Genomic DNA, 88084 nt, shown 5'->3' on the forward strand with positions numbered 1-88084 from the left:
GTTTTGAAAGAAACTGAACGTGCGTTTCTAGCTTGCAAGGGCTCTCCCTGACGAAGGCATAACATGTGGTAACCAACCCACGGATAGCAGCGTGCCGACCGTCGCTCGCATTTTTGCTCTCGCGCCACGTGCTCAGGCAGANTTAAAACCGAGGGCTTGACAAAAACGTTCATAGCAACGGACTCCACGGCCCTTATTCGGGTTGTTGAGCTACTTTTCACGGTAATTTTCGCAAATAGCGTCATCTCTGTCCGCTACGTTCCAGAAGTGCCCAACGGTCATCTATTAACGTCCCTAGTGTCCGTTAGAACTCCCCCCCCCGCCTTTCCTCCTATGGACTAGCACCGGTTCGCTTATGGTATACTGCTAATAATATGCCAAAAAGAGAGGTACTCCGTCATGTGGAAAGAATTCAAAGCCTTTGCGCTCAAAGGGAACGTGCTGGATCTAGCCATCGGGGTCATTATCGGTGCCGCCTTCGGGAATATCGTGACTTCCCTGGTCAACGACATGCTGATGCCGGTAATCGGGTTGCTGGTAGGCGGTATTAACTTGAAAGAGTTACAGTTTCAATACGGAGACACGGTGTTGAAGTACGGAGCTTTCCTGCAAACCGTCATCGATTTCTTTATTGTCTCCTTCTCCATCTTCCTCTTCGTCAAGGGTATCAACAAACTGAGACGCAAAGAGAAAGAGGAGCCCAAGTCCGAAGCGCCGCCCGCCCCTTCCAAAGAAGAGGTGCTGCTGGCCGAAATCCGTGATTTGTTAAAGCAAAGAGCGTTGGAGGAGAAGTGACTCCTTTGAAGCCAAAAACCCGCCCGAGCCGTTTATGCTTAGGCGGGTTTTCTCGTATGCGCCTACACCAGCTTCTGCCCGCAATTCGGACAGAAGTTCGCGCCTTCGTTCTTATTCCCGCAGTTGGGACAGAAGTTCGGCCGCTTAGAGTCCGCTTCCGAGGCGGAAGGCGCTGCAGGTTGCGACGGTTGGCTCGCCCCCGAGTTTTGCGACTGGGACTGCGGCTGCGGATGATCTTTCCCCTGACCCGGTTCCGGATTCAGGTTTTTCATCATTTCCTTGGCCAGGTTCATCCCCATCATCATCCCCGCCATATCCGAAGCGGCCCCGCCGCCTTGCACCTTGCCTGAGGCGATGCCGTCCGTCATGCTGACCTGCTGGTATTTCGCTAAATTGCCGATCATTTCATGCGACGCCGTCTTCGTGATCATCTCCTGAATTTCCTTCGGATAACTGAAGCTCATCACCTGGAAGCCTGTGATGGCCAATCCGTCGTCCATGACCTGCATATCGAGGTCTTCCCGAATGCCTCGTGCGATCTCCGCGGCGTTGGCCTGCAGATTAAACATATCTTTGCCTTCCCGGCTAATCCACTTCATCAGCAGTTGATCGAGCACGGAGGTGATCCGAAGCTTGACGTCCTCCACCAAATAGCTTTGCTTGACCCCTGCAATCTTATCGATTAAGGTCACATAGTCGTTGACCTTGAAGTTAAACGTGCCGTTCGCACGAATCGGCATTCCGCCGGGGAGCTGCGGCGTAGGGATTAACACCGGATTTTGCGTGCCCCACCGGACGGTAAACTCCTTCGTATTGACGAACAACACCTCAACCCGCATCCCGCTGTTGAAGCCGAACTTAAACCCCTTCAGCGTGGACAGGAACGGCACGATCTCCGAGGCAATGTTATATTCGCCTTCCTCCTTAAAAATCCCCTCGATTTTCCCGTTATTCATAAAAATCGCGTCCTGCCCCGAGCGGATGATCAGCTTACTCCCTTTTTTAATTTCACGGTTGCTCCATTTCCAGAAAATCATGTCGTCCCGGAATTCTTCCCATTCCACGACATTGGCAAATTGGCTCTTAAAAAAACTCATCAGCTCTTCCTGCCCCTTCCTTTAAAATGATCCTCGGCTTCCGCTATGGGAGTGTCCGCCGCTGGTTGTACCGCCGCCGCCACCTCCACTGCTGCCACCGCCGCCGCTGTTGCTGCTCTCAATCTTCGTCTTCGTTACCGTCGTATGCAGATAATTGTCTTGTCGCCAAATGACGCCAGAATTGGCCGAATCCTCATAGGTACGACCGCTCACCGTGATCCTACCGCCGCTTCGGAACGCCATCATGAAGACGACCCCCGCCCCGATCACCAGTGCAATCACAAGCTGAATGCCGGTGTTGAACAGCGGGTTATCCGGATTCACCCCCGGCCGAAACTCCGCGTACCGGTAGGCCGTGCGTATGTATTCTGCAAACGCACCGTGATAATCGCCTGCGGACAGCATCGGGGTAATCTTGTTGCGGATTTTGTCCAAACGGCTGTCGTCCAGGTATTTCTCCCCTTTATAGAACCCTGCCAGATATAGATCCCGGTTCAGCATATCCAACGTCAAAATCACGGCGTTGCCATGCGGTTTGTCGTAACCCGGAGCCCGTTCATCGTAGAAATCCTCCGTCAGCTTCACAACATCCTCGCCTTCAGGATTGTCCGTGGTATAGATGATGATGTCGAGCTCTCTTTTGGGCCCATATTCATTCGCCAACGCGTTTAGGTCTTCAATTTCTCCCGGAGAGAGAAGTTCGGCCTCGTCATAAATCAGCTGCTTATTCGCAAACGGCGATTCAGCCTGAGCCGTTAACGGGGTCAGCATATTTAGCATGATCAAGAGCAGCAACGAGTACACCACGACCCATCGCTTGTTCATAAGAATACGCCTCCCCACAGCCAGGCCAATATTTTAAGTCCAACAAAAGAGAGGGCCGAAACGCCGGCAAACCATGCCGCCATTTTCCCTTTGCTTAGCGGCGGCTTTCCGACCACTTTGCCTGTTTGGCCGTTCATCGCGAACGTGTACTGCTTCCCCTTGTAGTTGTAATAGACCATCCAGACCGGAAGCAGCACATAATTCGCTCGTTTGACCGTCGTGTCGATCTGTTTGTCCGCGTAGCTTACCGTCGTGTATTCGGAAACGGTTGAAGAAATATAGGATTCGATATAAGGCATCGTTTTTTCCCGAGCTCTCGGGGTAAGCTGCTCGCTGGTATAGTTGTATTTTTCAGCAATGTATCCCGCAAGATATGGCGTCTTAAACGTCTTTAATTGGTCGTAGGGAAAAGGCTCCAGCTTATCCATCAGCTCATCGTCCATCTTCGCCGAGGCATCGATCGGCAGCCGGACATAATTCAGCCGAATTCTCCGGTAAAACTCGTAATGATCGGTTTCGGTATATTGATAATCGCCTCGGCGATAGCTTCTTACCTTCGTTCCTCGGCCGCGAACATCGATATTGTTCAGCAAATCGTACAGCCAGAACGGCACGTACATTCCGGTAATCCCCTGGATGCGGTTCGCGGTCATGAAGCCGCGGGGCGTAAGCAGCCCTTTTCGGCACCATTTCTTGAAAGCCGCCATCGCTTCTTCCTTGCTGATCGCAAAAGGGATCACCTGCTGCGGCGCCAGCTTCCCGGTCAGGCGATCGCTAAGCACCACAGCGGAACCGCAAAAGCTGCACGTCGTTGCGCTGGTTTCCGGCTCCGTTACGATGACCGCCCCGCAGCTTTCGCAGTGGTATTCCCGAACCTCGTCCTCCGTGAACACCTGTTGCTTCAATGGGTCGGGAAGTTGTTCGATGTTGTCCTTGCGACCGCAGCTTGGACAGGACAGCATACCTGTTGTGCTGTCAAACGTCATGCCGCTGCCGCAGCTCGGACATTTGTATTCAATGACCGGCAAATCGTTCACCTCAATCCATCCAAAATCAAGTTCAGGTAGCTCATTTATTTAATTTCGCCTTGAGCGCCGCTAGTTCATCTTCAGGAGTCGATGCTGTTGCTTCCTCCGGCTTCGCTCCCGCAGCATTGCTCTTCTCCAGCTCCGCGAAGATAGCGTCCAGATCGTCTTCCTGCGATCCCGCCCGAAGCTCCGCCAAAGCCATCGCTTCATTCAACGCTTGATCGGCCTTCGCCTCCAGCTCGCGAAGCGCCGCTTCTGTTCCCCCAGCAGCCTGGGCCTTGTTCAACGCAGCGGCCTCTGCCAGCTTGCTCTTAAGCGTCGCTTGCCGCGCTTCCAGCTTCTGCAGATCGGAGACCAGCTTCTCCTCCATCTGCTTCATCTGGGCGGCCTGATTCGCTGCTTGCTCATAGGCCGTCTGCAGCTCCTGCAGCCGTTCCGCCTGCTTCGCCTTCCGCTCCAGGAATTTTAGCGCGGCAGATTCATCGCCCGATTCCACCGCCTTCTCCGCATACCGTTGCAGCTTCCGGACTTCCTCGGCGCATTCGTCCAGCGCGCGCTTCGCCCGGTCTTCCGCCGCCTGAACCGCAGCTGACTCCGCCTTGACCTGCCCTAAATCCAGCCGTAATTGACGCAGGTATTCATCCACCGTCGCCGCCGGATCCTGCGAACCCTCCAGCATGGCGGAAAGATTCGACCGCATCACATCTTTAAATCTCGACAAAATCCCCACTTCCCGTCCCTCCTTCAGTTGGTCACTTACTTAATAATACATCAGATCCAACCGATTGGTTTCATTGCGGTACCAAAGGCAGGGCAAAATAAAAACGCCCCTAAGGGCGTTATCCCGTACAAGCGTTATCGCAGACCGTATGAACCATGGGATCAACCGATCCTCAAATTCGCAAATGGCGTTCTAGTGATTTGGCTGCTCTTTTTTCTCGGAATATGCGATCAGATTGACCTTCTCTCCGATGGACTGCTCGATTTTTTCTTCCAGCTTCCGAATCTCCTGAACTAACGACTCCCGGCCTTCCAGATCCGTGAATACGTAATCTTGCTGCATGATGCACGCTCCTCCCTGTTTTTTAGGTAACTTGCGCGGAAAAGCGTGGTTCTATGCAGGCGAGGTTGGCAAGCCCCCTACTTGGCCGCTGTGTGATTTGCGAAGATCGGCACCATCCGCCGCTTCCCGTCTCGAAACACTGCCAGCTCCTTGTATCCCTGATCGATCGCATCGGCCAAGGCCGTATCAAGCAGCGTACCGATATCGTCCGGAAAATGAGCGTCCGAGGATAACGTCAGCGGGACCCCGTAATGGGCTAATACGGACAGGAACAATGGGCTTGGGCAACTCTCCGCGATAGGATAGCGGTATGCGAGACCGGTATTGATCTCCGTAGCTACGCCGCTTCGCGCCATTTCCTTGGCGATGCTCCGGTAATACGGCAGCAGCTTCTTCTCATCGGCCGGCCGGAACCCAAACACCTTCAAGTTATCCGGGTGCGCGATGATGTGAAACAACCCTGAGACGCAGGCCTGCCGCAGCAATTCATAATAATCTGCGTACGTTTGCACGGGGTCCCGGCCGTCGAAGCCTGTCTTGGCCTCCGGATTGTCGAACCCCCATCCTTCCAGGAAATGCACCGAGCCAATCACGTAATCCCAATCATAACCCGCCAAAATTTCGCCCAACTCCACTTCGCCGCCGGGGAAGAAATCCGCCTCGATGCCAAGCGCGAGATCGGGCCGCGTCTTCTTCGCTTCCGTCACAAAGTCAACGAAATCCTGGATGGAAGCTACGCACACCTGATCCAACCAGGCCCGTTGCAGCTTGCCAACCCGGCTGTCGTCCAGCAGCATGTGTTTTTCGTAATATGGCCGACACTCCCGGAACCGGTATAAATGATCAACGACGCCAAACTCCTGAATTCCGCGTTCGCGTCCCCGGATCAAGTAGCGATCCAACCACTCTTCGCTATAACATCCCTTCTCCATCCGCCGGGACAACAGCTTTGTCATTTCCTCGGCATATTCGATCGTATGATGCCCCAAGGCCGGATCCGGCCCCGGCTCGGTCGCCGCCAACCCTTGCAGTGTACGCGAAAGCCAGCGCAAGGAATACGGACCTTCCTCCAGATGAAAATGCATATCAACCTTCACCCGCAAACTCCTCCTGTCTACTCCCATTTCACCATGGCCTCGGAAGGCTCGATTCCTAGATAATGGCACATCAGCGGAGCCAAGTAGAGCTGTGACAGCCCCTGATCGCCCTGGAGCTTCGGCGAAGGAATCGGCAGCTCACCAAACACATACAGCGGAACGTTGCGCTCCTCCGGCTGAGTGCCGCCGTGTTGCCCCATCGCGTTCATCCCGTGATCGGATGTGACGATAATCTCATACCCTTGCGATCTCCACAGCGGTACCAGCGTAGCCAGAATCCCATCCACCGTCCGGACGGCGCCCTCATACTGCTTGCTTTCCCCGCCGTGCTTATGCCCCATATCGTCGATGTTCATCGAATGGATATACAGGAAGTTGGGGTCGTACGTTGTGCGCAAATGCTCCGCATCAAGGAACAGATGGCTGTCCGGATAGTGATCCTCGAAATAAAAAATCCCGTGCTGTATCGGCTGCTTCTCGTCATGCTGATGCCGGTCGGTCACCGGGTTAAACGGCGCACGGTTGTACAGCTCGCTAACCCAGTGGTACGCGGCGGCAGCCGTTCGTAATCCCGCGGTGATGGCAAGGTGAAACACGCTTTGCTCCCGGCTTAGCCTGCTGATATGGTTCGCCGTAATGCCGTTTCGGGCCACCGGCGTACCGGTCAGCAGCACTTCATAGAGCGGGCGCGATAGGCTCGGCAGCTGCGACTGCACTTGATAGCAGGCCGCCTCCCCTTGCTCTACAAGATGCTCCATATACCCGAGATACTTGCGGGCCGCATCATATCTTAATCCATCCAGCACAACCACAACGAGCTTCTTGGCTTCTGCTTCTGCCTTTGCGAATGACATCCATCTCTCTCTCCCTTCAGTTAGTGGCCTCGATCCATTGAATGCGATGGCCGCGCAGCGTCTGCAGCCATTCCTTCGGGGCGGCAACGTCGCTGACAATGGCGTGTACTTGGCTCAGCGGCGCGATCTCCACGAATGCTTCCTTGCCCAGCTTTGACGCATCAGCCAGCACAATCGTACGGGATGCCGCCTCGATCATCCGGCGCGACATGCCCGTTTCATCGACGTCATAATCGCTGATCCCCCGCTCCAAGGATATTCCGCCAATGGAGATAAACGCCTTGTCGACCCGGAATTGCGACAGAATGTGCTCGCCAATTGTCCCCGATAACGACTGCTGCTCCGGATTTAATTCCCCGCCGACCACAAAAATCTTCCCGGAAAACCTCCCGCCATTCAGCGACTCCATCAGGTGATACGCCACCGCCAGCGAGTTCGTCAGGATCGTCAGCCGCTCCCGGCCGGCGATCGCCTTGGCCATCTCCAGCGTTGTCGTCCCGATGTCGATGGCGATGGTGTCCCCGGATTCGATCAGCTCGGCAGCAGCGCGGCCGATCCGCTCCTTCTCCTCCGCCTTGTCCTTCTGGCGCTGCAAATACGGCGGCTCGTAGCTGGTCAATTTGGGGAGGACCGCACCGCCGTAGACTCTTTTAGCCAAACCTTCTTTCTCCAGCAGGATCAAATCGCGGCGCACGGTCTCCTCCGATACGGTAAAACGATGCGACAGCTCCGGGACCTTCACCTGTCCCTCCTGCTTCAACTGCTCCATAATGACGCGCTTGCGCTCCTCAGATGAAATTGACAACTTGCCTAAGCCCCTTCCTTCTCTAGCTGCAGCAATTGCGCGTGATCCATAACGAGGGTGACAGGGCGGTTCTCCTCGAACCGCCGAGAGCGTCCATCGTTCAGCACATCCACCGTCAGGCGGATGCCGGCGGCATCGATGGCGTAACGAATAACGTTGCCGAGGATCGATGCCGAGTGAACGTTGCCCTCCACGATGGGCTTGCCCGCATGGGCCGGGTCAGCCGCTTGCTCCGGTCCAATAAGCGAGAGCGCCTCCGGCCGGATGGCGTAACTCTCCGCATCGCCGGGCACCGTGCCGAATAGCCGTAACGCTTCGGCCCGCGTCAGCACGTTATAGCTGCCCATGAACCGCGCAACGAACTCCGTTGCGGGCTTGGCGTACAACTCCTCCGGGGTCCCTTGCTGTATGATATTCCCCTGGTTCATCAGGCAGACCCGGTCGGACAAGGTTAACGCTTCTTCCTGATCGTGCGTGACGAAGATCGTGGTCATGTTGAATTGCTTCTGAATCTCGCGGATTTCTGTGCGCAGATTTTTGCGAATTTTCGCATCAAGCGCGCTGAGCGGCTCATCCAACAGCAGCACCTTCGGACGGACGGCCAGGGAACGGGCGAGCGCTACGCGCTGCTGCTGTCCCCCCGACAGCTGTGCGGGATAAGCGTCCCGCTTATCGGTCAAATCGATGAGCTCGAGCAGTTCGCTGGATCTCTGGCGGCGTGCTTCCTTGGCCATGCCGCGCATTCGCATGCCGTATTCGATATTTTCGCGGACCGTCAAATTCGGGAACAAGGCGTACGATTGGAACACCATGCCGATCTCCCGACTGCGGGGAGGCAGGTTGACGATGTCCTTATCGTCCAGCCAGATCTGCCCTTCGTCGATCTCCGTCAGGCCGGCGATGCAGCGCAAGAGCGTGCTTTTTCCGCAACCCGAAGGCCCGAGCAGCGTAACCAGCTCCCCTTCGCGGATATCTAAATTCACACGATTCAGCACCGCCGCCGATCCGAACTGCTTACGGATCCCTTCCAGCTTCAGATATGGCTTCATTCCGAAATCCCCCTGTTTACTTGTTTGCCGAGCTTCATCAAGACCATGGACAACGCCAGAATAAACAAAAAATACGAAATCGCAATCGCGCTGGCCAAATGCCCGCTTTCATTCATCCGCCGCGACAAATACACCTGGATCGTCTGAATATGACCGCCCACCAGCATGTTCGTCATGACAAACTCCCCAAAGAGGACGGAAAAAGACAGCAGCGTCGACGTCACCACCCCCGGCCAGATGTTTGGCAAAATCACGGTCACAAACGCCTTTATGCGGCCGGCGCCCAGCATCTCCGCGGCATTCAGCAGCTCTGGTGCCGATACGGTGAGCAGGCTGTTGCGGATACCCTGATACATATAAGGCAGGACGATGACGAAATACGCGCCGATCAAAATATAAGCGGTCCCCGAAATATTCATCGGGCCGGAGGAATACGCTCGGATCAGCCCCACTGCGGCAACGACGCCGGGAACAGCATAAGGAAGCACGACAATTCCCTTCATGAAGCTCTCCATCCGGGGCAAATAGACGGTGATAATGAACACTGCCGGCAGCATGACGGCTAGGCTAAGCACGATGCTGATCGCGCAGAGGTACAGCGACTTCCATAACGCATCCAGAAAACGCGCATCCTGAAACATCTCACCAAACCATTCCAGCGTCCAGCTTTCCGGCAGAAGGGTTGCTTGCCACTCTTTCGCAAACGCGTAGATCATCGTTGCCAGCAAGGGAAGCAGCAAGTAAATCATGAGCAGCAGCATCAGGGTTCTCGGTGCCCACCCTGCTTTTTTGCTTGGGGTCTGCATCACAATTCCTCCTTCAGCGCAGGCGACTTCAGCTTTGGCCATTTCCGATGGTTGCGTGCCTTCTGTTCCGCCGAGCCGGGTTGGAACCGGTGCAGCCGCTGAGTCATCTTGTGGTTCAGGTACACCGCCAATAGCGTCGACAGGCCTAGGATTACTGCCAGCGCATTCCCCAGCTGCGGCTCGGTTACAACGTCACCGGAAACCAGGTTGCCAATCCGTACGGCGAGCAGGTTGAAGTTACTTCCGACGAGGGCATAAGCAGTCGCGTAAGCACCCATGGCATTCGCGAATAAAATCCCCAGCGTACCGAACACGGCTGGCAGCAGTACCGGAATCCCGATCGTTCTCCAAAACTGCCAAGGACTTGCGCCCAGCAGCGATGCCGCCTCTTTCCATTGCTCACGAATGCCGTAAAACGAAGGGTACAGCAGCAATAAAGCCAGGGGAACCTGGAAATAGACATACACCAGCACCAGCCCCGACCAGCTGTATAAGTTAAAACCGGCAAGCACGTCCCAGCCCCACTGCTTAAAGAGCAAAGTAAATACCCCGTTACTCCCCAGCAGAATAATGTACGCGAAGGCGAGCGGTACGCCGGCGAAATTCGATGTCATATTGGACACCATGATCAGACGGTCCCGCATCCTCGGTGCAAATCGCGTCACCGCGTAAGCGCAGGCCAATCCAACGGCAATCCCGATCACGCTTGAAAAGACCGAAATCAGCAAGCTGTTCTGAATCGCTTTGAGATAATACTCGCTTTGAAAAATTCGGGTGTAATACCCCAACGTCATTCCGGCGCCGTCCTCCAGGCTGACGCTTCCCGTAATCATCGACACGATTGGCACCAGCTGGAACAGGGCCACCATGACGACGAAAGGAACGAGCCCAAGCAAATACCGGCGATTTTTCCGCTTCACGCCACACCCTCCTTGTTAAAAAAAGGGGCGCCTCCCGTCCAAGACGTTTGACGCACCCCTTCAAATGGTTGAACACGGGCCCGTGATTTGCCCGATTAGTTCATATGAACGAGCACGCGCTCCTGCCACAGCTGCGGCAGCTTCTTCGCCGTCTCTTCCCAGGCCTTGTAGTCGCTGACCGGTTTCACATTGGCATAGGCCTCAGTCGGCAGCAGCTTGGCAGCAACGTCTTCCGGAAGCTGCACGCTATCGCGGATCGGACGGGCATAGCCCTTCGCCAGGTTGATTTGGCCGGCATCGCTCAAGATGTATTCCCGCGTCAGCTTGGCGGCATTCGGATGCGGCGCGTATTTGTTGATGATCGTGGCGTAGCCGCTGACCACGCTGCCTTCCTTCGGAATCGCCACGTTAAACTTGTCCGCGCCGCCCAGTTGATCGCGGTAGTTCAGGGCATTGAAGTCCCAGAACAGGGTCACTTGCACTTCGCCCTTTTCGATGTTGGCCAGCGAAGCTTCCGCACTGGACAAGCGGCCTTTTTTCGCCAAGTCTTCGAAGTAAGCAATCCCCGGCTCGATGTTTGTCTCGTCCCCGCCGTAGGCGATGGCGGCCGCCAGCACGGCCATTTGCGCTTGCGCAGCTTTGGTCACATCGCCAACAATGATTTTGTAGTCGTCGTTCTTCAGGTCTTCCCAGCTTTGCGGCGGATTTTTGACCAGGTCCGTGTTCGTGAAGAATGCGATGGAACCTTGGTAACCTACGACCCAGTGGCCGTCCTTGTCCTTGGCCCAATCCGGGATCTCGTCCCAGTACGAGGTTTTGTACGGTTGAGTTACGCCCTTATCCACCGCAACCGGACCAAATGCGATACCGACGTCACCGATGTCCGCGGTCGGCTTATCCTTCTCCGCTTCGAATTTGGCGATCTCTTCGGCGCTCGACATATCCGTATCCATGTGATCCAACGAATACTTCGTTTTCAGATCCGACCACGTATCTTTCCAGTTCGCCCATGTGTCCGGCATGCCAACGCTCACGACGGAACCTTCTTCTTTGGCCCTCGCTTCCAGATCGGCCAGCGAGAGCTCTTCCGCCTGCGCCGCCCCGCTTGTATCCGTTGCAGTTGCGTTACTCCCGTTGCCTCCGTTGCCCCCTGCACCACAAGCGGCCAGCATCAATACAAACAAGGATAAAACCAGACCCAGCGCTAACTGCCTCTTTAATCCGAATTTCATGGTTTCTATGCACTCCCTGTGGATTATTGTGGGTTCGCTATGTATTTCTGTTGATTTCGACCCAAGAAGAGTATAGGTTTTGACTGTTTACGCTGGATTAATGGAGATGGCGAAGTTTATTAAAATCATCATAATCATGCACATTGTCACCCCAGGCGGAAATAAGGGACTTTTATGGCCTTATTTCACCTTTTGGTCCCTTTTTGCGTTGAATAAGGGAATTTTGTGGCCTTATTTTCCTGAACTCCCGTCAAACTCACCTCTTCACCGCCCATTTTTCAAAGATAAGGGTAAAAATGTCCGCTATTTCAAGCCAAACTCTATCTTTGGAGCGAATAAGGCCCTTTTTTACCTTTATTACTTACGGCACGCTCATGCAAAAAAAGCCCGGAAGGCCTCCGCCCCCGGGCTTGCAAATCGTAATCTCACGGCAACCCGCCGCTCACCCCTTGATCGAACCGATCATCACGCCTTTTTCGAAGTATTTTTGAATGAACGGATAAATCACGAGGATCGGCAGCGTGGACACGATGATAACGCCATATTTGATCTGGTCGGCATACCTTTGCGCGTAACCGCCGGCGTCGCCGCCCGTGCCGGCCCCGTTCGCGAACACCTGGTTGGACAGCAGGATGTCCCGCAGGACCATTTGCAGCGGCTGAAGGTCGTTGTCCCGGATGTAGATCAGCGCGGTGAAGAAGTCGTTCCAATGCCCGACGAGGTAATACAAGCCGATCACGGACACCAGCGCCTTCGACAGCGGCAGCGCCACTTTCACGAAAAAGGTGAAATGCGAGCACCCGTCCATCACTGCCGCCTCGTGCAGTTCCTGCGGCAACGAGGTTTCGAAGAACGTGCGCGCGATGATCAGGTAGAACACGTTCACACAAAACGGCACGATGAATACCCAGACCGTATTGGTCAGATGCAGGTCTTTCATCAGCAGGTACGTCGGGATCAGTCCCCCATTGAAGAACATCGTGACCACGAACAGGAACATGATCACCCGTCTCGCCTTGAATTCCTTGCGGGACAGCACGTAAGCTGCCGGCAGCGTGAACAGAAGGTTGACCAGCGTGCCGAAAAAGGTGTAAAACAGCGTGTTCCGGTACCCCGTCCAAATTCGCCCGTCCTGAAAAATCTCGCGGTAGCCGAATAAGCTGACGTTTTTCGGTAAGAACAGTACCTTGCCCGTCGAGACGAGCGTCGAGTCGCTGAACGAAGCGATGACGATGAAATACAGCGGATAAGCAATCAACAGAAAAATGACGGTACAGACCAGTCCGAGCACGATTTTAAACACCAACTCCCCGCCGCCCGACCGCGCTCCGGCAGTTCTCACCGCAGGCCCCTTGCCCCCGATTTGCGTTCCGATTTGGCCCATGCCTGTCGTCTCCTCCTTTCCTTCCGATTTTAGAACAGGCTGTTATGGGAGGCCCGTTTCGAAATCGCGTTCATGGCAAACAGGAACACGAAGTTAATCAGCGTATTGAACAAGCCGATGGCCGAAGCTAGGCTGAACTGGTTGGACACGATCCCGATTTTGTACACGTAGGTGGCAATGACTTCTGAAACTGGGAGGTTGAGCGCGTTTTGCATCAGGAAAATCTTCTCAAATCCGGTGCTGAGAATGTTCCCCATGCTGAGAATGAATAAAATGATGATCGTTGGCACGAGCGCCGGCAAGTCAACAAAGCGAACTGTCTGCCACCGGGTGGCGCCGTCGATTTTGGCCGCGTCGTAGAGCTGGGGATCGACCGTAGACAAGGCAGCCAGGTAAATGATACTGTTCCAGCCGCAGTGCTGCCAAATGTCCGAAAGCACATAAACCGGGATGAAAGTCTCGGTGGATGCCAGCAGATTAATATGTCCGAGCCCCAGATATTTGAACATATAGCCGACCACCCCGGTTTCGGGGGACAGCAGCACATTCAGCATGCCGACCAGCACGATCACCGAGATAAAATGCGGCAGATACACCGTCGTTTGCATGAGCTGCTTCATTTTTTTGCGCCGGATCTGGTTCAAAATGAGCGCCAGTACGATCGGAGCCGGGAAGCCGAGCACGATGCTCGCCAGGCTAATCAGAAACGTGTTCCGCATCAGGTCGGTGAACAGATAGCTGTCGATAAACTGCTGAAAGTAGGCCAGTCCCCGCCACTCGCCCCCGGTCAGCCCTTTGCTGAAATCGTAGTCGCGGAAAGCGAGCTGGATTCCGTACATCGGGATATAGTTAAAGATGAGGATAACGGCGATCGCGGGCAGGATCATGATCCATAATTGATAATCGCGTACGAGGGCCTGCAGCCCTTTGCGAACCTGCATGCAACTCGGCCCCCTTACTTTTTGCTCTTGTATTCCTCGTAGTATTTCTGCATGATCTCCAGATTCTGCGTGATCCCGGCCTTCTGGGCTTCCTTCACGTACGCGTCCCATTCCGCCTCGACGCCGCCTTTGGTGACCCACTTGGCAAAATTAGCGTTGGCGAGGTTCATGATGTTGGTATTATTGAGGCTTAACGTGTTGTTGTCCATCGTAGAGTATTTGATAAACATCGCCGGGAAAATATCGTTCTCCTGGTCCACCTGCAGCGCTTCCTTGAGCGGTTCCGATTGGCCAAGCACCTCTTGCATATCTTTGCCAAGGGTCAGCTTCATATCGTCCGAGATATAAAAAGCGCCGTTGTCCGCCATGGTCGACGTCCATTTCCACGTACCCGGGTCCATCTTGGCATCGGCCGGCGGCAGTACGCTATACGAACCATCCCCGTTGTCCTGGATATTCGGGCCGATCGAGCCGAACAACACCTGGATGCCGACCTTGGGGTCGTACAGCTCGTTGATGAAGCGCATGGCGGCTTCCTTGTTTTTCGCTTTGGCCGACATGACGATGTGGTTCACGCCGTAGTTCAGGTTGTAGTAATCGTACATCCAGGAGGGCTTTACGGTGTCCGCGGCCGATACTTTCAGCGGGGCCATGGACGTGTATTGCGGAGCGAGTTGCTCACCGAATCGGTCCGACGCCACCCAGCCCCAGGTAAAGCCGACCTTGGCCGTATCTCCTTCCCCGCGGGCGACGGATTGGTATTTCGTGTAATCGTGAGTGAACACTTCCCGGTTGATTAACCCGGCCTTGTACAGCTTGCTCAGGAAGGCAACCATCTGTTTATACCGGTCATCGATCAGGTAATTCTTCACCTGACCGTCCTCGACGAAGTAGCCTTCCGCGTTCCCGTCGGACAAGGTCATCCCCGTGCTGCCAAGCAGTACGGCCGGGTTGAAGTAGCCGCCAATCCCACCCGGCCAATCCATCGGGATTTCGTCGTTCGGGTCGCCGTTTCCGTTCGCGTCCTTCTCCTTGAACGCCACAAGCACGTCATACAGCTCATCCCAGTTCGTCGGCATCTGAAGCCCCAGATGATCCAGCCACTTCTGGTTGATGTATTGTCTGGTGGACGCGGCCGGCCAAAACCGCTGGTACTTCGGCAAACCGTAGATTTTGCCGTCGGGTTGAGTAGCGATCAGCCGGGTCTCCGGCTTGGCCTCGAACATGGCCTGCACGTTCGGGGCCTGATCCAGCATCGTGGACAGGTCTTGGAACAACCCCTGGAACTGAGCGAAATCCGCGTCGGTGATTACGTTCGGCCCGATGAACAGATCTGGGATATCCCCGCTCGCCAGCATCGTTCCTTTCTTCTGCCCCCAATCCGCCGTGATCTCCTGCCATTCAATGTCCACGCCGGCCTTGTCCTCCACCTGTTGCAGCCACTCCATTTCGGCGAGCGGCTTGGTTAATGGGTGCTTTGTCATGATCGCCGTCAGCTTCACCTTCTCCCCGGTGGTGTTCCCGGGCGTACCGGCTGCGCCATCCGGCGAACTCGAGGTATTGCCGGCATTGCCTCCTCCCGAGCCGCATCCGGCCAGCAGCATCACCACGACCAACACGGATGACATGAAAACGGTTACTTTTTTTCGCATTCCCTTTCCCCCCAAATTAGATTTGAGCGGCGGCCGTGTACGAAAGCGTTCACATTTCTTCGCGGATTCCGTCTACGATGGCTGCCGCCGTCTTTGCCTTGCCTGGCCAATCCAGGCACCATAGACTTTAACGGGCAATGCCAAGCTGCGTAAACGGGCGGTTTTGGACCAATTTTCATTTTTTGAAAGCGATTACTTTAGGGTCATCAGCCAGACTGCGGGACCGGGCTTTTCAACCCGATTCAAATTTTGTAAATATTCAAAAAACGCCGATCTGGCTCCAGTTCAAAAAGAAATAGATACGAATGCTTAGCCTTTGTGGGTTTGCCGATATTGGCCAGGGGTGGTGCCCAGAATCTTCTTGAAGGAGCGGATAAAGCTGGAGAGGTTGGTATATCCGCACTGGGCAGCAATTGCCTCCAGGGTCTCTTCGCTTTCCCGTAATAAACGTGCAGCTTGCCGGATGCGCAGCCGGTCGAGCGTCTCCTTGAAGTTCTGGCCTACCGTTTTCTTGAAATAATGGCTAAAGTTAGACGCCGACATGCTGAAATAGTCAGCCATTAGCTGCAGGGAACAATTCGGGTCCGTGCCCATCTCTTCAAGTGCTGCGAGCAATTCCTCCCGGGAAGCCATACGGCTTTGGGGCACCGTCTCACGGATCATCTCGCACAGCTTGTCCCCGCTCTCCCGCAAGATTCCGGCCATTTGCTCCAGCGTGTAGCGGGGCCCAAACGCGGCGTCGGTCAGGCGCAGCAGACTCTGGTCGTCCTGACGGAACCGCTGAAGCCCGTTGAAGATCACGCTGGCCGTGTTCAAGTACACGCTGCGCAGCATGTGCGGCGACATCCCGTTGCCGCTAAGGTAACCGGCGAGCCGTTCAATCAGGGATTCCACCTGGGCAGCTTCGTTTTTCAGAATAGCCAGCTCCAGGGATTGCAGCAGCTCGGCGAAATAGGATACCGTCCCGGCTGACGGCGTTTCGAACTCGTCGTAGCATAGCAAGGCGCTGTCGCCGCGAAGCCTCAGTTGCTCCGCTGTGCGCTGCGCTTGCAAATAGGAAACATGCGCGGCCTGGGGATTCCGCCCTTCGCCAGGACGACCGATGCCGATAATGGCCCGGCCTCCTCCGACGCCGTCGCCCGCCTGCCGCTGAAGTTCCTCCTTCAGCCGCGCCAAATGCGCTTTGAGTGCAAAATTCGCGCCATGGGCGCAGACCAGCACGATTTCGTGGTGATAGATGCTTTTGAAAAAATACCCCTTCACGCCTGCGGGAAACCGCTCTTCTTCGCTTCGGCAAGCGCCCCAGATCCGCTCCGCCGCTTCCGTCCCGGCTTCGCAGGAAATAACGGCCACCGTAAGGAGCGGCCCGTCCAGGCCGATCCCAACCTTTGCCGCCTTCTTCGCGAACGGCTCCCAAGCGAGGAAGTGTCCGTTCACCAGCTCGAGCAGCAGGTTGTCCCGCATCAAGGGAAGCGTCCCCTTCACTTCCTCGTCCAGCCGGCTGTTGGCGGCGGATAAGCCGCTAAGCGTATAGCGGAGCGTCTCGAGCTCGTTCATCGGCTTTTGCTCCTGCGGCTCGAACAAGCCGGTGGCAAACTCCACCAGCCGTTTGATCGGGTGGTAATTGTTGCGGATCGAGACGTAAATCACGATAACCTCCAGCAGGAGGATGAAGCCGACCAGCAGCGCGGTTTTCAACTGGATCGCGCGCAAATCCTGCAGCGATTCCGTTAGCGGAAGCAGGCTGACGTATTTCCAGCCGTTTTTGTCCGAAACCGCATAGGAGACGATATACGTTGTGCCGTTGATTTGGTGGATGCCGGAGACGGGATCGCCGCCGTTCTCCCGCTCCATTCGCTCCACCAGACTCGGCAGATCGTCCGAGCTCCGGTACAGCGAACCGTTTGAAGCGACCAACGGCTGGCCCTGCCCATCGAGGATAAAAAAGTCTCCGAGATAGTGCTCGGACACCGATCGCATCATGCGGAGAATCGTATCCTCCCGGACCAGGATCATCACCACGCCGGGGGAATGGGACCCGCCGACCGGCAACGGCTGCAGAAAGGTCAGCATCCGCACCCGGTTGTTGCCGGGAATGACGATCTCCTCCACCGGCCGGACGAGAGGCGCGTCCAACGTGTTCAACGTCTCCTTCATATAGGCGGGTTGCCAATCCTCATAGGTGAAGCCGATCCCGGGAGTGGCCATATCCTCCAAACTGTATGCGCTTCCAGTTTTGGAGAATAACATGCCGATGTTTCGCACATAGAGCAGGGTGTTGTAAATGAAGGCATCGGTGGCGTTGTATTTTTTCATTTCATTCGCAATTAGCACCCGCTGGTAATCGCTCTCCTCCGCCTGGTACAGCCGGAACTCCCGATTCTGCGCCAGCTCGAACGGCAGATTGTACACATATCGCGTGAACGTGTCCATCGACGTCATGAACTGCTCCGTGATATGAGCGTTCCAATCCATTTCCTTCGCTCTCACCGCCGTCGCCGACTGCGGATAATAATAGAACAAAATGATCAGCACCGGAAACAGCAGCACAAGCCAATAGGAAATCAACAGCTTGGTCAGCAGATTGATCTTGTTCTTCCCCAAGCAGATCACCTTCCTTTCCGTCCTTGTCCACACCAAAGTTACTTTAAGCATACGGGATCGGTGCCGAAATGAGAACGTCCTTTGTGCTCGATATGGACAGGAATGCAGGGTTGGCGCGAGAAATGGGAATAAAGAACAGAAAACAAAAATAAGACCAGCACGAGGCAGCTCCTAGACAGAACCACAGCACCGGTCTTAAGAAGAATACATTTACAGCTTTCACTTTAACGTCATATCGCTCATAAATGTCCAGCTTAATTCTGTACATCCGTTGCATGATATTGCGCACTTCATTTGGAATGCAAACGGCCGCCGATCTCCCCTCCTATGACCGCTTTTCGCCAATCATTGATCAAATTTACGATTATTTGCTCTTGAAATAGCTTACGTCCTACATCGCGCATCGTGTTGCACAGCGAGTTATCCCAAATGGCCTGCATCTTAGCCAAACGAAGCCGCTCTTCTGTTGATAAGGTTACGCCATTGGGAAGCGCCAAGGCACACCCCTCCATGTAACTTTCCCGGTTAAAACGCCAGGCGGTAAATCGGTCCCCATAACGGGAAGCCAGAACATTTCCGATCGAAATCCCTTTAACATCAAAATCACCAGAGTAATATAGGTGGCCGGAAACCAGGTTTTCCTCCAAATAACGATCGATCAGGCGCAATGCCGCTGCGCTTGCCGGTCCACTGGTGCAAACTAGCATCGGTCCCGCAGTATAGGCGGATTCATTGGCTTCATTCAAATCAACCAAAGTGGAAAATACCGCTGGATTCTCTACCACATAAAAATCGGTGATCGGAGAAAGCACGCTGGTTATCTCAACTTGCCTTAACGATAAAACATATGGCCCGTTACCGCCGTCCCAAGGGCAATAAATATGAACAAGAGAAGATATGTCGTCATCAAAAATTCCCGCGCTGCGGTAAATCTCCCGCGCCTCCAAGGTATCCACTCCGGATGACAAGCCGGGTATCGCCTCGGGATCTGATGGGTCAGTTTGATCCGTTTCGGCAAACTGCTTCCCAAGCTCCTTGGAGCGTAAGGCCTGGAACAGCAGCCGCCCTGCCGGGACGTTCCGGTCCAGCGCATGCGGATCGCCGGTAGTTTGCGCGGCCAGCACCGGTAGGCGGACAGCTGATGGTGGGCTACCGTTCTCGCCCAAACCTGCTGTTGCATCCCCCGCAAGCAGCAGGTTCCACGCGCATGTGGCACTCGCCAGCTCTCTTTGCGCCGTCTCGGGAGCAGCGCGCCACAGCTCACGCAAGGTGCGGTAACCGGCTGCACGGCCGTGGCGCAAACCACTTAACCATTCCGCCACAGCCGGCTGGAGTGGCGTTCCTTGCTCCGCAAACTGGGCTTCCAGGGTCTCAAACAACCTCCCCCACTCCTGCATCGCCAGCAATTCCCGATCCGATTTGGTTCGCAGCGGCTCGCCGGTCAGGACTTCATGAAGTTCGGTAATCGTGAAGGTAAATGCCGATTCCAGCAATTCCTGTTCAAAATCCGCAAGTGGTACTCGGATATCGTCCCCCGGTTTTTTGTACCAGCCAAAAAAGGTATTGATCGCCTCGCATTCCGCTGCAGTAGATCTACTGATGACGGCGTGCCCGCCCGCCTTCTCCAGACTGGCGTATCGCTTCCAGACGGCTTCGAGCATTCTCTTGAACCCGGGACGAGAAAAATAGTCCCGGGCTTTGGCCGCCTGATCTGAACGATCGTTCATCCGCCCGCCGCTCATTCTTCTGCACCGCTTTCTATATATTCCTTGATTTTGCCATTCCAACGGTAGCGGAACAAGGTAACGAAATCGACGTCCTTCGGCCGGTAAATCTCATAAATCGCCAGCTTTGGAACCGTATCGTAGCAACCCCACAGCACCTGGGAGGTCATCATATAGTCAAAGCCCATATCCGTCAGCAGCTTGAACATATCCCGCATGTTCTCCTCATCCACGCCCGCGAACGCTTCGTCAAGAGAAATAAGCCGCGGCGCGTCGGTTCTCGCGTCGGAATACCGCGACCATGTGGCGGCGAACAGCGGAATATACATGGCCATTGCCTTTTCGCCCCCGCTCAGCACGTTGAAGCGCGCATCGGTGAGCGGACGGTAACCAATCTGCTCACCTTTTTTGTATTTCAGTTCAAACTGGAACCAGTTGCGATAATCTAGCACTTGGTAGAGATGTTGACGCAGCGATTCCTGCTCCTCCTGGGCTGCCTGTTTTGCGCTGACGATTTGCCCACGAAAATGCTCGATCATCGCGTCGATTTCGTCCTCGCGCAGCCTATGAGAATCCCGCTTCAACAGTTCGACCAGGTCGGAGACATCGAGTTGCTGTTCCCCCGCCGCGACTTTAGGTTGCCACTCAAGCTTCAAGCGAAGACCGCTTGATGTGTCTCGCTCCTCCATTAGCTTGTTCATTTCCCGCACCCATTGCTCCGCACGGTGAATTCGCTGCCGGATCGCTTTGCCAACACTGCGGAGAATGATTTCCTCATACAGTTCGCGGTCTTTCTCACTTAACAAAGCGCTTTGCTCCGCTTCCTGCTGTTCGAGTTCTTCCAGCAACGCCTGCGGCGGCAGCGGCTGGCGGGGGTTACGCATGGAAAGCAGCAACAAACGTCCGGTTGTTTCATCCGCAACCGTCTCCAGCACATACTCCGTCAGCAGCATGCGCGCGGCATTAAACTGCTCCAACAAACGGTTAACGATGTTTTCGGCATTACGCCCGGTAAACAAGGGTTCGTATTGCCGCAGAATTTCTTTGGCAGAGGCCTGCAGGAAAACTGCCCGAGTTGTGGCTGTGCCCGAGTTCGCCGCGTTCGCTGTATCCGCCTCAGTCGCTACGCTCCGCCACTCGTCAACCAGACCTTGGCGCAGCTCTGCTAGCAGTTGCTCCAGCGTTCGTTCCAACTCGACGTGCAGCACTTCTGCCTGCTCCCGCAGCAGCACCAGCTGTGCTTCCGCCCGGGATGCCTTGTCTTTGGCCGCATCGAGCAGCCGCTCCTGTTCTTTGACGCGGACAAGTAACGCAGATTGCTCGCGCTTCAGTTCCTCCAGCCTCCGCGCAACATCGGCCAACCCTAACTCCTCGATCAGCCTCCGCAACGTATCCACCTGAGCGCGCTGATCCCGCTGCCGCTCGCCGAGCTCTTCCGCCAGTGCTTCTTCATCCTCCAGTTCCAGGATCAAAGCGTCCAACTCATCCTTGAACCGCTCCCAAGACGCGTGAGCGTCCCTGTACTGCCGCCAGGCGGAATGCAGGTCCGAAAGCGACGCTTCATAATCGCGCAAGGCGTTAACCGCCGCCGCAAGATCCGGCTCGCGTTTCAACCGGGTCCAGTTCGCGGTCAGCTCTACCAACTCTCGCTGCAGTTCGCGCCACTGCGCCGACTTCGCCTTGAACCGCTCATTGGCCTGCGCTTCCTGCCGGGCCGCAGCCTGCAGCCGATAATCCGCTGCCTGTAGTTCGCGCAGGGCTCCAGCCAGGTCCGCCCCTCCGGGAAAAAGCTCACGCTCTACCGCCAACTGCCTTTCCGCTGCCTCCTGACCGGCAAGCCGTTCGTCCAGCTCTCGCAGCACGGCGTCCAATCTGGCGATCGCCTCGCCCAGCCGGGCAATTTCCATCATGCGGGTACGGCGGCGCGTCTCCTTGCCGATATACTCCGCCCGCTCCTTCACCGCCGCCTTCCCGGCGAGCGGGCCAAGCCGGTAAGAGCCGTCGGCTGCGATCATGCCGCTCCAGTCGCCGTCATCCAGTAGGCCGCCTTCCTCGTCCCACAAAAAGCTGCGCAGTACCGCATCGATCGCCGCGGCCGTGAGCCCGCTTCCCTCTGGTGGATCGGCAACCAACATGTCCGCCAGCGTATAGCCGAATTCCTGCGGACGAGGTACGATCCAGGCTTCTTCATCGTCATTGCCACACTCCTGCACCCGGCCGTCCGGGGACAGCCAGGCATCAAGCAACCCCGAACGCTCCAGCGCTTCCTCGATCCGCGCCTTGGTGTCATCGCCTACGTGCGGCCGGAAATCGCACGCAGCGAAGAGCGGCGCCCCGCCTCGCTCTGCATTAGCTTCGCGGAATTTCGCACGTGCTGTGCTGCGCCCGGGTTCCGGCTCCCGACTTTGCTCCCAGCCGCGCTTCTCTTCCTGCAAGCTCGAGCGCTCCGCCAACAAATCCCTCCGCTGCTTCTCCATATCGAGCCGGCGGGCCACCAAACGATCCCGGGCCGCTTCGTACCGGTCCAGCAGCGGCCCCCGCACCGGCTCCAGCGAGGTCTGCTCCAGTCCGTACTCGCGTAGCGCCCCAAACGTCTCGCGCAGCGCCTCCTCATTAAAAGGCAGTTGCCGTAGCCCGCTTTGCCAGGCGACAATCTCGTCCTTAAACGCCTCCTTGCTGTCAGCAAACCGCTTATCCCGCTCGCCGCGCTCGCGCTCCGCCTCATCCCGCGCTCGGCTCGCTTCACCCAACTCGATTTCGCTTTCCTTGACCAGCGCAGCCGCCATTTTTTCCTCCGCCGCCTTGGCCAGGCCCCGTTCCACAGCATCGCGATGCGTGCGCAGATCTTTTCGCCACGCCTCTTTCCACAGATCATCCACCGGCACGTTCGCTGTCCAATACCGGTGATATACGACATGCCCGGCAAACTCCATGTCGCCCGCAATCGCCTCCAACTCGTTCAGGAGTTCCCGTTGCTCCCGTTCGGCGGTGTCCCGCTTGGCTTCGGCCTCCTGCAGCCCGCGCTCAAGTTGCTCTTGCTTTATGCGGGCCTTGCCCGCTTTTTCCTTTGCGCGTTCCAACTGCTTTTCCGTGTCCGCCAAAGCCGCCGCGGCCGCCTCATACTCCCGTTGCTTGCCGATAGCTTCATGCTTCTCCAACAATTCGCGCTCGACGGCAATCTCCTGCAACCGGTTCTGGATGCCGCTGCGCTCTGTCACAGCCCCCGCCTTTTCCGCCTCCGCTTGCGCCAGCGTCTCTTCGGACCTTCTTACTCTGGCAGCGACTTCATCATAAGCAGCTTTGGCCTCCAACATGTCCTCAGATTTCGTATACAACACATGCTTGTTGTAAAAATCGTACCGCTCCTGCAGCTTCACCATCTCGGCGCGATGCCGCTTCAGTTCGTCCAGCCGGTCGGTCATTTGGTCCATGTCCTCCAGCACCTCTGACAACGGCCGCAGCTCCTCCTCCATCAACGGCGGCAGCGCCTGATGGAGAATCTCATAGATCGCCGACGGCTTGAAGTCCTTGGACAGCTTTGGACTCCGCAACTGAATCATGAGTTGGAGCAAGTCCTGATAAGCATCCGTATCCGCGAACCCGAAAATATGCTTGTTCACCATATCCTGATACGATTTCTGATCCAAAACGACCTGGCCGCCCGTTCCCACCTTCGCTTCCAGTTCCTTGCGGTCGAGAGGAATGCGTACGCCGTCCTCCAGCCATCCATTACGGTCGTAAAGCCAGAAGTCACGCCCGATGCGCCGCCCATCCTCCAGCAAAAACCCCCAGAACTGCACCTGGGCCGCGTTTCTTCTCGCCCGCAGCCCGATGCCTACCGTTCTGTACGCTCCGGTCGCACCATGCTTGAATTCCATCCATAAGTAGCCCGTCGTATCCGTCTTACCGCCGTCCTCCTCGCCAAGCAAATAATACTCGATGCGGCGGTCCCGCGAACCGAACGGGTCAAGCCGGTGCGCCCGCTTGTCGCCGTCCAGCACGAGCGGCAGGAAGCTTTGCATTGTAACCGACTTGCCCGACCCGTTGGCGCCGCGCAAGATCAGCCGGCCTTCCTCGAGTTGAAATTCCTCTTCATCGTAATACCAGAAATTCAAAATCCCGACGCGATGCATCTGCCACCTTGCGGCCGCTCGGCCGCCTTCACCGGAAGCCCCGTCCGCTCTCAGACCGCTTTCCTGCTCCACCATTTGCTGTTCCACCAGTTACACTCCTCCCGTTTGGATGTTGATCCACCACACCTAAGTATCAAAATCGTTATTTGCATATTCCGAACTCCATCTAGCCAGTACGGGCGAGATCAGGAACGAAGTCTCGCCCTCCCACTCTCCCAGCCCCCATTCGGCTAAATGGTTCATACACAGTTCCGCCAGTTCCTGGGAGGCAGCTTCCCGAAGATCCTTGCTCCAAAACTCTTTATGTTTAAGCTGTAGCCTGTACAGAAGCGTCTCGATATCCGCCTTGGTCAATCGGACCGTGCCGTTGTCCTCCACGTACAATACGCCTCCCTCCGCCAGTTCCTTGCGGATTTCGCTCGCAAGCAGCAGCGCCAAATCCGAAGCGGCCGACATCGTCGGAAACAGCTCGCTCTCGCCGGTCAGCTCGGGATGGAAAAACCACAGCCCTTCCCGGTAACGCCGCCCGGTCCAGCCGAGCATATTTTCCAGTTGATCGATGATCGCCCGCCGCTGCCACAGCACATAATTCAAATCTTCCTCATCCCAGTGCCTGTCCACCACCGCCGGCTCCAATAGCAGCCGGCGGTATATCCGGTGCCGCCGCCGCATCGACTGCCCGTCCTGTGTGTCGGCGTACGGAATGGGGTCTTCCAACTCCTCCAGCCGCGAGCAGCCCGTCAAATCGCGCGGAAAGCGCCGAAGCACATATCGGGCCAAAGGCGAACACTCGTACAATGCATTGCGCTCCGCGTCCTGCGCCCACTGGCCCTCATCGCCGTCGACGCTGTGCAGCACGCCAAGCGCCCGCAGCTTCTTCAGCGCTCTGGCCATCGACAAGCGGTCATAGTAATTCCGCCAGTCGGCCTCCAGCCCCGCGCTCAGCATCTGCTCGCGGATTTCCTCCACGATGTCGGTGAGCAGGAACTGGTCCAACTCCGTTTTTCCTTCCAAATACCACAGTCCATAGGTAAAAAAAACGTAGTCCCGCTTTTCGCGAAACTCAGGAAAACCCATCCACGGGTGCGCCTTCACAGGCGTCTTGTCCAGCTTGGCGATTGTCCGGGTCATAATCAGCGGAAAACCTGCCTTATCCATAAACCAGTCGCGCAGCTCCTCGTAATGGTCCCGGATGGCAAAATACAAGTCCGGGTCTTCCTCCTTTGCAACCCACGGACGGTTCAAGAGCGCGTGCATGCACGCGCGCTTTCGTTCGGCCGCCTGCTCGGCGTTTATTCCCCGTTTGCTTAGTCTTTTGAGCGCACCTCCAGCCATCTACCGCCCCTGCCTTTCCGCCTCGTTTTCGGATCGGACCTTAGATTCAAATCTTGATCCGGCTTCTCCCTCGACTTCTGCCGTATCGGCCGCCGCAGCCGCTTCCGCAGCGGCAATATCGGCCCCGTTTGCCCCCTGCTTTGCGGCTGTTCCCACGGCCAAGCCATTCGCCGCTTCCGTCAGCCTAAAATGCAGCTCGTAGTTTGCCATTTCCAACTCGCCGTCTTCCGCGTGCAAGATTGTCCGCTCCGCCGTACGCGGATTGCTCATCCGAATCAACACGCCTTCCGGCGTAACAAACGAGTGGCCATTTCCTGTCGTCATGCACCGGCCGATCCACTGCAGCAACCGTAGCCGCTCCTTGGCCGTCACCGGCCCGAGCTCCGACACTTTGACGGAGCTCCGCTCTAGTAACGCCGCGATCATCCGCCATTCCTCTGCCTGCCGCAGTTTGAACGCTTCCCGCTCCCGCTGCTTCCGCCGCTCGTTGTCACGCACCGCGTCCGCCGGCTGACGCTCTCCGCGCTTGCGGCTGCGCGAACGCAGCATGCGCACCATCGGCCGCTCCTCCCAGGACGACATGTCCGCCCGGTCCGAGTCGCGCAGATCCTCGCCCTGCAAGTGCCTCGTCGGGAACAATCCGAAAGCGTATGCGGACAACCTGTGCGCCTCCTCGACCGTTTCGATCGAAGCAAACCAGCGGGCCAAGTGCTCTAGCTCCTTTTTGCGGCTTAGTCCCGAACGCTTCCGTTCCTGAATACGAATCGCGCTGCGTACAATACGGGCAATCGCATCCTTCGTCGCCCGCTCCAGCAAGGTGAGCTCGCTGGGCGCAGCCCCCTCGCCCACAAACCAGCGCCGGATATTCGTCCAGCCTTGACGAAGTTCTTCCAGCAGTTCCTCCCGGTCCGGTTCGTCCTCCAGCCGCGGCTTTCGGAGCTCACCTTCCACGACCTGCTCTAAAAACAGATCCCGTACCGAATCGTTAATTCGCTGCAAATTACCTTCGATTTTATAAGCGCTCCGCTGTAGCGCCTGTACGAAATTTTGCAGGTAATCGGTCAACTTTTCCTTAAAGATCAAGAAAGCTTCCGTCACCATCATCTCTTCCGCCCGAGCCGTATGCAGGCTAGCGATATAGTCCGCCGCATTTTCATGGAGGTTAACAAACGAACGGTACAAGACGTTCCACAGCTCCAGCGCCGCGTCCGGCTCCAGTTCTCCGACCTGGCTACGAATGTCAAACAGTTTATCCGCAATCGTGTCGAATAAGGAAGCTTCCAGCGAACCGCCATACCCCGTTACCTTCTCCAGCGTCTCCAGCAGCCGTTCGATTTCGATGGAATACGGGCGGAGCAAATACTGCATCTTCTTTTTGAGATACTCTTCCAGCGTGGAGGAGCGTCCACCGTCGTGACGGGCAGTCAGGTTTTGCCACTCCACCAATTGATCCAGGTCGCCTTGGCACAGTTCAAGTGTATAATCCGGCCACACGTTCCAAGCCTTGACCGCTTCAAAGACGTCTTCCGGCTTCAGCCAATACCGCAGTCTTTTATACTCCTGATAGAAAAAACGCATGATCGCCCGGTAGCGAACCACGTTGTCAGCATTGACATACTTCAACTCGGGTATCCCGCGCAACGATTGCACCGGCAACCCCGGCAAATGAGACTCCATTCTCGCCCCCCCGTTCCTTTCAGAAAACTACTTTCATCTTAAAATACCCGCCACCTTGTGACAAGCCGAGAGGGGGGAAGTCATACGATGTTATTACTTGTCGTTGATGGATCGGGGACAAACTGAAACCACAAAAAAACGGTACCTTGGAAATGCGATGTATAACAAGTAAAACAGAGCCAGCAACCATCGGCTAGTCCTGGCTTGGCTGGGAATGATGCTCCGTCTTCGATCGAATGGAGCTTCTATAGCAAAAGAAAACAGCCGCCGGCTCTTCAAGCCGATCCCAAATTTCATTTGATTCGACATCAGAAATCCTCCGAATTGGGACGCTAGTCCCCTCCACCCTATGTACAAAAAAGGAAAGCAGTGAGACAATGATAAACGGCTTGTTTACAGAGAGAGATTTTTGGGGGAAGAAGAGAAACCGATGGGATTTGACATCATTGCGGCAGCACTTATTTTTGGAATGACTTTAACCTTTGTGATTTGGCAGCCGAAGGGGCTGAATATCGGGTGGTCCGCGTGCGGCGGTGCGGTGTTGGCGCTGCTTGCCGGCGTCGTCGGCTTTGACGATGTGGGGGAAGTCGTGCAGATCACGTGGAACGCCACTCTAACGTTTATCGCAATCATCATCATTTCGCTGATCTTGGATGAGATCGGCTTGTTCGAATGGGCAGCGCTGCACATGGCCCGGGCTGCAAAAAACAGCGGCATCCGCATGTTCATTTACGTCAGCTTGCTGGGGGCGGTGGTCTCGGCGTTTTTTGCCAATGATGGGGCAGCCTTAATCCTCACGCCGATTGTGCTGGCGATGGTTCGCCATTTGAGTTTTGAGGAGAAAATGATCTTCCCGTTCATTATGGCGAGCGGGTTTATCGCGGACACTACCTCTTTACCGCTGGTTGTCAGCAACCTGGTGAACCTCGTGTCAGCGGATTATTTCGGAATTGGCTTCGCGCAATATGCCGCTCGGATGATTGTTCCAAACCTGTTCTCGCTCGGGGCAACGGTGGCGGTGCTGCTGCTTTATTTTCGCAAAGGTATTCCTCGCACCTATGACCCGTCCAAGCTGAAAGCACCATCTGAGGCCATCAAAGACCAGCGCCTGTTCCGCATATCTTGGGTGGTGATGGGAGTCCTGTTGATCGGCTACCTCGTGAGCGAGTTCCTTCATCTTCCGGTATCCTTGCTCGCCGACACCGTGGCTTTGATCTTCTGGGCCATCGCCCGCCGAAGCCAAGCGGTCGATACGAAGGCCGTCATGAAAGGCGCGCCATGGAACATCGTCGTCTTCTCGATCGGGATGTACGTTGTCGTGTACGGCCTCGGCAATGCCGGGCTGACCGAAGTCTTGGCCAAGCTCCTCCAAACGGTGGCAGATCAAGGCCTATTCGTATCCACGATGGCCATGGGCTACATCTCGGCGTTCCTATCGTCGATCATGAACAACCTGCCGGCCGTCATGACCGGCGTACTCGGCATCGCCGACACGGCCACCTCCGGCACGATCCGCGAGTCACTGATCTACGCCAACGTCATCGGCACCGACCTCGGCCCGAAGATCACACCCATCGGCTCACTCGCCACTCTCGTCTGGCTCCATGTCCTCGCCAAGAAGGGCGTCCGCATCTCCTGGGGCACGTATTTCAAAGTTGACATCGTGCTGACGATCCCGATTTTGTTTGCGACGTTGTTGGGGTTGTGGGTGGTGTTGTGGGTGTTTTAGGAGGGGCAAATTGCCCCCTCTTTTCATTCCACGAATAACAGCACCTCAATCATCAACCCCACACCCAACCTAAAACCCTGCGCGAACGCGGCTGCCATCTCCATCTCTTGAATTTGCTGCTGTAAGTCGATTAGCGCCTCAATTTGGTAAAATCCTCACCAGATCGTTTCTCTCTCCAAGCCATTGTTGGCTTCGGATAATGCGTTGCTGAGTTGGCGGTATTGCGGGTCTTTGGGGGCCATCTGCTCGGGGATGAGATGACCGTAGTAGAGAGATTCCAGAAAGGATGGCATCGAAAAAAAAAGAATAGCAAAATCGGTGGCCGCATGTGGTACGTATCTGCGAAACACTTGTATTTTCAAGCACATTTGGATACGCTCAAGATAAGGTTCCAATTTGACAGAATGAATGGATGGTGTCTTATGCCTAATCCAAGACTTGAACCACAACAAATATCCGCCATAATCGATTATTTAAACGAGCGTTTCAATGCGCATACCGTGATATTATTCGGGTCAGCAGCAAGGGGGGAGATGCGCCAAGACAGCGATGTAGATATTGCCTATATTTCTGAAGATCCACCTCACTCCGCGTATGAACTATTTATGGCTGCTTCTGAACTAGCCAATCGGGTAGGGCGTGAGGTAGACCTGATTTATTTTCCCCAGGCGAATCCCGTCTTCAAAGCACAGATCATTGGAACAGGTGAGGTATTGCAAGATGTCGAGCCTTATGTCCGGCAGACCGCATTTATGCAAGCCCTCAAGGAATATGCCCTGCTTAACGACGAGCGCAAAGAAATCATGGAGAATTACCAGAGAGGGGGAGCCAATTGAACCGCGATATACTAGCGAACAAAACAGAAACGATCAACCGTTGCCTGAAACGGATCCATGAAGAGTATGAAGGAAAGCGAGAGAACCTCGAAAATTACACCAAACAGGATTCCATTATCTTGAACCTACAGCGGGCCTGTGAAGCTTGTATCGATTTAGCCATGCATCTGGTCTCAGAAAATAAATGGGGAATCCCTCAGAGCAGTCGGGAGGCTTTTTGATCTTCTATTAGATAATGGAGTGATTGACAAAGAACTTAACCGTAATCTGAAAGCCATGGTTGGTTTTAGTAACATAGCCGTACACGATTATCGAAGTATACAAATCGAAATCGTCCAGGCCATTCTTGATCACCACCTCGGAGATTTCGTTCTTTTTGCATCAAAAGTCAGAGATTTTGGTGCTTAAAGCCTCCGGAAAGAAACTATGTTTTCCAGGGGCTAGTATCTACACCCCCCCACTCCATTCTGCCGCCCTTTTGCAACAAATCCACGCAATACCCGCAATGCGTTTGCGGAGTTTTTTCCTATTTGGAAAAAGACACTTGCGACCATTCATTGCTTCGAGACTATGATCCTGTAAATTATCAACCAACAGCCGCTCCCAACCGGAGCACAAGCAAACAAATGCCATGACCAGTCTGTACTTTGACTCCCGAGTAATCAGTAACAAGTGAATCCGGTCATCCGGAGTACGGCTCCTGTTTCGATCTACGCACTCATATAGAGTGCGACTGCGATTTCACGCATATTTTTTAACTATGAATTAACAATTTATGAAAATAATGAATGAAAATAGGCCGGTTCATTTAAATTTAATGGTAAAAATGGAAAAATAAAAAGAAATTTGTGGTGCGAACCTCCTAGGAAAATCATGTTCACTTCAGATTCGCACCAAGTTAATCACATTCATGACGAAATGCATAAAAAAATTTTTTCACCACGAATCTCCTACTATTTCATTTTGAACTGCACATTACCAGTGAAATGCCCCTCTTCTGTAACATCCCATACGGCAGCTTCCATCAGGTAGATTCACATTACTTTTGGGTGGCCCTATTCATAAGTGAATTATAGCATGAAACCCTGTCTGTTAATCTGTCGTTTATCATGCCCCTTCCCCAACACCGCCCTTTTGCAACAAATCCACGCAATTTGGGGCAACGCCTCTGTGGATTTTTTTCCTATGCAATAATTTGGGGAAAAGATCACCTGCGATCTCACAGGAGGCATGCCGCATGGCTGGATTGACAAACCGCCGGCGCAAGCGAGTACACCGTCTGTGGATACCGCCGTCCCGGTCAAAGCCCTCCAGCTGGTCGTTGAGGAGACGAACGGGTCGCAGTTTTCTGAAGTAATTGAGATTCGAGTGTATGGGTAACCCCAGCATAAAAGAAACAACCAGTCCTTCACTGATAGGGCTGGTTGTTTTGTTACTACTATGACTTTATTAGTTTGCAAGATTGGACGGTTCTGTATAATATAAAGTAATTAATAAAAGACATTTATTAAAGTTGGTGAACCTGCTCGCTATGAAGACTCCACGCGCTAACAGCATTGAAGTTAAGAAGATCAATCGCAAAACGATCTACCAGTTCTTATACCGACACGATCCGATATCTATCCAGGAAATCGCTCATACCTTACAGCTCTCGCTGCCAACGGTGACGCAGAACCTGAAGGAACTCCAAGAGCGGGACCTCGTCATCGAAACCGGTCTATTTGAATCGACGGGCGGTCGAAAAGCCAAGGCCATCTCCTATAACCCCCTGGCCAAATATGCACTAGGACTAGACGTGACGCGCAATCATATTGGCATCGTTTTGATCGACTTGGGTGGTAACGTGATTCACCATGAACGCCGTACGTATCCGTTCATAAACCAACGTGCTTATTTCGAAGGAATTGGCCAACACGTGGAGCGATTTCTGGATGAATCCGGAGCCGACCGGGAGAAGCTGCTTGGCGTTGGCATTGCATTGCCGGCGATTTTATCTCATGGGAATGAGACGGTTCAATACGCCTCTGTCATCGACTTTCAAGGGGGCAGCGTCCGCAGCTTTGAGGAGTTCATTCCTTATCCTTGTGTGTTGATTAACGATGCCAATGCCGCAGGGATGGCCGAATTCTGGAATGAGGAAGGCATCGAGGACGTTGTTTATTTGTCCCTTAATAACAGTGTCGGCGGTTCCGTCATTATTGGCCACAGCACTTATCCTGGACAAAATCAGCGAAGCAGCGAATTCGGGCACATGACGATCGTGCCGGACGGACGAACCTGTTACTGCGGACAACGCGGCTGTGTCGATGCCTATTGTTCTGCGAAGATTTTGTCGGACAGTACAAATGGGAGCATGGCGGAGTTTTTCCGTTTACTCCGCGAGAAAGCCCCTGTGCAACAAGCGCTTTGGGAAGAATATCTCTCTTATTTAGCGATTACGATAAATAATCTAAGAATGCTGTACGACTGCAACGTCATTGTCGGAGGCTATGTAGGAGCCTATATGGACGAGCACCTCGACCAGCTTCAGGAGCTTCTGGCCCGCAGGAATACGTTTGAGCCGGATGGAACTTATTTGCAATGCTGCAAATATAAGCTGGAAGCCACGGCTGTAGGCGCCGCCCTGCAGTTGGTGAAGCAATTTATCGACGAGATTTAATGGGACCTTCACAGGCCCCAATACAACGAACAGGCGGACGCCTTCCCATTCCATAGGGAAGCGTCCGCCTCTTCTTTTTTATAAAAAGCTATAATTTTATCAATGCCTTCACGACCTCGTTCTTGTTCTCGATGACGAAGTCAAACGCCTGCTTACTGTCTTCAAATGCAAACTCGTGGGTAATCATCGGCTTCACATCAATCCGCCCTTCCGCCAGCGCTCCAATGGCTGGAGGGAACAAGTTGCGGTAACGGAACACCGATTCAATCCGGGCTTCCTTCAATAGAATCTGCATGAAGTCATACTCGACGATATCCTTAGGCGGGAATCCTACTATCACAATGGTTCCCCCCCGTTTGACGAGGTACGGAGTCTGCTTCAATGTGATCTCGCTTCCCGCCGTTTCGATCACAACATCTACGCCCTGTCCTTCCGTGCATGCTGCGACGACGGCAACGACATCCTCCTGTTTGGCTTGGATGACCCGGGTAGCGCCCAACTTCTTCGCAAATTCCAGCCGGTTCTCGATCACATCAACCACAATCGTCTCCGAGGCTCCATAGGCTTGACAGGCCAGCAGCGACATAAGACCAATAGCCCCGGCACCCAAGATCACGACGCGATCGCCTAGCTTAACATGCCCTTGGCTGGCAGCGTGCAATCCTACAGCTAATGGTTCCACAAGTGCACCCTCACGTGTGCTGACCCCATCGGGAAGCTTGAATGCCATATCCGCTGGATAAGCGATATAGTCGGTCAGACACCCGTCAATCGGCGGAGTGGCCAGAAAGCGCACATCCGGACACAAGTTGTATCTGCCCGTTTTGCAGAATTCGCATTTCCCGCAAGTGAGCCCTGGCTCCAGGGCAACCCGGTCGCCTACCTTCAAATGCCGGACTGCGGATCCAACCGCAGTGATGGTCCCCGCACATTCATGGCCGAGGATGAAATCCCCCTCAACCACGAAGCTGCCGATCCGTCCGCTTTCATAATAGTGAACATCGGAGCCGCAAATCCCTACGTATTCCAGTTTAACAAGCACCTCATGATCTTGCGGCACAGGGATATCTCTCGTCCGAAGCTCCATATCTCGTAGTCCCGTCATATAAGCAACTCGATTCAGCATGGTTTTCTCCTCCTAGTAAGTTATAGGGTACATCATTGAATTGCGCCGGCCTTCTTCAGCAACTCAATGTACTCGTCGACATTCTCTTTGTTAATGAGCGGATTGCCGATATCCGTATCGATTTGCTTCTCTTCACCGGTGAGCAGCTTATGGCTCGTATCCAGGAGCTTCTCTGCCAGTTCAAAGGCATTTTGCAGCGTTGTGGAAGTCATTTTCCCTTCTTTAATCAGAAGCACTGCCTCAGCCGTCCCATCCACACCGTAAACCAGCATATCTTTGTATTTCGGGTTATCCTTCACGACTTCAATGGCTCCGGCAGCCATATTGTCATTCATTGAGATGACGGCATCGATTTTGTCGTTAGCTTGCACCCAGTCTTCCATGTACCGCATGGCCTCGTCCTTGTTCCAGTTCGCGATCTGCTCACCGACAATCTGCACATCAGGGCGTTTATCGAAGAACTCTGCCTGCCAGCTCTTGCGACGCTCATCGGCATGGAAATTACCGGACGGACCTTGAAGAACCACGACTTTCGCGTTCTGCGGCACCTGTTCCACAGCAACCCGGGCATTCACGGCCGCTTGCTCATAAGGCTGGGCGTCTACAGAAGAAGCCCCTTCGATCCCCGATATCCGGGCATTTGTCGTAATCGCAAAGATCCCGGCCTGCACGACCTTCTCGACATAAGGGCGCTGGGCCTCACCATTGTTGGGCTGAACGATCACCAGATCGTATTTGTTCGTGATCGCATTTTCGATTAACGAATTCTCTTTCTCGTCATTCGCTTCGCCGTCGAATACATCCAACTTGATATCTTCGTATTTCTCAGCCTCATCCTTGACCGCATTAGCCAGCCATGCTGCGAACGAATCGGATTGCGCCCGGGCAATGTAGGCAACCTTGTAGGTTTTGCCGGATGTCTCGCCGCTGGAGGAAGCGTTGGATGGGGCTGCCCCATTGTTTGAGCTGCAGGCAGCCAAGATCAGAGCAAATAAACAGATCATTCCCGTGGAAAATCTAATTTTTCTCACATTGCATCCATCCTTTATTTTAAATTTGATATCCTTGGTTTCTTAAACCGAAGTGTCCTTGGATTGCTTCTGCCGAATTGTCTGACGGTTATCCTCCACACGTCCAAGCAGACTTCTTGTTTTCCGTTTCTTCGTTTGAATATCGTAAATAACCGCTAGGGCAATGATTGCGCCACGAATAATTTGCTGCATGTAGGAATTGACACCGCTGAGGTTCATGATGTTGTCCAGGAACCCTACAATAAAGGCCCCCACCAAGGTACCGCCGGCTGTACCAACGCCTCCCGAGAAGCTGGTCCCCCCGATAATAGCAGCAGTTAGAGCGGTGAATTCATAGTTGACTGCACCATTGGGCAAACCTGCATTCACCCGCGCCATGAACAGCACCCCGGCAATTCCGACAAAAATACCATTAATGATAAACGCGGTGTATTTGATCTTGTGTACGTTAATTCCGGAGGCAACCGCCGCCTCCTCATTACCTCCCACGGCGTACACGGATCGCCCAAATCGAGTATGGCTGAGTAAATACCAGGTCAGCACGCCAATTGCGGCTAGAAATAACACCGGAATCGGGATACCCAGCAGCTTCCCTTGCCCAAGGACGACGAAGTCTCCCAGCTGGAGAATATTTTGACCTTTCGTATAGTGAAGGGCGACGCCCCGAGCCATGGCCATCATCGCCAAAGTTGCGATAAACGGCGGCGCCTTGAACGTGCTGATCATCACTGCGTTGATGACGTTACAAACGACGCCGGTCAATATGCCAACCAACACGGCCAGGAGCATCGAACCGGTCGACTTATATGCAGATACAGCGAAAACCCCGGATAATGCCAGTACAGAGCCCGCGGACAGGTCCAACATACCGCAGATGATCAGGATCGTGGCACCAAATGCAAGTATGGTCGTCACCGCCAACTGAGTCGATACGTTCGTTAAGTTCGTAACGGAGAGAAAGTTGGGATTCGCGAACGTACAGATCAGAAACAGCACGAGCAGCACCAGGTAGATACTGTATTTCCGCTTGATTAATTGCCAGATATGAAGAGTGGCATCCATCTATTTCACCTCGCTGGTCATCATTCCAGTTGCATATCTCATAATAGTCTCCTGGGAAAAATCCTCGCGGCCGAGCTCCCCCGTTACCTGACCTTGCGCCATCACGTAAATGCGGTCACACATCCCGATCAATTCCGGCAGTTCGGAGGAAACCATAAGAATCGCTTTACCCTGTTCGGCCAGTTCGCCGATCAGCTTGTAAATTTCATATTTTGCCCCGACATCGATCCCCCGGGTTGGTTCGTCCAAGATCAGAATATCCGGTTGAAGCAGCATCCACCTGCTAAGCAGTACCTTCTGTTGATTCCCGCCGCTGAGTGACGCAATGGGCGTTTCCAAAGAGGGGGTTTTCACTCTCATCTTGTCGAACATCCCTTTGACCAGCTCCTGCTCTCTCTTCGGACGGTGCCGTAATCCGTAGAACACCTGCCCCAATACGGACAACGTGGTATTCTCCCGCACGGAACGAACCGGAATAATTCCGTACCGCCGCCGATCCTCCGACAGCATGACCATCCCTTTCTCTAAACTGCCTTGTACAGTGGGCTTGGTCACATACTCATCCTTAATCCGGATCGTCCCGGAGGTTAACGGGTCGAGACCAAACAAGGAGCGCATCACCTCGGTCCGTCCCGCTCCCATCAGCCCCGCGAAACCAATGATTTCGCCTCTCCGAGCGCAGAAGCTTACATCGCGAAATACGCCATTGCGGGATAGTCCATCGACTCGGAGAATTTCCTCCCCGATCGCTGCCTTCACCTTCGGATACGTATCCTTCAGCTGACGTCCGACCATCAAGCTGATCACGGTCTCAATATCCAGCTCCTCCTTGGGTCTGCTGTCCACGACAGTCCCGTCTCGGAACACGGTGATTTCATCGGCAATCTGAAAAATCTCGTCCAGCTTATGCGAGATGTAAATGATGCTGACGCCTCTGGCTTTGAGCTCACGAATCTTCGCAAACAGCCGGTCGACCTCCTTCTGCGTGATGGCCGATGTCGGTTCGTCCATAATGATGAGCTCCGCCTGGTTTGATACCGCTTTCATAATTTCCAGCATCTGAATGTCCGAAACCGTCAAGTCCTTAAGCAACGTCTTCGGGTCATAGGGCAGCTGTTCTGCTTGCAGCAGTTGAAGGGTTTGGCGGGTGACTTCTTTCCAGTTGACCTTCCCTAAGCGATTGACCGGCAGCCTGCCCAGGAAAAGATTTTCCTCCACGGACATCTCCGCCACATAATTCAACTCCTGGAAGATCATCGATATCCCTAGTTGGCGCGCCTGCAGCGGACTGCCAATTTTCACAAGCTTCCCATCCAGATAAATCTCACCCGCATCCGGCTGATACACACCGTTGATGATCTTCATTAACGTGGATTTCCCCGCTCCATTCTCGCCGCAAAGAACATGCACCGTCCCCTTCTTGACGGAAAAATCGATCTTATTCAGCGCTTTGACCCCGGGAAATGACTTTTCAATTTGAGATACCCTAAGCTTGATGGGTTCTCCCATACTCTCCCTCCCCGCTTCTTTATTTTTGCGGTTTCTCCACGTTCGCTATCCTTCATTCTTTTGAACTTCATTTTAAATAATACTTTTTTAAATGCTTTTAATAAAAGTATATTTATTATCTATTCGTTGTCAATACATCAAAATTGTGTTTTTAAGAAAAAAACCATCAGGGAGATTATCCTGACGGTTCATTTTAGGGATATATTTCAACCACTTCAAATATCTAACTATAATTCTCACTTCGAAATATCCAAAAACCCTTCCCCAAACACATCCCGCACATCGTGGATCGTCAGAAAGGCGGAGGGGTCGATAGAGCGGACGATCTTTTTCAAGGTGGATACCTCTTGCTTGCTGATCACGATATAAAGGACCTCCTTCGGGTTCTTCGTATAGTAACCATGACCTGAGAGGACGGTAACGCCTCGCTCCATTTCGGTGACGACCATTTCGGCGATGTCGTCCTGCTTCTCGGAAATGATGGTGACGGCTTTCTTGGGATTGAGTCCTTCGATCATGAAGTCCATCACCTTCGTGCCTATATACAAGTTAATGATCGTCAACATTAGCTTCTCTGGGCCAATGATGAAATAAGAAGAGAACGCCACGATCAAATCAAAAAACAACAGCGCGTAGCTGATATTCCAATCCAGATATTTATTGGCGATCCGGGCCAAAATCACGGTCCCCGCCGTTGTCCCGCCGACCCGGACAATCAGACCGATACCAACACCTACAAATACGCCGGCGAATACCGCGTTAATGGTAGGCTCGTTTGAAGCGATTCGCCAGCTCTCCGTCAAATGCAGGAACAACGAGTTAAACGCCACCGCAATGATCGTATAGATCGTCGTCCGCCGATCCAGAAATTTGTACCCGACAATCAGCAGCACCCCGTTGATCACGATATTGACCAGCGACGGCGACCACTGGAACAGGTAGTACAAAATGATCGTGACCCCCGTGACGCCTCCCTCACCGAAGTCGTTCGGTATGATAAACAAATTGACCGCCAGCGCAAATAAAAAGGCCCCTACAATTAAGACTGCAATATCCGCGGCATACTTCCTCATCTTCATTCCAACTTCAAACCTCTCTCCACCATGTTTCTGCTCTCACAACCAGAACATCGTAGCGATTCGGATTTTGAAAGTCAAGATGACTTTAACAAGTTAGATCGTTAACACAGGGCTGGATTTACGCGTTAGGATGGTTAAGAGCAGTCAAACCCATGAGTGCCTAAATAGGAGCCATTTTCTAACCTCTGTGCTGAAGAAGACAGAACTCTTAAACGCACCTTCACCTTCTAAAATAACCAAGGAAAGTTCTTTAATTTCGGGAAAGCCGAAGCTCCCAGCAGAATGGTATGATTTGTGGCAAGAAAGGAGGAGCCTTCAAATAGGAAAAAATGTAAGCGCTTAACAAACTATTCCATGACAAAGGGGAGTGAGTCCATGAATCAAACGATGAAACGCGCCTTCATGCTGCTGATCGCCGCGATGTTGCTGCTGCCTGCAGGATGGCCAGTCAACGTAACGAAGGCTGAAACCGCAGCTTCGGACGACACGGTGACGGTGTATCATGAGGACTTCGCGAGTGGAATTGGTCAAGCGGTTCAATCGGGGGGCGCGACCCTAACGTATGTCAGCGGCAAAGTGTTTACTGGGAATGAGGACGGAGGCGCCCTGTATGTCAGCAATCGGGTCAACAACTGGGACGCTGCTGATTTTCGGTTTAGCGACATGGGCCTCACGAACGGTAAGACCTATACGGCACACGTGACGATTTACGTAGACGCTGACGTTAGTTTGCCAGCCGACGCGAAAGCCGCGCTCCAAACCGTAGACAGTTATGGCAACTATGCCGAGACGGACTATGTCGCAGGGCAAGCGGTGACGTTGACGAAGGAATTCACCGTAGATACGAGCGCGGATCGAGCGCTGCGCATTAACTCCAACGCCGCAGGCGCTGCGGTTCCTTATTACATTGGAGATATTCGCATCACAGAAACAGACAGCTCCGGCGGCGGCGAACAACCGCCTAGAGATCCGGCCCTGCCTTTCACCACGATCACCTTTGAAGACCAGACCACCGGCGGCTTCACAGGCCGGGCGGGCACAGAAACGTTGACGGTAACGAACGAAGCGAATCATACGCCGGGCGGTGCCTATGCGCTGAAGGTAGAGGGCCGTACCAACACCTGGCACGGGCCATCGCTGCGTGTTGAGAAGTACGTCGACCAAGGTGCAGAATACAAAATCTCAGCCTGGGTGAAGCTGATTGAGCCTGCCAGCTCGCAAATCCAGCTGTCCACGCAAATCGGTGATGGCAGCAGCGCCAATTACGTCCAACTCTCCTCCAAAACGATCAACACCGGGGACGATTGGGTTCAATTTGAAGGCACCTACCGTTATAACAGCGTAGGCGGCGAGTTTTTAACGATCTATGTGGAGAGTTCGAACAATGCCTCCGCTTCTTTTTACATTGACGACATCCGTTTCGAACCTACTGGATCCGGCCCAATCGAAATTCAGAAGGATCTCGTCCCGATCAAAACAGCATACCAAGACGACTTCTTGATCGGCAGCGCTATCTCGGCTGAGGATTTGGAAGGCGTACGTCTGGAGCTCCTTAAGATGCACCACAATGTTGCCACCGCCGGTAATGCGATGAAGCCCGATGGCCTGCAGCCAACAAAAGGCAATTTCACCTTTACCGCAGCGGATGCCTTGGTGGATCAAGTTCTTGCCGAAGGCATGCAGATGCATGGTCACGTCTTAGTATGGCATCAGCAGTCACCAGCCTGGATGAACACAACAACGGATGCGCAAGGTAACACGGTGCCTTTAAGTCGGGCAGAAGCCTTGGCTAACCTGCGCACCCATATTCAAACCGTTATGGAGCATTTCGGCGACCGTGTGATTTCTTGGGACGTCGTGAATGAAGCGATGAACGATAACCCGGGGAACCCTAGCGATTGGCAAGCTTCCTTGCGGGAAACTCCATGGAAAACCGCGATCGGTGCGGATTATGTCGAGCAGGCCTTCCTCGCCGCCAGAGAAGTGCTCGACCAGCATCCGGAATGGAATATCAAGCTGTATTACAACGATTACAACGAGGACAACCAGAACAAAGCCCAGGCTATCTACCACATGGTCAAAGCGCTGAACGACAAATATGCACTGACCCATCCCGGCAAACTCCTCATCGATGGCATCGGCATGCAAGGTCACTATAATGTCAACACGAATCCGGAGAATGTGCGGCTCTCCTTGGAGCGCTTCATCTCCTTGGGCGTAGAAATCAGCATCACCGAGCTGGACATCCAAGCCGGCAGCAACTATGAGCTGTCGGAGAAGCTGGCTAATGCGCAGGGGTATTTGTACGCGCAGTTGATGCAGCTGTTCAAAGCCCATGCGGATCATATTGCACGCGTGACCTTCTGGGGATTGGATGACGGCACAAGCTGGCGCTCCTCGACCAACCCGTTGCTGTTCGACAAGAACCTGCAAGCCAAACCAGCCTATTACGGCGTAATTGACCCCGCCAAATTTATCGAAGAGCACCAGCCGGACGTGTCGGAGGCGAATCAATCCACCGCCCTCTATGGCACACCTGCCGTAGACGGAGCCGTCGACGCGATTTGGAATCAAGCGCCGGCGATGCCGATCGAGCGGTACCAGACCGCTTGGCAAGGCGCAACCGGTACGGCCAAAGCGCTCTGGGACGACCACAACCTGTACGTCCTGATCCAGGTCAATGACGCGCAGTTGGATAAGAACAACCCCAACCCTTGGGAGCAGGACTCTGTCGAGGTGTTCCTGGACGAAAACAACGCCAAGACCTCGTTCTATCAAAGCGATGATGGACAATACCGCGTGAACTACGCCAATGAGACCAGCTTTAATCCGGAGTCCATCGCCGAAGGCTTCGTATCGGCAGTCCGGGTCAACGGGACAAACTATACGGTCGAAATGAAGATCCCGCTCAAAACTATCACCCCGGCGAACGATGTCAAAATCGGCTTTGACGCGCAGATCAACGATGCCAAAGACGGCGCGCGCCAAAGTGTAGCTGCCTGGAACGACACCACCGGCAACGGGTATCAGGACCCTTCCGTCTTCGGCGTGCTGACGCTGACAGGCAAAGGCCCTGTCGATACAACACCGCCGGTCTTGGAGCTGACCGTCAGCCCATCCGTCCTCTCCACGCCTAATCACAAGCTGGTTCCGATCAAGGTTACCTGGAAAGCCAGCGACGAAGGATCCGGCATTGATACGATCAAGCTGGTATCCATCACCAGCAACGAGAGCGATAACGGGGTGGGCGATGGCAACACGGCCAACGACATTCAAGGCGCAGACTATGGGACGGCGGATCAAGAGTTCTTGCTTCGAGCCGAACGTTCGGGCAATGGAAACGGAAGAATCTACACCATCACCTACGAAGCAACCGACAAGGCGGGCAATAAGACGACGGCTCAAGCCACAGTCAAAGTCCCGAAAGGGAAAAAATAATACCAAAAACGGCGGTGCCAGGATTCCAACTCCTTGCACCGCCGTTTTTTCAGACTCACTGTTGCTTCGAGGCGCTCCAGGCATCCAGCTGCTTCTGGATCTCGGCCCGAACCTCGTCCAGCCCCGCCTGCTTCAGCTCCTCATTAAACTTCGGCAGCTCCGTGTCGACGTCTACGCTGCCGGTCATGAGGCTGGGATAATATTTTTGCCATACCATCTTAATGTTCTGGATCTGGATCGGCATCATCGATAAATCTGGCGTAAACCCAAACGTGCTGGACTTCACGGCCCGGGCGTTCGAGGCGCGGAACTCCTCCCATTTGTTTAACGGCTCTGGATCGTCTCCGCCTCGCGTCTTCAGAATGAACCAGTTGCCTTGGGTATAGGTCACGCCCGTGTACCCCGGCAATGCGTCCGGGATCGGGTTACCGTCGGCATCCTTCCTTGGGATCAGCACGACTTGGCCGTTCTTGTCTATCGTGTAATGCACGCCTTCGATCCCATAGTTGAACAGGTTCCGCACCTCAGGATCGGTATTCAGCAGATTCAGGAACTTGATACATTCGACCGGGTACTTCGTATCGGCGCTCACTGCCATAACGCCTCCCCGCACGTCCTCGGTCGTGACCACCTCGGTCGTGACGGGATGCGCCACCACTCTGTAGCCGCGATCCTTACTCCAGCTATGATCGGACAAGGGACCGCCGCTCGACGCCTTCCAGAACACCTTTTTGCCCCGCTCCAGTTCCTGACTTTCCCTCAAAGCCGCATCCTCATTGATGTAGCCGGCCTGATAATAATGCCGCAGCGTATCCATCACCTGCCGGGCTTCCTCCGTTTCGAAGATGTTCACAACCTGAGGGGTCGGCTCTAGTGACCGTACCATCAACGGGAGTTCCTTATCAATAACATACTCATAACCATGTAAAGCGAAGAAGTTATGGGAGTCTTTATCCAGCTCCATTGGCAGATACTCAGGTTCCTTCTGCTGGATCATCTGCAGCAACGGCTCCAGGGATTCCAACGTGTTGTACTTCGTAATATCGAGGTTATACTTGCTCACCAGCTCTTCCGGATACATCCATTGTTGGCGGACCGCGAGTTCCTTGTTGGTCGGCACCCCGTAGATCCCCCCGTCGTCCATGCGCACCCCTTCCCAAAAGATCGGGTCAATCACATCATACATATCCTTGCCCGTATTGGACAGATAGTCATCCAGCCGCAGCCAGGCCCCGCGTTTGACATATGTCGTGAACTCAGGGGCGTATGCGATGTCGAAGGGAGTTCCTGCCGATACCATGGCGTTCAGGCGGTTTTCGTATTCCTGCCATCCGACCTTGTTATAGGTGATCGTGATGCCGATTTTCTTGGCCAACACTTCATTGATTTTGGCATTCACCAACTCCAGATCCGGATCCGGCTCTCCAATCGTATAGTAGACCAGATTGACCATGTCCCCATGGGGCGCCGTAGCCCCTTTATCCGAAAAAAGGGAACAACCCACGGCCAACAAGGCTAACAAGCCGGCGACCACCGCGCATAGGGTCAGGTGTCTGAACCAAGAGGGCTGCTGCATAACATCCTCCTTTCCGCTACGAGGAGACTAGCTTTTTTTCCGTAAATCTGATGGGGACATGCCAAAGTATCCTTGAAACTGGGTATAAAAATAATTCAAATTCGGATACCCGACACTATGCGCAATACTGGAAATCTTCTCGTTGGTGGTCAGGATCTGTTCCTTCGCTTGCAGCATCCGGTAAGCCATCAAATACTCCGAAAACTTCATGCGGGTTTCCTTTAGAAACAGCTGCCCCAGGTACGTGCTGTTCATGCGAAACCGCTCAGCTACCGACTTCAGGGTAATGTTCTGAGCGTATTCCGCCTTCACCATCAGCAATATGCGGTTCGTAAGCTTGGACAGTTCCTCGTAAGGAATGCCCAGGATCGGGTCTATATTCAGATCTTGCTTATGAATCCCGTCCAAGTCCCCGTTCAGGTCCTCCACAATGATCTTCTCAATCACCGTCTGCAGCTTGGAACGATCGACGGGCTTGAGCAGATAGTCCTTCACGCCGCAACGGATCGCCGCTTGGGCATATTCAAACTCGCTGTACCCGCTCATAATGATATATTGGGTTGGAAGACGCAGCTCATTGAGCTTTTGGATAATCTCATAACCGAGATCCGGGCCGATACGTACGTCGAAGATAGCGATGTCCGGTATAATCTCCACAGATTTAGCGATCGCATCTTCCCTCGTTTCACACGTCTCGATCAGGTGGAAGCCGTACTCTTCCCAATTCAGGGTTCGCTTCATCCCCTCCAGAATCTGCGGTTCATCATCTACGATCAGAAGTTTGTACATCCTGCAGTCACCCCTTTGAGATGATTACGGTAATTTTGACTCCTGCTTCCTCATTATTCTCAATTTCCATCCGAAAAGCGTCCCCATAGAAAAAGCTCAGCCGAGTATACACATTCCTTAGCCCAATGCTCCGAACGGGGGCATCCTCTCTGCTGTAAAGACATCGTCTCACTTCCTCCAAGCGCGCTTCAGGTATACTTTTGCCATTATCCACAAATTCGAGAACGAAGCGCCCTTCCTCCTCCCAGCCATTCACGACGAGCAAATTAAATTCACTGCTCGGATTAAAGCCATGCACGAAGAAGTTCTCAGCCAGCGGTTGCATCCAAAATTTCACCGTGGATATGGCAAGCAGCGGCTCTTCCACATCAATTTGATAATAGAATCTTCCCGGATATTTGAGCTCCATGATGCTTAAAAATTTCTGCAGCAGCTCCAGTTCTTCGCCGATCGTAATAATATTATCTTTGTGGACGATATCGCGGTACAAGGAGCCTAGGGTCGCGATCGCATCCGCAGTATCCACGTCCTTGTGCAACAACGCGGTAGATCGAATCGACTCCAGCGTATTATAGAGAAAATGCGGGTTGATCTGATGCTGAAGCGCTTTCATCTCGGTTTCCTGCTGCTTGAGCTTTAGCAAATATTCCGTACGGATATGTTTGTCCAGCTCATGAACCATATCGTCCAATTCCCGGGCAATCATCCCGTACTCGTTACGGCGATATCGGGCAGGGGAATTCGGTGTGAAATCGGCCGTTTTGACCCGTTTAATGGAATTGATAATATGCTTCAAAAATCTGGCGTCATCTCGCATGTTGTAGCTGATGAGCATCAGAACGCTGATCATGGCCAGCAAGACACTGCCAACGATGGTGGCTAGTATGCCCGCTTTCTCACGCATCAGATGGGACAAGTCCACAAGCATGATCAAACGGTAATCAAACTTCGTGGATTGGAAGTTCATGAAGAAGACATTTTTTAATCCGCCAAGGGAAGAAAATCCGCTGTTGCGGGTCTCTTCAGCGGCGCGCAGAATCATCTCCTGCGTTCCGTGATCCATCCCGGTGATCATGTACACTTCACCCGTACCACTGACGGCAGCGGCGATATCCAATTTATAGCCAAGAATCTTTCGGAATAACGGTTCGCTGCCAATCAGGAAGCGAAATTCCCCAATCTGACGAGAGATTTGGTTTGGATCGGACAGCTTCTTCCGGTACACAAATCCTTTCTCCAATTTCTCGCGAAAAATCTCATCCGTATTCGGAACGCCAAACCGAAAGCTGACATTGCCGCTGTTGCTAAACCGCACGAGGTTGGCCCCGTTCTCGGTATGCAAACTGACTTGCGTGAGATCCCCCTTCATCGAGCTGTATAAGAAGGCCCTCATATCTTCAGGGAAGGAAACCAACGGCTCATTATACAAGCTGTATTCCAGTCTGCTCGTCAGATACCCTTCCGCCGTGTTTCCCAAGAAATATCGGACATCCGTCATCAAGCGGTCATTGGAATAGATCCGCTGCATATAAGCCTCAATACGATCGGTATCATACTGCAGTTCGCTCTCGACCCGGCCGAAGGCGCTGACCGCCTCGTTACGAGCCCCCTCGATCCACTGATAGATGAGCACCGCGCAGGTCATAAGGCCCAGCACGAGACCGATGGCTACGACAAACACCGTATAGGCAATGAATTTGTTGCGATAGATTTTAATCTGCCAAAAGGAACCCACTCCCGCGCCTCCTTCACCGTTAGTCTTGCGGCGCTGATTCCATTGCCCTCATTCATTCCCATTATATCATCATATGGGAAAGCCCGAACGGGGAATCCTCCTCCGTCCGGGCTCACTTACTCGGGCTTTATTTCTTATTGAAAGAAGGCATCGATTTGCTCTTGAGCTGCCTTCATGATCGTATCCATCCCGGCTTTCTTAAGTTCTTCAACAATCTTCGGTACCATCTTCTCCGGATCGGATGCGCCCGTCAGCAACTCGTAACGGTATTTATCCCATGTTGCTTTTACGTTCGCCACTTCCGTTTGCAGATTCGTTGTGTCGAGCGAGAAGCCCAGCAAGGCCGAAGCTGTTGCTTGTTCGTTCAGCTTTTGAACTTGTTGCCATTGATCTTCTGGAGCCCCTTTGGTTGTTGCCATGTTGAAGAATGTGCCTTGCGTATAAGCGGCCAGCGGCCAAGTATCGGAAATCCGTTCAACCACTTTCTCGCCATCTACTTTCACATAGTCCACGCCTTCTTCACCAAAGGCCAGCATGTTACGCAGCTTCGGATCCGTATTCACCAGCTCCAGGTATTTCAGTGCTTCCTTCTTATACTTCGAGTTCGCCGAGATTCCGTTGAGGGAACCTTGAATCGTAGCCGTCGTATAGAGCGGACCATAAACTTGCGTCATATCGTACTTTTCGACGCCTTCGTTAATTTGCCAAGTGATATCCGCGCCTGGGAAGCCTTGTGCACTGAAGAATGGACGGCCTTTGTCGGCTTCAGGCTTGGTTGGAGCATCTGGATTGATAATGCCATCTTTGTACCATTGGTGCAAAATCTTCAGTTCATCCATGATATCTTGCTGTTCCAGCACGGAAACGACTTGACGGGAAGCGTCGTCTACCTTCACGCCAACCGGAGGGAAGCCCAGTGCAAGATCGTCATACCGATTGAAGAATCCGTTAAACCCATCGCCTTGCGTCAGTGGCAACGGATAGAAGCTCTTGCCTTCGCCTGCTTTCATATCGTGGAACGGTTTATCCAGATCCTTCAACGTCTTGATGTTGCTTAAGTCGATGCCGTATTTATCAACATATTTGTGGTCGAACACCCAGTATTGGGTCATCGAAGAATCCTTATAGGTTGGCACAGCATAGATTTTGCCGTCAACCTTCGTCCCATCCCATACTTTCTCTGGAATGAAGTTGTACAGCTCCGGCGTCTCACTTTGCACCAGCTCGGTGATGTCCGCCAATGCGCCCATCGTCACTTGCTGATTGTATTTGGAGACGTTGGTAAACAGAATGTCGAAAGGTTCACCCGTATTTACAATCGTATTGATTTTGGTGTCCCACTCGCCCCAGCTGGCTACCTTGATATCTACTTTGACGCCAATTTTTTCTGCGGTGTATTCATTCATCGCTTCGACGGCTTTCTCGAAGTTATCCGGAATTTGTCCGCCAATCGTCCACCACACCAAGGTCGGGATTTCCCCAGAACCTGTTGTTGTCGAGTTATCTGTAGAGGTGTTGGAAGAAGTGTCCGATGGCGTATTGCTGGACGACGAAGAATTGGAGTTTGAACCGCCGCCGCAAGCCGCAAGAACGGACAAGAAAAGCATCACAGCACATAGAGTAGAGATGAGCTTCAAAGACCTTTTCATAGATATATCCTCCCTTTGAATATATATTTCATAAACTGAGACAAGCTCAGCTTATTTCGCATTAGCCTTTGACCGCACCTACCGTCAACCCGGAAATGAAGTAGCGTTGGAAGAACGGATACGCAAAGGCGACAGGAAGCACGATGACGATAGCCACCGCCATCCGGGCCGATTCCTTAGGCATCGTGGCCACCAGCTCGGCGTAGCTGATCCCCAGGCTCGAGGCATTTCGAGCCAGCGCGTCAACGTTGCTCATCAAGTTATTCAGCAGCGCCTGCAAGGAATACAGGTCCTGATTGTTGATGTACAACATCGATTGGAACCAGTCATTCCAGTAACCAAAGCACAGGAACAAACCAATCGTAGCGATCACCGGCAACGAGATCGGCAGGATGATCGAGAAGAAGATCCGGAGCTGGCCGGCCCCGTCGATTTCCGCGGATTCAATTAACCCATCCGGGATCGTGCTTTTGAAGAACGTCTTACAGATGATGACGTTAAACGAGGAGACCGCCAGAGGCAGAATCAACGCCCATACCGTATCTTTCAAACCCAGCATATTCGCATTGATATAGTAGCTGGAGACCAAACCGCCGTTAAACACCATCGGAATAAAAACGACCCAAGTCAGGAACCCCTTCAGCTTATAGTTCGGCCGGGACAGAACGTACCCCATTGAGGTGGTGAGCAGAATGCCCAGCACCGTTCCGACGATCGTAACGAAGACCGAGATCCCTAACGCCTGCAAAATGACCGTTCCTTGCTTGGCGATATACCCGTAAGCCTCTCCCGAGAACGCCGTTGGGATCAGGTGATACCCATTCTCCCGGATCGATTGCTCACTGGACAGCGAGATCGACAACACCACCAGCATCGGCACGACGCAAATCAAAGCCAGGAAGAAGAAAAGGAGATGAAGGAGCACGTTCACCCCTTTACTTGGACGATTAAATCGGTCCAGGCCGTTTTCATACACCGTTCTTGCTGCCATATCTGCACCTCCTTAAATCATCGCGCTGTCAGGATCGATTTTGCGAACCGTCCAGTTCGCGGCCAGAATCATCAGACAGCCCAGAACCGACTGTACGAAGGCTGCTGCCGAGGCCATCCCCACCGTTGCGGTTTTCAACTGCTTGTAAACCATAACATCAATGGTTGTGGTCACATTAAACAGGGAGTTGGAATCCCGCGGCACCTGGAAGAACAGCCCGAAATCGGTATAGAAGATGCGTCCCACCGCCAGGATGAACATCATGACGATAACCAGCTTCATCAGGGGAAGCGTAATGAACCGGGTCTGCTGCCAAAGGGTGGCGCCGTCGATGACGGCCGCTTCGTAGTAAGTTTTATCGATACCCGCGATGGTCGCCAAATACACAACCATACCGTAGCCAAGTCCCTTCCACACATTCATAAAAATCAAGAAGTAAGGCCAATATTGCGGTTCCATATACCAGTTGATGGGATCTACTCCCCAACCAGCCAGCATTTGATTCAAAATCCCTTTATCGAAGCTCAAGAACGCCCAGCCCACAGCCGAGACGACAACCCAGGAGAGAAAGTACGGCAGGAACATCATCGTTTGATAAGCCTTGCCTGCCTTGCGGTTGTGAAGCATCCCGATCATTAATGCCAAGGCTACAGGGATCACAATTCCAAGAACGATAAAAATAATGTTGTAGCCGATCGTGTTACGGATAATGATCCAGGCATCGTTGGACTTGAATAGGAACTCAAAGTTCTTGAGACCTGCCCATGGGCTCTTGAATACATTGCTCAGAAAACCGCCGGTGATTTTGAAGTTCTTGAAGGCAATGATGATACCGAACATCGGCAGGAAGCTGAACAAGATGTACCAGATTGTGGTTGGCAAAGCCAACAAGGTCAGCTCCGTGTCTTGCTTGCGCCAACGCGTCCGTAAGCGCTTTCCATTTAGCTTCGAGTCCATACGCGGTCACCTCTTTCCACTTCAGCTTGTTTTGTTCTGGATACCCTCATTTTATTGGAAAGACAGCGCTTTCATCTAGACAACAAACTTGAGACTATAGTCAAAAAACGTTAGGTTTACACACCAAAAAGGCCCGCTCAATGAGCGGGCTTTATCGATAACGCCATATTTTATTGATTGCGAATCAGGTAATCGAAGGCACCTAATGCTGCCGTCGCGCCAGATCCCATGGAAATGATGATCTGCTTGTAAGCCGTATTCGTGCAGTCGCCGGCGGCAAATACGCCAGGAATGGTTGTAGCTCCGCGGTTGTCGACGATGATCTCGCCCATCCGGGTGCGTTCCAGTGTGCCTTCCAGCCATTCGGTGTTCGGTACGAGACCGATTTGAACGAATACGCCTTCCAGCTCCAGATGCTTCTCTTCGCCGCTTTCCCGGTCGATGTAAGTCAGTCCGTTCACCTTGCTGTCGCCTGTGACTTCCTTCACTTGCGCGTTCTTGATCACAGTCGCATTTGGCAAGCTGTTCAGACGATCTTGCAGAACCGAGTCTGCTTTCAGCTCAGACATGTATTCAAGCACGGTTACATGCGAGGCGATGCCCGCCAGGTCGATGGCTGCTTCTACGCCGGAGTTCCCTCCGCCAACAACAGCCACGCGTTTGCCTGCGAACAGCGGACCATCACAGTGCGGGCAATAAGCCACGCCTTTGTTCTTGAATTCCGCTTCGCCCGGTACATTCATGTTGCGCCAACGGGCCCCTGTGGAGATGATCACGGTCTTGCTCTTCAGCACAGCACCGTTCTCCAATTCCACTTCAACCAAGTCGTTCTTGCGAAGACTCTTCGCCCGTTGCGACGTCATGATGTCGATGTCATATTCCTTCGCATGTTCTTCCAAGCTTGCTGCGAGCTTCGGACCTTCGGTATATTTCGTACCGATCAAGTTCTCGATTCCCAAGGTGTCGTTGACTTGGCCGCCGAAGCGTTCTGCCACGATCCCGGTACGAATGCCTTTGCGTGCAGCATAAATCGCTGCGCTGGAGCCCGCAGGTCCGCCCCCGATCACAAGCACGTCAAAAGGTTCTTTACCTTCAAACGCAGATGTGTCCGAAGCGCCCAATTTCGCCAAAATATCCTCAACGGACATCCGGCCATTGCCAAACAACTCGCCGTTCAAGAATACCGTAGGCACTGCCATAATCTCTTTGCTCTCAACTTCATCTTTATAAGCCGCGCCGTCGATCATGGTATGGGAAATACCAGGATTGAGCACGCTCATCAGGTTCAACGCCTGAACGACGTCCGGGCAGTTGTGGCAGGACAAGCTCACATATGTTTCAAAGCGGTATTCACCTTTAATCGCTTTGATTTGATCAATGATATTTTGCTCCACCTTAGGTGGTCTTCCGCTGACTTGCAACAAAGCCAGTACCAGGGAAGTAAACTCATGGCCCAGAGGAACACCGGCAAAGGTGATGCCGGTGTCTTCCCCCACGCGATTTACGCTAAAGCTTGGGGTTCTGGGTAAACTCGTTTGCTCGACGGTAATTTTATCCGACATGGTGGACAACTCATTCACGAGGTCCAGCATCTCGTTCGAAACCGCATCGGTTCCGGCACTGACTTTCAGCAGAACATTCCCTTCCAGAAGCTGAAGATATTGCTCTAATTGTTGTTTAATGTCTGCATCCAGTTTCATAGTCGGTCTCCTTAGATTTTGCCTACCAAGTCAAGGCTTGGTTTCAAAGTAGCGGCGCCCTCTTTCCATTTCGCAGGGCACACTTCACCTGGATGGTTGTGAACGTATTGAGCAGCTTTGATCTTGTCGATCAGCGTGCTTGCGTCACGTCCGATACCACCAGCGGTAATTTCAATCGCTTGGATCACGCCGTTCGGGTCGATAATAAAGGTAGCGCGGTCAGCTACGCCTTCTTCTTCGATCAATACATCGAAGTTACGGGAAATTGTGTGAGTTGGGTCACCAATCATAATGTAAGTAACCTTGCCGATCGCTTCGGAGCTGTCATGCCATGCTTTGTGCACGAAATGGGAGTCCGTGGAAACGGAATATACTTCAACGCCAAGCTCCTTCAGAGTAGCGTAGTGATCTTGCAAGTCTTCCAGCTCAGTTGGGCATACGAAAGTGAAGTCCGCTGGATAGAAGCAAACAACGCTCCATTTTCCCTTGAAATCTTCGTTGGAAACCTCGATGAATTTCCCGTTGTGATAGGCTTGCGCTTTAAAAGGCAATACTTCTTTTCCAATCAACGACATGATTTGAACTCTCCTTTTATCTTTATTGTTTTCTTCTGGTTATTTATATTAATTATTATATGCTAATGATTCTCACTGTCAATTCAGTTCATCAAGTCTTCATAATTAATATACCCGGAATAGCCGAATCTAACCCCAGGCCGACAGGCGCGTTCGCTCCCCTAGCGCCAATCGTTTTGATCGTACACTACTGATTTCCACCCAAAGGCCGGGAAATCCTTTCTTTCCGGTTATAGAATTATTTAATGAGATCTTGGTTTGATCTTTGAGCAGCCTAAAGCTATCAAAATATGAAAACCAAGCTTGAGGGGACGGGGAATGGAACCCATCTTCTCTCTAAAATACTCCCACGCCGGGCGATTCCCCCGTCTTGAGTTGCACTCGCCGCAGGAGGCAATAAGGTTGCGCGGCAGGTCCGAACCGCCCTTGCTGGAGGGGATCAGATGATCCACCGTTGTTGCAGGCTGTCCGCACCATAGGCATGTGTAACGGTCTCTTTTTAAGGCGATCTTCCGATATTTCCGGAACAGAAAAGGGTTGTATAACAACTGAATGGTCTGCTCATTAATCCAAACGGCACGCGATCGATTCACCTCCCGCCAAGCTCGGTCCAGGGTACAAGGGGTTAATTCCCGACCATCTGTATTCAGTACCGTAATCATCACCAGCTCCTCCTTAACGATAGGGTCTCTCCGACAGGGCCAGACATTCCCTCATCCCCTTGGAACTTCGTTCCATATAGAAAAAAAGCACCCCTAAGGGTGCTAACTACAAAGCGATTATTCCATTAATCATCATCCGGCAAGCTCTCGACTGCCGTAAAGAAAACATCAAGCAGCTCCATCCCAAAATTCGTTCTGACGTATTCAGAGATCCGATCGAGCTCTTCCCGGCTGTCGTACTCCAGGCAGGGACGCCCTTCGCTCCACAACACCCGGCATGTAAATAAACTCCGAACCTTCTCAATGACCACGTCTTGATCTACGGGTCCCCGATGAACAGCCATACTACTTGCCCCTTTTTACCAATGTGATTCCTGCGGCCTGTGCCGCTTCATTATTATCTAAAATTTTAACGACTGTCATCTATGACAATCCTCACATGGGCGAATATCGGCTTAGGAGGTACTTTGAAGCACCGTCTCTTGCTCCACCAGCTCTACCTGATCTTCCCCCTCGAAATTCTCATCCTGCTGGTAGTATTCTCGAAGCTCATCCTGGGCAGTTTCCTCCGCTAACGGCACGCAGTGACGATAGGCGGCACGGCTGATGACATGGGCGGCCACCGGAGCCGTCAGAAAGACGAAGAAGATCCCCAAGATCAGGCGAATACTGAAATAGCCTTCGGCGATGATAAAATACAGCAAAGTGCCAACCATAGCGCACAGCACACCCAATGTAGAACTTTTCGATGCAGCATGAGACCTTGTGTACACATCCGGTAAACGCAAATTGCCAATCGCGCTAATCAAGCTGAAGACAGCCCCCGCGAGGATCAGAATCGCCCCTACAACTTCACCGCTTCCGCTCAATGACCGCACCCCTTTCCATAAACCGGGCAAACGCCACCGTTCCGATGAAGGATAAAATCCCAATCAGCAAGATAAGATCAAAGAACGCATGCGTATGCAGCAATACCGAGAATACCGCGATACTCGCAATTAAATTGATGCTGATGGAATCCAGCGCCATGATCCGATCCACACTGGACGGACCTTTGACGACGCGGTACAAGTTAGCTAAGATCGCCGCCAGTAACAGACATAACGCGATGATCAAGATCGTCTGAAAAATCATTTCCGGGTCACATCCTTTATCGCTTTCTCGAACACGGATTTGGACTTCAGTACCGACTCTTTGGACTCTGGCATATTCAGTCCGTGAATGTATAGTGTCTTCGCATCCGGGGTAATCTCCATCACAACGGAGCCCGGTGTCAGACAGATCAACAAGGACAACAGGGTCACTTCCAAATCCCCTTCCAAATCCGTCTCCACCTTAAAGATCCCCGGCTTCACATCGACTTTGGGACGGAGCACGTGCTTCATCACCATCATCGACGAGATCACCAGTTCATAAATGAAGATCACAAATAGCTTGCCTACCGCTGCCAATGTAAAGAGGTAGAACGGCTTATTAAAGAAGCGGCGGATGCAAAATAGGATAAACACCCCGGCGATGTAACCGCCAATAAAGTTGATAATGCTCGTTTCATCCTGCAGAAACATCCACAGATAAGCAATAAAGATGTTAAGCAGCACCTGAATGGGCATGGCTGTCCCCCCTTTAATCCATCACAGCATGGATATATCGATTTGGATCAAGCAATTCCTGTGCCGCTTGGGTCACATAACCCGCCACCCCTTCAGCACCAATCCCTAAAGCCAGGCTAGCAGCGGTCAACAGCGCGATCGGAAGGATAAGCCCCTTGGTCGTACCCTTCTCATCATCGACGCACAGAATGGTCTCCCCCCAGAAGACGCTCATGAACAATTTGATCATGGAATATAGAATCAACATACTGGCGGCCAGACCGATGCCCCCTAGCCAATAATCCCCAGAATCGAAGGTTCCTTGAATCGTAAACACTTTGCCGAGGAAGCCGCTGAGCGGGGGAATGCCCACCATCGATAATGCGGCGATCAGGAACATCCAACCTAATTGTGGGTGAAGTCGAATCAGACCACTGATGTTTTGTAACCTGCTGGTCCCCGTCAGATAGACCACCGTCCCGCCGATGAGAAAGATCAAGGCCTTGATCAGAATATCGTGCATCAAATAGTAGATAGACCCCATCATGCCTTCCTCTGTCATCGAGACCAGGCCAAGCAGGATAAACCCAACGCTGATAATCACATTGTAGGTGAGGATTTGCTTCAAATCCCCGAAGCCTACTGCCCCAAGCCCTCCAAGAATCATCGTTACCGCCGCCAAGATTCCTATGGTCAAATGAGTGATCTGCGGCTCATGATAGAAGATGAGCGTAAACATCCGAAAGATGGCATAAATCCCCACCTTGGTGAGTAGCGCCGCAAAGATGGCCGCAATGGCGGTAGGCGGTACGCTATAGGAGCCTGGCAACCAGAAGAAGAGCAACAACCCAGCCTTTAAGGCGAACACGATCAGGAACAGCAAGGCTACGGTGGTAATCAACCCGTCCTGACCAGCCTCAGCGATCCGAATCGACAAGTGGGCGAGGTTTAACGTGCCTGTCATCGAATATAAGTAGGCAACCCCCATTAGGAAGAACGCCGAAGCGATAATGTTCGTGAAAATGTATTTTAGCGCTTCACGAAACTGCCGCCGCGCTCCCCCCATCGTGATCAACACATACGACGCGACCAGAAATACTTCGAAGAAGACATATAAATTAAATAAGTCCCCTGTCAGAAAAGACCCGTTCACGCCGACGATCAAGAACAAAAACAACGGATAAAAATAGAGCTTCTCCTGTTTCCGCCCGATCGACGGGAAGGCATACAGCAAACACCCGATCGAAACCGCCGAGGTGGCAAGCAGCAGTAACGCGCTAAACATATCGCCAACGAAGCTAATGCCGTAAGGGGCTTCCCAACCGCCGAGCTGCAGCGTCTGAATCCCACCCGTCTGGATCTGGTGAATGAGCAGGATGGATACCGCACACGTCGCCAACAGAACAAGCAAGCTAAGGAACCGCTGAAGCCGGAGGTTTTTTTGAAAAACAATGAGAAGCATCCCCATGATCAGGGGAATAATCACCGGACCAATCAACCAGTTATTCATGCTCATGTCCCCTTAATCGCTCCATGTCATCTGTCCCGAAATGTTGATAGGCCCGATAACATAAAACTAAAACTAGTGCCGTCACGGCAAAGTTAATGACGATGGCCGTCAAGATCAAAGCTTGAGGCATCGCATCTGTAAAACCGGCTTCCTTCTCGCCCAACAGGGGGGCGCTCCCCCGCTTCAGCCCGCCGGAGGTAAGCAGCAATAAATTCACCGCATGGCTCACAATCGACGTTCCCAACACAATGCGAAGCAATTGTTTGGATAAGATCAAATAGGTGCCGATCGATACGAGTATCCCGACGAGTATGACGATGAGTGTCTCCATATTTATCGATCCTCACTTATGCTTAGAATGATATTTACCGCCGTCCCTATGACCGCGAGGGCAACCCCCGTATCAAAAATCAGCGCGGAGGCCAGCTCAGTATCCCCGAATATCGGCAATTCGACGTGGCCGAAGGTTTGAGTTAGAAACGGCTCGCCGAAGATCACCCCGGCCATGCCGGTGAACACGGCGATCAGCACCCCAATCGCCGCGAGCTTCTTAAAATCCATGCGGATGTTCTCTCTCACCTTCTCGATCCCATAGGACAAGTACAGGAGAACAATGGCCGATGCCGTGCTCAGCCCGCCGATAAATCCGCCGCCCGGATGATGATGGCCGTTCATGAACAGGTAAATCGAAAAGGTTAAGATAATGACGGCCGCCACGCGGGTGACGCTTTTTAAAATCACATCATTCGGTTTCATTGGGTTCCCTCCTTTTGGAACGCTGATGAACCAAGAGATAGACGCCCAGCCCGGCGATCGTCAGCACGGATATCTCCAGCATGGTGTCAAAGCCGCGGAAATCCACGAGGATGGCGTTGACGATATTTTTGGCCCCGGCCAGCTCATAGGCATTTTCGAAAAACGAGGTGATTGGCTCGAACAGCTTATGTCCGTTCGCAGCTAAAGCCAAGAGACTTACCGTTAATCCCATCGCCATGGAAATGATCAGATTCGTCAGCTTAAACGATAGTCGTTCGATGCTCTTCTTCAGCTTCGGTAAATGGTAGAAGCACAGCAAGAACAGAACCGTGGTCACCGTCTCCACCACCATTTGCGTTAATGCCAAATCAGGAGCCCTGAAGATGACGAAGAACATCGAAATCATATACCCTATCGCCCCCAAAGCTACAATTGCGACGATACGATTCGAGGCGAACAAGACGGTGAAGGCCGCGATGATCATTGCCACCACCAGTCCGGCTTCGAAGATCCCGATAGGAGCATCCTTGGAGAAATCAAGACTCAAGCCATAGAATCCTAATAGGGAAGCCATTAGCAATATCACAAAAAATGAAAAGATATAAATGAGATAATGTCTCAGCGAACCCGTCATATATCCATCGGTCAGCGATCGCGAGAACTTCTCGGATCCTTCCAGCCCCTGATTAAACCAGTGATTTAGCGTCAGCTTCTGCGGGAAGCTTCGAAGGGCCGGAATCCATCGTTTCGTTGTCCGAAAGAGGAATACCCCCAAGAGGATGACGCCCACGGTCATCAGCAATTCAAGGTTTAGGCCATGCCACGCACTGATTTTGAGATCATAGGCCGTCACAGACATCATCGGCAATACCGCGTTCAAAGCGGGCGTTAAAATATATTTTCCGAGAACATTCGGGAAGAAGAAAATCACAATCACGAGCACACCCAAAACGATCGGTGAGATCAGCATTCCCAAAGGGGCTTCATGCACTTCTTTCATCAATCGTTCCGGACGGAAGCTGCCGCCGAAGGTTTTGAAGATAAAAATCATACAATACACAAAGGTGAATATGCTGGCTACCCAAGCCACGATCGGGAACAATAAGCCGATATGGCTAAGCCCAAAGATTCCCGCCTCAGCAACTTCATTGACCGCTGCAAAGAACATTTCCTTACTCAAAAAGCCGTTAAATGGCGGTAACCCAGCCATCGATAGACCGCCAACCAAGGCGATCGTAAACGTCACCGGCATCACCTGCAGCAAGCCGCCCAAATAGCGAATATCCCGCCGACCGGTCTCATGGTCAATAATGCCCACGACCATAAACAAGCTGCCTTTAAACGTGGAGTGGTTAAACAAATGAAATAGGGCGGCAAAGGTGGCTACCGTAAAGACCGTTCCGCTCTCCCCAGGCCCAAAATAAACTGCCAGCGAGCCGATCCCTAGCAAACACATGATCAATCCTAATTGACTGATCGTAGAATAAGCTAAGAGCGCTTTAAGATCGGTCTGTCTGAGCGCACTTAAGGAACCGTAAAGCAGCGTAATCAGCCCCACACCAGCGACCAGCCAGAACCAGACCGAGCTGCCGCCAAAGATCGGTGTCATTCGCGCCACCAAGTAAATGCCTGCCTTCACCATCGTTGCGGAATGGAGATAGCTGCTGACCGGAGTGGGTGCTTCCATCGCATCCGGCAGCCATATGCTAAAGGGGAACTGTGCCGATTTCGTAAATGCCCCCAATAACACGCACAGCATTGCCGGAATAAACAAAACATGATTTTGAATCAAATCCACGTTCGCAATCAATTCTCGAATGCTGTAGGTATCCGCCATCATAATCAACATAATGAATCCCGCTAACATGGCGATTCCGCCAAACACGGTTATCAACATCGCCTTCAACGCGCCTTGTCGGGAGCTTCGCCGCTCAAACCAATACGAGATCAATAAGAACGAGGACACGCTGGTCAACTCCCAGAAGCCGTAGAAGACCAGAAGGTGATCCGAGAATACGACGCCTAGCATGGCCCCCATGAACATCAGCAAATAGATGTAGAAGTTATGGAGCGCCTCCCGCTCCTTGGACATATAGAAGACCGAATAGAGAATAACCAGAGCCCCTACACCCGAAATCAGAAGCCCAAATAAGAGACCTAGTCCATCCACATAAGAAGTCAACTGGATATCTAACGTCGGAATCCACGGCAACGTATAGACATAGGTTTTCCCGCCTGCAACATCGGGTATATATTGTAATAAATAGACGAAGATGGATAGGGGGATAATGAGCACAAACCATCCTGTATGGACTTGACGATTCAAGTATTTATACAGAAAGGGTACGAGTATAGCACTTAACAACGGAAGAAAAATGAAGGTATAGAATGTAACCAAGCGCAATCCTCCTTACCTGAGAATCAATCTGACGATTATACGATTTGACGGGGGATGAAACATCCATTATAGTCGTACGTAGTTTATTGCAACGCTCTATTATTATCCTTTGAGGTGAATAATACAAAATGGATCATCCATGTAATGAAAGTGTTCTGGTTTGCGTTTATTATGGGCCGAACGGAGAACGACTAATCAAACGTGGTTGCAAAATTGCTAACCTGATGAAGGCCCCGCTATATATACTGACGGTAGATCCCAAACCTTTCGACGAATTGGATGCAGATAAGGTATTTCATATCGAACAGTGGAAAGAGTATGCCAATTCCCACCCAACAGCACAGTTTATTATGAAAGACAATGAAAGCCGCCCTGTTTATAAGGTCATTGCCGAAGTGGCTCGAGAGAAGAACATTACTCAAATCATCCTTGGACAGACGGCCCAGAGCCGTTGGGAACAAATGACGAAAGGGTCCATTATCAATGCCTTGATCCGGGAGATCCCCTTTGTGGACCTGCATCTGATTTCCGTTGCCCGTTATATTCCCGACGAGGAAGGGATTTATGAAAAGGGAGTTCGTGCTTACTTGATCAAAGACGGCGATCATTTTACCTTAAGCTTTAACCACCTCAAGGATGCCGAATATGAAGGGATCTTCTTCAAGGAAGCCAATACGGATTTCGATAATGGCATCTTCCGCTTTATGAAGGACGCTGAAACGCTTCAGGTCCTGGTCAAAGACGGAATCGTCAACGAACTCAAAAATGTGGACATTCAAACCGCGATGAATCGGGTCGCCGTAGAAGAACAGTAGGAAAAAGGGAATATTAACGAATGAGGGATAACAGACTCTCCGCATGCTTTATGTGGAGAGTTTTTTTGTGATTTGTCATGGCCAAACGGGAATGTTACAAATTAACGTCCACTTTGATCGGCAACCTTTCATTTTTATCAATCCCTAGATACTTTAGGGTTTCAGCGGTAGAGTGATGATGCAAGATCGACTTAATGATCGAGATGGCCACCCCTTTATAGTAGGCATGATAACCAAAGGTCTTGCGCAAAGTATGCGTTCCGATCTTCTCCGAAATGCCCACCTCTCTGGCCGAACGATTAATAATGCGATAAGCCTGCTGGCGGGTAATCGGCCGGCAATCCTTCTTGGACTTGAATAAGTAGTCCCCTGGCTGCCAATCGATCATGCTCAAATACTCCCTCAAAATTTCCCCGATATTGCAGTTGAGATAATGCGCCTGATCTTCCCCTGTTCGTTCATTCTTCACGTAAAGGAACTGCTTCGGCTTCTCCCCGTCCCACACATCCTCGACTGTCAGATTTAGCAAATCGATCAAACTGATACCTGTATTAATCCCCAGCACGAACAGTAATAAGTCTCGAACCGAATGTTTACGCAACTCCTCCTTCATCGCCTGAATGGTTTCAAGGTCTCGAATCGGATTAACAAACTCCACAGAGAATCCCTCCGCATAATGTTACATAATTTAATACTAACATATATTAAGTAACACCTCAATGAATGAGTGACTCAGATTCACCACGCTGCCTATCCCTTTAAAACAGGTTTAGACAAAAATGAAAGAGGCCCCTCCATGTTTCAGAAATGGCCTCAAAAAAGACAACGAACCGTTATTCATATTTCAATAGTTGTCCAAAAGTTGTCCTTTTATAATAGATAAAAACAAAATCACGAAGGTGAAAAGGATGACAAACATTTTTTATGTCGAGTACGATGCAACACATAACAGCCAGTTTGTCTTTGACATTCCGAATGGACATGATTGTTGGTTATTAGTCATCACGCAAACTCCCGCATTATTTTGGGTAGAGGGAAGCTTGAAGGAATATCCGCCCCACTGTGCAGTGCTTTATAAGCCGCATCAAAAAATATATTACCGGGCTTGTGCTGAACAATATATCAATGACTGGATCCGCTTTGAAACCGATGAACCTTACGTGATTGAATCCTCTTTGCCCTTTGGAATTCCCTTTCCATTAGATGACCCTGAATACTGTCACAAGCTGTTCCAGCTGCTGGTCATCGAGAACTCATTCAACAAAGACTACAGGAGATCGTCCATTGATCATCTGCTCCGAACGCTGTTTAATAAATTGCTGGAGTCTTACTTCCGCGAAGACATTGCTCCTCAGCACTATAACCTGATCAAGCTGCGGGCAGCCATTCATAATAACCCTGCCCACCCCTGGACCGTGTCAGAAATGGCTGAAATTTTGAGCATCAGCCCAGGGTATCTTCAAGTCATCTACAAGAAGACCTTCGGACTTTCTTGTATGGATGATGTGATTCAATGCCGCATTCGCTTAGCTAAAGAATACCTCATACATAGTCACTACACAGTTGCAGAGATTGCGGAACGGTGCGGATATCGAAATGTAGAGCACTTCTGCAGACAATTCAAGCAAATGACCGGTACCTCGCCAAGGAAATATCCCAAGCTCAATACCGGTCCAAATATAAATAGAGATGATGATAAGACCAAATCATTGGAAATTAACCTTTGATGCCGGTCATGGTGATCCCCTGAACAAAATACTTTTGCCCGATAAAGAATAAAATGAGTACGGGAATGACCGTAATTAAGGATACCGCCATCAGCATCTGAATCTGTGAGGAACCGAAGGAATTCTGGAAAAATTGCAAACCGATTGCCAGTGTAAAGTTATGATCACTGTTTAAATAGATCAGTGGAGACATGTAGTCATTCCAATGGAAGGTCACCGACATGAGACCCACCGTAATCAAAGCTGGTTTGATAGCAGGCAGCAATATTTTGTAATAGATCTGAAAAGCATTAGCGCCGTCAATATATGCGGCTTCATCTAGGTCTTTCGGAATCGTCTTGAAGAATTGCCGCAGCAGAAAGATATTAAACGCACCTCCACCAAAAAAGGAGGGAATAATCAAAGGCATTAACGTGTCCAACCAGCCCAGCTTGGTAAACAAGAGGTAGGTCGGAACCAGAGTCACCTGACTGGGGAGCATCATCGTCGCAAGCACGACAGTAAACAGTACACCGTTAAACCGGGATTTAAATCGTGCAAAGCCATAAGCGACCAAAGAAGCCGAAATAACGGTTCCTAGCGTGGCAAGCACCGTTACGGTTAGGGTGTTCAATGTATACCGGGTGAAATCCGCATACTGCCAACCTTCAACGAAGTTATTCCATGTGAACGTCTTCGGAATGATTTTGGGAGGCAGGGTATAAGCTTCTGAAGGAATTTTAAGAGCAGTGGAAATCATCCATATAAATGGGAAGATAAAAATAACAGCTACGACCGTTAACACCAAATAACTTAACACGGTGGTAATCCGGTCGGTGGTTTTTTTACTTCTATAATAAGCCTCCATGGCTGCACCTCTCATATTAGTTATCGTAATATACCCAGTGTCTGGAGGTCCGGTTTACGATTTGAGTAATAATCATGATGACGATAAACAATAACCAGGCCAAGGTCGAAGCGTAACCCATCTCGTAATATTTAAAGCCGCTGTTGTAAATATGCATCATATACGTATAGGTTGCATAGCTGGGACCGCCTTCGGTTAAAATGTAGGGCTGCATAAAAATTTGGAAGCCGCCGATGATCCCCATGACCAGGTTGAAATAAAGCGTTGGCGTTACCAACGGCAAAGTAATCCGGGTGATTTTCACGAAACTGTTGGCCCCATCTATTTCAGCACTTTCATACAGGGCTTCCGGTATATCCTGCAGTCCTGCGAGAGTAATGATAATGGAATTGCCAATCGTCCAAATCCCCATAATGATAATCGCCGGCATCGCCCATCTGGTATCACTCAACCAACTAGGCCCATTGATGCCGAACAGAGATAGAAAATAATTCACAAGTCCAAATTGGGAGTTGAAAATCCATCCCCAGAGCAACGTCACCGCAACACCAGAGGTGATATAGGGAATGTAGAAGCTGGTTCGAAAGAAGCCCACTCCCTTGAGCTTTTGATTGAGCAACAGGGCAATCCCAAAAGATGCGAACAAGCTAAGCGGAACCGAAACGAGCACAAAGTAAAGCGTATTAACCAATGAACGGTAAAACAGTGTGTCCTCCTTGAAGGCCCTGACTAGATTGGCCAAGCCGATGAATCGGCCGGATCCGGCCATATCCATATTGGTGAACACTAAGATAATAGAGAAAACCATGGGATATAGGGTAAAGATCAAAAAACCCAAAAGCCATGGCGAAGTGAAGAGAAAGAAGTGCTTCTCCTCTCTTTTGGGGATTCTAATTTTTTGCACCTTCATTCTTTCGCCTCCGTGACTGCCTTCGCTTGAGATTATAGGAAGGGAGGATTCACGAATCCTCCCTTTCATCAACAGTTCATTCTTCTTTTGCTATGAATTATTTACTTTGATGGATCGAGTCAAAAGCGGCCTGGATTTGTGAAGCAAAGGCTCCTGCTGCTTCCTCTGCAGATTTGCCCTGAACCGTAATCTCCTGCCAGACCTGCTCATACAGATCGCCAGCTTTAGCGATGGATCCGCCCCAAGGGAACGTTATCGCATCCTGCAACCCCGTCACAAAATCCAACATGGAGATATCCGTTCCTTCAATCTTCAAGTTAGCGAATGTAGTATCGGCCGACTCCTTAAGTGCCGGAAGATTCACCTTACTGTACAGATCGCCTACCTCTTTATTGAGGGAAACCGTTTTAATATAAGCCCATGCAGCTTCTTTATTCTTGGAGTCTTTGTTCATCGCAAATCCCGTTTGGAATTTAATGTTAACCGTTTTTCCGGACGGATCCTTTGGCGGCATGACGATTCCCCATTCGAAGTTGGACCCGATATTTTTAGCAATCGTCGAGGCTTCAAAGAGACCAAGTGGATACATCGCTGCTTTCCCCGCCGCGAACATCTGATCCATCGGCATACTCTTGGCGGCAGCATCATCCGGCATCGCTTTAGCTTTCACGAGGTCGCCAAACAATTGGTATCCCTTCAGTGTATTTTCATCATCCAGTGTCTGCTTGGTCCAATCTTCATTATACGGCGCTCCACCGTAGACAAATGGGGCAAAGCTTTGCAAGATCCAGTGAGATACAATCCCATAAATTCGATTGGCTCCTTCACCTGAAGAAACCTGTTTTGCGATATTCGCAAAGTCATCCCAAGTCCAGTCGTTTGTCGGGTACGGAACACCTGCTTTGTCAAAAATTTCTTTATTATAGGCAATCATAAAGTCCGAAGCAGTTGCCGGCATGCCTTCGCGTTTTCCATCCGGATCCACATATCCTCCGTCAACGCCTTCTGTAAACAGGGCCTCAAGATCTAGCTGATCCCTTTCAATGTATGGGTTCAGATCTTCAAACCACTTGGTCCGCAGCCCCTTCCAGTCTGGAGACATCATGATCACATCACCGGCATTTCCTGCGGCCAGGGCTGCATCCAGCTTCACATCAACATTGTCCGCCGGAAGCCATACTTCATTCACCTTCACTTTAGGATATAGCTTCTTGAAGACCTTCGTAGCATCTTTTCGAGATTGAAGCTCCTCTCCGCCGCCCCATCCGAATACTGTAATTTCTCCGGAAATTTCTTGCTCTGAATTAGCACCATTCCCTGCAGCAGAGTCATTTCCTGTAGCCGTGTCACTTCCTGCAGCAGTGTTCCCCGCCTGATTACTGTTGCCGCCTCCGCAGGCGGTGAGTCCAGTCATGAAGACGACGATGAATAAAATGAGCAAATATTTTTTCATATGCAGATCCCCCTTTGCCGGATTCACGGATATGTGTTTCAAACGACAAATGAACATTAAGCCCTAAGTGGATTCCCTTGCATGATAATTGATCTATTCTTATTCCAGTACATTTAGCCTACGCCCCCGACCCAGCAGACACCTCCCATTTCATTAACTTGGTTATCCTTTTGCACTGATAGCGCTTCCAATGCTATTTAAAAAATAAAGCTTTTGCCTATTCGAAAACAATGATCTATCCTTATTGATTTTTGATATATAATCATATTTAAAATTTTACATTAATAGCAGCATTTCGGTTTTTTATAAAAAAGACGCCTCCGTTTCAGCAATATCTGCTGATCGAAGACGTCTATTCGAAGCAACTCAATTATCAAAATCTAGTTTAGCAAGCTGTTGCCAGCTAACTCCATTAACTCACGGATTGTCACAAACCGATACCCCTGGTCAGCCAATTCCGCAACAAGCACCCGAACGGCCTCAACTGTCTGAGTACGATCGCCATACCCGTCATGGAACAGGAAGATGCTGCCGTTATCAACAGTCGCCCTCGTCTGCTCCAAGATGTACTCTACGCCGGGTTGGGGCTGTTCCCAGTCCTTGGCCTCGCCATTGACGCAACCAATCACATCGTATCCGAACTCAGCTGCAAGCGAGAACACATCCTCATTCACGGCAAAATACGGTGGTCTGAAACTCGAGGGATGACGCCCGGTCACACGTCGAATCCGCTCGCTCGCCTGTTTGATTTCCCCGCGCGCTTCCCCTTGAGTCAACAGCGTTAAATCAGGATGCGAATACGTGTGGTTCCCAATCTCATGCCCAGCGGCATGAACTTCCTTGGCGAGTTCTTCAAACGCATCCATCTCTTGACCAATCATGAAAAATGTCGCCTTCCCATTCACCTTCCGGAAAATATCCAGCACTTGTCTCGTAAATACGGGATGGGGCCCATCGTCGAACGTAAAGGCGACGACCTTCTCTCGGGTGGGGACCCGATGCACCAACGAACCATTGGACATGATGGTATTCCTCCAATTATCCGCGTTTTAACTCGCTTAATGCCTTCTAACCTCTCTCATTTCTCTCTAGGAAAACGACAACACCACCACCGACATCGGCGGCAATTTGACCGACAAGCTGCCCTCATTTACATCAGTAAACCCGTCAAAATCTTGCGGCTTCACCGTCTCTGGCTGATCAAAGGTATTGTGGGCATTCATATCCGTGTGGGTTAGGATGCGGCCCGCGACCTTCTTGGCCTCTCCCAATCCGCGCAACCGCAGCGTGACATCTGCCTGCTGATGCGGGTGAACGTTGCACAGACTGATATCGATGGTGCCGTCTGCCCGTTTAGAGGCCGAACCGCTAACTTGAGGGATGGTATCCTCACCCATACGGTACTCATCTGTCTCAAGGTGAAGCGCGAGGGCTTCCGCATCCTGATGGACCTTGAACATTTCAAAGACATGGTAGGTCGGAGTCAGTAACATCTTCTCGCCTTCGGTTAAGATCATCGCCTGCAGGACGTTTACGGTCTGGGCAATGTTCGCCATATGGACGCGATCGCAGTGACGATGGAAGATGTGAAAATGCAAGCCGGCGACGAGCGCATCCCGCATGGAGTTTTGCTGGTACAGGAAGCCGGGATTCGTGCCTGGCTCAACCTGGAACCAATTCCCCCATTCATCAATAATCAGCCCAATTCGTTTCTGCGGATCATATTGGTCCATAATCGCCGAATGGCGCTTGATTAACTCGTCCATATGAAGCGCCAGCTTCATCGTCTCAAACCATTCGGCCTCATCGAAGCCCAGCGCAGGGCGTTTGACCTCAAATCCACCCGGCACGGTATAGTTGTGCAAGCTGAGTCCATCCATCATCGGACCAGCTAGACGCATTAGCGTTTCCGTCCAATGGTAGTCATCGACATTGGCGCCCCCGGCTATTTTATAGATCCGGTTCTTCCCATAATTTCGGACATACGTTTGATACCGGCGATATTCGTCAGCGTAATACTCCGCCCGCATATTGCCGCCGCAGCCCCAGTTCTCGTTGCCGACGCCAAAGTACTTCAATTTCCACGGCTTCTCCCGCCCGTTTTCTCGGCGCCAGTTGGCCATTGGCGATTCACCATCGAAGGTCATATACTCGACCCACTCTTGCATCTCTTGCACGGTGCCGCTCCCGACATTGCCGCAAATATAAGGCTCTGCACCAAGCAGTTCACACAAATCAAAAAATTCATGCGTTCCGAAGTGGTTATTCTCCACCACGCCGCCCCAGTGGGTGTTCACCATCCGCTTGCGTTGCTCTCGCGGGCCGACGCCGTCCTTCCAGTGGTACTCATCGGCAAAGCAGCCGCCCGGCCAGCGAAGCACCGGGATGTTCAAACCACGTAATGCCTCCACCACATCGTTCCGGATGCCTCGGGTATTCGGAATCGGCGAATCCTCACCAACCCAGATCCCTTCATATATACAACGGCCGAGATGCTCAGCGAAATGTCCGTAGATATGGCGGCTGATCGTTCCAACGGCCTGGTCAGCACTTACCGTCATCGTTGCCTTCATCGCAAGTTTCTCCCTTCACGCCTGTAATTGTCCTTATCCTTTCACTGCACCTGCAATCATGCTCTGTTGTACTTGCTTGTTTAAGAGCAAATAAATGATCACCGTTGGGATGGTTGTGATCATAAGCCCGGCCCCAATAATGCCCCACTGCGTAATGTAGGTTCCGACCATCGACATCATTCCCACCGTCAATGTTTGATAATGCGTGTCATTAATGAATGTCACCGCAAACATCAGTTCATTCCAGCAGGAAAGGAAGGTAAAGATCGATACGGTGGCAATCGCCGGACGAATCAACGGAAGAATAATGGAGAAGTACGTTCTGTAGACACCGCATCCGTCCATCACCGCAGATTCTTCGAGTTCGCGAGGGACGCCTTTGAAGAAGCTTCCCAGAATGAACACCGCCATGGGAATCCCGAACGCCACATACGGGATAATCAGCGACCAGTAAGTATTCAGCAAGTGCAAGCTCTTCAACACCATGAACAGCGGCAGCAATGCCGCATGAATGGGAACCATCATCCCAAGCAGAATCAAGGTCATCGTTGCGTTGCTAAGCTTCCAATTCATTCTCGTGATGGCGTAAGCGGCCATCGAGGAGAGAATCAGCACCAGGATGATGGAGGCCGCAGTGACCAACACGCTGTTGCCGAAATAATTCATCACATTACCGTCAGATAACGCTTTGGTATAGTTACTCCATAGAAGCTTCTTCGGGAAACCCGCGACATCGCCGCTGAAGATTTCACTATTGTCTTTCAACGAGAAGAACGCCAGCCAAATAAGGGGATAGACCTGAACGAACGCTACGATGATGAGAAAAAATTGCAACAGGAATTTTCCCAAGAAGACTCGCTTGGGCAACCTTACTTCTGCAGTATTCAATATGCTCCCCCCTATTCGGTCTTGAAGAATTTATTAATCAGGATTGTAAACACCAAGCATTCTAGAATAATAAAGACAGATACCGCACTGCCATACCCATATCTGTACGTATTAAAAATAGTCGTGTACATCAACGTGCTTGGTACCTCAGTAGCAAACAGCGGCCCGCCGCCCGTAAGTACATACACCAGATCAAAGACTTTGAAGGCTCCGATAATGGAGAAGACAAGACATACTTTCAATATAGGCTTCATCAGCGGGATTGTAATGGAGAAGGCCGTCCGAATACGGGAAGCCCCGTCCATTTTCGCCGCTTCGAAGATTTCCTGCGAGATCGATTTCGCTCCGGCATACATCAGGAGCATATGATAACCGACATACTGCCAGAGGGTTGGAATGAAAGAAGCCGCGAGTGCGGTCTTCTTCTGACCGAGCCAGTCCTGGGCTAATTCAGACAAACCAATATTCTCAAGCAATGTATTTAAAAGGCCGTAATCCGCATTGTAGATTTTGGACCATAATTGCGCGATCACAACGGTGGAGATCAGTACCGGAATGAAGTACACCGTTCTATAAAAGCCCTCGCCTTTGACCGAAGATGCCAAAATCAAGGCAAGCAACAGAGAAATCGGCAATTGAATGAAAACAGACGCTGCCGCAAACAGGAAGGAGTTCCGGATCGACAGTAAAGCCCGGGAATCCGTAAACATCTCCACATAATTATCTAGTCCAACAAACGTTCCCTTACCGACGCCATTCCAATCCAGTACGCTATAATAACTCGATACGAAAATCGGAATTAAGACGATCCCGCAAAAAATGAGAAGTGTAGGAAGCACAAATATCGCGATCGCTTTCTTATTGGAAAAAACTGTGTTCATGTGAGTTCTCCTCTCAAAGATGTGGTCAGGGATCCCCCTGACCACATCTGGTTTGAGATTATTCTAGAATCAAAGTTTGAGTTCCGTCGGTTGGAGCTGCGCCATCTGTTTACAGAACTCTTCCGGCGTAATGTCACCAGCAAGAAGCGATGCAATCAAGTTCTTATGCGTTTCCGCAGATTCGGCAGGGAGAATATTATCCCACCAGGTAATAAACGAAGTCGCTGTCGACATAATCTCGGCAGCCGAACGATCCAGCGAAGAGAGACTCGATGTGTCTAGTCCATCAATTTTCCAGCTTGGGAGACCCGCTCCGGCCAGATAGCCTTGCGTTCCGAGCTGTTCACTCAAATACATCAAGAAATCAACGGCTTCTTTAGGATGCTTCGTGTTGCTGCTGATGTAGAAACCATCCACCGCTCCGCCAAAAATCTCAGTAACCTTACCTTTACCATCTTCAAATACAGGGAATGGAACGACTTGAACCTTGCCTTTTGTCGCCGAGGACGGATCCTCAATGCCTGCATTTACCCAGTTCGCCTGGAACATCATCGCACCGCTGCCCGCATTAAATGCCCCCAGCATCTCGTCATAGCTCATGCTCAACATGCTGCTGTTGAATGCCCCAACCTTCGCGAGTTCCTGCATTTTGGCAGCTGCAGCGACGAAATCTGGCGAATCCCATTTGGATGGATCTTTGAAGGCTTCGATCACCGCATCATATCCTGCCTGACGCATCGCGATAATGTCATACCAATACATTCCCGGCCAGCGGTCTTTCTCACCGATCAACGCCGGTGTAATTCCTGCTGCCTTCAATTTTTCTACCGCATCCAGCAGTTCGGTATAAGTGGTTGGAATTTTGGCTCCCGCTTTATCGAACAGCTCAGTATTCACATAGAGATTGGCAATATGGGTGTAAACGGGGAGAGTATAAATTTTGCCGTCGGTTTCAATCGCTTCGGCCATCCCCGGCCCCATCTTGGACTTGATTTCATCTGTCAAATAACTGGAGATTTCCAGCACGTTGCCGGATTCAATGTAAGGCTGCATGAAGCTTCCGCCGCCCATACCGTAAAAGAGGTCAGGTGCTTCGTTGGCCGCCAGCGATGTTTTGATTTTCGTCTTATACTGCTCGCCTGTCGTACCTGTTCGTTCAACCTGGATGTTGGGATGCTCTTTGTTCCATTTCTCAACAATTTCCGGCAGCAATTTTGCCGATGGATCCGTATTTCCTACGGATTGATCCCAAAGCGTCAACTTAATGGAATCGCTTCCACTTCCGCCCGAAGATTTCTCTCCGGAGGAATTGGATGAGCACGCTGCTAAGCTTCCTGCTAGACCTACCGCTAAAACGATACTCATGGATCTTTTTAATAACGCTTTCATCTCTTTGACCTCCCAATAGAATTCGATGCATCTAAAGCCATTTTAGGGAAGTCGATGGGAATCCTCCATTCACAAAACGCGCATCCCCTTGTAAAATTCGATCATCCTTATTGGCATTTTCCAACCCTATACTCGTTCATTGATCTGCCCATGACCTTCTTGAATAAGATGCTAAAATAATGCGGGTCCGTAATCCCCACCTGTGCCCCAATCTCGTAACCTTTTAAATCGGTTGTTTTGAGAAGCGTCTCCGCTTTCTTCATACGCAGGTTCGTCAAGTACTCGACGAAGGTCTGCCCCGTCTCCTTCTTCATCAACCTTCCCAAATGACCCGGACTCACAAAGAAGGCTGCCGCAGTACTAGCCAATCCCACCTCCGGATCTCCGAGATTTTGTTCCAGATACGCTTTCACCTGACTGATCAGGTTCCCTTCCTTGTCTTGCCTCTTCGACAGAATTGCCTCCGAAACCACAACAATGTAGCGCTCCAAGGTTTGGACTAATTCCGGCAAGTTGTCAGCGGTCATGACAGCGAGCATCGTTTCTTTAACGAGCCCCTGTTCCCCCTCAATCCCTTGCTCTGTGATCGCACGCTGGCATTCATGGATCACATCCATCGCAGCCATACGGAATTCCGATACACTGGAGAATGACAAATCAAAAATTTGGCCAAGCAGCTGCACTGCACGTTCGGACGATCCGACGCTAACATAAAACTGCAGCTGTCGCAGAAGCTCTGGATCGGATTGGTACGTCTCCTCCCGGTTCCCGATCATTTCTTCATAACATACGACTTGATTATTCCCGACGAAGGCTTTGTAGCGGATGGCTCGGCAGGCCTCTTGATAGCTCAGACGTGCGTCTTGCACATTCTCACGCTTTCGGCCGACTCCAATGTTGACCAAACATTGAGTAGAAGCGAGGAGATAAGCCATCAGTGATTCACAAGTCTCCGCGAGCTCTCTCCCCGGATAAAATGAGACGAGGATGAATTGATTACGGGTCTCGGATAAGATCTCAACCAGCGGATCGTTCTGGAAAAACAGCTCGATCTGATGCTTGCACACCAGCCCTAGCATAATCAGCTGCTCCTCAGTGTGTTTCTCGGAGACCGGAGCGATCTCGACAACCGCAACCTGAAACCCGCTGCTCTGCCGGAATGCAGGTAATTTGAAGTAATCGGCCTGCTCGACTATTTCCTCCCGGGACAACGCGCCGTTCAACCACTGAAATAGAAATCTTTCGCGCAGATAGGGCAAGTTCCGCTCCATCTCCTCCTTCATCTTTGAGATTTCCTTGGCCCGTGTTCGCTCTTCATGAATTTTCTGCTTGAGATTCCCCGCAACATGAAGCAGGTCCGAGGCTCGGATGGGCTTCAATAGGAAGTCGAATATCCCAATTTTGATGCCCTGCTGTGCGTATTCGAACTCGTCATGACCGCTCACAACCACGATTTTGATGTGTGGATACCTCTCGAGTACTCTTCGGCTAAGCTCAATCCCATCCATATTGGGCATATAAATATCGGTAAAGATAATATCTGGATTCTGCTCCTCCACCAGCTCCAGCGCTTCTTGGGCATTGGAGGCTTCCCCCGTGATCTCGAAGCCCTCCTGTTCCCAATCGATACGTAAACGAATCAAATTCCGAATCAAATGTTCATCATCAACGATCAAAACCTTTAATTTTTCCATGGCGAATCTACTCCAATCGGTAAAGTTAAAGTAATTGTCGTTCCGACTCCAGGTTCACTATCAATATGTAAAACATCTCGATCATCATAAAAGATCCGCAATCGTTCCTTGGTTCCCCAAAGCCCAAAGCTCTTGATCTGACCTTGTCTTTCCGTAAGTAAGATTTCCTCGATTTCCTCCTTCGACATCCCCACGCCGTCATCTGATATGGTGATGACCACAGCAGAATCTACAGATCTCGTGCTGATTCGTATGATGCCTTTGGTTCCTTTAGGTCTTATGCCATGATACAGCGAGTTCTCAACCAACGGCTGCAGCACCAGCTTGGGAATTGGGATCATGGCACATTCCCTATCTACCTCGAACTGGGCCTCGAAGACATTGTCGTACCGTACGCTCTGGATCTTCAAATAATTGCGGACCATCTCGATTTCTTCCGAAACGGTAATGACGTCCTGACCTTTGCTAACACTTAAGCGATAGTAGGTTCCCAACGCCTCGATCAGCCCACATACCTGCTCATTGTCTCCGGATAGTGCCAGCGAAGTAATGGAGTCCAACGTGTTGTATAGGAAGTGAGGTTTGATCTGAGACTGAAGCGCATTGAGTTCTGCTCTGCGTATCGTCTTCTGTTCTTCGATGACGCGCTTTAACAGTTGATCAATTTGCTCAATCATCTGGTTATATCCGTCGTACAACTGTTCCATCTCGAAGCTGTTCCGCTCAGCGCTGACCTTCATGAAGTTCCCGCTTGGCGCTCGATTCATAGCCCGCAGCAGCTTCTGAATCGGCTTAATAATGCTGCGCGAGATGATAAAGGAGCTAACGAAGAAAATCGTTCCGTTAATGAGCAACAGCCCGAAAGCCAACAGGACCAAAGATTGATTTCGGAACTCCATGTTCTTATGCGGCGAGAGGCTCACGAACTTCCAGTTATAAGCCCCGCCCGACAAATAAGTTACCGTATATTTCAGGGAGCCTAAATGGACGATTAAATTCCCTGAGTCACTTTGCTGAAATCGATCCTCTAGTAATGCTAGGTTAGTATTCAACAGCTCAAATATTGCCGATCTTCCGGGCTCATCCGTGGAATCAGCAACAATGGTCTGATTATTCTCATCCAGAATGGCAATTTGCAACGAAGTTTCACTGAGCAGATTCGAATAGGCTTGTACCAACGCATCATCCTTGATCTCGATGACCAATACCCCAAGGGGTGCTGTGTTATCGAGATCCCGAATCAACCGGATGAAGGAAACGATATTCCCGCCGGATGTCCCCTCCCCGCCTCTACGATCCAGTCTCAGAATATATTTGCCGTTATTGCTCAATACCTGTTCGTACCAAGGGGCGTCCTTGATGTTCACCTCCATGTACGTCGGCAGCTCCTGGGTGGCAACTGAAAAACGATGTCCTCCATTATCGTAAATATGTACCGAGTCGATAATCGGAACCGCTTGCATTAAGTTGTATAAATAAGCGCTGACCTTCGATTGGGTTTGAAGGTTAGCATACACATCCCCTTGCCGAAGCAAGTTCTGCAGATTGCGGTCCGAGAAAATCATCTTCGAATAGTTGTTCACATTCTCGATCATCAGGTCTATGTTCGTTCGAATCGATGTAATCGTTTGCAAAGATGCTTCGTTAATTTTCTTCTGGGCGGAGTTCGCCGCGATTTGATTCAATACCAAGTAGCTGAAGCCTACGGTCAGCAGTATGACCAAGAAATAGGCAGACGGGATCTTAAATGCTAGTTTTCTTGGTTTACCGTAACTCATCATTCTAAAGCTGTCCCTGAGTTGTGCCCTCATTTCATCGGCCTCCTGCTTCTGATGCGAATATCTATAACCCCCATTATATAACGACCGTCTCTCCTATGGGACATAGCCGATTTCATTCTACCTTAAGGCCATCTGTCACCTCAGTGACAAATGGCCTTGGAATTGAACAAGTATGAGGATGTAGGGGGGCTAGTGGAACAGATCTGGCAGAATATCATAAATGTACTGATTCACCCAATGCCAAGCATGCGTACCGCCGTCGCCTACAATGAAATAGAAGTTCCCTTTAGTCGTATCCGATGAGTAGATAAAGGTGTCCGTGAGTTGCTTCATCGCATCAATCTGCGGTTTTAAATTCGGGTAAGCAATATCCAGATTGCCGGTGGCACTGAAAATATAATAATCCTGCGGTTGATAGCCCGCATCTTTCACAACTTTGGCCAGATATTCCGCAGTTTCCTTCGGTTTGCTGCCCCCGGCTCCCTGGCCTAACACCCAACTATCACCGCTTAACGGCAGGTAATACTTAAAGTAGTCAAGCTTATGAATAAAAGTATACCAAGTTGTAACGGATCCCATAGAGAAGCCGCCAAACGCCCGATGCTCCCGGGAAGCCTTCAAATCTTCCGGGCTAGCCGATTGGGCATAGGTATGATATTTGGTCTCTACCAATGGAAGAATGATATTGGTCAATTCCTCGTGGAATAGGGCGGTATCATTCTTCCCGCCATAGAAGGTTGGCGTAACCACAATCAACGGCTCGATATCCCCGTTTGCGATCATATTGTCCAAGATTTTCGCGAGCTCCTTGCTTTGCCCTGGTCCGCCAAAGAGCAGGTCTTCATTTTCCCCGCCGCCGTGCATCAGGTATAGAACATTATATTTCTTCGCGGGATCGGAAGGGTCATAGCCATAAGGAAGATAGACATTCAACTTCTTCTCGTCCATTCCGTTCGTTACATTCGGTGCCAAGTATGTGAGTCTCTCGATGGTGCCTGGTTGATCGCTGGCCATCCGATAGGCATCCGGAACCGGCTTGAAATATTTCTCATTGGCCGCTTCTTCCGTCATTTCCAATTGGTCCACCGCAGCTTGGATCATGGCAATCTGTTCGTCTATCTGTTGTTGGGTGACTTTTTTATCGTTTAACACGTTAGCCGCGACAACCTTCGTGAGAGCTTCCGTAACGACATCGGGGTTTTTATATAGCTTGAAGTCAAGCTTGAGTGTGCTTCGGAACAAGTTGAGAAGATCATAAGGATTTACTCCGCTAATGTCGCCCTTCCCCTTGCCGTTTAGAACCAGTTCCCCGAACTTTCCCGTGTCATTCCAGGCATTGCCTGTGGCATCAAAGACGTTAAGCGTACCCGATCTCGTTGATCCTTTGGCATCGTTGATTTGCAGCTCGAAGCCTACAACCTTGTTGTTTTCGGGTTTGGATTTCAGAGCAATTCGGGCTTCGATTACATATCCGCCGTCCACTCGTTTCGCAGCCGTATAAAACCGCTGCACATCCCCGTTGTCTACCGACTGGTTATTCTCATAATTGACGCGAAAATGCACATCGTCTACACCATATTCCGAGGTCTTGTCATGGTTCTCATCAAGAAACAACTCCAAGGAATCTTGCATGTACGGGTTTACGGAGGCAACGGATAGGTGCGGGTCCTTGACTTCAGCCAGAACATAGAGAGCCTGGTCATCCCATAGCGCTCTTAAAACAGCAGAGGCCTCCACCTCGCCCGACACATGTTGGGGTGACACCGGCTGCGCCTTGCTCCATACCTTATCCACGTTACCATCGATCACAGGCGACCCGAATTTCGCGACCATTCTGCCTTGAGGATCGAATCCGTTCTTGGCTCCCGGATCAGGATGACCTGGACCCGCAGCTGCAGCAGCCTCTGCTCCCGAATAGGAAGCATTCGTTAGCATTAAGGATACACTGATCAACAACATCATCATGGATTGCAGGAATAGCCTAGTTCTTTTCATGAAAGAATCCCCTCCTACGATCTTCATGTTCTCTTGGTTTTGCTCGCGAGTCTCCCATCCATCCCAGCTCTAAACTTGCCATCTGCCTAACCGATTTTCACGACCGCTGAAGTAACACTTCTACCAGGCCGCAATAGAAGCGCTTTCATAATTTCCCTCCTTTAAGTTCATTTAGTTTGTTGCACCCATATTTTAGAAAAAATTACACAGCGGCTACATTCAAAATTCGAACCATCCCTTTCAATTTTCAAACATTCCTAGAGGCAAATGACATAGCTAGAGTGAAGGGCAGAAACCTCTGCCCCTCCTCATCAAACCGTACGTGAGGTTTTCCCTCATACGGCTTTCCGATGTTCTTCCTTCATGTGCATGCAGATTACAAGAGCGTTTTTAGTCCACATCGTACGGACAATGATTTCACTTCGTGAAACGAGCTCATCCAACGAGCGCGCTGACGCTTCTTTGCGTACCATCTCGTCAGTCGTTGGAGAATGTACCAATCCAGTTTGGCCATCTTCTTTTGGCTGTAGGCTGTGAAGTAATAGTTGCGCCATCCCTGTATTTTCGGATTCAGATACTCCACATGTTCTTGAAACGTTTTATGACGCATACTCGGAGGGGCTAGCCGCTCCTTCACGACATCCCGGATCCGCTCCTCGGCCTTGCGGCACAACCATTGTTGTGTCGTGTAGTATACCTGGCCTTTGGCGGTTTCTGCTTTAGTCTTTCGATGATGCATCCCCAAGAAGTCAAAGCCTTCTTCTCCTGTCCATAATCCAACAATACGTGTTTTGGTTGGGTGAAGGGTTAGTTCAAGGCGTTCCATCATCGCTTTTATGAGTTCATACGCCCGATCTGCGTCCTTCTTCGTTTTACAGATGACCACTAGATCATCCGCATAACGTGTGAGTTCTCCAACCTTGCTGCCATGCCTTTCCCACAGGAGATCGAAATAATTTAGGTAGATGTTCGCTAGTAGTGGTGAAATAACACCACCTTGCGGTGTACCTAAATCTGAGCGCCTGATGTTCCCTTCTTCCATGACCCCCGCACCTAACCACTTCCTCACTAATTTCAGGATTCGCCTGTCACTGATTCGCATTTCCACCAGCTTCATCAGCTTTTCCTGATTGATGTTGTCGAAGTAGCCTTGGATGTCGACGTCGACCACCCAGTTCCCTTTACGGTTGCATGCTTTTCGGATACGCTCCAGCGCTTGCTTCGCACTTCTCTTTGGCCTAAACCCGAATGACGTTTCTTGAAAGTCTGCCTCAAAGATGGGTTCTATGACTAGTTTGGTTGCCATCTGGATGACGCGGTCTCTCACCGTGGGAATGCCCAGCGGTCGCTGCTTGCCATCCTTCTTGGGGATGTATTGGCGTTTTACGGGTTGCGGATGGTAGTTACCTTCTTTCAGTAAACGTTGACATTCGTACACAAAGAATACTTCTCCTTGTTTCTCGATGTCTGCTAGCGTCTCTCCATCCACTCCTGCCGTTCCCTTATTGGCTCGTACTCTTCGCCATGCCTCCCACAGGATGTCCATCCGGCAAACCTTGTCATACAATGCGTGAAATCTACGACTCTTGCTTTCCTTGGCCGCATGACCTAGTTTCTCTTGGAGTTGTTGAACGTTTTCCTTTGGTGTGGTTAGCCGTTTGGCATTCACTGACTCGTACCTCCTTCAGAAACTTGAACAAAGCAGGGCTCCTTCCCTCCCGCAGGTTTTGTTGTCCTGCGGTTCCTCAGTACTATGTGCCCCTCGGACTCCCTTCCTGCAGACGACTCACTTCACCCTTCGGGCTTATAGAGTATCTCTTTACGAAAAAAACTCCGTGCAGGGGAGGGCCTCCCCAGTTCACTGCATCCTCTTTCATACCATGCCGCTCCCTCTACGCCGGAGGATTCTTCGCTGCCGCTCCAAGTTCTAGGCAGCTTCCATGGCCTTCATCCATATCCNCGGGACTCGGCTTCCTCTTTTCCCTCTTGCGAGGCCTTTTTGACGACGCGGCAGGATTCACTTCATGTTACGGCCTGGTATGTCGCTCGCCCTGTCTCTGACAGGTACTTTCGTCGATACGCTTCTACGCACAGATTTCGCCATACGCAGGTATCCTAGCTACACGGGGGCTTGGTCCCTCCCGCGACCGGACTTACACCGGCTAGAAGATGCGTGCTTAGCTGGGCACGCTGAACAACAAAAAAGGGCTCCCGGCGAAGCCTGGAGCCCTGTCTGATTTCTCCTTATTTCCTTATCGCGATCAATGCGATGAGGCTATACACCACCCAGAGGGCCAAAGATATCATGATGGCGAATAAGCCGACGGCCAAATCTTGCGGATACCCGTAAAAACCGATTTGCGTCGGATGCACGGTGATCAGCAAGTACACGATGGGCAGGAGTATGATGATACATAGCACGGTACGGCAAATCGTCCATCCTCTTCGAAATGGCTTCTGTGGATGCTGTAACAAGAAAATCGATCTCACGAGCAAGACCAGCAGGACGATCCCGATGATAACCAGCCCCAAGGAGATCGAACCCAGCAGCCTCCAGAAGGTGATCCCCACATGAACATCGGAGGGCTTCTTCCCTAACAGGATATCAGCAATCCCAAAGGCCAGAGGCTGGCCTATTTCCGGAATAGAATCGCCAATGAGCAGGGATATTCCTACCTTCATCTCGGGAATCATCACAACCATTGCCGTCGAGCCAATACCGTCGCCCGCTTTGTATAGAATCCGGGTCTGATGCCGGCTTCCCTCTTCAAAGCCGCTAATGGAGTAGAAAGACCCGTCGCTCCCCGTAGAAATCTCTCCCTGCTGCGAGGTCTGCAAGGTCTCCGGACGAAGCAACTCCGGACCCTCTCCCAGCATCGCGGCTAGAAACTTGGACAGATCGAGCACATTCGAATAGATCCCGCCTTCCGGGTTCTGACTATGGCCAAAGACCTCCACGTTCGGAGCAGATTTATGCTTCAGTCCAAACAACCACATATACTCACTTGCGACATGGTCCATTTTGGTCGGATCAAATGCGGTGTGGTCCATCCCTAATGGTGCGAAGATATGCTCCTTCATATATTGTTCATAGTCGGTCTGGGTGACCTTCTCAATCACCAATCCCAGCGTATTGTAACAAGTATTGCAGTAAGAAGCCTCGGTACCGGGATCTGCGGTCATGGAGACGGTGCTCAAAGCCCGGACGCTCTTCTCCAAGGAGTTCCGATTTTCCCGTTCATTTTGAAAGATAGACCCATCCGCTTCCAACCGTTGAATTCCGGCCGAATGCGTAAGCAAGTGACGAATCGTCACTTTAGCGGAGCGATCCCGATCTTTATAGGTAAACCAAGGAATGTAGGTGTTCACGGGCGCGTCCAGGTCGATTTGACCTTGCTCTGCTAATTGCAAAATCGCCGCAGCTGTGAATGCCTTCGTGACTGAAGCTGTCGCATAGACGGTTTCCGGCGTAACCGGCTCCTTGGTCTCTACATCCGCAATCCCGATGCCCTTAGCCGCAATGACCTTTCCTTCTTGAGTAATGGCGTACGCCCCGCCGATCACCCGGTTATTGTTAAACTGCTCTGTGACATACTCATGGATGATATTTAATGTTGTTTGGCTAATCCCCTTCTCTTGCGCCAAGCTGACCGAAGGAAGCCCGCTCACGAAGAAAATGATGACAAGCAAAAGCAGTTTTCGCATCAAGTTGTTCTACTTCCTTTCCTAACCTATTGATCACATCCTAAGCGTACGGAAAAGATGTCACTGGCGCATAGTGCAGGTTGTCATGATCGTGTCACATGATATGTCATATCTAAAAAAAAGCTCTGGACCAATTCCAGAGCTCTTAAAATAAGCCTTTCGCTTTGTTGATTGCCTCAATCCGGCTATGTACATTTAATTTGCTGTAAATGCTGGAGATATAGTTTCTTACCGTTCCTTCGGATAAAAATAGCTTCTCGGCGATCATACTGTTCGTTAACCCATTGGAGAGGCATTTCAGGATTTCCATCTCTCGTTCGGTCAGCGCCTCCCGCTCATTCGCCGGCTGCAGATGCCCGCCCTTCGGGCCGGTGAACAGCAGCTTGGCGACCTCCTGGGAAATCATCGTCTCCCCCCGACTCACGAGCCGAATGGCTGCCGCGAGATCAAGCGGATCAATCGCTTTTAAGATGTACCCTTCTGCCCCGGCTTCTAGAGCGCCTACGACGGAATCTCTGGTTTGCAGCGTCGTCAGCATGATGATTTTCAAGGAGGGCCACTTGGCTTTGGCGAGCCTCGTCGCTTCTAACCCGTCCATGATCGGCATATGGACATCCATCAATACGACATCCGGCTGCACTTGCTCCAATACGGACAACGCCTCTTCCCCGTTCATCGCCGTGCCTACGACTTCGATATCCTCGGTCGCGTTGAGGATGATCTTCAGGCTGTTTAAGATCAGGAGTTGATCTTCGACAAGGACGACTTGAATAGACTTCATATTTTCAACCTGCTTTCAGTGGAATGGTACACGTGAGACTTGTTCCCAGGTTAGCTTTGGAACTGATCTCCATGGTGCCATTTAGGCCGGTAATCCGCTGGTTCATGGCATTTAATCCGAAGCCGGCCGAGATCTTCTCCTGCCCCGTGCCGTTATCTACAACCTTCATGGATATCGATTGCGGCGTAAAGGTCAAGCTGACGGTGATTTCGGTGGCCCGCCCATGGCGCTTGGCATTGGTGAGAGCCTCTTGCAGACAACGGATCAGTGCGATCCGAATCGACTCGGGGGTGATGAACGGCTCTTGCTCTTCCCCGGTCACTTCCACTACCACATGTGTTCGGGTGTGCTCGCCAAATTCCGCGGCAATCTCCGCCAAGCTCTTGACCAGTGATTTCTCGTTCTCATACACCGCCATTTGGTGAATGTTCCGCCGGACATCCTCGTAGCCCGTACGTGCAAACTCCACCAGCTCCTTCAACTGCGCCTTGGCTACATCCGGAGCGTGGTCCATTTGGTAATAGACCGCTTCCATCCCTAGAATGGTCGACGTAAACGTATGCCCCACCGTGTCATGCAGCTCGCTGGCGATCCGGTTCCTTTCCTCGACAATCGTAAGCTGTTTGATTTGCTTCGAGTACAGCTCTAAAGTCTGGTTCTGATCCTGAATGATCTGAACCATTTCCTTCATCCGGGTGTGACCCGTGATCATCGCGCGCAAGCAAATACCGATGATGAACATCACGGTATTATCCAGCATTTCGTTGGCAATCATCTTGAGCGGATAGTCATAGATCCAGCCTGCCAGTAAAGGAATCACGATCACGGTTGGCAGGTAGTACCACGCATATTTTTTGCGAAAACTAAAGTACCCCACGGTAAACACAGGCAAATTATACAAATCAAATACCCCGGGTTCTCCAGCGAAGTACAGAACCAGCGGTCCCATCAGGACCAGTTCAATCAACGGGCTGTAAGGTTTTAGTTTCTTGGAAAAATAAAACACGAGCGGAATTAGATAACTTGCTGTTAACCATAAAGCCACCAGCGCAAGCGCACCTGTCGTCAACAAGGGATTGGAGGCCTCGATGATTTGCTCAGGGTTGACGCGTAAATCTCTTAACGCCAGGATTAACCAGGAGGTGCGTACGGCGAGAAACACAAGATCAAACCAATGCCACTTCCCCTTCACGATCTTCTTCCATGCAGTCTGTCTCAATCTTCAGCCACCCTTTGTATGCCAGTCTAACCCGTTGCTTCAAATTTGCTAGATCTTAAAATCAATATATAGCAGTCGCTTATAAATAGCATCATTACAAATTGGAATCTCAAGCAGAAATCCTTAGCCCTGTAAATTCTTGTGGAAAAAATAAAAGGAAGAGCCGGATAAACCGACCCTTCCTTGATCGTACTGCCGTTTTATTGGACTTAATATCACCCTTACTTCTTAAGCAAGCCACACTTTCTCAGTCGCAGGATGCTCGGGAAGATCATCCTCAAATTGCGGAATCACCGGTGTATGGTATGGGTGTGAAGCTGGAGCTGGAGCCGACGGCTCAGGTGCCGGCTGCAAATAAGCTTCGTCTACATACATGATTCTGCGCTGAACCTGCATCAGCCCATTCACGACGCGAAGCGCTACCCAGAACAGGAAGAGCCCTACGCCCACGTATAGCAGGTATTGTTGATTATAGGTCCAGTTGAGATGGAAGTAGGTAAACAGGTTATTTTCCAAAATATCCAGCTGATATTCATTCATCAGAACGATGTGCACCACAGGGAGCGCAATAAAGCCAATGCCCAGGGCAAGCGCAACGATCATGACCGCAAAGAATACGATGCCGGTGACCAAACGAAGCACGACCAACATCAAGTTGCGGAAGAACAGTTCCCCGTCAAACCCTTTGACCATACGCATGAACCAATTCGAGCCGGCTTCTGCCGAGGGTTGCTTTGGAGCTGCTGCAGGCGGAACCGGCAACCCCAATATATGCCGAATCAGACCTTGCTCAAAGCTCACAATGCCGTTTATCAACTTCGCCATTCCAAAAAACATCGGGATTCCGATAAATACCGGAGTCAACGCAATGGAAATGGCAAGCCCGGTGATCGCCAGCGTGAAATAAATAATCCCTAACGGGAGAGCTAACAGCAAATAGAGCATCGTCGCATAGGTTTTGGGATTAAACAGCGCCCAATTCACCTTCCCCGCTTTCGCCACATTTGTCGCTTCAACTGCCTTCACGTTTAAACACTCCTTTGACTCCTTCAGTCACGTACCAAATGTATAAGCTCATTATAACGACCCTGCTGGCGTGACATAACCGTCTTAGGTGGTGTTTGAAACTAGACTTTAGGCTAGGACAAGCCCCGTCATTCCTCCGGGTGCGGCGGCTCCGACACCAAGCCGGCCAGCTTCTCCAGGAAATCGGCAACAATCTCTAAGGACACCATATCGTAACTCTTAAACAGCTCCAGCCCTCGATGCTCTTGCGCTTGGTGAAATACCTGATGCATTTCGGCAAGTTCGGTGCCAAGCGGCGTGACGGAAAAGTAGATTTCTTTCAGATTATCCGGAAGCTGCGTTTTCTGAATCAATCCTTGATCCAGCAGCTTACGCGTAATTTTCGAGACCGCGCCCTTCGTCATTCCCATCTCGCGGGCGATATCCACCCCTTTGATGCTGCCATGCGTAAAGATCACATCCAACACGTGCAAGCTGGAGATCGAGAGGTGAGGAAGCAGCTTCTTGAGCCTATCGTCGGAAATACGCTCCATCATCCACAGCCGATCCTGATCTTCATCGGCTTCACGAATCAGAATCCGGTACATGGACTGTTCAATTCGATGTTTAAGGTGAAGCAAATCGTCATTTAGATCGGGCATATGATAAGCCTGCCTTTTTTCTTTTTATTATAACATGGTTTCCGAAGAAACTATTTGACGAAATCAACCTATCCTGTTAATATGGTTTCCATGGAAACCATTAGAAATGATGAATGGGAGGAAATCATATGAACGAAGTTCTGCAAGTCATCGGCCAACACCGCTCGATCCGCAAGTTTCAGAATATCCCGCTCACCAAAGAACAAATCGGAGCGATCGTGGATGCCGCACAAATGGCTCCATCCTCTGCACATATGCAGCCCTACTCCATCGTCGGTATCACCGACCCTGAACTACGAAGCAAGATCGCAAAGCGTTCCAACAATCCTTGGATTGAGGAATGCGGCTACTTTTTCGTGTTTTGCGCCGATCTCTATCGAATCAAGCTAGCCGCCGACCCCGCCGATCAGGAGAACATCAGCCGTAACCTGAGCTACTCGTATTTTTACCAAACCGCGGTGTTCTGCGCTGCGCTGGCCGTGCAAAATGCCAATGTGGCGGCCGAATCCATGGGACTTGGAGCCGTCATGATCGGCGGAATCAACGAGGCGCTGCCTGACCTTGACGAATGGCTTGGTCTGCCGGAGTTCGTCCTGCCTTTGGTTGGCCTGGCAGTGGGCATTCCCGACGAGTCCCCCGAGCAGAAGCCGCGTCTGCCGCGTAGTGCGGTATTTTTCGAGAACCAGTACAATCCGGATCTCAAAGAGCAAATCGAGAGCTATGACCGGGAGATCGGGGAATATTACGGTGCACGCACGAGCAACAAGCAAAAAGCCAGCTGGTCCGGCAAATTGGTGTCCATCCTGAAACAGGATCTGCCGCTCGGCGGGTACACGGAGTACGTGAAGAGCAAGGGGTTTGATTTGAGATAGCCATAAAATAACCATCGGCCAGAAATCCCTGACCGATGGTTTGTCGTCTGGTGAGCTTATACTGTCCAGCCGCTTTCCCTTACTTTCCCTTCATAATAGGCCTCGTCAAGGTGTAAACCAAACCCTGGGGTCGAAGGAAGAGTGACAACACCGTCGCGAATCGCGTAACCCGACGCGTCGATGCCCGGGATTTGTGCCTCATCCCACTCGACGGACATGAATCCCGGGATCGCTGGGTAAGCCTGCGCGGAAGCAAAATTACCGTAGAATACGCCGTAATGGTGCGGTGCCGCGTGAACCCCGCTTCGGGCCAGACGCTCCCCGAGCTTGATCCACTTCACAATGCCGTAATCCAATAAGTCATACTGAATCGCGTCGATCAACCCTTGCTCGGCCCAGTCTACGATGGGCTGTGCCGCGTGACCTTCGCCATCCGTAATGAGCACATTCAGCTGCTGTTCGCGCATCCATTCCTTCAGGTTGCGATACAGACTATCGTCCTCATGAAACGCCTCTTCGATCCAGGACAACTGGGAGGAGGCCGTCTCTGTCAGCACACGCTTGGTCAGGTTCAAGTTGTAACCATTGTTGGCGTCAATCATCAGCTTGCATTCGGGACCGACCGCCTCCCGAATCCCGTTGACGATGGCGATGTCGCGTTTGGTTCCTTCTTCTAAATCCATATGCATGGCTCCGCGTCCCACCTTGATTTTGAAAGCGCGGAAGCCTTCATTGTAGCCTTGCATCGCTTCCTCCTGCAGCAGACGTACCGCATCGCGCTCGGAGCTTAAATGCAAATCATCAAAATAAAGGGAAGTATCATAGCAGGGCACCTTCAGCGGAGAAATCGCCAACCCCCCTGTTAATAGTTCATAAACAGGTTGATTGCGGACCTTGCCCAACCAATCAAAGAGCGGGAATTGCAGGTTGAGGAAGCGGTCGTGAATCCACTGCTCCTCGGAGAAGATCTCCCGAACCGGAGTCCCTATCAGAGCGGCTGCCTGTTCACGGGTAATTCTTGACCAACCGAAGCCGGTCATGCCCCCAATCGTGATGCGTACTAAGGGAAAACGGACTTCCTTGCCGTGTACTCCCAGCCGTGCATTGCAGCCCGCCAACCGGCGGCGTTCCCCCTTCATCTGCACGTGCTCGATGCGTTGGATACGCCAACTTTCATCTAGATAGGTTAATAGGTTCATCCTATTCAACCCCTTTCTCCTCTTTGTAGAATCAAACTCCGGTCTACGCTGAAACCGTTCTCAATTCTTTGGTTGAACTAACTTCACAAATTGCAGGGCATCCCCCATGGACCCTGCCAGATACTTCACCTTGTCGCTGGGCGAGTACATCAGCACCGCTTTGTCATGCAGTCGGAAGGCGTTGCGTTGGGACACTCCCACAGGCTTCCTCTCCCGTATGACCCCTTCGTAATAGATCAGTCCATTCGGATCGTTCATCCAATTGGCCGGCGGAGTAAAATGGTAAATCGGCTTACCTACGGTCATGCCGCATTCCTCCTTCACAGGACAGGACTCCTAAAGCGACGTCATCGAAGGCGGCGCATCCTCCGGGGCGCTTCCCCAAGCCTTGTTCGGCCGCGGCCCCATTTCCAGCACAAGTCGCCCGCCATTCATCAGGTCCTGATGACTGATCCAAGGCCGCGAATACGGCTGCCCGTTCAAGAGAGCGGATTGGATGTATTTGTTCCCCTTGGAAACATTACGCGCTTCAATGACAAACGTCCGGCCTTCGCCAACATGCAGTGTCGTCTTCTCGAAGATCGGGCTGCCGATATCATAGACAGGCCGCCCCGGGCATACCGGATAGAAGCCCATCGCGCTAAAAACATACCAGGACGACAGCGAACCGATGTCATCGTCTCCGCACAAGCCTGCCGGCCCGTCGTGATACATCAGGTATTGGATGTCGCGGACGCGCCGCTGGGTTTTCCAAGGAGCTCCCGCATAATTGTACAGGTACGGGATATGAAAGCTGGGCTCATTGCCATGGGCATACATCCCGATCAGCCCCGACATATCCGGGAACTGTCCGAGGAACCACGGCTTCTCCATCGTATATTGCTCCGTAAACAACGCATCGAGCTTCTGCACGAAGGCCTCTCTGCCGCCCATCAGCCGAATTAACCCCTCTACATCATGCTGTACATGGAACGTATAGATCCAACTGTTCACTTCGGCAAAATACCCCTCCCCGGCAAACCCGCCGGAGAGCTTCGGATCAAACGGTTCGACCCATTCCCCTTCCGCTGTCTTCGGCGCCATCAGGCCGAGGTCTGGGCGGAACAGATGGCGGTAGTTGCCTGCGCGTTGAAGGAACAACTCGGCTTCCTTGTCACGCCCCAGCTTGCGGGCCACTTGAGCGACGCACCAATCGTCATAAGCTCGCTCCAGCGTCACGGACACCGATTGCCGGCGGTGCCATGAGTCGACCTCGGGCACCCATTCATCCACACCCACCTCAGGCACCCAGGTGATTTGATTCGGCATCTTCTCCATGACGAGATTCCAGAGATTTTTTCTCCACGCGTCCGGATCAGCGACCTTCGCATCCTCCCTCACCGGAAGTGCAGGGAACCAGCCCTTTTCGTAGTACACTTGATCCAACTCCGTTGCCGGCACCGTTCGCCAAGGGATCAGGGACATTTCCGTGGCATCCTTCAGCATTCCTTCAAAAGCCTTCTCCAGCTGGATATCATCCAGACCTTTCGCACAGGCATCCGCAATCAACGAAGCGGCATGATGACCGATCATCACCGCATGATCTCCGCCCGGATGAGGGAATTTCGGCAGCAACCCGCCTTGTTCGTACATGCGGACCAACGAATACACCATATCTTCGAAGACGCGGGGCTCGATAATGCTTTGCAGCGGTCGGGCGCAGCGGTACGTATCCCACAGCTGGTCGTGCGTGTAGAAATCCCGTCCTTCTGTAGAGTGGACCTTGCCATCAAACCCGCTGTAATATTGACCGTCTTCCGTAATGTTCCGCATCCGTTGCAGGGTACGGTACATTGCCGTATAGAAAATCGTCCGCTCTTCCTCCGTCCCGCCTTCCACCTCAATTGCGGAAAGCGCGCGGTTCCAAGCGTCCCGGGCACGGAAAACGGCAGCTTCGAAGTCCCAATCCGGCTGCTCCTGCTGTCGGTTCTTCCGGGCTTGCTCCAAGCTGATGTAAGAGATCCCTACCTTGAACTCTATCGTTTCTTCCTTCTGCTGCGGATCGTAGGTGAAATAGAGTTTGGAGCTGTTTTCGATCACGCCAAACGAGGACGCGGCCTCTTTCATCTCTAAGCTAAAATAGCAAACATATCCTTGATTCGTGCGCTCTCCTTCGACGACGCGTCCATCGTGCTTGTGAACCTGCGTTGTCTCACCGCCGTCGATGATGACATGGACCGTCCCAGCAGAATGTAAGCGAAAATAAGCACTGCGCTGAGCGGTAGTCATCTCGGCATCGATCTCATGATCCTCCAGGAAGACGCGATACTTAAAGGGCCGGGTCTCCTCCAAATCATGATCGAAGGTCGAGGCATGCTCCTCCCGCCGATCGGACAAAGGTCTGCTGGAGGCTGTTACCGTTGCCGGTCCGAAGGAAAATCCATAGATTTTGTCCGCCAAATACTTGTCCCCGATGCCCGGCGTGGTAACCGGATCGACCTCCATCATCCCATGAGGAAGCTGCACGGTTGGAGACGTGGACCATGTTTTGTAAGACAACGTACCGATATTCGTATTGACGTAGGATGCCCAGTCCCGATCCGTACAGGCGGTTGTGTTCTTCAAACTGATCCCTCCCATAATGATAGTTCTATTTTAATTATATATAATATATTCATCATGACATATAGTACAGTGATTTTTACGTGATCGGGAAACTCTTTTTCTCATTCCACCCGAAAATCTCCTCTGCTAGAATAGAAGAAAGAGATGACATGAAATGGAGACCAGGAATTCTACATGAAACGTAACTTATCGAATTGGTTTAGGCCAACGGATCAGCGGACTTTCACTCAGCAGAAGTGGTTATTAAATACGGTGATGATCATCGGGGGATTTCTCGTTGGGGCTGGGGTAGCCGACAGCTTATTAGCGGTTAACCACCTGAATGTCGACCAACTGGCCCGAGGGTTGACCATTTTCAGTGCGGGGCTGACCATTATCGTCCTTGTGATCAACACCAAGTCGCAAAGAGCGGCCGAACAAGTGCAGCTTGAGACCCAGCTTCAATTAAAGCGGATCGAGCAGCAGCTTGAGGAGATTCGCAGCCGGATTTCACAAGAATAAAAAAAGAAGGGGCTGTCCAGAAAGTCAGTGAAAACTGACCGCCGGACGCCCCGTTTTTGTTGAATGTTAAAAAAAGGAGCAAAAAAACCGTCTTTTCCTGTAGAATGGAGTTACCACACAACACTCTAGAAAAGGACGGTTTTTATGCGTAATCTGACGACTACTACAGAACAGTATACCATGCAAGAGGCACTTCCTCTAGGGGC

The 88084-nt window shown here is 51.6% G+C and carries 74 protein-coding genes and 1 pseudogene; 11 read left to right on the forward strand and 64 right to left on the reverse strand.

Features of this window, described 5'->3' with window-relative positions:
- Nucleotides 1–399: 399 nt before the first annotated feature.
- Nucleotides 400–795 carry a large conductance mechanosensitive channel protein MscL gene (mscL, locus tag M891_RS0108845; protein WP_009223803.1) on the forward strand — a complete coding sequence of 132 codons (396 nt, stop codon included), beginning with the start codon at nt 400–402 and terminating at the stop codon, nt 793–795.
- A gap of 62 nt (nt 796–857) precedes the next feature.
- Here mscL and M891_RS0108850 read toward each other — a convergent pair whose 3' ends face one another.
- The 20 genes from M891_RS0108850 to M891_RS0108945 form a co-directional block, all read right to left on the reverse strand.
- Nucleotides 858–1892 (reverse strand): SPFH domain-containing protein, encoded by a 1035-nt coding sequence (locus M891_RS0108850; RefSeq protein ID WP_009223802.1) that lies wholly within the window; start codon nt 1890–1892, stop codon nt 858–860.
- Nucleotides 1893–1913: 21 nt separating this feature from the next.
- Nucleotides 1914–2717, reverse strand: a complete 804-nt coding sequence (locus M891_RS0108855; protein ID WP_028538569.1) for a TPM domain-containing protein — start codon at nt 2715–2717, stop codon at nt 1914–1916.
- Complete coding sequence (locus tag M891_RS0108860) at nt 2714–3745, reverse strand: hypothetical protein (protein ID WP_028538570.1); 1032 nt, start codon at nt 3743–3745, stop codon at nt 2714–2716. The genes M891_RS0108855 and M891_RS0108860 overlap by 4 nt, the downstream gene beginning before the upstream one ends.
- 40 nt (nt 3746–3785) lie before the next feature.
- Nucleotides 3786–4475: a PspA/IM30 family protein gene (locus tag M891_RS0108865; protein ID WP_028538571.1), complete on the reverse strand. Its 690-nt coding sequence runs from the start codon at nt 4473–4475 to the stop codon at nt 3786–3788.
- Between the two features lie 183 nt (nt 4476–4658).
- Entirely contained in the window at nt 4659–4808 is a 150-nt protein-coding gene (locus tag M891_RS25295; RefSeq protein WP_009223798.1) for a hypothetical protein, read from the reverse strand.
- Nucleotides 4809–4885: 77 nt separating this feature from the next.
- Entirely contained in the window at nt 4886–5905 is a 1020-nt protein-coding gene (locus M891_RS0108875) for a PHP domain-containing protein (protein ID WP_028538572.1), read from the reverse strand.
- 17 nt (nt 5906–5922) lie between these two features.
- The gene (locus M891_RS0108880; RefSeq protein ID WP_009223796.1) at nt 5923–6759 is read right to left on the reverse strand and encodes an alkaline phosphatase family protein; all 837 of its coding nucleotides are present in this window, start codon (nt 6757–6759) and stop codon (nt 5923–5925) included.
- Between the two features lie 16 nt (nt 6760–6775).
- On the reverse strand, nt 6776–7564 hold the full coding sequence (locus M891_RS0108885; RefSeq protein ID WP_028538573.1) for a DeoR/GlpR family DNA-binding transcription regulator: 789 nt from the start codon (nt 7562–7564) through the stop codon (nt 6776–6778).
- 5 nt (nt 7565–7569) lie between these two features.
- Entirely contained in the window at nt 7570–8613 is a 1044-nt protein-coding gene (locus M891_RS0108890) for an ABC transporter ATP-binding protein (protein WP_009223794.1), read from the reverse strand.
- A complete protein-coding gene (locus M891_RS0108895; RefSeq protein WP_028538574.1) occupies nt 8610–9419 on the reverse strand; it encodes an ABC transporter permease in 810 nt (269 codons plus the stop codon). The genes M891_RS0108890 and M891_RS0108895 overlap by 4 nt, the downstream gene beginning before the upstream one ends.
- A complete protein-coding gene (locus tag M891_RS0108900; protein WP_028538575.1) occupies nt 9419–10339 on the reverse strand; it encodes an ABC transporter permease in 921 nt (306 codons plus the stop codon). Before M891_RS0108900 ends, M891_RS0108895 begins: the two co-directional genes overlap by 1 nt.
- Nucleotides 10340–10434: 95 nt before the next feature.
- The gene (locus M891_RS0108905; protein ID WP_028538576.1) at nt 10435–11571 is read right to left on the reverse strand and encodes an ABC transporter substrate-binding protein; all 1137 of its coding nucleotides are present in this window, start codon (nt 11569–11571) and stop codon (nt 10435–10437) included.
- 442 nt (nt 11572–12013) lie between these two features.
- Nucleotides 12014–12955, reverse strand: a complete 942-nt coding sequence (locus M891_RS0108910; RefSeq protein ID WP_232228317.1) for a carbohydrate ABC transporter permease — start codon at nt 12953–12955, stop codon at nt 12014–12016.
- A gap of 29 nt (nt 12956–12984) precedes the next feature.
- Nucleotides 12985–13896, reverse strand: coding sequence for an ABC transporter permease (locus tag M891_RS0108915; RefSeq protein ID WP_009223789.1), 912 nt, complete (start codon nt 13894–13896; stop codon nt 12985–12987).
- A 14-nt stretch (nt 13897–13910) separates the two neighbouring features.
- Entirely contained in the window at nt 13911–15548 is a 1638-nt protein-coding gene (locus M891_RS0108920; protein WP_028538578.1) for an ABC transporter substrate-binding protein, read from the reverse strand.
- A gap of 309 nt (nt 15549–15857) precedes the next feature.
- A complete protein-coding gene (locus tag M891_RS0108925; RefSeq protein WP_028538579.1) occupies nt 15858–18152 on the reverse strand; it encodes an AraC family transcriptional regulator in 2295 nt (764 codons plus the stop codon).
- Between the two features lie 290 nt (nt 18153–18442).
- Nucleotides 18443–19879, reverse strand: a complete 1437-nt coding sequence (locus tag M891_RS0108930) for a TIGR02679 domain-containing protein (RefSeq protein ID WP_164744097.1) — start codon at nt 19877–19879, stop codon at nt 18443–18445.
- Nucleotides 19880–19890: 11 nt separating this feature from the next.
- Nucleotides 19891–24096, reverse strand: coding sequence for a TIGR02680 family protein (locus M891_RS0108935; protein WP_084628861.1), 4206 nt, complete (start codon nt 24094–24096; stop codon nt 19891–19893).
- Between the two features lie 39 nt (nt 24097–24135).
- Nucleotides 24136–25344, reverse strand: coding sequence for a TIGR02678 family protein (locus M891_RS0108940; RefSeq protein WP_009223784.1), 1209 nt, complete (start codon nt 25342–25344; stop codon nt 24136–24138).
- A complete protein-coding gene (locus M891_RS0108945; RefSeq protein WP_028538581.1) occupies nt 25345–27021 on the reverse strand; it encodes a TIGR02677 family protein in 1677 nt (558 codons plus the stop codon). It lies immediately after the preceding gene.
- Between the two features lie 430 nt (nt 27022–27451).
- On the opposite strand from M891_RS0108945, the gene M891_RS0108950 reads away from it, so the two are divergent.
- Nucleotides 27452–28750, forward strand: a complete 1299-nt coding sequence (locus M891_RS0108950) for an arsenic transporter (RefSeq protein ID WP_028538582.1) — start codon at nt 27452–27454, stop codon at nt 28748–28750.
- A 23-nt stretch (nt 28751–28773) separates the two neighbouring features.
- Here M891_RS0108950 and M891_RS26075 read toward each other — a convergent pair whose 3' ends face one another.
- On the reverse strand, nt 28774–28893 hold the full coding sequence (locus M891_RS26075; RefSeq protein ID WP_323079171.1) for a DUF6809 family protein: 120 nt from the start codon (nt 28891–28893) through the stop codon (nt 28774–28776).
- 279 nt (nt 28894–29172) lie between these two features.
- Between M891_RS26075 and mntA the strand changes: the two genes are divergently transcribed.
- The 4 genes and pseudogenes from mntA (at nt 29173) to M891_RS0108970 (ending at nt 32245) form a co-directional block, all read left to right on the forward strand.
- The gene (gene mntA, locus M891_RS0108955) at nt 29173–29586 is read left to right on the forward strand and encodes a type VII toxin-antitoxin system MntA family adenylyltransferase antitoxin (RefSeq protein WP_009223780.1); all 414 of its coding nucleotides are present in this window, start codon (nt 29173–29175) and stop codon (nt 29584–29586) included.
- Nucleotides 29583–29994: pseudogene (gene hepT, locus M891_RS23600) on the forward strand (type VII toxin-antitoxin system HepT family RNase toxin). The gene mntA and the pseudogene hepT overlap by 4 nt, the downstream one beginning before the upstream one ends.
- A gap of 822 nt (nt 29995–30816) precedes the next feature.
- The gene (locus tag M891_RS25540; RefSeq protein ID WP_164744094.1) at nt 30817–30966 is read left to right on the forward strand and encodes a hypothetical protein; all 150 of its coding nucleotides are present in this window, start codon (nt 30817–30819) and stop codon (nt 30964–30966) included.
- Between the two features lie 151 nt (nt 30967–31117).
- Entirely contained in the window at nt 31118–32245 is a 1128-nt protein-coding gene (locus M891_RS0108970; RefSeq protein ID WP_028538583.1) for an ROK family transcriptional regulator, read from the forward strand.
- A gap of 88 nt (nt 32246–32333) precedes the next feature.
- Here M891_RS0108970 and M891_RS0108975 read toward each other — a convergent pair whose 3' ends face one another.
- The 5 genes from M891_RS0108975 to M891_RS0108995 form a co-directional block, all read right to left on the reverse strand.
- Entirely contained in the window at nt 32334–33371 is a 1038-nt protein-coding gene (locus M891_RS0108975; RefSeq protein ID WP_028538584.1) for an NAD(P)-dependent alcohol dehydrogenase, read from the reverse strand.
- Nucleotides 33372–33403: 32 nt separating this feature from the next.
- Nucleotides 33404–34402 (reverse strand): sugar ABC transporter substrate-binding protein, encoded by a 999-nt coding sequence (locus tag M891_RS0108980; RefSeq protein ID WP_198032023.1) that lies wholly within the window; start codon nt 34400–34402, stop codon nt 33404–33406.
- Between the two features lie 42 nt (nt 34403–34444).
- On the reverse strand, nt 34445–35464 hold the full coding sequence (locus tag M891_RS25300) for an ABC transporter permease (protein WP_036699839.1): 1020 nt from the start codon (nt 35462–35464) through the stop codon (nt 34445–34447).
- Nucleotides 35465–36973: a sugar ABC transporter ATP-binding protein gene (locus M891_RS25305; RefSeq protein WP_028538587.1), complete on the reverse strand. Its 1509-nt coding sequence runs from the start codon at nt 36971–36973 to the stop codon at nt 35465–35467.
- Between the two features lie 236 nt (nt 36974–37209).
- On the reverse strand, nt 37210–38046 hold the full coding sequence (locus tag M891_RS0108995; protein WP_028538588.1) for a YitT family protein: 837 nt from the start codon (nt 38044–38046) through the stop codon (nt 37210–37212).
- A gap of 381 nt (nt 38047–38427) precedes the next feature.
- Between M891_RS0108995 and M891_RS0109000 the strand changes: the two genes are divergently transcribed.
- Nucleotides 38428–41490 (forward strand): endo-1,4-beta-xylanase, encoded by a 3063-nt coding sequence (locus M891_RS0109000; protein ID WP_028538589.1) that lies wholly within the window; start codon nt 38428–38430, stop codon nt 41488–41490.
- 55 nt (nt 41491–41545) lie between these two features.
- Here the strand turns inward: M891_RS0109000 and M891_RS0109005 are convergent, their stop codons facing one another.
- The 17 genes from M891_RS0109005 to M891_RS0109085 form a co-directional block, all read right to left on the reverse strand.
- On the reverse strand, nt 41546–43066 hold the full coding sequence (locus M891_RS0109005; protein WP_028538590.1) for an ABC transporter substrate-binding protein: 1521 nt from the start codon (nt 43064–43066) through the stop codon (nt 41546–41548).
- 27 nt (nt 43067–43093) lie between these two features.
- Nucleotides 43094–43855 carry a response regulator transcription factor gene (locus M891_RS0109010; RefSeq protein WP_016313882.1) on the reverse strand — a complete coding sequence of 254 codons (762 nt, stop codon included), beginning with the start codon at nt 43853–43855 and terminating at the stop codon, nt 43094–43096.
- A 7-nt stretch (nt 43856–43862) separates the two neighbouring features.
- Nucleotides 43863–45590 (reverse strand): sensor histidine kinase, encoded by a 1728-nt coding sequence (locus tag M891_RS0109015; protein WP_028538591.1) that lies wholly within the window; start codon nt 45588–45590, stop codon nt 43863–43865.
- Nucleotides 45591–45724: 134 nt separating this feature from the next.
- The gene (locus M891_RS0109020; RefSeq protein ID WP_028538592.1) at nt 45725–47239 is read right to left on the reverse strand and encodes an ABC transporter substrate-binding protein; all 1515 of its coding nucleotides are present in this window, start codon (nt 47237–47239) and stop codon (nt 45725–45727) included.
- Between the two features lie 61 nt (nt 47240–47300).
- Nucleotides 47301–48230, reverse strand: coding sequence for a carbohydrate ABC transporter permease (locus tag M891_RS0109025; protein ID WP_016313885.1), 930 nt, complete (start codon nt 48228–48230; stop codon nt 47301–47303).
- Between the two features lie 12 nt (nt 48231–48242).
- Nucleotides 48243–49187 carry an ABC transporter permease gene (locus M891_RS0109030; RefSeq protein ID WP_016313886.1) on the reverse strand — a complete coding sequence of 315 codons (945 nt, stop codon included), beginning with the start codon at nt 49185–49187 and terminating at the stop codon, nt 48243–48245.
- Between the two features lie 170 nt (nt 49188–49357).
- Complete coding sequence (ahpF, locus tag M891_RS0109035; RefSeq protein WP_028538593.1) at nt 49358–50887, reverse strand: alkyl hydroperoxide reductase subunit F; 1530 nt, start codon at nt 50885–50887, stop codon at nt 49358–49360.
- 11 nt (nt 50888–50898) lie between these two features.
- The gene (ahpC, locus tag M891_RS0109040) at nt 50899–51462 is read right to left on the reverse strand and encodes an alkyl hydroperoxide reductase subunit C (RefSeq protein ID WP_028538594.1); all 564 of its coding nucleotides are present in this window, start codon (nt 51460–51462) and stop codon (nt 50899–50901) included.
- A gap of 242 nt (nt 51463–51704) precedes the next feature.
- Nucleotides 51705–52124, reverse strand: coding sequence for an HNH endonuclease (locus M891_RS0109045; protein WP_036699844.1), 420 nt, complete (start codon nt 52122–52124; stop codon nt 51705–51707).
- Between the two features lie 125 nt (nt 52125–52249).
- Nucleotides 52250–52468 carry a hypothetical protein gene (locus M891_RS0109050; RefSeq protein ID WP_016313890.1) on the reverse strand — a complete coding sequence of 73 codons (219 nt, stop codon included), beginning with the start codon at nt 52466–52468 and terminating at the stop codon, nt 52250–52252.
- A 111-nt stretch (nt 52469–52579) separates the two neighbouring features.
- Nucleotides 52580–52993, reverse strand: coding sequence for a monovalent cation/H(+) antiporter subunit G (mnhG, locus tag M891_RS0109055; protein WP_028538596.1), 414 nt, complete (start codon nt 52991–52993; stop codon nt 52580–52582).
- Complete coding sequence (locus M891_RS0109060) at nt 52977–53258, reverse strand: Na(+)/H(+) antiporter subunit F1 (protein WP_016313892.1); 282 nt, start codon at nt 53256–53258, stop codon at nt 52977–52979. The genes mnhG and M891_RS0109060 overlap by 17 nt, the downstream gene beginning before the upstream one ends.
- Entirely contained in the window at nt 53255–53734 is a 480-nt protein-coding gene (locus M891_RS0109065; RefSeq protein WP_028538598.1) for a Na+/H+ antiporter subunit E, read from the reverse strand. The genes M891_RS0109060 and M891_RS0109065 overlap by 4 nt, the downstream gene beginning before the upstream one ends.
- A gap of 13 nt (nt 53735–53747) precedes the next feature.
- Nucleotides 53748–55223: a Na+/H+ antiporter subunit D gene (locus tag M891_RS0109070; protein ID WP_036699848.1), complete on the reverse strand. Its 1476-nt coding sequence runs from the start codon at nt 55221–55223 to the stop codon at nt 53748–53750.
- Nucleotides 55216–55554 (reverse strand): Na(+)/H(+) antiporter subunit C, encoded by a 339-nt coding sequence (locus tag M891_RS0109075; RefSeq protein WP_028538600.1) that lies wholly within the window; start codon nt 55552–55554, stop codon nt 55216–55218. The genes M891_RS0109070 and M891_RS0109075 overlap by 8 nt, the downstream gene beginning before the upstream one ends.
- A 2-nt stretch (nt 55555–55556) precedes the next feature.
- Entirely contained in the window at nt 55557–55979 is a 423-nt protein-coding gene (locus M891_RS0109080; protein ID WP_016313896.1) for a Na(+)/H(+) antiporter subunit B, read from the reverse strand.
- Nucleotides 55966–58377, reverse strand: coding sequence for a Na+/H+ antiporter subunit A (locus tag M891_RS0109085; RefSeq protein ID WP_036699853.1), 2412 nt, complete (start codon nt 58375–58377; stop codon nt 55966–55968). The genes M891_RS0109080 and M891_RS0109085 overlap by 14 nt, the downstream gene beginning before the upstream one ends.
- Before the next feature lie 128 nt (nt 58378–58505).
- Here M891_RS0109085 and M891_RS0109090 point away from each other — a divergent pair, with 128 nt between their 5' ends.
- Nucleotides 58506–59192 carry a universal stress protein gene (locus tag M891_RS0109090; protein WP_016313898.1) on the forward strand — a complete coding sequence of 229 codons (687 nt, stop codon included), beginning with the start codon at nt 58506–58508 and terminating at the stop codon, nt 59190–59192.
- A gap of 94 nt (nt 59193–59286) precedes the next feature.
- On the opposite strand, the gene M891_RS0109095 is transcribed toward M891_RS0109090, so the two are convergent.
- Complete coding sequence (locus M891_RS0109095) at nt 59287–59850, reverse strand: tyrosine-type recombinase/integrase (RefSeq protein WP_016313899.1); 564 nt, start codon at nt 59848–59850, stop codon at nt 59287–59289.
- A gap of 250 nt (nt 59851–60100) precedes the next feature.
- On the opposite strand from M891_RS0109095, the gene M891_RS23605 reads away from it, so the two are divergent.
- Entirely contained in the window at nt 60101–60919 is an 819-nt protein-coding gene (locus M891_RS23605; protein ID WP_016313900.1) for a helix-turn-helix transcriptional regulator, read from the forward strand.
- On the opposite strand, the gene M891_RS0109105 is transcribed toward M891_RS23605, so the two are convergent.
- The 17 genes from M891_RS0109105 to M891_RS24605 form a co-directional block, all read right to left on the reverse strand.
- The gene (locus M891_RS0109105) at nt 60909–61766 is read right to left on the reverse strand and encodes a carbohydrate ABC transporter permease (protein WP_036699856.1); all 858 of its coding nucleotides are present in this window, start codon (nt 61764–61766) and stop codon (nt 60909–60911) included. The genes M891_RS23605 and M891_RS0109105 overlap by 11 nt on opposite strands.
- Nucleotides 61767–61782: 16 nt before the next feature.
- Complete coding sequence (locus tag M891_RS0109110) at nt 61783–62541, reverse strand: carbohydrate ABC transporter permease (protein WP_232228318.1); 759 nt, start codon at nt 62539–62541, stop codon at nt 61783–61785.
- 232 nt (nt 62542–62773) lie between these two features.
- Nucleotides 62774–64129 carry an ABC transporter substrate-binding protein gene (locus tag M891_RS24600; RefSeq protein ID WP_028538604.1) on the reverse strand — a complete coding sequence of 452 codons (1356 nt, stop codon included), beginning with the start codon at nt 64127–64129 and terminating at the stop codon, nt 62774–62776.
- A 380-nt stretch (nt 64130–64509) separates the two neighbouring features.
- Nucleotides 64510–65151: a polysaccharide deacetylase family protein gene (locus M891_RS0109120; protein WP_028538605.1), complete on the reverse strand. Its 642-nt coding sequence runs from the start codon at nt 65149–65151 to the stop codon at nt 64510–64512.
- 66 nt (nt 65152–65217) lie between these two features.
- Nucleotides 65218–66702 (reverse strand): alpha-N-arabinofuranosidase, encoded by a 1485-nt coding sequence (locus M891_RS0109125; protein ID WP_028538606.1) that lies wholly within the window; start codon nt 66700–66702, stop codon nt 65218–65220.
- A gap of 33 nt (nt 66703–66735) precedes the next feature.
- A complete protein-coding gene (locus M891_RS0109130; RefSeq protein WP_051416888.1) occupies nt 66736–67590 on the reverse strand; it encodes a carbohydrate ABC transporter permease in 855 nt (284 codons plus the stop codon).
- A gap of 11 nt (nt 67591–67601) precedes the next feature.
- Entirely contained in the window at nt 67602–68471 is an 870-nt protein-coding gene (locus M891_RS0109135; protein WP_009224913.1) for a carbohydrate ABC transporter permease, read from the reverse strand.
- Nucleotides 68472–68540: 69 nt separating this feature from the next.
- Complete coding sequence (locus tag M891_RS0109140; protein WP_009224914.1) at nt 68541–69860, reverse strand: extracellular solute-binding protein; 1320 nt, start codon at nt 69858–69860, stop codon at nt 68541–68543.
- Between the two features lie 107 nt (nt 69861–69967).
- A complete protein-coding gene (locus M891_RS0109145; RefSeq protein ID WP_028538608.1) occupies nt 69968–71554 on the reverse strand; it encodes a response regulator in 1587 nt (528 codons plus the stop codon).
- On the reverse strand, nt 71542–73365 hold the full coding sequence (locus M891_RS0109150; RefSeq protein ID WP_016313909.1) for a cache domain-containing sensor histidine kinase: 1824 nt from the start codon (nt 73363–73365) through the stop codon (nt 71542–71544). The genes M891_RS0109145 and M891_RS0109150 overlap by 13 nt, the downstream gene beginning before the upstream one ends.
- Nucleotides 73366–73524: 159 nt before the next feature.
- Nucleotides 73525–75330, reverse strand: a complete 1806-nt coding sequence (locus M891_RS0109155) for a sugar-binding protein (RefSeq protein ID WP_016313910.1) — start codon at nt 75328–75330, stop codon at nt 73525–73527.
- A 376-nt stretch (nt 75331–75706) separates the two neighbouring features.
- A complete protein-coding gene (gene ltrA, locus M891_RS0109160; protein WP_028538609.1) occupies nt 75707–76999 on the reverse strand; it encodes a group II intron reverse transcriptase/maturase in 1293 nt (430 codons plus the stop codon).
- Nucleotides 77000–77574: 575 nt separating this feature from the next.
- Nucleotides 77575–79035: a serine hydrolase gene (locus M891_RS0109165; protein ID WP_028538610.1), complete on the reverse strand. Its 1461-nt coding sequence runs from the start codon at nt 79033–79035 to the stop codon at nt 77575–77577.
- A gap of 145 nt (nt 79036–79180) precedes the next feature.
- On the reverse strand, nt 79181–79816 hold the full coding sequence (locus M891_RS0109170) for a response regulator (protein ID WP_016313912.1): 636 nt from the start codon (nt 79814–79816) through the stop codon (nt 79181–79183).
- Nucleotides 79817–79820: 4 nt separating this feature from the next.
- Nucleotides 79821–81035 carry a sensor histidine kinase gene (locus tag M891_RS0109175; protein ID WP_028538611.1) on the reverse strand — a complete coding sequence of 405 codons (1215 nt, stop codon included), beginning with the start codon at nt 81033–81035 and terminating at the stop codon, nt 79821–79823.
- Between the two features lie 228 nt (nt 81036–81263).
- Nucleotides 81264–82061, reverse strand: a complete 798-nt coding sequence (locus M891_RS0109180; protein ID WP_028538612.1) for a sensor domain-containing protein — start codon at nt 82059–82061, stop codon at nt 81264–81266.
- A 128-nt stretch (nt 82062–82189) separates the two neighbouring features.
- Nucleotides 82190–82702, reverse strand: coding sequence for a MarR family transcriptional regulator (locus M891_RS24605; protein ID WP_051416889.1), 513 nt, complete (start codon nt 82700–82702; stop codon nt 82190–82192).
- Between the two features lie 128 nt (nt 82703–82830).
- Here M891_RS24605 and M891_RS0109190 point away from each other — a divergent pair, with 128 nt between their 5' ends.
- Nucleotides 82831–83574 (forward strand): NADPH-dependent oxidoreductase, encoded by a 744-nt coding sequence (locus M891_RS0109190; RefSeq protein WP_028538613.1) that lies wholly within the window; start codon nt 82831–82833, stop codon nt 83572–83574.
- 56 nt (nt 83575–83630) lie between these two features.
- Here the strand turns inward: M891_RS0109190 and M891_RS0109195 are convergent, their stop codons facing one another.
- Genes M891_RS0109195 through M891_RS0109205 form a run of 3 tightly spaced genes read right to left on the reverse strand, consistent with a single transcriptional unit; the run spans nt 83631 to nt 87377 of the window.
- Nucleotides 83631–84773: an enolase C-terminal domain-like protein gene (locus tag M891_RS0109195; RefSeq protein ID WP_028538614.1), complete on the reverse strand. Its 1143-nt coding sequence runs from the start codon at nt 84771–84773 to the stop codon at nt 83631–83633.
- Nucleotides 84774–84833: 60 nt separating this feature from the next.
- Nucleotides 84834–85079, reverse strand: coding sequence for a hypothetical protein (locus tag M891_RS0109200; RefSeq protein WP_028538615.1), 246 nt, complete (start codon nt 85077–85079; stop codon nt 84834–84836).
- A gap of 30 nt (nt 85080–85109) precedes the next feature.
- Entirely contained in the window at nt 85110–87377 is a 2268-nt protein-coding gene (locus M891_RS0109205) for a GH92 family glycosyl hydrolase (RefSeq protein WP_036699862.1), read from the reverse strand.
- A gap of 174 nt (nt 87378–87551) precedes the next feature.
- Between M891_RS0109205 and M891_RS0109210 the strand changes: the two genes are divergently transcribed.
- Nucleotides 87552–87878, forward strand: coding sequence for a hypothetical protein (locus M891_RS0109210; protein ID WP_016313921.1), 327 nt, complete (start codon nt 87552–87554; stop codon nt 87876–87878).
- Nucleotides 87879–88084 lie beyond the last annotated feature (206 nt).

Source organism: Paenibacillus sp. J14, assembly GCF_000518465.1.
Taxonomy (GTDB): Bacteria; Bacillota; Bacilli; order Paenibacillales; family Paenibacillaceae; genus Fontibacillus; species Fontibacillus barengoltzii.

Bases quoted from the DNA above. Each gene is read 5' to 3' on its own strand.
- mscL (WP_009223803.1), top strand. From the start codon at position 400: ATGTGGAAAGAATTCAAAGCCTTTGCGCTCAAAGGGAACGTGCTGGAT.
- M891_RS0108850 (WP_009223802.1), bottom strand. From the start codon at position 1,892: ATGAGTTTTTTTAAGAGCCAATTTGCCAATGTCGTGGAATGGGAAGAA.
- M891_RS0108855 (WP_028538569.1), bottom strand. From the start codon at position 2,717: ATGAACAAGCGATGGGTCGTGGTGTACTCGTTGCTGCTCTTGATCATG.
- M891_RS25295 (WP_009223798.1), bottom strand. From the start codon at position 4,808: ATGCAGCAAGATTACGTATTCACGGATCTGGAAGGCCGGGAGTCGTTA.
- M891_RS0108880 (WP_009223796.1), bottom strand. From the start codon at position 6,759: ATGTCATTCGCAAAGGCAGAAGCAGAAGCCAAGAAGCTCGTTGTGGTT.
- M891_RS0108890 (WP_009223794.1), bottom strand. From the start codon at position 8,613: ATGAAGCCATATCTGAAGCTGGAAGGGATCCGTAAGCAGTTCGGATCG.
- M891_RS0108895 (WP_028538574.1), bottom strand. From the start codon at position 9,419: ATGCAGACCCCAAGCAAAAAAGCAGGGTGGGCACCGAGAACCCTGATG.
- M891_RS0108905 (WP_028538576.1), bottom strand. From the start codon at position 11,571: ATGAAATTCGGATTAAAGAGGCAGTTAGCGCTGGGTCTGGTTTTATCC.
- M891_RS0108910 (WP_232228317.1), bottom strand. From the start codon at position 12,955: ATGGGCCAAATCGGAACGCAAATCGGGGGCAAGGGGCCTGCGGTGAGA.
- M891_RS0108915 (WP_009223789.1), bottom strand. From the start codon at position 13,896: ATGCAGGTTCGCAAAGGGCTGCAGGCCCTCGTACGCGATTATCAATTA.
- M891_RS0108920 (WP_028538578.1), bottom strand. From the start codon at position 15,548: ATGCGAAAAAAAGTAACCGTTTTCATGTCATCCGTGTTGGTCGTGGTG.
- M891_RS0108930 (WP_164744097.1), bottom strand. From the start codon at position 19,879: ATGAACGATCGTTCAGATCAGGCGGCCAAAGCCCGGGACTATTTTTCT.
- M891_RS0108940 (WP_009223784.1), bottom strand. From the start codon at position 25,344: ATGGCTGGAGGTGCGCTCAAAAGACTAAGCAAACGGGGAATAAACGCC.
- M891_RS0108945 (WP_028538581.1), bottom strand. From the start codon at position 27,021: ATGGAGTCTCATTTGCCGGGGTTGCCGGTGCAATCGTTGCGCGGGATA.
- M891_RS0108950 (WP_028538582.1), top strand. From the start codon at position 27,452: ATGGGATTTGACATCATTGCGGCAGCACTTATTTTTGGAATGACTTTA.
- mntA (WP_009223780.1), top strand. From the start codon at position 29,173: ATGCCTAATCCAAGACTTGAACCACAACAAATATCCGCCATAATCGAT.
- M891_RS25540 (WP_164744094.1), top strand. From the start codon at position 30,817: ATGCCGCATGGCTGGATTGACAAACCGCCGGCGCAAGCGAGTACACCG.
- M891_RS0108970 (WP_028538583.1), top strand. From the start codon at position 31,118: ATGAAGACTCCACGCGCTAACAGCATTGAAGTTAAGAAGATCAATCGC.
- M891_RS0108975 (WP_028538584.1), bottom strand. From the start codon at position 33,371: ATGCTGAATCGAGTTGCTTATATGACGGGACTACGAGATATGGAGCTT.
- M891_RS25300 (WP_036699839.1), bottom strand. From the start codon at position 35,464: ATGGATGCCACTCTTCATATCTGGCAATTAATCAAGCGGAAATACAGT.
- M891_RS25305 (WP_028538587.1), bottom strand. From the start codon at position 36,973: ATGGGAGAACCCATCAAGCTTAGGGTATCTCAAATTGAAAAGTCATTT.
- M891_RS0108995 (WP_028538588.1), bottom strand. From the start codon at position 38,046: ATGAGGAAGTATGCCGCGGATATTGCAGTCTTAATTGTAGGGGCCTTT.
- M891_RS0109000 (WP_028538589.1), top strand. From the start codon at position 38,428: ATGAATCAAACGATGAAACGCGCCTTCATGCTGCTGATCGCCGCGATG.
- M891_RS0109005 (WP_028538590.1), bottom strand. From the start codon at position 43,066: ATGCAGCAGCCCTCTTGGTTCAGACACCTGACCCTATGCGCGGTGGTC.
- M891_RS0109010 (WP_016313882.1), bottom strand. From the start codon at position 43,855: ATGTACAAACTTCTGATCGTAGATGATGAACCGCAGATTCTGGAGGGG.
- M891_RS0109020 (WP_028538592.1), bottom strand. From the start codon at position 47,239: ATGAAAAGGTCTTTGAAGCTCATCTCTACTCTATGTGCTGTGATGCTT.
- M891_RS0109025 (WP_016313885.1), bottom strand. From the start codon at position 48,230: ATGGCAGCAAGAACGGTGTATGAAAACGGCCTGGACCGATTTAATCGT.
- M891_RS0109030 (WP_016313886.1), bottom strand. From the start codon at position 49,187: ATGGACTCGAAGCTAAATGGAAAGCGCTTACGGACGCGTTGGCGCAAG.
- ahpF (WP_028538593.1), bottom strand. From the start codon at position 50,887: ATGAAACTGGATGCAGACATTAAACAACAATTAGAGCAATATCTTCAG.
- ahpC (WP_028538594.1), bottom strand. From the start codon at position 51,462: ATGTCGTTGATTGGAAAAGAAGTATTGCCTTTTAAAGCGCAAGCCTAT.
- M891_RS0109045 (WP_036699844.1), bottom strand. From the start codon at position 52,124: ATGATTACGGTACTGAATACAGATGGTCGGGAATTAACCCCTTGTACC.
- M891_RS0109050 (WP_016313890.1), bottom strand. From the start codon at position 52,468: ATGGCTGTTCATCGGGGACCCGTAGATCAAGACGTGGTCATTGAGAAG.
- M891_RS0109060 (WP_016313892.1), bottom strand. From the start codon at position 53,258: ATGATTTTTCAGACGATCTTGATCATCGCGTTATGTCTGTTACTGGCG.
- M891_RS0109065 (WP_028538598.1), bottom strand. From the start codon at position 53,734: ATGCCCATTCAGGTGCTGCTTAACATCTTTATTGCTTATCTGTGGATG.
- M891_RS0109070 (WP_036699848.1), bottom strand. From the start codon at position 55,223: ATGAATAACTGGTTGATTGGTCCGGTGATTATTCCCCTGATCATGGGG.
- M891_RS0109075 (WP_028538600.1), bottom strand. From the start codon at position 55,554: ATGGAGACACTCATCGTCATACTCGTCGGGATACTCGTATCGATCGGC.
- M891_RS0109080 (WP_016313896.1), bottom strand. From the start codon at position 55,979: ATGAAACCGAATGATGTGATTTTAAAAAGCGTCACCCGCGTGGCGGCC.
- M891_RS0109090 (WP_016313898.1), top strand. From the start codon at position 58,506: ATGGATCATCCATGTAATGAAAGTGTTCTGGTTTGCGTTTATTATGGG.
- M891_RS23605 (WP_016313900.1), top strand. From the start codon at position 60,101: ATGACAAACATTTTTTATGTCGAGTACGATGCAACACATAACAGCCAG.
- M891_RS0109105 (WP_036699856.1), bottom strand. From the start codon at position 61,766: ATGGAGGCTTATTATAGAAGTAAAAAAACCACCGACCGGATTACCACC.
- M891_RS0109110 (WP_232228318.1), bottom strand. From the start codon at position 62,541: ATGGATATGGCCGGATCCGGCCGATTCATCGGCTTGGCCAATCTAGTC.
- M891_RS24600 (WP_028538604.1), bottom strand. From the start codon at position 64,129: ATGAAAAAATATTTGCTCATTTTATTCATCGTCGTCTTCATGACTGGA.
- M891_RS0109120 (WP_028538605.1), bottom strand. From the start codon at position 65,151: ATGTCCAATGGTTCGTTGGTGCATCGGGTCCCCACCCGAGAGAAGGTC.
- M891_RS0109125 (WP_028538606.1), bottom strand. From the start codon at position 66,702: ATGAAGGCAACGATGACGGTAAGTGCTGACCAGGCCGTTGGAACGATC.
- M891_RS0109135 (WP_009224913.1), bottom strand. From the start codon at position 68,471: ATGAACACAGTTTTTTCCAATAAGAAAGCGATCGCGATATTTGTGCTT.
- M891_RS0109140 (WP_009224914.1), bottom strand. From the start codon at position 69,860: ATGAAAGCGTTATTAAAAAGATCCATGAGTATCGTTTTAGCGGTAGGT.
- M891_RS0109145 (WP_028538608.1), bottom strand. From the start codon at position 71,554: ATGGAAAAATTAAAGGTTTTGATCGTTGATGATGAACATTTGATTCGG.
- M891_RS0109150 (WP_016313909.1), bottom strand. From the start codon at position 73,365: ATGAGGGCACAACTCAGGGACAGCTTTAGAATGATGAGTTACGGTAAA.
- M891_RS0109155 (WP_016313910.1), bottom strand. From the start codon at position 75,330: ATGAAAAGAACTAGGCTATTCCTGCAATCCATGATGATGTTGTTGATC.
- M891_RS0109165 (WP_028538610.1), bottom strand. From the start codon at position 79,035: ATGCGAAAACTGCTTTTGCTTGTCATCATTTTCTTCGTGAGCGGGCTT.
- M891_RS0109170 (WP_016313912.1), bottom strand. From the start codon at position 79,816: ATGAAGTCTATTCAAGTCGTCCTTGTCGAAGATCAACTCCTGATCTTA.
- M891_RS24605 (WP_051416889.1), bottom strand. From the start codon at position 82,702: ATGCCCGATCTAAATGACGATTTGCTTCACCTTAAACATCGAATTGAA.
- M891_RS0109190 (WP_028538613.1), top strand. From the start codon at position 82,831: ATGAACGAAGTTCTGCAAGTCATCGGCCAACACCGCTCGATCCGCAAG.
- M891_RS0109195 (WP_028538614.1), bottom strand. From the start codon at position 84,773: ATGAACCTATTAACCTATCTAGATGAAAGTTGGCGTATCCAACGCATC.
- M891_RS0109200 (WP_028538615.1), bottom strand. From the start codon at position 85,079: ATGACCGTAGGTAAGCCGATTTACCATTTTACTCCGCCGGCCAATTGG.
- M891_RS0109210 (WP_016313921.1), top strand. From the start codon at position 87,552: ATGAAACGTAACTTATCGAATTGGTTTAGGCCAACGGATCAGCGGACT.